Origin of the sequence: Marinobacter sp. LM1, from assembly GCF_042763285.1 — a bacterium.
In the GTDB taxonomy this organism is placed as follows: domain Bacteria; phylum Pseudomonadota; class Gammaproteobacteria; order Pseudomonadales; family Oleiphilaceae; genus Marinobacter; species Marinobacter nauticus.
This window is the reverse complement of the sequence record NZ_CP114373.1, coordinates 3840531-3953548: the sequence shown is the minus strand read 5'-3', so window position 1 is coordinate 3953548 and position 113018 is coordinate 3840531. Positions and strand designations below refer to the sequence as shown.

General features: G+C 59.1%; 107 protein-coding genes (1 of these 107 only partly in view). 51 read left to right on the top strand and 56 right to left on the bottom strand.

Annotated elements, in window-relative coordinates; all coding sequences use genetic code 11:
• The first annotated feature begins 172 nt into the window (after nt 1-172).
• The 3 genes from OZ656_RS18530 to OZ656_RS18520 all read left to right on the top strand — a co-directional run bounded on the left by OZ656_RS18530 (nt 173) and on the right by OZ656_RS18520 (nt 2506).
• Nucleotides 173-781: a cytochrome c gene (locus tag OZ656_RS18530; RefSeq protein ID WP_011786978.1), complete on the top strand. Its 609-nt coding sequence runs from the start codon at nt 173-175 to the stop codon at nt 779-781.
• 171 nt (nt 782-952) lie between these two features.
• A complete protein-coding gene (locus OZ656_RS18525) occupies nt 953-1591 on the top strand; it encodes a thiol:disulfide interchange protein DsbA/DsbL (RefSeq protein ID WP_011786977.1) in 639 nt (212 codons plus the stop codon).
• 54 nt (nt 1592-1645) lie between these two features.
• On the top strand, nt 1646-2506 hold the full coding sequence (locus OZ656_RS18520) for an endonuclease/exonuclease/phosphatase family protein (RefSeq protein ID WP_011786976.1): 861 nt from the start codon (nt 1646-1648) through the stop codon (nt 2504-2506).
• Nucleotides 2507-2575: 69 nt separating this feature from the next.
• Here the strand turns inward: OZ656_RS18520 and rpmG are convergent, their stop codons facing one another.
• The 3 genes from rpmG to radC all read right to left on the bottom strand — a co-directional run bounded on the left by rpmG (nt 2576) and on the right by radC (nt 3874).
• Nucleotides 2576-2731, bottom strand: coding sequence for a 50S ribosomal protein L33 (gene rpmG, locus OZ656_RS18515; RefSeq protein WP_008173465.1), 156 nt, complete (start codon nt 2729-2731; stop codon nt 2576-2578).
• Nucleotides 2732-2742: 11 nt separating this feature from the next.
• Nucleotides 2743-2979 (bottom strand): 50S ribosomal protein L28, encoded by a 237-nt coding sequence (gene rpmB / locus OZ656_RS18510; RefSeq protein ID WP_011786975.1) that lies wholly within the window; start codon nt 2977-2979, stop codon nt 2743-2745.
• 220 nt (nt 2980-3199) lie between these two features.
• Nucleotides 3200-3874, bottom strand: coding sequence for a DNA repair protein RadC (radC, locus tag OZ656_RS18505; RefSeq protein ID WP_014422834.1), 675 nt, complete (start codon nt 3872-3874; stop codon nt 3200-3202).
• A gap of 172 nt (nt 3875-4046) precedes the next feature.
• Here radC and coaBC point away from each other — a divergent pair, with 172 nt between their 5' ends.
• The 7 genes from coaBC (at nt 4047) to argA (ending at nt 13234) form a co-directional block, all read left to right on the top strand.
• On the top strand, nt 4047-5261 hold the full coding sequence (gene coaBC / locus OZ656_RS18500; RefSeq protein WP_041655129.1) for a bifunctional phosphopantothenoylcysteine decarboxylase/phosphopantothenate--cysteine ligase CoaBC: 1215 nt from the start codon (nt 4047-4049) through the stop codon (nt 5259-5261).
• Nucleotides 5258-5719, top strand: a complete 462-nt coding sequence (gene dut, locus OZ656_RS18495) for a dUTP diphosphatase (RefSeq protein WP_014422832.1) — start codon at nt 5258-5260, stop codon at nt 5717-5719. The genes coaBC and dut overlap by 4 nt, the downstream gene beginning before the upstream one ends.
• Before the next feature lie 96 nt (nt 5720-5815).
• Complete coding sequence (locus OZ656_RS18490; RefSeq protein WP_278351042.1) at nt 5816-8461, top strand: phosphomannomutase/phosphoglucomutase; 2646 nt, start codon at nt 5816-5818, stop codon at nt 8459-8461.
• Nucleotides 8462-8495: 34 nt separating this feature from the next.
• Nucleotides 8496-9392, top strand: coding sequence for an acetylglutamate kinase (gene argB / locus OZ656_RS18485; protein ID WP_014422830.1), 897 nt, complete (start codon nt 8496-8498; stop codon nt 9390-9392).
• Between the two features lie 23 nt (nt 9393-9415).
• Nucleotides 9416-10657: an acetylornithine deacetylase gene (locus OZ656_RS18480; protein WP_379944779.1), complete on the top strand. Its 1242-nt coding sequence runs from the start codon at nt 9416-9418 to the stop codon at nt 10655-10657.
• A 63-nt stretch (nt 10658-10720) separates the two neighbouring features.
• Entirely contained in the window at nt 10721-11842 is a 1122-nt protein-coding gene (gene argE, locus OZ656_RS18475; protein WP_022993180.1) for an acetylornithine deacetylase, read from the top strand.
• An 84-nt stretch (nt 11843-11926) separates the two neighbouring features.
• Nucleotides 11927-13234 carry an amino-acid N-acetyltransferase gene (gene argA / locus OZ656_RS18470; RefSeq protein WP_199452966.1) on the top strand — a complete coding sequence of 436 codons (1308 nt, stop codon included), beginning with the start codon at nt 11927-11929 and terminating at the stop codon, nt 13232-13234.
• Here the strand turns inward: argA and OZ656_RS18465 are convergent.
• Nucleotides 13208-14278 carry an aminopeptidase gene (locus OZ656_RS18465; protein ID WP_199452968.1) on the bottom strand — a complete coding sequence of 357 codons (1071 nt, stop codon included), beginning with the start codon at nt 14276-14278 and terminating at the stop codon, nt 13208-13210. The genes argA and OZ656_RS18465 overlap by 27 nt on opposite strands.
• Nucleotides 14279-14464: 186 nt before the next feature.
• On the opposite strand from OZ656_RS18465, the gene OZ656_RS18460 reads away from it, so the two are divergent.
• Both OZ656_RS18460 and OZ656_RS18455 read left to right on the top strand, forming a co-directional pair.
• Complete coding sequence (locus tag OZ656_RS18460; RefSeq protein ID WP_199452970.1) at nt 14465-18214, top strand: DUF1631 family protein; 3750 nt, start codon at nt 14465-14467, stop codon at nt 18212-18214.
• Between the two features lie 26 nt (nt 18215-18240).
• Nucleotides 18241-19107: a phosphoribulokinase gene (locus tag OZ656_RS18455; protein WP_199452972.1), complete on the top strand. Its 867-nt coding sequence runs from the start codon at nt 18241-18243 to the stop codon at nt 19105-19107.
• On the opposite strand, the gene OZ656_RS18450 is transcribed toward OZ656_RS18455, so the two are convergent.
• The 3 genes from OZ656_RS18450 to OZ656_RS18440 all read right to left on the bottom strand — a co-directional run bounded on the left by OZ656_RS18450 (nt 19108) and on the right by OZ656_RS18440 (nt 21559).
• Nucleotides 19108-19962 carry a pirin family protein gene (locus OZ656_RS18450; RefSeq protein WP_199453004.1) on the bottom strand — a complete coding sequence of 285 codons (855 nt, stop codon included), beginning with the start codon at nt 19960-19962 and terminating at the stop codon, nt 19108-19110.
• A gap of 149 nt (nt 19963-20111) precedes the next feature.
• Nucleotides 20112-20903, bottom strand: coding sequence for an adenosylmethionine decarboxylase (speD, locus tag OZ656_RS18445; RefSeq protein WP_011786962.1), 792 nt, complete (start codon nt 20901-20903; stop codon nt 20112-20114).
• Nucleotides 20904-21136: 233 nt separating this feature from the next.
• Nucleotides 21137-21559 carry an OsmC family protein gene (locus OZ656_RS18440; protein ID WP_199452974.1) on the bottom strand — a complete coding sequence of 141 codons (423 nt, stop codon included), beginning with the start codon at nt 21557-21559 and terminating at the stop codon, nt 21137-21139.
• 249 nt (nt 21560-21808) lie between these two features.
• Between OZ656_RS18440 and crp the strand changes: the two genes are divergently transcribed.
• Entirely contained in the window at nt 21809-22450 is a 642-nt protein-coding gene (crp, locus tag OZ656_RS18435) for a cAMP-activated global transcriptional regulator CRP (protein ID WP_007153756.1), read from the top strand.
• Between the two features lie 269 nt (nt 22451-22719).
• Entirely contained in the window at nt 22720-23628 is a 909-nt protein-coding gene (locus OZ656_RS18430; RefSeq protein ID WP_199452976.1) for a vWA domain-containing protein, read from the top strand.
• Nucleotides 23629-23717: 89 nt separating this feature from the next.
• Here the strand turns inward: OZ656_RS18430 and OZ656_RS18425 are convergent, their stop codons facing one another.
• The 7 genes from OZ656_RS18425 to OZ656_RS18395 form a co-directional block, all read right to left on the bottom strand.
• Nucleotides 23718-24599, bottom strand: a complete 882-nt coding sequence (locus OZ656_RS18425; protein ID WP_199452978.1) for an alpha/beta fold hydrolase — start codon at nt 24597-24599, stop codon at nt 23718-23720.
• Between the two features lie 97 nt (nt 24600-24696).
• The gene (gene modC / locus OZ656_RS18420; protein WP_303292982.1) at nt 24697-25776 is read right to left on the bottom strand and encodes a molybdenum ABC transporter ATP-binding protein; all 1080 of its coding nucleotides are present in this window, start codon (nt 25774-25776) and stop codon (nt 24697-24699) included.
• Nucleotides 25773-26453 (bottom strand): molybdate ABC transporter permease subunit, encoded by a 681-nt coding sequence (gene modB / locus OZ656_RS18415; RefSeq protein ID WP_022993172.1) that lies wholly within the window; start codon nt 26451-26453, stop codon nt 25773-25775. Before modB ends, modC begins: the two co-directional genes overlap by 4 nt.
• Nucleotides 26453-27220, bottom strand: a complete 768-nt coding sequence (gene modA, locus OZ656_RS18410) for a molybdate ABC transporter substrate-binding protein (protein ID WP_022993171.1) — start codon at nt 27218-27220, stop codon at nt 26453-26455. The genes modB and modA overlap by 1 nt, the downstream gene beginning before the upstream one ends.
• 9 nt (nt 27221-27229) lie before the next feature.
• On the bottom strand, nt 27230-28183 hold the full coding sequence (locus tag OZ656_RS18405) for an alpha/beta hydrolase (RefSeq protein ID WP_183577390.1): 954 nt from the start codon (nt 28181-28183) through the stop codon (nt 27230-27232).
• Nucleotides 28149-29135, bottom strand: coding sequence for a sterol desaturase family protein (locus tag OZ656_RS18400; protein WP_041656521.1), 987 nt, complete (start codon nt 29133-29135; stop codon nt 28149-28151). Before OZ656_RS18400 ends, OZ656_RS18405 begins: the two co-directional genes overlap by 35 nt.
• A 111-nt stretch (nt 29136-29246) precedes the next feature.
• Entirely contained in the window at nt 29247-29984 is a 738-nt protein-coding gene (locus tag OZ656_RS18395; protein ID WP_379944778.1) for a glutathione S-transferase family protein, read from the bottom strand.
• Nucleotides 29985-30093: 109 nt separating this feature from the next.
• On the opposite strand from OZ656_RS18395, the gene OZ656_RS18390 reads away from it, so the two are divergent.
• Together OZ656_RS18390 and OZ656_RS18385 are read left to right on the top strand one after the other, a co-directional pair.
• The gene (locus OZ656_RS18390) at nt 30094-30531 is read left to right on the top strand and encodes an META domain-containing protein (RefSeq protein ID WP_011786952.1); all 438 of its coding nucleotides are present in this window, start codon (nt 30094-30096) and stop codon (nt 30529-30531) included.
• A 129-nt stretch (nt 30532-30660) separates the two neighbouring features.
• Nucleotides 30661-31638 (top strand): META domain-containing protein, encoded by a 978-nt coding sequence (locus OZ656_RS18385; protein ID WP_288589355.1) that lies wholly within the window; start codon nt 30661-30663, stop codon nt 31636-31638.
• Here the strand turns inward: OZ656_RS18385 and OZ656_RS18380 are convergent.
• On the bottom strand, nt 31614-32447 hold the full coding sequence (locus OZ656_RS18380; protein WP_114433714.1) for an ABC transporter substrate-binding protein: 834 nt from the start codon (nt 32445-32447) through the stop codon (nt 31614-31616). The genes OZ656_RS18385 and OZ656_RS18380 overlap by 25 nt on opposite strands.
• A gap of 144 nt (nt 32448-32591) precedes the next feature.
• On the opposite strand from OZ656_RS18380, the gene OZ656_RS18375 reads away from it, so the two are divergent.
• From OZ656_RS18375 to OZ656_RS18325, 11 genes are all read left to right on the top strand, one after another.
• Nucleotides 32592-33692 carry a M14 family zinc carboxypeptidase gene (locus OZ656_RS18375; protein WP_273031181.1) on the top strand — a complete coding sequence of 367 codons (1101 nt, stop codon included), beginning with the start codon at nt 32592-32594 and terminating at the stop codon, nt 33690-33692.
• A 1-nt stretch (nt 33693) separates the two neighbouring features.
• A complete protein-coding gene (locus tag OZ656_RS18370; protein ID WP_273031183.1) occupies nt 33694-34431 on the top strand; it encodes an alpha/beta fold hydrolase in 738 nt (245 codons plus the stop codon).
• 77 nt (nt 34432-34508) lie between these two features.
• Nucleotides 34509-35126 (top strand): glutathione S-transferase family protein, encoded by a 618-nt coding sequence (locus OZ656_RS18365; protein WP_286893535.1) that lies wholly within the window; start codon nt 34509-34511, stop codon nt 35124-35126.
• 109 nt (nt 35127-35235) lie between these two features.
• Nucleotides 35236-35853, top strand: a complete 618-nt coding sequence (locus tag OZ656_RS18360) for a DUF4202 domain-containing protein (protein WP_011786946.1) — start codon at nt 35236-35238, stop codon at nt 35851-35853.
• Nucleotides 35854-35923: 70 nt separating this feature from the next.
• A complete protein-coding gene (locus OZ656_RS18355; protein ID WP_288589350.1) occupies nt 35924-36628 on the top strand; it encodes a response regulator transcription factor in 705 nt (234 codons plus the stop codon).
• Nucleotides 36625-37974 (top strand): cell wall metabolism sensor histidine kinase WalK, encoded by a 1350-nt coding sequence (locus OZ656_RS18350; protein ID WP_141067404.1) that lies wholly within the window; start codon nt 36625-36627, stop codon nt 37972-37974. The genes OZ656_RS18355 and OZ656_RS18350 overlap by 4 nt, the downstream gene beginning before the upstream one ends.
• 87 nt (nt 37975-38061) lie before the next feature.
• Nucleotides 38062-40035 (top strand): TonB-dependent receptor domain-containing protein, encoded by a 1974-nt coding sequence (locus OZ656_RS18345; protein ID WP_286714472.1) that lies wholly within the window; start codon nt 38062-38064, stop codon nt 40033-40035.
• An 8-nt stretch (nt 40036-40043) separates the two neighbouring features.
• Entirely contained in the window at nt 40044-41192 is a 1149-nt protein-coding gene (locus OZ656_RS18340; protein ID WP_273031190.1) for an ABC transporter substrate-binding protein, read from the top strand.
• Complete coding sequence (locus OZ656_RS18335) at nt 41189-42286, top strand: iron ABC transporter permease (protein WP_273031192.1); 1098 nt, start codon at nt 41189-41191, stop codon at nt 42284-42286. Before OZ656_RS18340 ends, OZ656_RS18335 begins: the two co-directional genes overlap by 4 nt.
• Entirely contained in the window at nt 42283-43068 is a 786-nt protein-coding gene (locus OZ656_RS18330) for an ABC transporter ATP-binding protein (protein ID WP_273031193.1), read from the top strand. The genes OZ656_RS18335 and OZ656_RS18330 overlap by 4 nt, the downstream gene beginning before the upstream one ends.
• A gap of 24 nt (nt 43069-43092) precedes the next feature.
• Nucleotides 43093-43383, top strand: coding sequence for a DUF2218 domain-containing protein (locus tag OZ656_RS18325; protein ID WP_023009524.1), 291 nt, complete (start codon nt 43093-43095; stop codon nt 43381-43383).
• On the opposite strand, the gene OZ656_RS18320 is transcribed toward OZ656_RS18325, so the two are convergent.
• The 13 genes from OZ656_RS18320 to rpe all read right to left on the bottom strand — a co-directional run bounded on the left by OZ656_RS18320 (nt 43359) and on the right by rpe (nt 57679).
• The gene (locus OZ656_RS18320) at nt 43359-44234 is read right to left on the bottom strand and encodes a sugar phosphate isomerase/epimerase (RefSeq protein ID WP_288589346.1); all 876 of its coding nucleotides are present in this window, start codon (nt 44232-44234) and stop codon (nt 43359-43361) included. The two genes, OZ656_RS18325 and OZ656_RS18320, sit on opposite strands and share 25 nt — an antisense overlap.
• Nucleotides 44231-45250 (bottom strand): DUF6005 family protein, encoded by a 1020-nt coding sequence (locus tag OZ656_RS18315; protein ID WP_288589344.1) that lies wholly within the window; start codon nt 45248-45250, stop codon nt 44231-44233. The genes OZ656_RS18320 and OZ656_RS18315 overlap by 4 nt, the downstream gene beginning before the upstream one ends.
• A complete protein-coding gene (locus OZ656_RS18310) occupies nt 45247-45516 on the bottom strand; it encodes a phosphopantetheine-binding protein (protein ID WP_014422799.1) in 270 nt (89 codons plus the stop codon). Before OZ656_RS18310 ends, OZ656_RS18315 begins: the two co-directional genes overlap by 4 nt.
• Nucleotides 45513-46814, bottom strand: coding sequence for an AMP-binding protein (locus OZ656_RS18305; RefSeq protein ID WP_222179574.1), 1302 nt, complete (start codon nt 46812-46814; stop codon nt 45513-45515). The genes OZ656_RS18310 and OZ656_RS18305 overlap by 4 nt, the downstream gene beginning before the upstream one ends.
• Nucleotides 46811-48619 (bottom strand): IucA/IucC family siderophore biosynthesis protein, encoded by a 1809-nt coding sequence (locus tag OZ656_RS18300; protein WP_289008433.1) that lies wholly within the window; start codon nt 48617-48619, stop codon nt 46811-46813. Before OZ656_RS18300 ends, OZ656_RS18305 begins: the two co-directional genes overlap by 4 nt.
• Before the next feature lie 25 nt (nt 48620-48644).
• Complete coding sequence (locus OZ656_RS18295; protein WP_379944777.1) at nt 48645-50477, bottom strand: IucA/IucC family protein; 1833 nt, start codon at nt 50475-50477, stop codon at nt 48645-48647.
• A gap of 81 nt (nt 50478-50558) precedes the next feature.
• Nucleotides 50559-51926, bottom strand: a complete 1368-nt coding sequence (locus OZ656_RS18290) for an MATE family efflux transporter (protein WP_286895771.1) — start codon at nt 51924-51926, stop codon at nt 50559-50561.
• Between the two features lie 27 nt (nt 51927-51953).
• Nucleotides 51954-52766 (bottom strand): indole-3-glycerol phosphate synthase TrpC, encoded by an 813-nt coding sequence (trpC, locus tag OZ656_RS18285; protein WP_278351072.1) that lies wholly within the window; start codon nt 52764-52766, stop codon nt 51954-51956.
• Between the two features lie 174 nt (nt 52767-52940).
• On the bottom strand, nt 52941-53969 hold the full coding sequence (trpD, locus tag OZ656_RS18280; RefSeq protein WP_273031208.1) for an anthranilate phosphoribosyltransferase: 1029 nt from the start codon (nt 53967-53969) through the stop codon (nt 52941-52943).
• An 18-nt stretch (nt 53970-53987) separates the two neighbouring features.
• Nucleotides 53988-54566, bottom strand: a complete 579-nt coding sequence (locus OZ656_RS18275) for an aminodeoxychorismate/anthranilate synthase component II (protein WP_011786929.1) — start codon at nt 54564-54566, stop codon at nt 53988-53990.
• A 16-nt stretch (nt 54567-54582) separates the two neighbouring features.
• Complete coding sequence (trpE, locus tag OZ656_RS18270; protein ID WP_011786928.1) at nt 54583-56070, bottom strand: anthranilate synthase component I; 1488 nt, start codon at nt 56068-56070, stop codon at nt 54583-54585.
• 236 nt (nt 56071-56306) lie between these two features.
• Nucleotides 56307-56996 carry a phosphoglycolate phosphatase gene (locus OZ656_RS18265; protein ID WP_014422790.1) on the bottom strand — a complete coding sequence of 230 codons (690 nt, stop codon included), beginning with the start codon at nt 56994-56996 and terminating at the stop codon, nt 56307-56309.
• Nucleotides 56993-57679: a ribulose-phosphate 3-epimerase gene (rpe, locus tag OZ656_RS18260; RefSeq protein ID WP_011786926.1), complete on the bottom strand. Its 687-nt coding sequence runs from the start codon at nt 57677-57679 to the stop codon at nt 56993-56995. Before rpe ends, OZ656_RS18265 begins: the two co-directional genes overlap by 4 nt.
• A gap of 98 nt (nt 57680-57777) precedes the next feature.
• On the opposite strand from rpe, the gene OZ656_RS18255 reads away from it, so the two are divergent.
• Entirely contained in the window at nt 57778-58743 is a 966-nt protein-coding gene (locus OZ656_RS18255; protein ID WP_288589336.1) for a DUF3530 family protein, read from the top strand.
• On the opposite strand, the gene OZ656_RS18250 is transcribed toward OZ656_RS18255, so the two are convergent.
• From OZ656_RS18250 to OZ656_RS18240, 3 genes are read right to left on the bottom strand one after another with little or no spacing between them, the layout of a single operon-like run.
• Nucleotides 58740-59495, bottom strand: a complete 756-nt coding sequence (locus OZ656_RS18250; RefSeq protein WP_036149899.1) for a DnaJ domain-containing protein — start codon at nt 59493-59495, stop codon at nt 58740-58742. The genes OZ656_RS18255 and OZ656_RS18250 overlap by 4 nt on opposite strands.
• Complete coding sequence (gene murU / locus OZ656_RS18245; protein WP_288589335.1) at nt 59492-60178, bottom strand: N-acetylmuramate alpha-1-phosphate uridylyltransferase MurU; 687 nt, start codon at nt 60176-60178, stop codon at nt 59492-59494. Before murU ends, OZ656_RS18250 begins: the two co-directional genes overlap by 4 nt.
• Before the next feature lie 2 nt (nt 60179-60180).
• Nucleotides 60181-61221: an aminoglycoside phosphotransferase family protein gene (locus tag OZ656_RS18240; protein WP_183577347.1), complete on the bottom strand. Its 1041-nt coding sequence runs from the start codon at nt 61219-61221 to the stop codon at nt 60181-60183.
• A 238-nt stretch (nt 61222-61459) separates the two neighbouring features.
• Here OZ656_RS18240 and OZ656_RS18235 point away from each other — a divergent pair, with 238 nt between their 5' ends.
• From OZ656_RS18235 to slmA, 9 genes are all read left to right on the top strand, one after another.
• Nucleotides 61460-63793: an LPS-assembly protein LptD gene (locus OZ656_RS18235; RefSeq protein ID WP_226596007.1), complete on the top strand. Its 2334-nt coding sequence runs from the start codon at nt 61460-61462 to the stop codon at nt 63791-63793.
• A 62-nt stretch (nt 63794-63855) separates the two neighbouring features.
• Nucleotides 63856-65199, top strand: coding sequence for a peptidylprolyl isomerase (locus OZ656_RS18230; protein WP_031210318.1), 1344 nt, complete (start codon nt 63856-63858; stop codon nt 65197-65199).
• A complete protein-coding gene (pdxA, locus tag OZ656_RS18225) occupies nt 65196-66206 on the top strand; it encodes a 4-hydroxythreonine-4-phosphate dehydrogenase PdxA (RefSeq protein WP_222179566.1) in 1011 nt (336 codons plus the stop codon). Before OZ656_RS18230 ends, pdxA begins: the two co-directional genes overlap by 4 nt.
• A complete protein-coding gene (gene rsmA / locus OZ656_RS18220; RefSeq protein WP_022993142.1) occupies nt 66203-67033 on the top strand; it encodes a 16S rRNA (adenine(1518)-N(6)/adenine(1519)-N(6))-dimethyltransferase RsmA in 831 nt (276 codons plus the stop codon). The genes pdxA and rsmA overlap by 4 nt, the downstream gene beginning before the upstream one ends.
• The gene (locus OZ656_RS18215; RefSeq protein ID WP_022993141.1) at nt 67026-67829 is read left to right on the top strand and encodes a symmetrical bis(5'-nucleosyl)-tetraphosphatase; all 804 of its coding nucleotides are present in this window, start codon (nt 67026-67028) and stop codon (nt 67827-67829) included. Before rsmA ends, OZ656_RS18215 begins: the two co-directional genes overlap by 8 nt.
• Nucleotides 67816-68214, top strand: coding sequence for a DUF423 domain-containing protein (locus OZ656_RS18210; protein ID WP_286896542.1), 399 nt, complete (start codon nt 67816-67818; stop codon nt 68212-68214). The genes OZ656_RS18215 and OZ656_RS18210 overlap by 14 nt, the downstream gene beginning before the upstream one ends.
• 17 nt (nt 68215-68231) lie before the next feature.
• Nucleotides 68232-68432 carry a sulfur carrier protein ThiS gene (gene thiS, locus OZ656_RS18205; RefSeq protein ID WP_031210319.1) on the top strand — a complete coding sequence of 67 codons (201 nt, stop codon included), beginning with the start codon at nt 68232-68234 and terminating at the stop codon, nt 68430-68432.
• A 59-nt stretch (nt 68433-68491) separates the two neighbouring features.
• A complete protein-coding gene (locus OZ656_RS18200) occupies nt 68492-69301 on the top strand; it encodes a thiazole synthase (RefSeq protein ID WP_022993138.1) in 810 nt (269 codons plus the stop codon).
• Nucleotides 69302-69370: 69 nt separating this feature from the next.
• Nucleotides 69371-69958, top strand: a complete 588-nt coding sequence (gene slmA, locus OZ656_RS18195; RefSeq protein ID WP_272998476.1) for a nucleoid occlusion factor SlmA — start codon at nt 69371-69373, stop codon at nt 69956-69958.
• A 142-nt stretch (nt 69959-70100) separates the two neighbouring features.
• Here the strand turns inward: slmA and OZ656_RS18190 are convergent, their stop codons facing one another.
• From OZ656_RS18190 to OZ656_RS18180, 3 genes are all read right to left on the bottom strand, one after another.
• Nucleotides 70101-70925, bottom strand: a complete 825-nt coding sequence (locus OZ656_RS18190; RefSeq protein ID WP_379944776.1) for an inositol monophosphatase family protein — start codon at nt 70923-70925, stop codon at nt 70101-70103.
• Between the two features lie 52 nt (nt 70926-70977).
• Entirely contained in the window at nt 70978-72273 is a 1296-nt protein-coding gene (locus OZ656_RS18185) for a pyridoxal phosphate-dependent aminotransferase (RefSeq protein ID WP_379944775.1), read from the bottom strand.
• Between the two features lie 124 nt (nt 72274-72397).
• On the bottom strand, nt 72398-73717 hold the full coding sequence (locus OZ656_RS18180; protein ID WP_153740202.1) for a substrate-binding domain-containing protein: 1320 nt from the start codon (nt 73715-73717) through the stop codon (nt 72398-72400).
• A 212-nt stretch (nt 73718-73929) separates the two neighbouring features.
• Between OZ656_RS18180 and OZ656_RS18175 the strand changes: the two genes are divergently transcribed.
• Nucleotides 73930-74589, top strand: coding sequence for a response regulator transcription factor (locus tag OZ656_RS18175; RefSeq protein WP_153740201.1), 660 nt, complete (start codon nt 73930-73932; stop codon nt 74587-74589).
• On the opposite strand, the gene OZ656_RS18170 is transcribed toward OZ656_RS18175, so the two are convergent.
• From OZ656_RS18170 to OZ656_RS18155, 4 genes are all read right to left on the bottom strand, one after another.
• Nucleotides 74522-75904, bottom strand: coding sequence for a sensor histidine kinase KdpD (locus OZ656_RS18170; protein ID WP_206769444.1), 1383 nt, complete (start codon nt 75902-75904; stop codon nt 74522-74524). The two genes, OZ656_RS18175 and OZ656_RS18170, sit on opposite strands and share 68 nt — an antisense overlap.
• 79 nt (nt 75905-75983) lie before the next feature.
• Nucleotides 75984-77066, bottom strand: coding sequence for a lipase secretion chaperone (locus tag OZ656_RS18165; protein ID WP_153740199.1), 1083 nt, complete (start codon nt 77064-77066; stop codon nt 75984-75986).
• Nucleotides 77067-77073: 7 nt separating this feature from the next.
• Nucleotides 77074-78000: a triacylglycerol lipase gene (locus tag OZ656_RS18160; protein WP_153740198.1), complete on the bottom strand. Its 927-nt coding sequence runs from the start codon at nt 77998-78000 to the stop codon at nt 77074-77076.
• A gap of 111 nt (nt 78001-78111) precedes the next feature.
• The gene (locus OZ656_RS18155) at nt 78112-78423 is read right to left on the bottom strand and encodes a DUF3301 domain-containing protein (protein ID WP_023009553.1); all 312 of its coding nucleotides are present in this window, start codon (nt 78421-78423) and stop codon (nt 78112-78114) included.
• Between the two features lie 253 nt (nt 78424-78676).
• Here OZ656_RS18155 and OZ656_RS18150 point away from each other — a divergent pair, with 253 nt between their 5' ends.
• Nucleotides 78677-80335 (top strand): bifunctional diguanylate cyclase/phosphodiesterase, encoded by a 1659-nt coding sequence (locus OZ656_RS18150; protein ID WP_153740197.1) that lies wholly within the window; start codon nt 78677-78679, stop codon nt 80333-80335.
• Nucleotides 80336-80453: 118 nt separating this feature from the next.
• Nucleotides 80454-81419, top strand: a complete 966-nt coding sequence (locus OZ656_RS18145) for a helix-turn-helix domain-containing protein (protein WP_153740196.1) — start codon at nt 80454-80456, stop codon at nt 81417-81419.
• 54 nt (nt 81420-81473) lie between these two features.
• Here the strand turns inward: OZ656_RS18145 and OZ656_RS18140 are convergent, their stop codons facing one another.
• Nucleotides 81474-84563 (bottom strand): efflux RND transporter permease subunit, encoded by a 3090-nt coding sequence (locus OZ656_RS18140; protein WP_379944773.1) that lies wholly within the window; start codon nt 84561-84563, stop codon nt 81474-81476.
• Entirely contained in the window at nt 84563-85660 is a 1098-nt protein-coding gene (locus OZ656_RS18135; RefSeq protein ID WP_022993128.1) for an efflux RND transporter periplasmic adaptor subunit, read from the bottom strand. The genes OZ656_RS18140 and OZ656_RS18135 overlap by 1 nt, the downstream gene beginning before the upstream one ends.
• Nucleotides 85661-85945: 285 nt before the next feature.
• On the opposite strand from OZ656_RS18135, the gene OZ656_RS18130 reads away from it, so the two are divergent.
• A complete protein-coding gene (locus OZ656_RS18130; RefSeq protein ID WP_183577329.1) occupies nt 85946-86452 on the top strand; it encodes a DnaJ domain-containing protein in 507 nt (168 codons plus the stop codon).
• On the opposite strand, the gene OZ656_RS18125 is transcribed toward OZ656_RS18130, so the two are convergent.
• Nucleotides 86453-87247: a secretin N-terminal domain-containing protein gene (locus OZ656_RS18125; RefSeq protein WP_286714481.1), complete on the bottom strand. Its 795-nt coding sequence runs from the start codon at nt 87245-87247 to the stop codon at nt 86453-86455.
• A 365-nt stretch (nt 87248-87612) separates the two neighbouring features.
• Here OZ656_RS18125 and OZ656_RS18120 point away from each other — a divergent pair, with 365 nt between their 5' ends.
• Entirely contained in the window at nt 87613-88665 is a 1053-nt protein-coding gene (locus OZ656_RS18120; RefSeq protein WP_286896564.1) for a 3-deoxy-7-phosphoheptulonate synthase, read from the top strand.
• On the opposite strand, the gene OZ656_RS18115 is transcribed toward OZ656_RS18120, so the two are convergent.
• A complete protein-coding gene (locus OZ656_RS18115) occupies nt 88610-89281 on the bottom strand; it encodes a LysE family translocator (protein WP_011786900.1) in 672 nt (223 codons plus the stop codon). The two genes, OZ656_RS18120 and OZ656_RS18115, sit on opposite strands and share 56 nt — an antisense overlap.
• A gap of 181 nt (nt 89282-89462) precedes the next feature.
• On the opposite strand from OZ656_RS18115, the gene OZ656_RS18110 reads away from it, so the two are divergent.
• Entirely contained in the window at nt 89463-90902 is a 1440-nt protein-coding gene (locus OZ656_RS18110) for a dihydrolipoyl dehydrogenase (RefSeq protein ID WP_153740193.1), read from the top strand.
• 33 nt (nt 90903-90935) lie between these two features.
• Here the strand turns inward: OZ656_RS18110 and OZ656_RS18105 are convergent, their stop codons facing one another.
• Nucleotides 90936-91202, bottom strand: a complete 267-nt coding sequence (locus OZ656_RS18105) for a DUF2061 domain-containing protein (RefSeq protein ID WP_153740192.1) — start codon at nt 91200-91202, stop codon at nt 90936-90938.
• A 227-nt stretch (nt 91203-91429) separates the two neighbouring features.
• On the opposite strand from OZ656_RS18105, the gene OZ656_RS18100 reads away from it, so the two are divergent.
• The 4 genes from OZ656_RS18100 (at nt 91430) to OZ656_RS18085 (ending at nt 95712) form a co-directional block, all read left to right on the top strand.
• On the top strand, nt 91430-91903 hold the full coding sequence (locus tag OZ656_RS18100) for a Dps family protein (RefSeq protein WP_014422762.1): 474 nt from the start codon (nt 91430-91432) through the stop codon (nt 91901-91903).
• Between the two features lie 157 nt (nt 91904-92060).
• Nucleotides 92061-93929 carry a choice-of-anchor I family protein gene (locus tag OZ656_RS18095; protein ID WP_153740191.1) on the top strand — a complete coding sequence of 623 codons (1869 nt, stop codon included), beginning with the start codon at nt 92061-92063 and terminating at the stop codon, nt 93927-93929.
• Between the two features lie 177 nt (nt 93930-94106).
• The gene (locus OZ656_RS18090) at nt 94107-94733 is read left to right on the top strand and encodes a DUF2057 domain-containing protein (RefSeq protein WP_226374353.1); all 627 of its coding nucleotides are present in this window, start codon (nt 94107-94109) and stop codon (nt 94731-94733) included.
• Between the two features lie 85 nt (nt 94734-94818).
• On the top strand, nt 94819-95712 hold the full coding sequence (locus OZ656_RS18085; RefSeq protein WP_227548866.1) for a porin: 894 nt from the start codon (nt 94819-94821) through the stop codon (nt 95710-95712).
• A gap of 93 nt (nt 95713-95805) precedes the next feature.
• On the opposite strand, the gene OZ656_RS18080 is transcribed toward OZ656_RS18085, so the two are convergent.
• The 7 genes from OZ656_RS18080 to OZ656_RS18050 all read right to left on the bottom strand — a co-directional run bounded on the left by OZ656_RS18080 (nt 95806) and on the right by OZ656_RS18050 (nt 103183).
• On the bottom strand, nt 95806-96930 hold the full coding sequence (locus OZ656_RS18080) for an NAD(P)/FAD-dependent oxidoreductase (RefSeq protein WP_153740492.1): 1125 nt from the start codon (nt 96928-96930) through the stop codon (nt 95806-95808).
• On the bottom strand, nt 96930-98246 hold the full coding sequence (locus OZ656_RS18075) for a cyclopropane-fatty-acyl-phospholipid synthase family protein (protein ID WP_023009563.1): 1317 nt from the start codon (nt 98244-98246) through the stop codon (nt 96930-96932). The genes OZ656_RS18080 and OZ656_RS18075 overlap by 1 nt, the downstream gene beginning before the upstream one ends.
• 194 nt (nt 98247-98440) lie before the next feature.
• A complete protein-coding gene (locus OZ656_RS18070; RefSeq protein WP_011786891.1) occupies nt 98441-99739 on the bottom strand; it encodes a TRAP transporter large permease subunit in 1299 nt (432 codons plus the stop codon).
• Nucleotides 99736-100281 carry a TRAP transporter small permease subunit gene (locus tag OZ656_RS18065; protein WP_011786890.1) on the bottom strand — a complete coding sequence of 182 codons (546 nt, stop codon included), beginning with the start codon at nt 100279-100281 and terminating at the stop codon, nt 99736-99738. Before OZ656_RS18065 ends, OZ656_RS18070 begins: the two co-directional genes overlap by 4 nt.
• A gap of 104 nt (nt 100282-100385) precedes the next feature.
• Nucleotides 100386-101462 (bottom strand): TRAP transporter substrate-binding protein, encoded by a 1077-nt coding sequence (locus tag OZ656_RS18060; protein ID WP_011786889.1) that lies wholly within the window; start codon nt 101460-101462, stop codon nt 100386-100388.
• Between the two features lie 139 nt (nt 101463-101601).
• On the bottom strand, nt 101602-102060 hold the full coding sequence (locus OZ656_RS18055) for an ATPase (RefSeq protein ID WP_153740493.1): 459 nt from the start codon (nt 102058-102060) through the stop codon (nt 101602-101604).
• A gap of 52 nt (nt 102061-102112) precedes the next feature.
• On the bottom strand, nt 102113-103183 hold the full coding sequence (locus OZ656_RS18050; protein ID WP_022993117.1) for an acyltransferase: 1071 nt from the start codon (nt 103181-103183) through the stop codon (nt 102113-102115).
• Between the two features lie 178 nt (nt 103184-103361).
• On the opposite strand from OZ656_RS18050, the gene OZ656_RS18045 reads away from it, so the two are divergent.
• On the top strand, nt 103362-104429 hold the full coding sequence (locus OZ656_RS18045) for a beta-N-acetylglucosaminidase domain-containing protein (RefSeq protein ID WP_153740494.1): 1068 nt from the start codon (nt 103362-103364) through the stop codon (nt 104427-104429).
• A gap of 14 nt (nt 104430-104443) precedes the next feature.
• Here OZ656_RS18045 and OZ656_RS18040 read toward each other — a convergent pair whose 3' ends face one another.
• The 3 genes from OZ656_RS18040 to OZ656_RS18030 all read right to left on the bottom strand — a co-directional run bounded on the left by OZ656_RS18040 (nt 104444) and on the right by OZ656_RS18030 (nt 106456).
• A complete protein-coding gene (locus OZ656_RS18040) occupies nt 104444-105154 on the bottom strand; it encodes an SIMPL domain-containing protein (protein ID WP_153740495.1) in 711 nt (236 codons plus the stop codon).
• Between the two features lie 95 nt (nt 105155-105249).
• Entirely contained in the window at nt 105250-106182 is a 933-nt protein-coding gene (locus tag OZ656_RS18035; protein ID WP_023009569.1) for a ChaN family lipoprotein, read from the bottom strand.
• 91 nt (nt 106183-106273) lie between these two features.
• Complete coding sequence (locus tag OZ656_RS18030) at nt 106274-106456, bottom strand: hypothetical protein (RefSeq protein WP_023009570.1); 183 nt, start codon at nt 106454-106456, stop codon at nt 106274-106276.
• Between the two features lie 127 nt (nt 106457-106583).
• Here OZ656_RS18030 and dauA point away from each other — a divergent pair, with 127 nt between their 5' ends.
• Together dauA and OZ656_RS18020 are read left to right on the top strand one after the other, a co-directional pair.
• Nucleotides 106584-108320, top strand: a complete 1737-nt coding sequence (gene dauA, locus OZ656_RS18025; protein WP_379944771.1) for a C4-dicarboxylic acid transporter DauA — start codon at nt 106584-106586, stop codon at nt 108318-108320.
• 163 nt (nt 108321-108483) lie between these two features.
• On the top strand, nt 108484-110442 hold the full coding sequence (locus OZ656_RS18020; RefSeq protein ID WP_113879191.1) for an ion channel DMI1: 1959 nt from the start codon (nt 108484-108486) through the stop codon (nt 110440-110442).
• Between the two features lie 10 nt (nt 110443-110452).
• On the opposite strand, the gene OZ656_RS18015 is transcribed toward OZ656_RS18020, so the two are convergent.
• From OZ656_RS18015 to OZ656_RS18005, 3 genes are read right to left on the bottom strand one after another with little or no spacing between them, the layout of a single operon-like run.
• Complete coding sequence (locus OZ656_RS18015; protein ID WP_022993110.1) at nt 110453-110842, bottom strand: CBS domain-containing protein; 390 nt, start codon at nt 110840-110842, stop codon at nt 110453-110455.
• Between the two features lie 14 nt (nt 110843-110856).
• Nucleotides 110857-111207: a P-II family nitrogen regulator gene (locus OZ656_RS18010; RefSeq protein ID WP_153740498.1), complete on the bottom strand. Its 351-nt coding sequence runs from the start codon at nt 111205-111207 to the stop codon at nt 110857-110859.
• Nucleotides 111204-112691, bottom strand: coding sequence for a DUF1538 domain-containing protein (locus OZ656_RS18005; protein ID WP_113879192.1), 1488 nt, complete (start codon nt 112689-112691; stop codon nt 111204-111206). Before OZ656_RS18005 ends, OZ656_RS18010 begins: the two co-directional genes overlap by 4 nt.
• 311 nt (nt 112692-113002) lie before the next feature.
• On the opposite strand from OZ656_RS18005, the gene OZ656_RS18000 reads away from it, so the two are divergent.
• Nucleotides 113003-113018, top strand: partial view of an isocitrate lyase gene (locus tag OZ656_RS18000; RefSeq protein ID WP_113879193.1) — the 5' end (the start) only. 1577 nt of this gene lie beyond the right edge of the window; 16 of the gene's 1593 nt are visible here — the first part of the coding sequence; the start codon lies at nt 113003-113005; its stop codon lies off the right edge, out of view.

Sequence of the window (113018 nt, the reverse complement as noted above, 5' to 3'; positions counted from 1 at the left end):
GTTCCTTTGGATTTCAGTTATCGGCGATTAATGTATAATGCTACACCAATTTCCGGCGGGACGCCTCGCGTTGCCGCTGTATGCCCCGGTTTTGCACCTGACGACCCAGTGCCTGCCGGCTGCACAACGAAGAATACTTTCAAGATGCAAAGATGAGAGAAGCGGAGCGAGCATGAAAAGACTGATCGCAGGAGTTGTTCTCGGAGTTGGCCTTACAGCGATGGCTCACGGGGCAGGAGATCCGGCAGCGGGTGAACAGAACGCAGCAGTGTGTGCGGGCTGTCATGGACAGGGTGGTGCCAAGCCGGTAATGGCTGTGTATCCGAAACTGTCCGGTCTGGGCGAGAAATACCTGTACAACCAGCTGGTTGACATCAAATCCGGGGATCGTGCCATTCCTGAAATGACGGGCCTCCTCAATGCCATGTCCGATCAGGATTTGCAGGATCTGGCTGCCTACTTCAACAGCCAGGAAATGGTTGTTGGTCAGGCCAATCCGGATCTGGTTGAGCAGGGTCAGGCACTGTACCGCGGCGGCAATATGGCCTCCGGTGTGCCGGCCTGTTCCGGTTGCCATAACCCCTCCGGCATTGGCAACGAGCCGGCAGGTTACCCTGCCTTGGGCGGGCAGACTGCAGAATATGTTATCAAGCAGTTGAAGGCTTACCGGGCGGGTGAGCGCGCCGGAGGCGCGAATGCCGGCATCATGATGGATGTTGCCTCCAAGCTGACAGACGCTGAGATTGAGGCGGTCGCCAGCTACGTATCCGGCCTGAACTGATCGACAGCCGTCAGTTACGACTGAAAACCCCGCCTCGGCGGGGTTTTTGATATCCGGTATTCATAATACCTAACCGTTCGGTAACGCATTCCTTTGGCCCTCCGGTGGAACTTTTTCGCATCCCTGGGTCATAATCCTCGTTAAAATTCATTGATGGCTCGGAGATTCCCGATGATCAGAACCCTGACGTCTTCCGCCGTTCTGGCACTTTCACTGTTGTCTGCCGCTTCCCTGGTCAATGCCCAGCCCTGGGTGGCCGGAGAGCATTACCGGGTACTGGATAATCCGGTAAGAACGGCATCGGATAACGGTGTCGAAGTGGCGGAAGTCTTCTGGTACGGCTGTCCGCACTGCTACAACTTCAAGCCGCTGGCTGAAGCCTGGGAAGCGGAGGCTCCGGACTACATCAACTATGTGAAGCTGCCAGCGGCACTGGGCCGCAGCTGGGAGCCGCATGCCTACGCATTCTATGCCCTTGAGGCGATGGGCGAGCTGGACAAGGTGCATGACGCGCTGTTTGATGCCCTGGCCGGAGAGCGCCGTCCCCTCAATACCCCGGAAGCTCTGGCTGATTTTGTTGCCGGGTATGGCGTGAACGCCGAGAAGTTTCTGGAAAACTACAACAGTTTCGGGGTGCGTGCCAGAGTGCAGCAGGCCCAGGCCAAGATTCGTGGCGCGCGCATTACCGGTACACCGACTATGCTGGTTGATGGCAAGTACGTGGTAAGTGCCTCCATGGCGGGTAGTCACGAAAACACCCTGAAGGTGGTCGAGTATCTGGCGGAAAAAGAGCGCAGCGGGTCTGAGTAAGGCGCCATGCGGTTCGCCGGACGCTGGATGGGCTGACCGGAGAAGCGGCTGATAATGTACAAGCGAATCCGTAACCAGCTGAACGGTATACTCAGAAACCAGGAAAGCTCCCGGGGCACTTGTTCCGGGAGCGAGCATGTGCCGGAGTTTGAAGCTCACCGGCACATCCGGCTACTGACTTTCAATATTCAGGTTGGTATCAACACTTCGTCCTATCACCATTACCTGACCCGCAGCTGGCAGCATTTTCTGCCCAATCGCCGGCGCTACGAAAACCTGGATCGGATTGCCACCCTGCTAAGTCAGTATGATGTGGTTGCCCTGCAGGAGTGTGATGGCGGCAGTCTCCGCAGTGGTTACATCAATCAGGTGCAATACCTGGCCGAGGCGGCCGGGATTCCTTACTGGTATCAGCAATTAAATCGTAACCTCGGCCAGATTGCCCAGCACAGTAATGGCCTGTTGAGCCGTTTCCGCCCGCTGGATGTCACTGAACACAAGTTGCCGGGACTGATTCCCGGGCGTGGCGCCATCATTGCGCGCTACGGGGATGAGGAAGACCCGCTGGTACTGGTGCTGATGCATCTCTCTCTCAGCAAGTCGGCCCAGCAGAAGCAGCTTGGATTTATCCGCGAGCAGATTGCGAGCTATCGGCATGTGGTGCTCATGGGGGACATGAATGCCCATGCAGAGCAGTTGCTGACACGAACACCGCTGAAAGAAACCGATCTGATTCCGCTGCCCGACACCGCGCACAGCTTCCCGAGCTGGCGCCCGGAAAAGGCGCTTGACCATATTCTTGTCAGTCCCTCTCTGGAAATCCGGCGCTCTGAAGTGGTGAGCTATCCGGTTTCCGACCACCTTCCCATTGCCATGGATGTGGCGCTGCCCAAAGGCTATCTGGAAACATTCTGAGTCTTGTCTGATGCGTCCAGGCAATAAAAAACCCGGCAGATGCCGGGTTTTTTGTGGAGGCAGGATCAATTACTTGATCTTGGCTTCCTTGTACGCAACGTGCTTACGGACAACCGGATCGTACTTTTTGATCTCGATTTTTTCCGGGGTGTTACGCTTGTTCTTTTTGGTCGTGTAGAAGTGACCAGTGCCTGCTGAAGATACCAGCTTGATTTTCTCGCGCATGATGCGGCTCCTTAAACTTTCTCGCCGCGGGCACGAAGATCGGCCAGCACAGCGTCAATGCCTTTTTTGTCGATGATGCGCATGCCCTTGGTGGAAACGCGCAGCTTCACGAAACGCTTCTCGGACTCAACCCAGAAACGGTGGTTCTGCAGATTCGGCAGAAAACGACGACGAGTGTGGTTCATCGCGTGGGAAACGTTGTTACCGGTAACCGGACGCTTACCGGTAACCTGACAAACTCTGGACATACTTGCCTCCGACCTGAGCAATGGTCTCTATCAATACGAATTCGTTTTTAATGCGTCTCTGGTTGCTCCGGAGCCATACCTGCTGCCGGTTTGCGCTTCTGAAACAGAACGCTGCTCGCCAGACGCCGCCAGAAAGGGACGCTTTTATACCAGAACTGGCCGACCAACGCAAAAAATTGTTGGGAATTTGGCCAGTTTCGGGGCGGTATCCTTCACGGGGCTACATCAATCCTCGTTCAGCAAGGGATATTACCTCACCGTGGCCGATAACCATATGGTCAAGAACCCTGATATCGACCAGTCCTAGGGCCTCTTTCAGCCGGCGGGTCAGGGAAATGTCAGCCTGGCTTGGCTCGGCCACGCCTGACGGATGGTTGTGGGCAAAGATGACCGCGGCGGCATTGTCCTCCAGAGCCTGGCGCACCACCTCCCGGGGGTAAACCGCTGCGCCGTCTATCGTACCCCGGAACAGTTCCCGGTACTGGATGACCCGGTGACGGTTATCCAGGAACAGGCCGGCGAACACTTCATGAGGATAAGTGCCCAGGCGGCTGGTGAGAAAGCGCCGGGTATCTTCCGGTGAGCGCAGCGGATCGCCCTGGCGCAGCGGCTCGTCCATCACTCGCCTCGCCATTTCCATGGCAGCCTGCACCTGGGCATATTTGGCGGTGCCCAGGCCTTTGACCTCGCAGAATTGTCGGCGGGAAGCGGTCATCAGGCCGCGCAGTCCGGAAAATTCGGTGATCAGGTGTCGGGCCAGGGCCATCACCGGCATGCCGGTGGTACCGGTACGCAGGAAAATGGCCAGGAGTTCGGCATCTGACAATGATTCAGGGCCGTGAGTGAGCAATCGCTCACGGGGCCGCTCATCGGCGGGCCAATGGCTGGGTGGCATGTTTGCTTCCTTGCTGCTTTCGGGGAGTGCGTCCTGCACCGGGTTCTCGAAATTACAAAGGTTACTCCAAAAGGTAACATTTGGTAAACGAACAGGGGTTCTAGCAGGCTGCCCGTCTGCGCTCGGCATGCTATCTTATAACTCTTTCATTTTACGGGATTACGGAGCCCGCATGACCGCCAAGCGAATATTGTTGGGAATAACCGGTGGTATCGCCGCCTATAAAAGTGCGGAGCTGGTTCGACTGCTGAAAAAAGCGGGGCACGAAGTCCGGGTTGTCATGACCCGGGGGGCGGAGGCATTTGTTGCGCCGCTGACCTATCAGGCTCTGAGCGGCGAACCGGTGCGCTCCTCGCTGCTTGACCCGGAAGCCGAGGCTGGCATGGGGCACATCGAGCTGGCCAAGTGGGCCGATCAGGTTGTGGTAGCGCCGGCGTCTGCGGATTTTATGGCCCGTCTGGCCCATGGGCTGGCCGATGACCTGTTGACCACGGTCTGTTGCGCCACCGAAGCGCCGATAGCGTTGGCCCCCGCAATGAACCAGGCCATGTGGAAGAACTTCCGTACCCAGCGGAATCTGGCGCTGTTGACGGAAGACCCGCAGATTACCGTCTGGGGACCGGACCAGGGAGAACAGGCCTGCGGTGATACCGGTCCTGGGCGCATGCTTGAGCCGGAACGTCTGGCTCGTCTGGTAAACGGAGAGGGTGTGGTTGAAACGACCGGGCCGCTGTCTGGCAAACGGTTGGTGATCACGGCCGGGCCAACCCGGGAGCCGATCGATCCGGTGCGCTACATTACCAATCACAGCTCGGGCAAGATGGGCTATGCCCTGGCCGGTGCAGCCGTTGCCGCCGGAGCCGAGGTGGTGCTTGTCAGTGGACCTGTCAGTCTGTCGGCCCCAGCGGGGGTTGATGTCCGGCCTGTCAGCACCGCTCAGGAGATGCTGGAAGCCGCCAGCAAGGCGGTCGATGAAGGCTGCGATATCTTTATCGCCACGGCCGCGGTGGCAGATTACCGGCCCGAGGTGTTCGCCAGCGAGAAAATCAAGAAAACCAACGACAACATGAGCCTGGCGCTGGTCCGTAACCCCGATACCCTGGCGACCATCGCTGCCCGGGCCGATGCGCCGTTTACGGTTGGCTTTGCCGCTGAGACCACGGACGTGGCGCGCTATGCGACCGACAAGATGCAGCGCAAGAAACTCAACATGATTATCGCCAACGATGTGTCCGTGCCCGGGCTCGGCTTCAGCAGCGATCGAAATGCGGTTACGGTGTTCTGGCCTGCGGGTTCGGAATCCATCGGGCCGGACAGCAAACAGGCGATCGCTGCCCGTCTGGTGGCGTTGATTGCAGACCACAGCAACAGGATTGAACAGGCATGAGCAAAAGAAAGTTTGAGGTACGGGTTCTGGATGATCGCATTGGTACGGCGATTCCGTTTCCCGAATACGCTACGGAAGGCTCTGCAGGCCTTGATCTCCGGGCGGCATTAAAGGAAGCCAAGACCGTTATGCCGGGTGAGACCCACCTGATTCCCACCGGCCTGTCTGTGCATATTGCTGACCCGGGGTTGGCTGCCATGATCCTGCCCCGGAGCGGACTCGGACACAAGCATGGGATCGTGCTCGGCAATCTGGTGGGGTTGATCGATTCCGACTATCAGGGCGAGTTGATGGTGTCCTGCTGGAACCGGGGCCAGACGCCATTCACCATCGAGGTGGGCGAACGTATTGCCCAGATGGTGCTGGTGCCTGTGGTACAGGCGGATTTCGAGATTGTGACCGAATTTGATGCCAGTGACCGGGGTGAAGGTGGCTTTGGCTCCACTGGGAGCCACTGAGTCGGGCATCTTTACCTGGCAGCGAGATAACTGGCCGGCGTCTATACTCAGCGGATACAGACCTATCCGGGAAAGAAAATAACTGCGGGATGCATTATGAAATTCGCCAAGAAAAAAACCAACGCGTCTTCCGGTGATGAGCAGCCGGAGAAGAAACCCGGAAAGAAACAGAAACCGTCCAAAACGTCAAAAGAAGCGGCTGGCTCCGGTTTAAAGAAACTCGGATCGGTTGGGTTGAATCAATCGCTGGTGGTACTGGTGGCCGGCGTGGTCGCGGTGGTGCTGGCCCATTTTCTGGTGGTGGTGCCCGCGGGGGAGGCCCGCTATGAGGAGGCCAGCGCCATGGAAGTGGACAGTGCGCAACGGCGCCTGAATCAGTCACTGACGGCGCTGCAGGAACAGGTTCGGGCGGTGGCGAACCAGCGTTACGCTGCCCTTGCTCTGGCCGAGCGGTCTGATCTGGCCAATCTCGCCGGACAATTGCAAACGGCGCTGCCCGGTTCCGCTCAGGTGTTTGTCTTCCCTTACCGGGAAGTGCCCCGGACCGGTAACGGCGATACCCTGCTGGGATTTGCGGGCCTGGAACTGGCCCGGCGGGCAGAAAATGGACAGAACCTGTTGCCGGACGCCTTCCCCCGCGACAATCAGTGGTATCTGCAATTTGCCGCGGCAGTGCGTCATCCCACAAGCAATGCCGTGGTTGGTAGCGTGCTGGCGGTTTTTGAAGCCTCCCACATACGGCCAATGCTGGCCGTGAGCAACCCGCAACTCGGGGGCCAGCTGTCACTGGTCCAATCCGTGTCCGGCGCTTCACGAACGGTGGCCAGCGCCGGTAACGGCAGCGGCCCTGAGCTGTCTCGCACCCTGATCAACCCGGACTGGTCCGTCCGTTACCAACCGGCCTCGGCACCGGTGGCGCCGGTAAGCACCATTCTCCTGGCGATTCTGGTGGGGGTGCCTGCGCTGGTGGCGGCGATTCTGGTCTGGATGCTTCTTGGCAACGCTCAGCGTGGAATACGTCAGGATGTGACCGCGCTCATTCAGTGGGCCCACAAGGTGTTCGGAGGCGAGCGGATGAAACTGCCGGCTCTGCGCTGGGATATGGTGGCGTCCACCGGAGAAGTGCTGTTCCGTCTGTCCCAGATGGTTGAGAAGCGGGTGGCCAAGGCCGCGGAGTCGGCTGCGCCCAAAGCGGCTCCTGCCCGCCGCAAGGCAGCGACGGCGGAGGATGAACCACTCTTTCAGGACAAGGACATGCCGGACATTGACATGCTCGATGGTGACGAGGATGTGCTCGGCTTTGGTGGCTCCGAGGATTCCCTGTTCGACGAGGACATTCCTGAAGTGGCTGAGGCCGAGGTGCCTGCGGTTCAGATCAACCCGGAAATCTTCCGCGCCTATGACATCCGGGGCATCGTTGGTCAGATCCTTTCGGCAGAGGTGGTTGAAGTCATTGGTCGCGCGATCGGCTCGGAAGCGACCGAGCGTGGTGTCACAGATATCTGTATTGGCTACGATGGCCGGCACTCCAGTCCGGAACTGGCTGATGCCCTGGGGCGCGGCATCATGGCGACTGGTTGTAACATCATTCACCTGGGGGCCATACCTACGCCGGTGCTGTACTTTGCAACCCATCACCTGCAGACCGGTTCTGGCGTTATGGTGACCGGTAGCCATAATCCAGCCAACTATAACGGCCTGAAGATCATGCTGGGCGGAGAGACCCTGTCTGGTGAAGCTATCCAGAAGCTGTACCAGCGCATCCAGACCGCCGACCTTGCCAGAGGGCAGGGTGAGCAATCCCGGGACGACGTGCGCCGCGCCTATCTGGACCGTATCGTCGGTGATATTGCTGTGGCGGCGCCGTTGAAAGTGGTGGTGGATGCCGGTAACGGCATTGCCGGAGAGCTGGGCCCCATGCTGGTTGAGGAACTGGGCTGTGAAGTCACACCACTGTATTGTGAAGTGGACGGTGATTTCCCTAATCATCACCCGGACCCCGGCAAACCCGCGAACCTGCAGGACCTGATTGCCAAGGTTAAGGAGACCGGCGCCGATATCGGGCTGGCCTTTGATGGCGATGGTGATCGTCTGGGCGTGGTTACCAATACCGGCAAGATCATCTGGCCGGATCGCCTGCTGATGCTCTTTGCCAGGGATGTGGTGTCCCGCAACCCCGGCGCGGATGTGCTCTATGACGTGAAGTGCAGCCGCCGGCTGGCCAGCGTGATCTCGGAAGCTGGAGGGCGCCCGATCATGGGGAAAACCGGCCATTCCCTGATGAAAGCGAAAATGAAGGAAACCGGCGCCCTGCTGGCGGGCGAAATGAGCGGACACATTTTCTTCGGCGAACGCTGGTACGGCTTTGACGATGGCCTTTACTCGGCTGCCCGGCTGCTGGAAATCCTGGGTATTGAGGATCGTCACTCCGATGAAGTCTTTGAAGACTTCCCCGAGGATATCAGTACCCCTGAGCTGAATGTCGAGGTGACCGAGAGCGACAAGTTCGCCATCATTGAACGGCTAGGTCAGCAGGCGGATTTTGGTGACGGCAATATCAGTACCATTGATGGCATTCGGGTAGATTATGCCGATGGCTGGGGGCTATGCCGTGCGTCCAATACCACACCGGTTCTGGTTCTGCGCTTCGAAGCCGAAACCGAACAGGCACTGGAGCGGATCAAATCCGTGTTCCGGGAGCAACTGCAGAAAGCGGCACCAGACCTGGTGGCGGAATTCTGAAACCCATTACTGTCGTAAGGATTAACACAACATCATGGCGCTGGATCGTGAAACAGCAATGCAGGTGGCCTCGGTACTGAGCCGGGGCCTGCCCTATATCCAACGGTTTACCGGCAAGACGGTCGTGATCAAATACGGCGGCAACGCCATGGAGAACGAAGACCTGAAAAGCAGTTTCGCCCGGGACGTGGTGCTGATGAAGCTGGTGGGGATCAACCCAATCGTGGTTCACGGCGGCGGCCCCCAGATCGGAGAGCTGCTGGAACGCCTGAATATCCAGTCCCGCTTTGTTAACGGCATGCGGGTTACCGATGCGGAGACCATGGACGTGGTCGAAATGGTGCTCGGCGGCCAGGTGAACAAAGAAATCGTTTCCCTGATCAATGCCCACGGCGGCACCGCGGTGGGCCTGACCGGTAAGGATGCCAATCTGATCCGGGCCCGGAAGCTGGAAGTGGTCAATCGCTCGCCGGAGCTGGAGCGGCCTGAAATCATCGATATTGGCCATGTTGGCGAGGTGGCAAGCGTCAACGTGGATGTTATCGACATGCTGACCCGCAGCAACGTGATCCCGGTTATCGCGCCCATCGGTGTCGGGCCGGATGGCGCTTCCTACAACATCAATGCGGACCTGGTAGCCGGCAAGGTGGCAGAAGCCATGAAGGCGGAAAAGCTGATCCTGCTGACCAATGTCTCCGGCCTCAAGAGCAAGGAAGACAAAGTGCTGACCGGCCTGACCGCCCAGCAGGTGAACGATCTGATTGAAGACGGCACCATCCATGGCGGTATGTTGCCAAAAATCCGCTGTGCCCTGAGTGCGGTGGAAAACGGCGTGCGCACCTCCCACATCATCGACGGACGTGTGGCCCACGCCTGCCTGCTGGAAATCTTCACCGACGAGGGTGTCGGTACGCTGATTTCCCGTAACTGATACTTCTGGCCGGGAGTTACCGGATGAAACGCCTGCTGTCATTTCTCGTTATCACAGGAATAGTGGCCTTCGCCGGCTTTAAAGCTGGCGTCTGGTGGCTGACGGACCAGCGTCTGGCAGAGGCGCGCACGGTACTATCGGAATCCGGTGTACTCGAGCGGGGGAGCATCAGCTCCTCTGTGGATGGCCGGGTCATCCTCCGGCAGGCGCACTGGGAGGACTTCCAGCTTACTCAGCCATTGCAGATGGACCTGATTGAACTGGAAACCGGCTCTCCAATCGCTCTGTTGACCACACTGATGAGCCCTGACAGCTTGCCGGCCAGTTGGCGGCTATCCGTTGAGCGCGCCAGCATTACGCTGGAACCTACCATGTTCCGGAACTGGGTGACGGCGGCGCCGGATGAAACTGCCCAGGCCCCGCTAGCCAATCTGTCCTGTGCGCCGGACCCAAGGCAGCAACTGGGCAGTGGGGATTTGATGCGTATGGGGATTCCTGATATCCGGGGCGACATGTTGCTGGAGCAGACCCCCGATGCCCTGCGTTTTGAACTGAATACCCGTGAAACCGGAAGCCTGGAGCTGGTTTGGCCAGACGCCAGACTGACCCTGGGCAATCTGGCCGACCCGGCCTCCATGGGGGCCGGGCCACTGCAACTGACCGTTCGTGACGCGGGTCTGATGCGCCGCCTCTCTGCCTATTGTGCCCGCGAGACCGGGCTGGAGGTCAGCGACTGGGCCGGGCGGGGTGTCGCGGCATTGGAGAAAGGGCTGCAGGCTCGGGGCCTGGAAGCCAGTCCGCAATTGCTGGCACTGTATCGGCAATGGCTGACCGAAGGGGGTGAGGTGACCATGATGCTTGCACCCGGCTCGGAAACCTTCGGGCTGCCCGTACGCACCGATTCGGAAAACACCGTCAGCCTGCGCGTATCCTATAACGGTGCCACCGTGCCGGATGTGTACCTGACCGAAATGCAACGGGTGGAACCAGCATTGCCTGCGCAGGCAATGGAGCCTGTGGTACCGCCGGAAGACCCGGATTTTGAGCAGTGGTACCCTGACAGTGTTGAGAACGCCAATACCTGGCTTGGCCGGCGCGTAAGGGTTACGCTCTCGAATGAAAACCAGGTTGAGGGGCGACTGGTCAGCGTTGGCGAGCGGGATATGGAAATCGCCCGCACAGTGGCCGGGGGCGAAGTGGCGTACCCCATTCTGATTCGTGCCATTACACAATTTGAAGTCTGGCGCCGGGGCCGCCCGGAATAGCGCCGGGACGGGAGGCAATAAGTGACCGCAAGCGCAAGCACAGGGGTGCCGGGTATCAGGGAAATGCTGGCCCGGCTGATTTCATTGCCATCCATCAGCAGTGCCTCGCCGGAGTGGGATCACAGTAACGAAGGTGTGGTCCGCCTGCTGGCAGAGTGGCTCGAACCCCTGGGGTTTACCGTCGAGATCATGGAAGTGCCGGGCATGCCCGGCAAGTTCAATCTGATCGCCACTCTGGGTAGCGGTCCGGGTGGACTGGTACTCTCAGGCCATACCGACACCGTACCGTTTGACGACAAACGCTGGCAAAGTGATCCGTTCAGTCTCACGGAAAAGGACAACCGCTGGTACGGTCTGGGCACCTGCGACATGAAGGGCTTTTTCCCGCTGGCCATTGAAGCCGCCAGAGCCTTTGCCGGCGAGCCCTTGCAGCAGCCGCTGATTATCCTGGCCACTGCTGACGAAGAAAGCTCGATGAATGGCGCCCGGGCACTGGCAGAAGCCGGCAAACCGAAAGCCCGTTACGCGGTGATCGGCGAGCCCACCAATCTCAAACCAGTGCGCATGCACAAGGGCATCATGATGGAACGGTTGCGGTTTGACGGGCAATCGGGCCATTCCTCCAACCCGGCCCTGGGCCGCAACGCGCTGGAAGGCATGCACGAGGCGCTCGGCGAACTTCTGGCCCTGCGCAGCGAATGGCAGGAAAAGTACCGCAACCCCAACTTCGAGGTACAGGTGCCCACCCTGAACCTGGGCTGTATCCACGGTGGTGACAATCCCAATCGCATCTGCGCCCAATGCGAATTGCACTTCGACCTGCGTCCGCTGCCGGGCATGAACATGGAGACCCTGCGCCAGGCGATTCTTGACCGGATGCAGCCTCTGGCCGAGCGGCGGGAACTCAAACTCACGTTTGCCCCCCTGTTTGACGGCGTACCGCCGTTTGAAACCCCGGCCGACGCCGCTCTGGTCAAAGCCTGTGAGAAACTCACGGGCCACACGGCACACGCCGTTGCTTTTGCCACGGAGGCACCCTGGCTGCAGCAGTTGGGGTTGGAGACCCTGGTGATGGGGCCTGGTTCGATCGACCAGGCGCACCAGCCGGACGAGTTTCTTGAACTGTCCCAGTTGCAGCCGACGGTGGATATCCTCAAGGGATTGATCAAAAGGTTCTGTCTTTGAGTAGACTAGCGGTAAGGCGGGCGGAAAACCGTCCCGGCATTCTCCATTCTTGGCAAGCATTATCAGGGTATAAGGAATAAAGGTTTGAAATCAAACGACTGGCTGCACGGATTCCGCCATTCCTCTCCGTACATCAACGCCCATCGCGGCCGGACCGTCGTCCTGACCATGCCCGGGGATGCCATTGAGCACCGCAATTTTATCAACATCATCCACGACATCGCTTTGCTTAGCAGCCTTGGCGTCAAGTTGGTGGTGGCGTTCGGTGGCCGCCCCCAGATCCAGTCGCGACTGGATGATGCCGGCCTGGAATCCTCCTTCGCACGGGGTCTGCGCATCACCCCCGATAACCATCTACCGATGGTTATGGAAGCCATTGGCGGGCTCAGGGCCTACCTGGAAAGCCAGCTTTCCATGGGGTTGGTGAATTCACCCATGCACAACGCCCGGATTCGGGTCAGCAGCGGCAACTACGTCACCGCCAAACCCGTTGGCGTGCTGGATGGCATTGATTTTGGCTACACCGGCCGCGTCCGCCGTGTTGATACCCGTGGCATCGAGCAGTTGCTGGAGCTGGGGCATATTGTTTTGTTGCCTCCAATGGGCTATTCGCCCACCGGTGATGCCTTCAACCTTTCCTATGAGGACGTTGGCAGCCAGGTGGCCGCGGCGCTGCAGGCGGAGAAGCTGATTGTCTTCATCGACGATGAAGGCCTGCTCGAAGAAGATGGTAGCCTGATACGTGAGTTGTCCGCCCGTCAGGCGTCCGAACGCTTGAACGACAATGCCGTCACCGGCCACGATGCGGCCTTGCTCAAGGCCGCCTGCGATGCCTGTGTCAAAGGCGTTCGGCGTGCCCACATCATCAGCTACGTAGAAGACGGCGCTCTGCTGGAGGAGCTGTTTACCCGCGATGGGTCCGGCACCCTGGTCAGCGGTGATAACTACGAACAGATTCGCCAGGCACGGGTAGAAGACATCGGGGGTATTCTGGAGCTGATTCAGCCCCTGGAAGAGCAGGGCGTGCTGGTTCGTCGTTCACGGGAAATGCTGGAAACCGAAATTGACCGGTTTGTGGTGGCGGAGCGGGACGGCACCATTGTCGGCTGCGCCGCGCTGTACCATTATCCGGAGGAGGGCGCCGGAGAGTTGTCCTGTTTTGCGGTCGACCCCTCCTACCGCCGTGCCGGCCGTGGTGACGAGATTCTCGCCATGGTTGAAAAGCTGGCCCGGGGCCAGGGTGTCCACAAACTGTTTGTGCTGACTACCCAAACCGAACACTGGTTCCGGGAACGCGGTTTCGTACCCACCGCCGTGCAGGATCTGCCGGGTCCAAAGCTGGCCTCATACAACACCCAGCGCAATTCAAAGGTTTTCTACAAACCGCTCTGACAGCAATTTCAACCGCGCAGATCGACTGTCCGCCGGTTGCCGGGAAAGCTCCCCGACGGCCCGGTAAAACTCGCTGAAGTGGTAGTCCAGCTCTTTCAGCATCTGTCGGAAGGCGGGAACGTGCTGATTGTACTGGCGGAACAGTGCCAGCTGTGCATTATTCAGCCGTACCGGCGGCGGGCCGAAAGGCCCCGGCTCTTCATATTGGTCGGCCAGGTTGGCGTAGTCCCGGGCCAGTTCGTCGAGCAGTTGGGCCTTGCGCGCCCGCAGCGTGGATTTGTCCATCGTATCCTGGCGGGCATAAAGTTGTTGGAGTTGCTCGCTGGTGGCGGCGACCAGTTCCAGAGTCTTTTGCCGGTGCTGTAATCGCGCCAGAGCGCGCTCAAAACCCTCAGATGCCCCTTGCCGCTTCAGCCAGAGCCGAAGCCCTTCCAGTTCCACGGCAGTGGCAAAGCTCTCGTTAAAGGCGGTATCACCGTTGATATAGAGCACGCGGTGGGCCAGCTCGTGGAACATCAGGGCGACCATGCGGTCATCCGCCAGGGAGGTGAACCCGGTATGCAGTGGATCATCGAACCAGCCCAGGGTGGAGTAGGCGGTAACAGCGCCGATAAAGGTATCGTAATCGCGCTCCTGGAAGGCCGTCTGTTCCTGCCGGGCATCGGCCAGGCGGAAGTACCCGCGATAGGACTGGCAGCCCACAAACGGATAACACCACTGGTGGGGGGTAAGGGAAAACTCCGGCACGGCGACCAGATTCACTACCACCCATGGGCGGCCCAGAGCTGCGTATTCACTGAAGACGTCGTCCACGGGCAAGGCCAGTTCCTGAGCCGCAAACGCCCGCGCCTGCGCTGCCAGCTCAAGCTGTCGACGAAGTTCCGGGTCGGTTTCCGGTGCCGTGATCACCTGGTGGATGGGCCTGGCCTTCATCATCAGGGACACGTGGCCGCCGATGGCCTGGCTATAGTAGCCAATGGTCGTACAGCCACTCAGGGGTGTTACCAGTAGCAAAAAGAGATAGATCTGACTAAGCTGTCTCATGAATCATCATATTATGATGTTGTGGGTATGAGGCTGTACAATTCCTTATTCGCCGACGGCTGTTACAGATTTTTAACCGACCGCCACAGGCCTTATCATAACAGCTCGAACCTACACCCACTCAGGGACGTTGGCCGGATTTCCGCATCCGGCAACATGCCGGCTTTGCAACTGGTCAGGTAGTTCATGGATCCGAGAGAGCGTCGCAGCAGCCCCCGACAGCCGATAAAACTTGCCGCTCAGATAGATGCCGGCAATGGTGAGGCGTGGCCCTGCCAGATTGCTGATTTCTGTGCCGAAGGCATGTTCATTCGTTATTCGGGTGAAACCTCCGGCAAAATCGAGCGGGCCTTTGCCGGCGGCAGCGTTACCGAGCTGGTGGTTCGGTTCCGCGGTCTTGAGGGCAATCGTCGATACGAGCTTCATGTCAGCCCGGTGCGGCGTATTGACGGTGCCATGGGCGTGCATTTTACCCGCCCCGATTCCGATGCCTTCAGCGCCATGCTGCAGTTGTGTGGCAGTTCCGGGGATCAGGCCCGGTCATCACTTCGCGCTCCCAGTGAACGCGTTCAGTTTGTGCTTCACCAGTGTGCCAAAACCGTCACGCGGTTTATTGAACCACTCATGGATGCCTGTTTTGTCCAGACGGTGGAGGCACTGCGTATTGCGGCCCAGAAAGCCCCAAACGACCAGCTTGCCAATGAGTTGATGGATGCATCCGGCCAGATTCAGGGGCGCCAGCGGGTGCTCTGGCATTACATGAGCCGCAGTCTGGAGTCGCCCTTAAAACCGGAGCCCAAAGGCGCGCCCGGTTCAGTGTTGTCGGTGGTAGACAAAAACGAGTTTGAGGACTGGCTGGCAATTCGGGTGATGGTTACCCGTGCTGATACCCAGTACCGTGGCGACCTGCTGCAGCTCAAGCTGAGGCTGGACAAGTTAGGTATCGCCAATCGCACCGGCCATCATAATCCCCTCGGTCCCGCCCTCGTGTGCGAAGCCTTCCATAACGCGCTTGCCCAGCTGAAAGTCAGCCGGGACGTTGAAAAGGTCTGCCTGAAGACGTTTGAGCAGACGGTGATCAAACAGCTGGAGCCGTTGTATCGGGAGTTGAACAATATCCTGATCCGGCATGGTGTGTTGCCGGATCTGGACCTGTCCCGTTATCTGAGCGAACAGGCGCCGGCCAGGAAGGAACCGCCGACCGAGGTGCTGAAGCGGGAGCCCGAAACACCTCTGGAAAAGCCGCAGCCTGAGGCGCCGGAAAGCAAACCCGGGCAAACGGCCCGCGGGCTGAAAAACCGGGTAGCTGGAGAGTTCCGGGGGTATGCCCGCGCAGCCCAGACGGCTTTTGCCACGGTGAGGAATCTGCTGACAACACTGCAGGCCAGTCGTGTGGAGAATGGAGAGGCGACGCCAGAGCCGTTTGCGGCCAATGCCCGTCCGCTGTCTCAGGGTGAACTGCACCGGGAATTGCAGGAGCTGCAGCTACGCGCTGCGGCTCCGGAAGAGCCGGCCGTGCCCTTGCGGGACCGGGTGGTTGAAAAGATACGTGAAACCGGTGACACCCGGCTCAATGCTGAGCAGCAGGACACTCTGGACGTTGTCGATCGGTTTTTCCGGAGCGTGGTCGATAGCCCCAAGCTCAGTGACTACGCCCAGAGCCGAATGCGTCAGCTGGAAGTGCCGGTGCTGAAAGTTGTGATGCGTGATCCCGAATTCTTTGAGGACCAGGACAGCCCGGTTCGTGGTGTGATGAACCGCCTGGCACAACTGGGCGTGAAGGGTGGCCGGCTGAACCCGGTGGTGCAGCGCCGGGTGGATGAGCTGATTCACCGCATTGCTACCGAGTTCGAACAGGATACCGGTGTGTTTGAGCAGACCGTAGGTGAGCTGGACACGCTGATTGACCGGCAGAACCTCGTGTATCGCCGCAACGTTGAGCGGGTGACTGCTGCCGCAGAGGGTGCCCAGAAGGTTGCCGAATCCAAAACCGCCGTGGCCAGCGCGCTGGAAAGCAAACTGGCTGGCCGCAAGGTTCCCAGGGCCCTGGTCAGCCTGCTTGAAGGCGGCTGGAGGGATTTATTGTCGCTGACCTGGATTCGCCAGGGACCAGACAGTCAGTTATGGCAGGACTACCTGGCGGTGATCGATTCGCTGATGGCTTTTGCCGAGGACCCGGACAGCAGCATTAACCTGCCCGAACTGTTACGGCTGATTCAGGATGGGCTGGCGTCGATCTCCAGTAACCACATGCCGTCCTCCCAGATCCGGGATGAATTGAAGCAGTTTCTGGTGCGTCGGCCTGACAAGGCGCCGGAAATGGTTGAGATGCCTGCGGTCAGTGGTGCTCGCCCGGACAAACAGGTGCTCAGTGAACGGGAACAGCGCAGCCTGCAACGCTGGATCAACCGGGCCCAGCAATTGCGCACCGGCGACTGGCTGCGGGATCAGACCAAGGCAGAAGATCCCCAGTACATCCGCCTGGTGTGGATTGCCCGTGGTTTCAGCCGGTTTGTCTTCGTTAACCACCAGGGTATGCGGGTGGTTGAGCTGGAGCTGGAGGCTCTGGCCAGACAAATGCGCAAAGGCATTATCGTACCGGACAATCAGTATGACCGGCCGCTGGTAGACGAGAGCATCGACCGCATGGTTCGCAACGTCTATGACCAGCTGTCCTGGGCATCCACCCATGATGAACTGACCCGGCTTTTGAACCGCCGGGAATTCGAGCGCATGCTGGAGCAGCAACTGGCCCGCCGGGAAGACAGTCGTGCATTGCTGCAACTGGACCTGCGCGGGTTCCGATTGCTGAATGACACAGCGGGCTACCAGGCCGGGGATGAAACCCTGAAACGGGTGGCGGAGCTCATCTGTCGGCATGTGGGCGACGGCATGCCGGTGGCTCGTCCCGGGGGCAATGAATTTGCCATGCTGGTGCCTGAAGAACAGGGGCCGGAAATTGCCAAGGCACTGCTGGAAGCCATTGCAGCGGAACCCTTTGAGTACGGTGGTCGGCGTTACACATTAAATGCCAATGTTGGCCTGGCGCCGGAACTGCCCGCGCTGATCAGCGCCGAAAAATGGCTGAAAGCCGCCGAGCAGGCGCTCAATTCCGCTCGCGACAAGGGCCCGGGACGTTTCTCGATCTACACGCTCGACGCAGACGACCAGGCCCGGCAGGAACAGATTGCGGCCCGTGTGGCCGGCCTGAGTAACCCGGACGAAGAGCGCATGCTGCTGCGTTGCCAGAAAATCATTCCTCTGCATGCCAACACCCGAATGGCGGCCCAGTATGAAATTCTGATCAGCATGTACGACGACAGCGGGCAGCTGATTACCGGCCAGGATTTTGTCCGCATGGCCGAGCGCTATGACCGCATGCAGGCAGTGGATCGCTGGGTGGTGGGGCACATGCTGGACTGGCTGCGGGACCAGTCTCCGGATCCGCGCCATGTGGGTGGTGTCTGCATCAACCTGTCCGGCTATTCGTTGAACGACCAGTCACTGCTGGAATTCATTTACGAAAAGCTCAGTGAGAAGGATGCACCGATTGAGCGTCTCTGGTTCGAGCTGACGGAAGCCTCTGCCATTCATGATCTGCAATCGGTGGCGGATTTCATGCTGGAAATGAAAGAGCTTGGCTGCCGGTTCTGCCTGGGTAACTTTGGCAGCGGGCCCAGCTCCTTCCAGTTCATGCGATCGTTGCCGGTAGATCTGATCAAGATCGACAGTGCCTTTACCGGTCAGCTGGCAGCCAACCAGACGGATCAGGCCATGGTCAGATCCATGGTGGATATGGCGCATTATATGGAACGGGAAGTGATTGCCTCTCAGGTTGAATCCCGTGAGGTTCTGGATATGCTGAGGCAACTGGGCGTGGATTACGCTCAGGGTTTTGTGGTTGAGAAGCCCCGACTGCTGACCAGTCTTGTCTGACGCACATCCGGGAACCTGAGCTTTTTATGTCCAGACGCCATCCGATTATTGCCGTTACCGGATCTTCCGGGGCAGGTACTACCACAACCGGGCAGATCTTCAGCCGCATGTTTGCCAGTGAGGGCATCGATGCCGCCATGGTCAGTGGCGACAGCTTTCATCGGTATACCCGGGAACAAATGGCCCGACTTGCCGCCAAGGGGCAGTTTGGTGAACGCAACCACTTTGCCCTGGCAGCGAATCATATCGATAGGCTGGAGGCTCTGTTCTATGACTACAGCCATACCGGCAATGGCCGATACCGGCAGTACGTTCATGACGAAGACCGTGACCTGATCGCCGCTGGCCACAAACCCGGAACCTTCACCCCCTGGGGCCCGTTACCTGCGGATACCGATGCCCTGTTCTACGAGGGGCTTCACGGCGGGGTGGTGAGCGACAACTACAATATTGCCCAGTACGTTGACTTGTTGATTGGTGTGGTACCCATTGTCAATCTGGAGTGGATCCAGAAAATCCATCGGGACACCCATCAGCGGGGCTACAGCCAGGATGCCGTGGTTCAGACCATCATCAATCGGATGGACGATTACGTGCACGACATCGTGCCGCAGTTCTCTCACACCCACATCAACTTCCAGCGAATTCCGCTGGTGGACACCTCCAACCCCTTCGTTGCCCGGGATGTGCCCAGTGAAGACGAGAGCATGGTGGTGATTCACTTTCGGGAAACGACGGATGTGGATTTCCCGTGGTTACTGCAGGCCATTCCCCAGAGCAGCCTTTCCCGTCACGATACCCTGGTGATTCCGGGGCCGAAAATGGCCCTGGCCATGGACCTGATTATCCGGCCCATGGTCCAGAGCCTGATGGCCGGCAAAACCTTTGCCTGATCAGACCGTCAGGGTGCCATCGCGGTAGTCGGCCAGCGCCTGCTCAATCTCAGCAGGTTTGTTCATCACAAACGGACCATACTGGACAACTGGCTCGCCGATGGGCCGGCCTGCAATCAGTAGCAGCTGTGCCCCGGCCTCTCCGGCCTCAATCAGAACTTCGTCCCCCTGCTCCAGAATGTTTGCCGAGGACAGTGCCAGAGCCTGGTTCCGGTCTTCGCTTACCAGGCTTGCGCCACCTTCATACAGGTAAACCAGGGCATTGAGCGCCTGGGGGACGGGCAGCGATACCCTCGCTCCGGATTCCAGGTGGACATCGGCATACAGAGGCTCCGTGCTGCCGCCGGTGACTGCACCGGTGACGGAACCGCCGCCGATCTCCAGTTCACCGGCAATGACCCGGACGGATACGCCCTGCTGGCGCGCCACCGGAATCTCCTCTGGCTGAATGTCCCGGTAACCGGCGGCCTTCATTTTTTCGGCGGCAGGCAGGTTGAGCCAGAGCTGGAAGCCCCGCATGACCCCGGATTCCTGCTGTGGCATTTCCGAATGCACGATGCCCCGGCCCGCGGTCATCCATTGCACCCCGCCGTTGCGAAGGTTGCCTCGATTCCCCAGGTGATCCTCATGCAGCATGTGCCCTTCAATCATATAGGTGACGGTTTCAAAGCCCCGATGCGGGTGGGCCGGAAAGCCGGCAATGTAATCCTGTGGCTGGTCAGAGCCGAACTCATCCAGCATCAGAAATGGGTCCATTCGCACGGATTGGCGCTGGCCCAGTGAGCGTTTGATGCGAACCCCGGCGCCATCGGATGTGGCCAGTGCGGGAATGGTTTGTTTCAGGGAGCGAAGCATGATCCCGTCCTCCTCTCGGTTAGTCATGGGGCTATTTAACCGGGATGGTGGAAGGGATGAAAACGCAGAATTCTGGCGGGGGAAGTCAAAAAAACTGACGAAGGCATCAAAAGGTGACGACGGGAACCCCGTCGTCACCTCCGGAGCGATTATTCCACGTTGCGGGAGTAGAAGATTTCCAGCATTTCCCGGCGCAGGCGATCCTCGATGGACTGGGCTTCTGCCGGGTCCAGGTCGCCGGCGTTCACTCCGAACACATAGTTGTCCAGATTGAACTCCTTGAGCATCATCTTGGTGTGGAACAGGTTTTCCTGATACACGTTGACGTCGATCATCTGATACGCGTTCTGGGTATCCTCGGTCAGGTAGTTCTGGATCGAGTTGATGTCGTGATCGATGTAATGCTTGGTACCGTCCACGTCACGGGTGAAACCGCGTACACGGTAGTCAACGGTAACCACATCCGAGTCGAAGCTGTGAATCAGGTAGTTCAGTACCTTCAGCGGTGAAATCAGACCGCAGGTGGACACGTCGATATCGGCCCGGAAGGTGCTCACGCCGTCATGGGGATGGCTTTCCGGATAGGTGTGCACCGTCACGTGGCTCTTGTCCAGATGCGCCACAATGGTATCCGGCAGCGGACCAGGGGACTCTTCGTTATTGGCTTCGCTGTCGGACAGTTCGTGCTCGGCGATCAGCATGGTGACGGACGCACCATGAGGCTCGTAATCCTGGCGGGCAATGTTGAGAACATTGGCACCGATGATCTTGACCACGTCGGTCAGAATCTGGGTCAGACGCTCGGCGTTGTACATCTCGTCGATGTAATCAATATAGGCTTCGCGTTGTTCTTCGGTCTGCGCGTAACAGATGTCGTAGATGTTGAAGCTCAGGGATTTGGTCAGGTTGTTGAAACCGTGCAGCTGGAGTTTGGTTTCCATGCTCAGCCCCTCCGGGAAATGGAGATGAATGATCACAGGGAGAGGAACTCTCCCTGCCGAGGCCGCCACCGACTACTGACCGGGTGAATGGAGCTGTTCACCTTTTGCGCAGACCGGCGGAGAAAGTTGCGTATTATGCATACCGCAGGTGTCATTGAATAGTATTTGCAATGACATTTTTTATAACGGAAAGCCGCGGTTGCAGGGCGCTGGCCGGAATCTGACCTGCCGTTCTAGCTGGCGGCCTGGATTTCGAAGCTGTGCGTGATCTCGACACCGGCTTTGCCCAGCATGATCGAGGCTGAACAGTACTTGTCGGCAGACAGGCTGACTGCGCGCTCCACCTGCTTTTCCTTCAGGTTGTTTCCGCTAACCACAAAATGAAGATGAATGCGGGTGAACACAGCCGGCACCTCATCAGCGCGCTCCGCATCAAGCTCACAGTGACAGGCGATCACGTCCTGGCGGCTTTTCTTCAGGATGCTCATCACATCGAAGGAGGAGCAGCCGCCCACGCCCATCAGCAGCAACTCCATCGGGCGCGGACCCAGATTCTCGCCACCGTGATCCGGGGGGCCGTCCAGTTGAACGCTGTGGCCACTGCCACTGGTTGCTTTGAAGCTGGCATTGCCTGTCCAGTCGACGGTTGCTTTCATCGGAGTTACCCCTGGTGCCTGAATGAATGGGCAGGATGCTAGCACAGTTAACTCCCTGCGGCATGATGTGGTTGGGACCAAAGCGGTATTGCCTTCAGATACATCCTGTATCCGCTTTTGAGTTGCCCAGAAGTTACCTTCTTGTTATAAGTTGCGTGGCATATCAGTAAAACCCCTAACCCGCACGGACAGGCGGGGATATAAAAACGATCAGGAATCGCCAGACTCTGAGGAGGCATGTCTCGCATTATGGCTACCATTGTCAAGCCGGTTGAGCAGAAGACCAAACACCTGGATTACTTCCTTTCCCAATGCCATCGCCGGCGTTACCCAGCCAAAAGCACCATCATCTATGCGGGTGATAAAAGCGATTCCCTGTTCTACATCGTCAAGGGCTCGGTCACTGTCATTATTGAAGACGACGATGGTCGTGAAATGATCATGGCGTACCTTAATGCCGGTGATTTCTTCGGCGAGATGGGGCTGTTCGACAACATGGATTCCCGGAGTGCCTGGGTCAAGGCCAAGACTGAGTGCGAAGTGGCAGAAATCAGCTACACCAAGTTCCGGGAAATCGCTCAGCAGGATCCGCGGGTGTTGTACTTTATTGGTGAACAGATGGCCTCGCGCCTGCGCCAGACTACCCGTAAGGTAGGGGACCTGGCGTTCCTTGATGTCACTGGCCGGGTTGCCAGAACACTGCTGGATCTGTGCAAAGAGCCGGATGCCATGACTCACCCGGACGGCATGCAGATCAAGATTACCCGTCAGGAAATTGGACGCATTGTTGGTTGCTCCCGGGAGATGGTCGGTCGGGTTCTGAAAACTCTTGAAGATCAAGGTCTGGTGCGGGTCAAGGGTAAAACCATGGTGGTTTACGGTACCCGCTGATTGCTCTCTCCCTCCCTGTAATCTCTGCATAAAACGGTGCTCCGCTGTTGACGGGCACCGCTTTTTCCCAGCATCTCCGTCGGTATATTTGCCGTTTTCTGCTCCGTTACCTTCTCAGCTTTGATGGTGTCGAAGCACTTTACAGTTGTGCGCAGACACATTAAGTGTGTGGTTTCTAACTAACTGAAATATAATCATCTTTTGAATTCTGGCAGGAATCGCGCAGGGACGGTTGAGTCACACATTGACTCACAAAAAGGAGTTTAACCATGAAAAGAAAATGGATTGCCGGCACTGCTGGCCTGGCCGCAGCCGCCCTGATGAGTTCCGCTTCTGTTGCCGCGCCGATTACGGCAGATGTTGTGTTTCTGGTCGATGAATCCGGCTCCATGGGTGGAGAGCACGCCTGGCTCAGCAATATGATTGCAAGCCTTGAGAGTGGTCTGGTCGGTGAGGGCGTTGGCTCTTCGGTGAGCAACCGGTACTCGCTGGTTGGTTTCGGGGGCAGGTCATCCAGCAACCATCTGGATCCCCATGCCCATGATATGGATTCAGTAACGGCGGGCACTCAGGAGTGGGGCAGTTCCACCGATTTTGCTGCTGCAACGTCGACGCTGGTTACCAACGGTGGCACGGAAGACGGCTGGAGCGCGCTGGACTGGGCACTGAATAAACTGAGCTATCGCGCGGATGCCGCAGTTAACTTCGTGCTGGTTACCGACGAGGATCGTGACAACACCAATGGTAACCTTACTAAAGAGGGTTTGCTGGCGGGTCTGGGCAGCAAGAACGCCCTGCTCAACGTGGTAGTAAACAACCGCTTTGGTTGTGGTGGGTCCTCTACCAATGCCATTGGTATCGACAGCGATGATAACGGTTTTCTGACCGATGGTTTGGGTGGTTTCACCAAGTGTGAAGGCGCTGGCAACATCGGTAGTGGTAACGGAACCACTGGCAGCGACTACGTCGATCTGGCCCTGAATTCCGGCGGTGCCGCCTGGAACCTGAACATTCTCCGTTCCGGTGGTACTAACGCAGATTCGTTCACCGCATCGTTTGTTGACACCAAGGTACAGGAAATTACCGAGCAGCCTCCGGTTTCTGTGCCGGAGCCCGGTACCCTGGCCCTGCTGGGTCTGGGTCTGACTGGCCTGGCATTCCGCCGCAAGAAAGCCTGATCGTTCGATTGAGGCTTGCAGTAACAAGGGCGCCCTCCGGGCGCCCTTGTTGTTTTTGTAAATGTTATCATCAGGGGCTTTGAAGTCCGCTAAGCGTTATTCCCAACAAACGTTGATACAGACTGACAGATGGCGTCGGGCTCGGTCAGTGGCGCCCAGTGCGGGGCATCCAGTTCCTGCAGCGTGAGCTTACCGGTCCAGTGCACCAGGTGTTCGGTCAGGTGGCGGCCGACGTAGGCGTCCCGCGTGGGAATGATCACCTGAACGGGGCAGCGGGTGTGCCGGGGCCTTGGGCGCAGCAGCCTGGGCAGGAAGTTTGCCCGATAGAGCTTCACACCATATTGTCCGTCTGCTTTCTGCCAGGGGCTGAAACGGGCGTCTTCAACCTGTTCCTGTGTCTTCAGATAGTTCGGCCAGACTTTGTCAAGCCCGGCTTTCCAGATCATTTCCGGTAGCAGCGGCAGCTGGAACAGGAAAACATACCAGGAGCTCGCCAACTGACGCAGTACTTTGGTGGTGCCTCCGTTCGCAGGTGAGCCTATCTGATTGCGAATCCAGAAGCCGACATGATCCAGGCAGGGGCCGGAAATGGAGGTGTAGGAGCGAATACGCTGCTGAAGATCGGGGTCCGTCACTGATTCCCAGCTCTGGATGGAGCCCCAGTCGTGGGCAACCAGATGAAATGACTGGTCGGGGACAATGGCGTTGACGACTGCTTGCAGATCTTTTGCCAGCAGCGCCAGGCGATAGTCCCGGGTGCGAGCTGGCTTGTCGGAGCGGCCAGCCCCGCGGACATCATAACGAATCACCAGATATTCCTGGCTGAGTGCTGCCGCCACCTTGTCCCAGACACTGTGGTTGTCGGGGTAGCCGTGTACCAGAACAATGGGCGTTGCCTCGGGGTTGCCCTCCGCAACGGCGTAGAGAAGAAGGTCTCCACTGGTCACCCAGTGTTCACGTTTGGTCGGCATGTCTCTGCTCCCGGCATGGTGTGTTCAAACGCCAGAGTAGCGGTATCACTGGTCACACTCTGTGGCCGAAGGGGCCAGAAGTCGTGCCTGAAGATATTCAGTCCACCAGGGCAACCGATTTGATCTGGAGCCACACCGGCTGGCCGGGGGTGAGTGACAGCTGGGCCGCGGAGCGGCTGGTGAGCCGGGACAGGAACGGGGTATTGCCGGCCAGCAGTCGCACCAGGGTGGTGCCGGGGGTGACATCTGTTTCGACGCGATCCACCCGTGCCGGCAGCAGATTCTGAATGCTCTGGTCCCGGTGCTCCGTCAACGCGATGCTCACATCTCTTGCCAGTACCTGTATGCGGGCTGGGTCGCCGGGCCGGAAGCGCGGATCCTGTCGCAGCCACAGGCTGCCACCGTCAAAGCTGAAACGGGCGAGATGCCACTGGTCATCCAGTGTGTCCAGTGTTGCCTGAACGAGCACGCCAGCATCTTCCTCCAGCCGAAACGGCTGGTCTACCCGGGCCAGGGTCTCTTGCAGTGGTCCTTGTGCGATAACACGCCCCTTGTCCATCATTACAATATGGTTGGCCAGGCGCGCCACTTCGCTGGTGGAGTGGGAAACGTAGAGCATCGGAGTCGCCAGGTGGTCTCGCAAGCGCTCAAGGTAGGGCAGTATCTCCTGCTTTGAGTTCTGATCCAGTGCCGACAGAGGTTCATCCATCAGCAGCAGTCGAGGGCTGGTGAGTATGGCCCGGGCAATGGCTACCCGTTGCCGTTCGCCACCGGACAGTCCGGCTGGCATACGCTCAAGAAGGTGGGCCAGCCCGAGCCAGGAGACGGCATCATCAAACCGGATCTGGCGTTGCTGGGCTGGAACCCGGCGTTGCCCGAACGTCAGGTTTCGGCGTACTGACAGGTGGGGAAAAAGATGCGTTTCCTGGAACACATAGGCCAGGGGCCTCTGATGAACCGGCCTGAACAGGTTGTCTTTCTGCCAGGGCGTGCCCAATACGGAAAGCTGTCCGTGAGCCTGCTGCAGCCCGGCGATGCAGCGGAGCAGCGTGGTTTTGCCGCATCCGGAGTGACCGAATAAAGCGGTAATCCCGTTGCCGGGTAGCTTCAGGTCGACATCCAGTTCAAATCCGGGAAAGCGGCAGATAAAACGTGCCTCGATGGCTGTGGGATTCATCGCAGGGCCCCCGCCCGGGCCCTGCCATTGAGGACGTACAGGGTCACCAGGACGATGAAGGAAAACGCCACCATGCCCGCAGCCAACCAGTGGGCCTGGGTGTACTCCAGGGATTCCACGTGATCGTAGATGGCCACCGACAGCACTTTGGTCTCGCCCGGGATATTGCCGCCAATCATCAGGATGACGCCGAACTCGCCGATTGTATGGGCGAAGGTCAACACGCTGGCGGTGATGAAGCCGTTGCGGGCCAGCGGAATCACCACAAAGAAAAACCGGTCCCAGGGCCCCGCCCGGAGGGTGGCGGCGGTCTCCAGAAAGCCTTCACGGATACTTTCGAAAGCATTCTGCAGGGGTTGCACGGTAAAGGGCAGGGAATAGATAACCGAGGCCACTACCAGGCCCTCAAAGGTGAACGGTAGTAAACCAAGGCCAAGACGTTCTGTCAGTTGGCCGACCCAGCCATTCGGGCCAAGCAGTAGCAGAAGATAGAATCCGAGCACCGTGGGCGGCAGGACCAATGGCAAGGCGACGACCGCAGCAATCGGCTGGCGCAGCCAGTGACGAGACCGGGCCAGCCACCAGGCGATCGGAGTTCCTACCAGCAGCAGTACCAGGGTTGTCAGTGAAGCCAGCTTCAGCGTCAGCCAGACCGGCTGCCAATAGGTTTCCAGCATCAGTCCGCCGTGTCGTATCCGTAGTCCTGAATAATCGCAATAGCCTCCGGGGACTGCAGGAAGGCGAGCCACTCTCTGGCGGCAGCATTGTCGGCACTGCGTTTCAGAAGTATCGCCTGCTGATCGATGGGGGCATAATAAGATTGCGGAATCCGCCAGAGTGTTCCGTCCTGATTTGGCCAGGCTTTGACCTGAGCCAGCGCCACCAGCCCGGCCTGGGCATTGCCGCTGGCAATGAACTGGAAGGTCTGGGCGATGGAGTCGCCACGGACCAGTTTGGGCTGCAGCGGTGACCAGAGTTCCAGGTGTTCCAGGACCTGCTGTGCGGCCAAGCCATAGGGGGCAGTTTTAGGATTCGCGATGGCCAGCCGCGAGAACGGCTGTTCGCTCAGGTAGGCGATGGGAGAGATAAAGGCCGCGGTCTCAGGGCTCCAGAGCACCAGCTTGCCCCTGGCATAGGTAAAGCGAGAATCGGGAACGGCCATCCCGTCGGATTCCAGTAACCGGGGGCGTTGAGCATCGGCCGCCATGAACACATCAAATGGTGCGCCGTTGCGAATCTGGGCGTAGAGTTTACCCGTGGAGCCGAAACTGGCGGTGACCCGGTGACCGGTTGAGGCCTTGAATGTCTCCACCAGACTGGCGGTGGTGTCGGTGAAATTGGCAGCGACGGCGAGGGTCAGATTCCCCGCATAGGCGTTGCTTAGGGGCAGAAGCAGCCAGATTGCCAGCAAAGGGAAGAAACGCCAGCAGGTACGGCGGCTCATAGTGATTCCTTATGGTAGTGACTGGGCCAGTGGCAGGTCGCGGGCCTCCGACCGAGCGGGCGACTGAATACGGCATAAGGTTAGCACGTATTGCCACACTTCCATGCGATTGGTTTCATTGAGCATCTCATGGCGCCCGCCGTCGAACAACCGCAGCGTTACCTGCTCGATGCCCGACTCCCGGATGGTCTGAAAATGCTGGCGGACGCCTTTCCCCATCTCGCCCACGGCATCGGCGGTGCCGGACAGCAAGTGTACCGGCAGATCCCGATGCCAGGTTGCCGGTCGGATGCTCAGCATGCCGGCAATGAAGTCCTGCCAGAGCCCCACGGAGCAATCAAAACCACAGCAAGGATCGGCTTCGTAGCGGTCTACCTGCTCGGGATCACGGCTCAGCCAGTCGCTGCCGGTACGGTTGGGCCGGAAAGCACGATTGAACTGGCCAAAGGTCATCTTGCCGATGAGCCGGCTGCGATGGCGCCGGCCACGGACGCCGGCAATCAGGTTAACCAGTAGCCGCGAGGCCAGCAGTTGGGGCCGGTGGATGCGGTTGGTGGCACTGAGGATCAGGGCGTTGATACGGTCGCCGTATTGCTGGGCATAACTCTGAGCGATGAACGAGCCCATGCTGTGGCCGAGCAGATTTACTGGCAGGCCTGGATGCTGCTTGCGAGCAGTCTCTACCACTTGCGCCAGGTCGTCCACCACCCGTTGCCATCCGTTCTGATCAGCATAGTGCCCCTGGTGTTCGGCCGGGCAGTGGGGGCCATGGCCCCGGTGGTGATAGGTGATGACAAGAATGTTGTGAGCCCCGAGCCAGCGGGCCAGCTCCTGGTAGCGATCACCGTGCTCCGCCATGCCATGGCTGATCACCAGAATGGCAACTGGCTGTGCCGGCAGGTATTGCCGTCCGGCAATGGTGTTGCCGTCAGGGGTATTCAGCGTCAGAGGGTGTTCTGTCATGGTTTCGGCCCGCATCCTTGTTGTTGTTCTGAGGTGCCGGGCGCTGCCACTCCGGCGGATTCCATAAATGCTGAAGACGGGACAATAAGCTGCCGGGTCGGGCCATGTCGCGGAACATGTCCACATATTCGTGGGTCCAGAGCACAATCAGGTTATTGGAATGAATCTGCCGGGTAATGCCGTATTCCGGTGGGTTGCTGTCGCTCTCCGGGACAAAGGTTCCGAACAGGCGATCCCAGATAATCAGTGTGCCACCGTAATTGCGGTCGATGTATTCCGGATTGCGGCCATGGTGTACCCGGTGATGGCTCGGGGTGTTGAAAAGGAATTCGACCCAGGCCGGCAGGTGCCCCACCAGCGTGGTATGCACGAAAAACTGGTACACCAGGGAGAAAGCATAGGCGATGCCGATCCACACCGGGTTGAAACCGATCAGCGCCATGGGCAAATAGAAAATCCACATGCCGTTGAAAATGTTGGTGGCATTCTGGCGCATGGCGGTGGAGAAATTCATGCGTTCGGACGAATGATGGACTACATGGGCGGCCCAGAACCAGCGCATGCGGTGGCTGGCACGGTGCATCCAGTAGAAACAGAAATCCACGCCGAGAAAGGTCAGAAATCCGGTCGCCCAGTTCAGCTCCAGTTCCAGCAAGCGATAGTGATAGCAGAGCGCGTAGACGGGAAAGGCGATCAGGCCGGCAAAAAGTAGCTCCGTAACCTGGTAGCCGGCACCGAGGGCGAAGTTGCGAATAGCCTCCGGCACGTTCATCAACCGTGGGTCATGCCGTATCTTCAGGTATTCCCACAAGGTAACTGCAATGAACACGGGGGTGGCGATGACGAAAATCAGCTGTCGTTCGTCAAGAGCCAGCCAGGGGGCCAGGAACTGCCAGAGGCTGATCAGCCCGCTGTCTTCCAGCACTGTCCGCATCATGTCGATCAACACCATGGCTGCTCCCCAAATTATTTTTGTTGGGAGTCATCATCGCACAGCGTCGGCTAAAGGCGATGTCCTATTGCGCCAGGGTTGCTGGCCTATTCCGCCACCGCCTGGCCAGCGTCACCGGTTCTGGCGATACACCGCGGCGATGGGATCGATGGCAGTCTGCCATTCGGATAGCCAGGCCTGCACAGGCTTCGGAACCCTGCCCGGCTTTGGCCATGGCACCGGGTACTCGGGCGGCTGGAACAACGGCGCCAGCAGCGAGCAGACAGTGAGATCGGCGCGGGTAAACTGATCGCCTACCAGGAACGGACGTTGCTGATAGATCTCGGCCAGTTCTTTAACCAGAGCCTCGAGGGTTGCCTGTGAGGTATCGGCGGTTTTCTGGTTGATCTTCATCCACTTGCGCATGATCTCATCAACCCGGCTGAAGGCCAGGCTGAGCAGGATACGATTATAGAATGGTGTGCCCGCTGCCAGCATGGGTACCACTATTTTCGGGCGTTGCAGAAAATAGTGGTACACCCAGGTGCGCAGAGCGGGGCCGGCCTGTTCGTCCAGCTTCTGTTCCCATTCAAGAACCCTGGCCTGAAGGTCTGGATCCGCCGGCAATAAGGGCTTGTCTGGAAAGACCTTGTCGAGGTAATCCAGGATATGTCCGGAGCCCTGGATGATCTGGCCGTCGTGTTCGAGTACCGGTACAGACGACTCGGCCCCGGTCAGTTTGCGAATGGTGTTTACATGCTGGCCCGGGAGCAGGTTGACGGTCTGATAGTTGATGCCCTTGTAGTCCAGGGCCCAACGCGCCTTTTCGCAGTAGTGCGAAATGCAGAACTGATAGAGTTTGATCGCCATGGTGTTGCTCCGGATGTCTGGTAACTCAAGATTAACCTTTCTGTATGCGAATTCCCAAGACGGCAGGCGTAGAATGTAATGGTTATCTCACTATCTATCAGGGGGTTATATGAGTCTTGCAAAGAATGTCATGGCGATGTTGCTGATTACCGGGTCGCTCTGGGGCTGCTCCCTCAATGCCGAGAAAGAGGGTGGAAAGCCCGGGTCGCTGGCCGGTAGCCAGTGGTTGGTGGAAGAGATTGATGGTGAGCCGGTGCTTGAGGGTAGTGAGGTTACCATCGGGTTCACCGATGAAGGGCGGGTGTTTGGCTCATCGTCCTGCAACCGTTACAACGGAGGCTGGCACATTCAGGGTCAAGAACTGGTGTTTTCCCAGATGGCCGCGACGCGAATGGCCTGCCCCGAGACCCTGATGCAGCAGGAAAACCGGTTTCTGAAACTGCTGGGCGACGTTCACGGGTATCAGTTCGCCGCAGATGGCCGTCTGGTGCTTGAGACCGGGCAGGGCGTTACCATCCTGGCCTCGCCTGCCGCTGAACAGGAGTAGTTCCGGTCGCCTTGGCGATGACGTGACACAGATACGCTTCTGCCTCAGCGCTTTGCCTCGATCGTGGTGAATCCAGGATGGAATCTCTACAATGGCGACTTGTAGTCTGGAACAACAGAGGATGTGTTCATGTTTTTGCGACAAGGTGTATCGCTGTCAGTCGTGGTTCTTGCCGGCGCCCTGATCAGTGCCTGTGCCTCCAGCCCGACGAAAACGGGCTTGTCGGAGTTTGGCCGTTACCAGTGTGGCCAGCTGGACGTTACGGTCACCAGCTCCGGTGACGACGAACTGGTAGGACTGGAATACCTGAATCGCCGGATTCTGCTCAAGCCGGCCGAGAGCGCCTCCGGCGCCTTGTTTGTCGCGCCCGGCGACCCGGATACCCGGTTCTGGAGCAAGGGGGAGCGGGCAACGCTGAGCCTGCGTGGCGAGACGCTTCCCGAGTGCCTGGAGCCGGGTGCCATTGAATCCTCGTTTCGTGGGATAGGCACGGAACCGTTCTGGTCTGTTGTTATCGAGAATGGCCAGATGCGGCTGACCCGTCCTTACGACCAGCAAGTTACCGAAGATATCCGCCTGAACGAGATTCTTGCCAATCGCCACGGTCGCGCCTATGAAGCCACGCTGGGTGACGAGCGGACGGAGGTGCGGATCGCTCATCAGTTGTGTGAAGACCAGATGGCTGGCGCTCAGTATCCGGCTCAGGTTCGTTTGACACTCGGCGATGAGACATTTGAGGGTTGTGGCGGGGATCGTCAGCGGCTGTTCCGGGGTGCCGAATGGGCGGTGGAAGACCTTGCCGGTGCCGGCATTATTGACCGCTCCAGAATGACCCTGAGGTTTCTGGCGGACAACCGGGTAGCTGGCCGGGCTTCCTGTAATCGCTATACGGGAAGTTACAACCTGACGGGAGAAGGGTTGTCCTTCAGTCTTCAGGCCACCACCATGATGGCCTGTGCGCCGGCATTGATGAATCAGGAAAGGCGTTTCCTGGAGCTGCTGGAAGAGGTAACGGATGGCCGGATCGGCCGGCATGGTGAATTGCTGCTGCAAACACCCGCTGGCAATACCATCAAGGCTTTTCAGTCCGAGGTGGAAAGCCCGTAGGACGCCTTGATCACGTCCAGGCGGCCAGTTTCAGCCAGCCTGGCCAGACCCGCATCCAGCAGTCTGGCCAGTTCCCCCGATCTTGGATTCCCGGCCGAGAAGGCAATGTAGACGGGGGCCTGGTGGGCGATCCCGGCCAGTCTTGGAGGTGGATATCCGGAATGCTCCCGCAAAAACCAGCTCATGACCGCCTGGTCTTCGGCGAAGGTATCGGTGCGTTCCTGTGCCAGAAGTCTGAGAGCTCGCCCGAGGGGCGCTGCTCCGGAGATGACCCACACTCGTTCGGGGTCATCGGTATAGTCTGCAATATATCGATCCAGCTCCGGAGAGTAGGAGTAACCGTTGATCACCAGCAGGGTTTTTCCGTTAAGCGACTCCAGACCCCGGTATTGCCATTGACTCTCCGGATGCGTGTACAAGCCGATACGGGCAGTGCCCATGGGGCGCTCCGGAAAGACAAAGTCCGGGGCGTCGCCTTTCAGGGCGCCGATAACGCCATCAATCCGGTTCTCCCGGGCCAGGCTCAGGGAGCGGGCCCAGCCATAGTTTCTGTACTCAACGTCAAAGCCCGATGCGGCAAAAATCTCCCGCGCAATATCCACCATATAACCTTCCTCCGGCGCACCAGCCCGGCAGTTATGGGGGCACCAGGGGTCGGCGGCGAGAATGATCCGGTGTTGATCAGGGTGGGGGGCAGGTTGCTGGCGCGTGGCGCTTTCCGTGGCTTCATGTCGTCCTGGTTCTGTAGCCTCATCGGGTGAGCAGGCGGCCATCAACAGGGCCAGGATGAGCAACGGGAATCTGGGCATGAGCGAACCGGGTCACGGTAATCTGCGAAGGTGCATTTTCATAGTATACCCTTGCATACTATTTGCAATAACAGGTTCGGCACTGTCAACGGACTGAAGCATTCCTGGCGCACACTGTCAGCAGCCGTTGCCAGAGAGCCTGAAATGACCGAACTGAAAGCATTGACGCCCCACGCGGTGATACCAGCGGAGCAAGCCCGCCGGGACAAAGGCCAGAAACGAAGGCTTCGCACTTTCCTGCCGGAGCTGATCCAGCTCGAGCGGCTGCTGGCGGAGGCGCCGGAAGGTGTCTCCAGTTCCGTGCTGTCCCGGGTGAGCGTTCGCGATCTTGAACTGCCGGTCTATCGGGTCGATCTGGGTACCGATCGCAAGGATGCGCCCGTTGTTATGCTCATTGGCGGAGTTCATGGGCTTGAGCGTATCGGCACGCAGGTGGTGATGGCGTGGCTGTCTTCTTTTCTGGCACGCCTGGCCTGGGATGACAGCGTACGGGCGCTTCTGGAGCGGGTGCATATCACGCTTCTGCCCATGCTGAACCCGGGCGGCATGTACCTGAACCAGCGCAGCAATCCGAAGGGGGTTGATCTGATGCGTAATGCGCCGATTACGGCCCAGGATCGCAGTGCCTTCCTGTTGGGAGGGCAGCGGCTTTCACCACGCTTGCCCTGGTATACCGGTGATCCCGAACAGGGGATGGAAGCCGAGAACCTGGCCCTCGAGTCGGTGATCCGGGAACTGCTCCCGGGCCGTCCATTCAGCCTGGCGCTGGATTGTCACTCCGGGTTTGGCTGGCAGGATCAGATCTGGTTTCCCTACGCCTATCGCCGCCGGCCCATGCGCCGTATTGGCTCGGTCATGGCGCTCAAGCTGATCTGGGAACAGGCCTACCCCAATCACACGTACCGGTTTGAGCCGCAATCTGCCCACTATCTGACCCATGGTGATCTATGGGACTACTTTTACAAACAGGTTAACCGAACCAGCGACGGAGTTTTCCTGCCGCTCACCCTGGAAATGGGATCCTGGCGCTGGATTCGTAAACGCCCGCGTCAGCTGTTTCGGCTGGAAGGCTTCTTCAACCCACTGGTTCCGCACCGACACCAACGGGTGTTGCGCAGTCACATGCCGTGGATTGATTTCCTGTTGAACGCCGCTGCCAGTCATGAGAACTGGTTGCCGGGGTCGGATGAAGAGTCCATGCTGAGGGAAGCTGCCATTATGCACTGGTACAGGGATAGCCGATGACATGCACTGGATCCTTCTGAGAGGCCTCACCCGGGAGCAGGGCCACTGGGGCGATTTCCCGGCACAGCTTCGCTCGGCCTTTCCGGAACACCGGTTCCACACCATTGATCTGCCGGGCACCGGCACACTGTTCCGCGAGGATTCTCCCGGCACTATCCCTGAGATTCGCAGGCGCGTCTGTGAGCAGGTCAATCATATACCCAGGCCGTTCAGCCTGTTGGCGCTGTCCATGGGTGGTATGGTGGCCCTTGACTGGGCGCAGCATGCGGAACCCGGGGAGTTGCAGCACCTGGTTCTGGTCAACACCAGTTCCGGTTTCAGTCCGTTCTGGAAACGCATGCGCCCGCTGGCCTGGCCGCGCGTCACTCAGCTGCTGGCACGTCGCGAGCTGTTTCACCGGGAACGGGATATTCTGCGACTGACGTCCAATCGAGAGATTCCACTGTCGGTGTGCAAAGCCTGGTACAGCATCCAGCGCCAGCGCCCGGTCAACTATTATACGGCGTTCAATCAGTTGCAGGCGGCGGCCCGGTTTCAGCCCTTGCCCGAGCGGCCCATGGCAGATGCCCTGCTGCTTGCCAGTAAGGGTGACCGTATTGTGCACTGGCATTGCAGCGCCGAACTGGAACGACGCTGGTGCTGGACGCTTCGGCTGCATCCGGATGCCGGGCACGATCTGCCGCTGGATGAACCCGACTGGATCATTCGGCAGATCAAAAACTGGTTGCCCGGCCAATAGCGGTTGCTTGACGCAACTGTTTTTTGCGGTCACGCTCATTGGCGTCAATTCAACGAGTGAACGGAGCCAATAACAAGATGAAACTCTTCGAAACCCGAACTGCCCCTAACCCACGCCGAGTGCGCATGTTCCTGGCCGAGAAAGGCTTGCTGGACCAGGTTGAACTGGTGCAGGTGGATATTGAAAAAGGGGAGAACCTGAGCCCGGAATTTGTTGCCCGCAACCCGATGAAGAAAGTGCCGGTACTGGAACTGGACGACAGCACCTGCATTGCCGAAACCATGGCCATCTGCCGCTATTTTGAAGAAAGCTATCCGGACACGCCCAGCTTGTTGGGTGAATCGGCGCTGGAGAAAGCCCAGGTGGAGCAGTGGCTGCGCTGGATCGAATTCTATTTCATGATGCCCACCGGCATGTGCTTTCAGCACACCACCGGCTATTTCAAGGACCGGATGAATCCCATCAAGGAGTGGGGGGAAGAGTGCGGCCAGGGCGTCGAGAAATTCATGCATTTCCTGAACAAGCAGCTCGAGGGCAGGGAATATCTTTGCTGTGACCGGTTCACCGCGGCCGACATCAATGCCTTCACCACCGTGGCCTTCGCCCGGGTGGTCAATATCCGCATCAAACCGGAGCAGGAACACCTGCAGGCCTGGTTCGACCGGATCAAGGCTCGGCCTTCGGCGCAGGCCTGACGTTTGCCGGTGACCTGAAGTCCAGCCGGCTGATAGTATCGCTTGATGGGATGGCGCGCCCTGTTCACACGGGGGCGCCAGGAGCGAGCCGTGCGACTTGAAGGACTGAATGATGAGCAACAGTGCCAACCTTGAATGTGCGATCAATGCCATCGACCAGGCAAACCAGCAGGATCCCAACCGTGAGGAAATAGGCGGTGAATCCCTTCCCAGGGAATACGCCTACAGCCTGCACATGACCCGCTGGCTGTTTGAACTGGAGCCGGAACCTTCCGAGCGCATGCAGATTGCCTGTCGGGCCCAGCATATCGAGCGCTGGACCATGCCCCGCAGTGACTATGGTGAGGGCCGCAAGAATTACTATCAATGGCGTCAGGCCTGCGGCCGCATGCATGGTCGCCGGGCAGCGGAGATCATGGCGGCTTGCGGCTACCCGAAAGCGGAGTGCGAACGGGTCGAAACTATTCTGACCAAGCGTAAATTGCGGGAAGACGAAGACACCCAGTTGCTGGAAGATGTGGCTTGTATGGTGTTTCTGGAGCGCTATTTTGCGCAATTCTTTGAAGACAACCCGGATTACGACAAAGAAAAATGGCTGCGCATTGTGCGCCGGACCTGGGGGAAAATGACACCCCGTGGCCACAGTGCGGCCCTGAAGCTGGCCGAGGGCATGCCCGCCCATCTGTTGGCTTTGCTGCAGGAGGCGCTTGCCGCACCCGCTGAGTGAATCCTGCACTTGAGCTACTGTCATTCGCTGCATATGATATGCATTATCATTTGACAATGGATGGCAAACCATGGCGACACTGGCCGACCGAAATCCGAAAATCCTGATTGTCGAAGACGATCAGTCCCTCAGTGATCAGCTGTCCGGATTACTGGCCTCCCGGGGCTATCACGTGGTGCAGCGCTATGAGGGCGATCAGGCACTGATCACCGCTATGGGGCAGCGGCTGGATCTGATTCTTCTGGATGTGCTGCTGCCACGGATGAACGGGTTCGAATTCCTGGAGAAACTCCGTAAAACCCGCCAGACCCCGGTCATGATGCTGACCGCCTGTGGTGCCGAGCAAGAGCGCATTATGGGGTATCAGCAGGGGGCCGATGACTATGTGCCAAAACCTTTCAGTTTCACTGAATTGCTGTTGCGAATCGAGGCGTTGCTGCGACGCACACTGGGCGAAACCGATCAGCGCACAGACCCTGCCACACTGGCTGCCGGTGAGTTAAAGCTTGATCGTCATGCCATGGCCGTCAGCGTTCAGGGTAATCCGGTCTCGCTGACTCCCATCCAGTTTCGCCTGCTCTGGATTCTGGTGCTGCATCAGAGCGAAGCGTTGAGCAAACCCTATCTCTACCAGGTGGTGCTGGAGAAAGAGTTCAGTCGCTACGATCGGAGCCTGGACATGCACCTGAGCCGGGTGCGCCGCAAGTTGGTGGAGGCCGGCGTTGCCGGTGACCGACTGCAGACAGTGCACGGCAAGGGGTATTGCTTCCAGTGAATCGTCGTTTGTGGTGGAAGCTGTCAGGCACACTGGCACTGGGTACGCTGGTGTTGTTCTGGGTGATCTCCTTTCTGGGGACCACTACCGAACAGCAGATGAGTTTTATTGCCCGCAAGCATCAGGAGACCCTGAAAGACTGGGGGCACACAGCAGAGCGTCTGTACCTGGCCGGCGACGAACAGGCCCTTGCCCGCTGGCTGGAGCAGCTGCAACGGGACGAAAACACCTGGGCGGCGGTGGTTCGGTCCGAGATACAGCCGCTGGCTGGCAGTGAACTGTCCTCACAGTTTCAGGAGGGTTTTCGGCTTGGACGCAACGTGGAATGGAAGATCCATCTGTATTTCACCGAAAACCCGATCATGGATCTTACCTTCGCCGATGGCCACACCCATTTCCTGATTACCCTGCCTCAGCGTATGCGGCCGGGCGCTTACCTGCCGGAGGCGCGGCTATTCCTGAAAGCTGCCCTGCCACTGACGGTGCTGCTGGCATTGTGTCTGGTGATTTACCGGCACCTGATGAATCCCGTTCGCCAGCTGGAGCTGGCAACCCGCCAGTTCAGTGAGGGTAATCTGGGCGCCAGAGCCAGGGCTCTGCTGGGTAACAGAAATGACGAACTGACCGCGCTGGCAGAGACCTTTGACCGGATGGCTGAGCGGATCGGCGATCTGATCCAGTCCCAGCGCCGGTTGATCTCAGATCTCTCCCATGAGCTGCGAACGCCCCTGACCCGGATTGATATGGCCATCAGTTGCGTAGAGGAAGGCATCGATACCCAGCATTTCCTGCCCCGAATACGGCGGGAGTGCGATCTGATGCGCGCCCTGGTAGAGGACACCCTGACCCTGGCCTGGCTGGAGAACGAGCAGCCGGAGCTCAACCAGGAGGATCTGGATCTGACCGATCTGGTGGATACCATTGCGGAAGACGCCCGCTACGAGTACCCGGAGCATCATATCAGGACCGAGCTTCCGGAACAGGCGGAGATTCGGGGTACCAGTCATCGGGCGTTGGCACAGGCCATTGAAAATGTGGTCCGCAATGCCTGCAAGTATACGCCGGCCGGTGGCACGGTAATGATACGGTTGCAGGAGGAAGCCGGTGGGTACCGGCTGTCGGTGGAGGACGACGGGCCGGGTGTTCCGGCCGAGCAACTGGAGGCGATCTTCCGGCCCTTTTTCCGGGCCACACGGATCCGGGAAAGTGTGCCGTCTGGCCATGGCCTGGGGTTAGCGCTGGCAAGCCGGCATCTGGATGCCATAGGGGGGCGAATCCGGGCCTGTAATCTTGCGGGGAACGGTGGTCTGGCGATGCATTTGTGGTTGCCTGCAGTCCGGATGTAACAAATGTAAAACTGGTTCACTTCGCGACACAAGTTATCGAGAATGCACTCCAAATACGAATCATTTGCATAATGGAGTGCGGTCGTGATGGCAAATTCCTCACCGATGAAACAACCCCGGCGCTTTCGTCGCAACACCCTCTGGCTGGCACTGATGGCAGCACCTCTGGCTCATGCACAGCCGGTGTCTCTGGATCCCATTCAGGTAACGGCAGACCGTGAGGTGGACGCCGATACTGTGGTCGATGCAGAGACCATAGAGCGTTTCCAGGCGGACGATCTGGAAGACGTCTTTGCGGGCCAGCCAGACGTAAGCGTTGGTGGGTCCAACAGCATCGCCCAGAAAGTTTATGTCCGAGGCTTTGAAGACCCGCTTTTGAACGTATCCGTGGATGGCGCCACCCAGGCTGGGGCACTGTTCCATCACTCCGGTCGACTGTCGGTGGAGCCGGAGTTGCTCAAGCAGGTTGAAGTCAATGCCGGGGCTGGCCGGGCCACTGACGGGGCTGGCGCTCTGGGTGGCTCAATCCGCTTTGTCACCAAGGATCCCGAAGACATGTTGCGGCCAGGCGAAAACGCCGGGGCCCTGGTTAAATTCGGTTCTTTCTCCAATACCGATGGCTACAAAGCCAGTGGTACCGCCTTTGGCCGGCTGAGCGATAACTGGAGTACCCTGGTGTCTGTCAGCCAGAGTGACCACGAGCCCTTCAAGGATGGCAGTGGCGACCGTATTGCCGGCAGTGATGCCCGTCAGCAGCTTGGTTTTGCCAAACTGGTGGGCCAGTTGCCGGCTGATCAGACCCTGAAGCTCAGTCACGAGGTGCGCACCGATGAGGGGGAGCGGCCCCAGCGCCCACAATTGATTGTCAGTGGTTTCAATCGCCTTTACGACCTGGATGGCCGCCGGGACACCACCACCCTGAATTACGGATACGCACCCGCAGGCAATGCCCTGGTAGATCTTGAGGCAACCGTTTACCACACCGAGTCAGACATCGAGCAGAACGTTGAGGATCGCTGGGGGCGTTATTTCGGGTTTAGCCGGAACATCGGCGGCGACCTTCGCAACACCAGTCGTTTTGGCGAGCACAGCCTGACCTACGGTGTCGATTATCGGGAGGACAAGGTGAACGCCGGGTATCAGGAGGATAAAAGAGCCGAACAACAGACCGGTGAAGTACTGGGTGTGTACCTGCAGGGCGATCTATGGCTCACCAGCCGCCTGTTGTTCAGTGCCGGTGCCCGTTATGACGACTACCGGCTCAAGGACAACAACGACCAGCGCTTCAGTGAAGACGAGGTCAGCCCGAATGCCAACCTGGCCTGGGAAGTGGTGGACGGCCTCACCCTGAAAGCTGGTTATGCCGAGGCCTTTCGCGGGCCAACCACTCAGGATTCGTTCAAGCTGGAAGGCTCTGAAAACGATCCGGATCTGGAAGGTGAAAAAGCCCGGAATACTGAAGTCGGTTTTGATTACCGCTACGACAACTTCCGACTGTCGGCCGAGGTGTACCGTTCTGAAATCAAGGACGCCATTGCTGATCCGTTGCTGCCGTTCCGGGAATCCATCTACAAGAACATCGGTGATCTCGAGTCTGACGGCTATCTGATCTCGGCCGGTTACCAATGGCAGGCACTTTCCGCCGGACTGAGCTTCCACAGTAACGATGCCGAAGTGGATGGCCAGCCGTTGACGGTGTACGAGCACAATCTGCTGGGTAACACCATGGGAGATACCTGGATTGCGGACCTGGCGTACCGCTGGGATCGAAACCTGGAGTTTGGCTGGCAGGGCCGTTTTGTTCAGGGTATCGATAATCTGGACACCTCGGTTGGCAGCATCGACAAGCCTGGATACGGCGTGCACGACCTGTTTCTGCACTGGCTGCCCACCGGCAATGAGGATCTGCGCCTGAGCCTGACCATCAAGAACGTCGGCGACAAGCAGTACCTGGATCATGCCAGCAATGCGGATTACCAGCACATTGAGGACTATGAGGGAATCGTTGGCATGCCGGAGCCGGGGCGGGACATCCGTGTTGGCCTGGCCATGCGGTTCTGAGGTCCGTGATGTTGCGTTACCAAATCACAGCCGCCCTGATGGGCGGCGTTTTCTGTTTACTGGCTGAGCTCTCCCTGGCGGCGGACACGGTTACCGATCTGGCGGGGCGGACGGTAGAGGTGCCCGAGAGTGTCGAGCGAGTGATACTGGGCGAGAGTCGCTACATTCCGGCCCTTGCCATACTGGAAGGGGAGCAGCTGCCGGATCGCCTTGCCGGGCTGTTGCCGGATTTCGAAATGACGGATCCGGGGGGCTATGCCCAGTATCTGAAAGCGTTTCCCTCGCTCGCGGATATTCCTCGGGTGGGGCATACCTCGGCTGACAGTTTCAGTCTGGAAAGTGTGTTGGCCATGGAGGCAGACCTGGCCATTTTCAGTCTTGAGGGCCACGGCCCCGGTGCCCATAACCGGGCGCTGATTGACAGCCTGCAGCGAGCGGGCGTGGCGGTGGTGTTTGTTGATTTTCGCCAGGACCCGCTGGTCAATACCCCCAGGAGCATGGCTGTTCTGGGTGAGATTCTCGGGCGTCAGGATGAGGCCGAGGTCTTCAACCGGTTCTACCAGCAACAGCTCGCCCGGGTCACCGACGTAGTGGAAGATATTCCGCGAGGCGACTGGCCCAGCGTGTTCCTGCACAGTCGTCTGGGCCGGCATGACAGCTGCTGTGAGACCATGGTGGAGGGCATGATGGGGCACTTCATCAAGGCTGCCGGCGGCAGGAATGTGGCCCAAGGCCGGGTTCCCGGGGTCAGTGGTGTACTCAATCTGGAATACCTGATCAGTGAGCCGCCCCAGCGCTACGTAGCCACGGCCATTGGCTCCCGACGGTATCAGGCGTCCGATACCGACAATGCTTACGTGATGCTCGGGGCCGGTATTGATGAGCAGATGGCCAGGGCATCGCTTGTCCGGGCCACCGACCGCCCGGGACTGCGGGCGGTTAAACCCATCCGAGAGGGTCGGGCCATGGCCATCTGGCACCACTTCTACAATACGCCCATGAACGTGGTGGCGGTCCAGGCTCTGGCCCGGTGGTTTCACCCGGAGGCGTTTGGCGAGCTGAACCCGAACGCGACCCTGGCGGAATTCTACCGGCGTTTCCAGCCAGTGCCGCTCGACGGAGTCTATTGGGTGACAGCCGGGGAGGCCCAGAAATGACGCCAGTGCAGTATAGGCAAGATGCTGGGCTGAAATCGTCTACCACCAGGGTGTCCTCGCTGGCCGATGACTATCGGCGTTTTGTCTGGCGCCGGGTGTTATGCCTGGGAGGGTTGACCCTCGCGGCGATGACGGCACTGCTGGTGGATATTGCCAGCGGGCCGTCGATGTTGGGATTGCTGGATGTGTTCAGAGGACTACTCAACCCTGAGGGTATCGATGCCGGCACCCGCGTGATCATTGAGGATATCCGACTGCCCTACGCGTTGATGGCGGTGGTGGTCGGCGCTTGCCTTGGCCTTGCCGGGGCGGAGATGCAGACGGTACTGAATAATCCGCTGGCCAGCCCGTTTACCCTGGGCGTCGGTGCGGCTGCCACCCTGGGGGCGTCCCTGGTGATTGCCTTCAATATCTCGGTGTTGGGATTGGCGGCCCATGTATTGCTGCCCCTGTCTGCGTTTGTATTTGCCGCAGCCGCCTCGCTGCTGATTCTGGTATTGTCACGCACTCTGGGGGCCTCGGTGCATGCGGTGGTGCTGTTTGGTATTGCCCTGTTATTCGGCATCAACGCAGTGGTGGGCCTGATCCAGTTCATGGCCGATGCCGAGTCGGTTCAGCAGATTGTGTTCTGGACCATGGGTAGCCTGGCTCGGGCCAGTCTGGACAAAGTGGCCATTGTCGCCCTGGTGCTTGCGCTGTGCCTGCCGTTTTCCCTTCGTAATGCCTGGGCCATGACCCTGTTGCGCAGTGGTGAGGAGCAGGCCCGCAGTCTGGGTATCCGGGTGGAGCGCATGCGCCTGGTGGTGCTGATGCGGGTCAGCCTGTTGACCGCGGCGGCCATGTGTTTCGTTGGGGAAATCGGGTTTATCGGCCTGGTGGCGCCCCACATCGCCCGTTTGATGCTGGGTGAAGATCATCGCTTTCTGTTGCCGGGCAGCGCCCTGGCCGGGGCCGTTCTGCTGTCGTTGTCATCCATCGCCAGCAAGCTGCTGGTGCCGGGGGTGGTATTGCCGGTGGGTATTGTGACCGCCCTGGTAGGTATCCCGCTGTTCATCACCCTGATCATTGGCCGCAGCAGGAGGGCCGCGTTGTGACCCTGAAGCTGCAATCCGTGACCGCCGGCTACCGGAACCGATCCGTCTTCACCGGACTTACCCTGCCGGAGATACCCGCAGGCTCCCTGGTGGCCGTGGTTGGCCCTAATGCTGTGGGTAAGTCCACGCTGCTGAAATCCATCGCCGGTCTGCTGCCGATTGCCGGCACCATGACCTTTGCCGGGGAGAATCTGGCGGCGATTACTGCCCACCAGCGCATTCGTCGTGTCGGCTACCTGCCGCAACCACTGCCCCAGGCCATTCCCCTGGTGGCCTACGAAACTGTGTTCAGCGCCTGCCGCTCTGCTCGCGGCGACTGGTCCCGGGAAGAGACCGAGCTGGCGATTGAAGAGATTTTCGACACCCTGGGTATCCGGCAACTGGCGCTTCGGCGACTGTCGGAAATGTCTGGTGGTCAGCGCCAGATGGTAGGGCTGGCTCAGGTACTGGTACGCCAGACGCCATTGATGCTGCTGGATGAGCCCACCAGCGCCCTGGACCTGCACTGGCAGCTCAACGTGCTCAACGCGGTGCGTGACGCCACCAGCCGGACCGGCTCGATTGCCCTGGTGGCCAGCCATGATCTCAATCTGACCCTGCGCTATTGCGACCAGGTTCTGGTGTTGTCTCCCGGCGGCCAGGCCGTGCTGGGCACACCGGCACAGGTACTGACGCCGGAGCTGCTGGCCCAAACCTATGGTATCGAAGCCAGAATCGAACAGTGCTCTCGTGGACACCCCATCGTGCTGGCGGATCGTCCGCTGTCCGCCAGTGTTAGTTGACCCACTGATGTCAAGGAAACTGCCATGCCAACCATGAACGCCCAAGTGGCCACCACCGATCCCGGTCGCCTGATCAATCGCCTGTGCAAACACTTTCGCCACAAGATTGAGGCTGAGTGGACCGGGACCGATGGCAGGCTGACTTTCTCCATTGGTGAATGCCGGCTTGAAGCAGCAGACGGTAAGTTGCTTATGCGGTGCCAGTCACCCACCGAGACGGAGCTGGAGGAGCTGGGCCAGGTGGTAGCTTCCCACCTCATCCGCTTTGCCGGCGATGAGGTGGATGAGGTTCACTGGCAGACGGCCAGCGCCTGAGATTGCGCGTGGTTCTGGCGAACGTTTTGCCGCAACTGGTGAAGATCGCTGCATAGCACCCGGTAGCTGTCCGGGCCGAACCACTCCAGGGAAATGTCCAGTGGGGCCGGATGGGTTTGCGACTGCTGCCAGCCGGCCAGGGTGTCCAGTAGCGGCCGGTAGTCACAGGCACCGTCCAGCACAGGCACCATTCCCTGCCGGGAACCGGCCGGTGAGTAGACATTAGCCGGAGCAAATACGCCGAGCTGATCCCGATGACGGATATTCTTGAAGTGAAAATGTCTGACCCAGGGCGCCATTTGTTGCAGCGCCAGCTTTGGGTCTGCTCCGGCTTCCCAGACATGCAAGGCGTCGAAGTTGATACCCAGGGCCGGGTGATCCACGTCGGTTAGCAACGTCAGCGTGGAGTCGACCGTATCGGCCAGGGTGCCGGGGTGTGTTTCCACCACCAGGGTCAGGCCTTCATCTGCGACGCAACGGGTCAGCGTCTGCAGACGTCGGGTCTGGGCCTGGCGCTGCCCCCGGTCAAGCTCGGCGCTGCCCTGATGGCCGGCAAACGTTCGCACTTTGGGTGCCTGCCAGTGCCGGGCCAGTCGGCAGAGGTCGCGGGTGTAGCGGATGGCCTCCTGTTCACCGCTCTCCAGTGGCAGATAGTCGCTGACCATGGGAATGGCCAGTCCCTGGCTTTTTAGCCAGCGGCCATCCAGGCCGGGTTGTTCTGACAGGTGCCGGGCATGCACGCCCCAGAGTTCAATGCCGTCGAAGCCGGTGGCCCCGGCCCAGGTGGCCAGTTCCGGTAATGACACCAACTGGTGGCGGAACGAGATGGTACACAGGTGGAAGCGGATCATGGTAATACCTCCAGGTCGGACGTCCCGGTGTCGGCGGTAGCGCTGGTGAGATCGGGGTGTTGCTGCTGCCATTCCTGGAACAGTCCCTGTAGGCTTTCCTTGATGGCGAACTCCCGCCGATCCTGCTCGTCCAGCAGCTGCTCGACCCCGGCCAGCAGGGCAGCGTTACCGGACATCACCAGTTTCAGCGCCCGGTACTGGATCTGTGTGTAAGTTTTCACCAGCCGGTCAATGTCCTCGCACAGCGCTTCGAACCACGGATCGCCCTCGGCGGTGCGGCCCTGATCCTCCAGCAGCCAGGCAAAGGCGTGCTCGTAGGCGTACTTGCGAATCGCCATTACTGGAATCTCCCTGAATGCCCGGGGCAGGTTTGCCAGTGGTTGCCTGGCGTCGGGACCGATATGGGCGTGCAGAATCTGCCGCAAGGCATCGGTAAACGGATTGGTCTCCGCTTTCATGCACTGGGCGAAATAAGCGGCTACCGTCTCCGCGGGCGTATGCCGGATGTCCAGGCCATCGAAACAGAAGCCACCGGCAGCGGCCGGGGAGCGGACCGATTCCAGAATCCGGTCTTTGGGCAGCACACCCTCCCAGCGAAAATCCGGGTCCGACATGAACCACTGCTCCGGATCTTCCGTGGCTTCCAACATCACGTAGTGGGGAAACGGGTTCTGGTGGAATTTGTTTTCCCGTTCTGGCAGTCGGTAAAGGTCCAGCATGACCATGACCTGACGATCGGAAGGGCGCGTTTCCACCAGTTCAATCAGCCGGTCGATGTTGGCCTCTTTCGATTGCTGGTGGTTATACCAGGATTCAATGGTGACGCCGTACAGTAGCCGGTACCACTCCCGGAACTGGTCGTGCCGGGTATGGGGCGAGTGGTAGGACAGAACCTGCTCCTCATTGACCGAGAAGTCCGCATCCCATACGCCAAAGTAGAAGGGGCGGTGGTCCACACCGGGGGTGCGTTTGATGATCTCGCAGACACAGCTGACAAAACAGTGCACTTTGATCACAGGGAAACCTCCGGGTTGCCTGTGGCGACCAATAGCGCTTCCAGGTCCTCAACGGTCTCGAGCTGATGGGTCAGCAGCGCTTCTTCAGGTATATGCAGGCCGTATTCCAGTTCCAGGTGTACGATCAGTTGCAACAGCATAATCGAGTCAATAGCCAGATCGGCGTTGAGGCGGGCAGTCGCTGAGAACGCCGAAAGCCGGGCGTTGGGCAGATGGCTTCGAATCACCGCTTCAATGGCTTCGCGGGTGGGAGTGGCTGAACTCATGCCGGCACCTCCCGCTGATCTTTGTGGTTGAGGGATTCAGTTAACAGCCGGCGACTGACCTTGCCGTTCGGGAGCCGGCTGATGCTTTCCACCTGTTCGATCAGTGACGGCACCTGGTGCGGTGACAGTTGGCCCCGGCTCCATTGCCGCAGCTGGTCGGTGTCTATTTCTGAGTCTGCTACAAAGCGCAGGCAAACCCGCTCACCGGCAAAGGTATCCGGTTGCTTGAAGGCCACCGCCTCTCGAATCCCGGGATAGCCAAGAAACACGTCTTCCACGGCCCCCGGATAGACGTTGATGCCGGCAACGTTGATGGTGTCATCGGAACGGGCCAGGAAATGCAGCTGACCCTGCTGGTCGAAATAGCCCAGATCCCTGCTGTGAATGCGCTGTCCGGTGGCTTTAACCGTGATCAGGATTTCATCCGGTTGCCCTGGGGAGCCCCCGGCCTGCACTGACACATGCGATAACGGCAGGCCGAGTTGGCCAGGCTCAGTCACGTCCGGGCTCAGCGCCACGCAGCCGGCTTCCGAACAGCCATATTGCTGGCAAACGCGCAGGCAGCGGTTTCGAAGCTGGTCCAGCACGGGGGCGGGCAGGGGCGCCCCGGACAGCATGACGCTGTGCAGTCTTTGGTTTTCAGGCAGCATCCGTATCAGCAAGCTGACCAGGGTCGGAGAGGCATAGAGCAGATGCTCGGGTACTGCGCGCAGCCTTGCAAGAATAGAACGTGGATTGAGATTGGTGATCACCTGGGGGGCAATCCCCCGCTGCAGGGCTGCCAGCACACCACAGATCAGACCGTAGGAGTGCGTCACCGGGCATGCGACCACCGGTGTCAAGCTCATGGCCTCAGTGAATTGGGCAACATAGGCGGCCAGCTCCCGTTCTATGTCGTGCCAGGGTCGTGTGATGGTTTTGGGGTTGCCCGTGGTGCCGGAGCTGAGCTGAATCAGCTCACCGCCTTCGGCGCAGGCCGTCTTCGCTTTCTCGCGAATGACTTCGGGCGTGACTTCCTGGAGTTGCTCGCCAAACAGCAGGTAGGTGCAGCCCGTGCTCTCGGCCAGGGTTCGGGCCGCAGCATAGGGGGTGCCGGAATGAATGGGCAGCACACTGGCGCCAAGGGGTTTCAGCCAGAGGCACAGGGCCAGCCAGTGGGCGGTGTCCTGCAGGCAGACCGCAAATCGGCAACCGGCCGGCTCCTGAAATTCAGGGCGCTCCTCCAGGCACTGGACTATCTGGTCGCAGTCCGGTTGCGTGTAAGGCATGTTGTCGACATAGAACAAAGGTGCAGTCACGGTAACCTCTTGTGATGGTGATCAATGAAGGGCATCAGGGTGTCGTTGGGGCCCGGGGCCAGGGGATTAGGCACCCGGTGGCGGGGCTGCTCGATGTCTGGCTGAAGTTTGCTGCGTAGCAGCGACTCGGTGAGCGGGTTGGGTTGATCCCATCCCAGGCGATCCAGGCGGGACCTCTGCTCCGGGTGTTGTCGTGCATAGTTGGTCAGGATTGTCCGGACTCGATCCCAGAACCGCGCCTCGTTAAATCCGTAGGCCTCTTCCAGAACCAGCGCGAGCTCACTGAGATTGAAGATAAACAGGGTATCCATCACCAGCTCGCGCAGGGCTTCCGGGTTGCTCATGCGGTAATACTGGTTATCCGGTGCCTGATCGTAGAATGCCTGCCGGGGGCCGAAGTCCGGTTCGGGGGTAGTCCGGGGCAGATAGTCCCGGGCGTACTCGACGCTGTCGTGGAAATCCCGAAGCATCAGTGCTCTCGGCCAGCCGCTGCGCGCCACCAGAAGGCTGTTCTGGGCATGAGCCTCAAGACCGACGCCGTGGGCAGCGAGCATATGCCAGACTGGCAGAATGACAGCCTTGAGCGTGGCCTCCAGCCAGGGAACCAGACCATAGTGCTCCACCCAGGGGTGAATAAAGGGCATGCCGTCTGGCTGCCACTGGAACAGGGCATTTAAGGGGATGGCCTGCTCACCCTCATGAAGCCGGGAGCCGATGCTGGCGCGCCAGATGGCGGCCAGTTCCCCTGCAAGCCCCGAATTATCTGCTCCCTGCTCATCGCCCGCGGCAACGCCCAGGCTGGCGTATTCGGGCATCAGCCGTAGCGGGTAGGTGGTATCAAACAGTGGATCGCCGCCGACAATGGACTCGAGCCAACGACTGATGACAGGAGCCGATGGCACGGAATGGGGCTCCAGATGCCGGCGTGACGAGGTATTGTGAATACCCAAAGGCAGTTTTACGCAGGCTTTCGCTGGCCGGCTGGCATTGAATAGAGACCTGAGCGACTGCCCTGGATGGTAACGGTCTCCCAGAGGCCCCAGGCATTTGATGCCCAGTGCCTCAAGCCGGGCGGCCTCGGGACCCTGACTGAGTTTCTGCCAGTGCCATGGGTGGGTTGGCAGCGCGCCATATTGTTGCCAGTCAACGCCCGCCCGGTGGAATGCTGCCCGCAGCAGATAAGCCTGTTCCTGGCCCAGTTCTGATTGCCAGAAAGCCATGTCTGAAGACGGTAACTGGGAATCCAGGTTGTGTCGGGGAATTGCCACCCAATGAAGCCTGAATCCGGTGCTGGTTTCCGGGCTATAGCGCACCAGATCATCGCCCTGGAATCCGAGTCGGCTCTTGAAGCAGGGATGGTAGGGGTGGCCTTCGTGCAGGGCCCGGTCCAGAGCTTCGCCATGCAGGTTTCGGCGGTCTCTGGAATAACGGGCTTTGCGCAGGGCGTCCAGCCGTCCACTGTTGCTGATCGTGGCCAGCAGCTCCGTCAACAGGGTTTGCTGGTGTCGGTTCGCGGCCGGTAGCTGTGCAACCAGCGCGGTCAGCGAGAGCGACACCGGTCTCTGGTTCCGCTCCAGGATCAGGGAGCTTGTGTCCAGTCTCAGTCGGCCAAAGCCCCGAATACGGGCTCGGCAACGTCCGTGCAGATTGCCAGCCTGGAAGGTCAGCCATTGCCATCCGGTGCGGTTGCGATCGCCCGGATGGTATGCAATCACCCCTTCAAACATCAGGGCTTCAAGCAGCTGCCGGAGCACCCGTTGGGCCGGTAACTCGCTCAGGGCGGTCACCGGTTGCAGTCCTGCCATGGGCGGTTTGGATAAGGCTCTCGGCTCAGGCAACACCATGGCTTACCTCAACTGCAAGGTCGACGGTATTGCCTTTCGGCGTTGTCCGGGTATCGCGGCGGAGTGGGTTGGCAATGCTGGTGTAGACTGCCATCTCCAGCTCTGCATTCAGCTCGTCAACATCGTTGACCCGGGTCAGCAGATTGCCTTTGTAGGGTAGACGGCTGTCTTCCAGTAACGACTTGACGAGCGCCTGTGCCGGGCCATGAAGCCGGCTGTGCTCGGCATGTAGAAAATGTCGGAATTGCTGGATCAACAGGGTTTCCGGTATCAGGTCGTCAATGCCAAAGCGGGCAATTACTGAAAACAGCTGATTTACGATCAGGTAGTAGCAGAACCTGTCGCGGATCATGGCGTCCCGGTAGAACAACTCCGGGGTTTCCTTAAGGTTGGTGCATTGCTCTGTGAGTGGCCCGCGCAAGCTCTCCGAGAGGTAGTAACCCTGATTGTCCCGGTAGTAGTAACAGCGTGGATAGCCCCCGCTGACATCCAGCAGACTGTTCTGCTGATGGGCTTCCAGGGCAATGCCGTGCTCATCATAAAGCCGCAGTGCCGGGCCAATCGCGCATGATAGATACTGCTGGAACCAGTCCCGGCTGACGGCTGTGAGGCTGCGGTTCTCGTGCAATGCCAGGCCCTCGATCAGATCCAGTAACCGGGAATTCCGGCCCGGCAGGGGATCCTGGGTCAGGGCGGCAATGCTGATCACCCCCTGGTCCTGCCCCGGCGGGAAAGGGTTGTTCCGGAAAATCACTTCAAAGCCGCTTTCGGTCAGCCCGGGTAGCATAACGGTCAGATAGGCCGGGTCCTGAAGGATCCGGAAGCCGGGCTCGGCCTCACCAAAACCGGTTTGCCGGAGCAGCCGGGACATAACCACCCCCGCTTTCAGCTCGTGGGCCTTGTTGACCCGCAGCGAGTTGGTCACCTTGACTGGAATGGAGAACTTCAGCATCCATTCAGCTTGCTCGCAGTAAACAGTGCGTACCGATGACGTCGCAGAAAACTCCGGACCAAGCGAGCCCAAGGGGTGAATCAACCCCTGGGCGATGGCGTCCAGCACCCCGGGCTGCGTCATCAACCACTGAGCCTGCAGAGGGTGGGCCGGAATCAGGGCATGGTTGTCCGGCAGGTTCAGGGAGGCTTGACTGTCTTGCAACAGAGATTCGGCCATGGCACTGGCTGGTAAAGGCCCATCAGAATCCTCCAGAACGCAATTCCGATGAACCAGAAAGTAGTGCAGCTGAAAGCGCCCGGTCAGCTCCGGCGCGTAGGCATGCTGCTGCCATTCCGACATCCCCTGGCGGCTCTTGGGGGTGGGATGGGCAGTGTGTCCGAACAACAGAGACTGTTCTGAATCGATAAACCGGTTGGCCAGAAGCCGCGAATCGTTGCGTCTGTGTTCGACGTAACGGACCATGACCCCGTAGCTGTCAGTGAGCCGATGCAGGAATTCCAGTTCCCGGAGTTTTCGGAGCTCGGGCACCATGCCGCCGGATAATGCATAGAGTTCACGGGCCAACAGACACATTGCCTGAAAAGGGTCGATGTCGGCCCAGCAATGACGACCGCTGAGCCACTGACGTACCTTGCCGTAGCGGTGTCGGCCCAGAGCCGAGCGGTAGAGAATGTCGATGGCCAGGCGGGAGCGCTGGCTGTTCAGAGTCAGTTCGCATACCCAGGGCCCCGAAAATCGGCCTGTCGGATCCTGGGTGCGCTGGCTGGCGGTCTGCCAGTCGCCGGGATCAACTTCCTGAAGGTAACCATGCAGGAAAGCCTGAAAACTTGCCTGTTCGGCAATTGCCCGGGCAGACGGTCCCATGTCGACGCTCCAAATTCCTGAATTTGGAGTAAATCTAAATGAGAATCTGTTGCATGTGAAATGGTTTTACATTTTTTACAATTAGCCGGGAGCGGTGATCACCCGCTGCGGCCGGAAGCGTAAAAACAGGGCTATTGCGAGGCCAAAGGTGAGCCATTCCGCCAGTGGCAGTGCCAGCAGTAGCGGCCATTCCGGCGCAAAGCGGGCAATGCCGACCAGCAGCAACGCGGGCAGCACCAGGCTTCTGGAAAAGGCGACAAGGGCTGAAGGCAGGGCTTTATGCATGGCCGTCAGATACACCGACAGCAGCACGTTGATGCCGTTAACCAGAAACAGCGGCCAAAGGATGGTCAGAAAACGGTCTGCCAGGGCTGCGGTGGCCGGGTCTGCCGTGGTGTCCAGAAACAGGCGGACCACCTGATTCCCAAACAGCCAGACCGTGACCACCAGCGCCAGTGCCAGGCTCAGAATGACGGTGGCCCCGCAGCCCATAAAACGGCGGATACGTTCGGCATTGCCGGCCCCCAGGTTGTGGCTGATCAGCACGTGCATGGCGTCCGAAATACCATAGAACACCATCAGGCTCAGGAAGATCAGATAGTTCACCACGGTAAAGGCGGCTACCCCCGCCACGCCCTGAGTGGTCATCAACAGCCAGTTGATCAACAGCATAACCAGCCCCACCGAGAGCTCGTTGATCCACTCCGAAACGCCATTGGCGAACGCCTGGGGAATTTCCTGCCAGTGTTTTTGCTGAAGCTGGAAGTGAAGCTTGCGTTCCGGCTTGAGAAAGTAACGGGCCAGAACCGCGAATTGCAGTACCTGGGCCAGGCCGGTGGCGATGGCGGCGCCACGTAAACCGTAATCCAGATAGCCCACCAGCAGGGCGTCCAGCAGGATATTGGTGGCGGCTCCTGCGACCAGGGCGGTGGTTGCCAGCCCCGGAAAGCCGTCCACCCGCACGAAGTAGTACAACACCATGGTGACAAGCTGGGCCACCAGCACCCAGATGATCACCAGAAAATACTCGGACATCAGCGGGTAGATGTCGGGCGAAGCACCCAGCACACGATAGATCCCATCATGGAACAAAAAACCCACCAGTGCGCCGGTCAGAGCCAGGGCCAGAGTGGCCATCAGGCACTTGCTGAAGATGGCAGATGCGGCGTCGGTCCTGCCTTCGCCCAGATAGCGGCCAGCCCGAACGGTACCACCAATGGCCAGGGCGAGCGCCATGCCGAATAGCAGGGTAAACCAGGGAATCAGCAGGTTCAGGGCCGCCAGGGCATCTGCGCCGGCGAAGTTGCCAATGAAGACGCCGTCAACGATATTGGCGGTGGTCAGTGCCAGCAACCCCGCCACTGATGGCAGGGCATAGCGGAAGAAAACCGGCCAGAAGGGGCCGGTCAGTATCGGGTTGTCGGAATCCTTGCCGGTCTCTGTGTCCATACTTGCCTCACCCGTTTATCCTGTGAATCAGCCGAACAGCTCCTGCAGTTTCTCACCCGGGTCTGGCGCGCGCATGAAAGACTCCCCCACCAGGAACCCGTAAATGCCCCGTCTGGTCATGGCCTCAACGTCTGCACGGGTCATGATTCCGCTCTCGGTAATGGTCAGTCGGTTTTCGGCAATCCGGTGGTGCAGTTCAAAGGTGGTGTCCAGCGACACCTCAAAATTGTGCAGATTTCGGTTGTTGATGCCTACCAGCGGCGTGCTCAGGGTAAGTGCATCGTCTAATTCCTCGCCATCATGCACCTCCACCAGCACATCCAGGCCAATCTCATGGGCGATGCCCTCCAGTTCCTGCATCTGGTCTTTGGTCAGACAGGCGGCAATCAGCAGAATGCAGTCGGCGCCAATGGCCCGGCTTTCATACACCTGATAGGGCGCCACCATGAAGTCCTTGCGGATCACCGGCAGGCTGCAGGCCGCGCGGGCGGCTTTCAGGTAGTCTTCGTGGCCCTGGAAGAAATCTCGGTCAGTCAGCACTGACAAGCAAGCTGCACCGCCTTGTTCGTAGCTCTCGGCAATGCGTTCCGGTTCAAACGGATCACGCAGGATGCCTTTGCTGGGCGAGGCCTTCTTGATCTCGGCAATGACCGCTGGCCGCTGAGCTTCGATGCGGGTGCGCAGGGCATTGGCGAATCCACGCGCTGGAGCTTGATCGCTGGCCATGGCTTTCAGGTCTGCAATCGAAACCTTGGGCTTACGTTCATCAATTTCCTCCCATTTCCGATCAACGATTTTACGCAGGATGGTGGGAGTCTTATCCAAATGTCGTTCAGTCATCTCGTGCCTGCTGAATTGGGTGCTGGAGCCGATGATGGGGGCCTTTCCAAAACACGCCCACAAGTACGTCCCTGTAGGGCTTGACTGTAGCCATCCATGGCTACAGACAGTTTTGGAAAGGCCCCCACCACCGGCTCTTCAAACTTGGTCAGGGCCTTCCGGAGTTAGTGGCCCTTAGAAACACTGAGAAAAATCAGCCAGCTCCGACATCTTGCCAGCCGCCAAACCGGAACCCATGGCATCCAGTGCCATGTCGACGCCTTCTTTGGCGGTCTTGGCCAGGCCGGCGACATAGATGGCCGCGCCGGCGTTCAGCGCGATCATGTCGCGGGCTTTTTCGGTTGTCTCGTCGTGGTTGCGGCCGAAAGCGGCCTTGATCAGCTTCAGGGATTCGTCGGAGGAATTCACCGTCAGGCCCACCAGCGACTGGCTCTTGATGCCCAGGTCTTCCGGCGTCAGGTCGTATTCGGTGATTTCGCCATCTTTCAGTTCGGCAACATGAGTGACCGTGGCCAGACTGATTTCATCCAGGCCATCCTTCGAGCAGACCACCATGATGTGTTCTGCGCCCAGGCGCTGCATGACTTCTGCCATCGGGCGGCACAGTTCCCTGGTGAACACGCCGATAAGCTGGCGGGTGACGCCGGCCGGATTGGTCATCGGGCCAAGAATATTAAAGATCGTCCGGCAACCCAGCTCCCGGCGCGGACCGATGGCGTGTTTCATGGCGCCGTGGTGGGCCGGCGCAAACATGAAGCCGACGCCGATCTGTTCGACGCAGCGGGCCACTTCCTCCGGCTTCATGTCCAGATTGATGCCGGCCTTTTCGATCAGGTCGGCGCTGCCGCTCTTGGACGATACGCCCCGGTTGCCGTGCTTGGCGACGAAGCCGCCGGCTGCGGCCACCACAAAGGAAGAGGCAGAGGAGACGTTGAACAGATTGGCACCATCGCCCCCGGTGCCGACGATATCCACCAGCGGGCTGGCGTTGATGCTGACCTTGGTGGCCAATTCACGCATCACTTCGGTGGCGCCGGTGATTTCGTCGATGGTTTCGCTCTTCAGGCGCAGGCCCATCAGGAAGGCGCCGATCTGGGCGTCGGTGGCTTCGCCGTTCATCACAATACGCATCACATCCTTCATTTCGTCCCGGGACAGGTCCAGGTTGGAGGCAATGCGGTTCAGTGCTTGTTTCATGTCCATGGGGTCGTCGGCCTCTTGTTATGTTCTCAGGAAGTTGCGCAGCAGTTCATGGCCCTGTTCGGTCATGATCGACTCGGGGTGGAACTGCACGCCTTCGATGGGCAGGGTCTTGTGGCGTACGCCCATGATTTCTTCAACGGAGCCGTCGTCGTTGCGGGTCCAGGCGGTCACTTCCAGGCAATCGGGCAGAGTGTTCTTGTCGATCACCAGGCTGTGGTAACGGGTAGCCTGCAAGGGATTGTTCAGGCCGCGAAACACACCTGCATCCTTGTGGTACACCGCTGACACTTTGCCATGCATTACCTTGCCTGCCCGGATGACGTCGCCGCCGTATACCTGGCCGATGGACTGGTGGCCCAGGCAGATACCCAGGATAGGCAGTTTGCCGGCGAAATGACGAATGGCGTCCATGGAGATCCCCGCCTCGTTCGGCGTGCAGGGGCCCGGGGAAATCACCAGTCGCTCGGGGTTCAGAGCTTCGATTTGTTCAATGGTGATTTCGTCGTTCCGGTATACCTGTACGTCGGCACCCAGCTCAGCCAGGTACTGCACCACGTTGTAGGTGAAGGAATCGTAGTTATCGATCATCAGCAACATAATCTGTTCCTCCGCCTCAATGGTCGTAGTCGTTGTAGGTCATGGCCACGGCACGGAAAATGGCGCGGCCCTTGTTCATGGTTTCTTTCCATTCGAGGCGGGGAATGGAGTCTGCCACCACGCCGGCGCCGGCCTGGATGTGCAGGGTGTTGTCCTTGATGACCGCGGTGCGGATGGCGATGGCGGTGTCCATGTTGCCGTTGAACGACAGGTAACCGACCGCACCGCCGTATACGCCGCGCTTTACCGGTTCCAGCTCGTCGATAATCTCCATGGCGCGGATTTTCGGCGCGCCGCTGAGGGTGCCTGCGGGCAGGGTGGCGCGCAGCACGTCCAGGCAGCTGGTGTTTTCTTTCAGTCGACCGGTCACGTTAGAGACAATGTGCATCACGTGGGAATAGCGCTCCACGATCATCTTGTCGGTCAGCTTCACTGTGCCGGTTTCCGACACCCGGCCGGCGTCGTTGCGGCCCAGGTCGATCAACATCAGGTGCTCGGCGATCTCTTTCGGGTCGGCCAAGAGTTCCTTTTCCAGGGCTTTGTCCTCGGCATCGGTGGCACCACGCTTGCGGGTGCCGGCGATGGGCCGGACGGTGACTTCCTCATCTTCCACACGCGCCAGGATTTCCGGAGATGAGCCGACAATGTGGAAGTCTTCCAGATCCAGGAAGTACATATACGGTGACGGGTTGAGCACGCGCAGCGAACGGTAGAGGTTCAGGGGTGGTGCCTCGAAAGGAATCGACATGCGCTGGGAAATGACGGTTTGCATGACATCGCCATCCAGCACGTAGCCTTTGATCTTGTCCACCGCCGCTTCGAATCTGTCCTGGGTAAAGCCGGAAATAAAGTCGCTCTCGTCCACCACCTTGCCGCGTAGATGTTCCGGCGTGCGGGGGGCGTTGGCGGTCTGGCGGTGCAGTTGGCTTTCCAGCTCGTCGATGCGGCGTTGCGCCGCTTCGTAGGCGCCTTCAATAGACGGGTCCACGTGCACAATCAGATGCAACTTGCCGCGCAGGTTGTCGAACACCACGATTTCATTGGACACCATCAACAGAATATCCGGCGTGCCGATCTGGTCGGGCGGGCAGCTGTTGCGCAGGCGCTTTTCGATGTAGCGCACGGTGTCGTAGCCGAAATAGCCCACCAGGCCACCGTTGAACCGGGGCAGTTCGGGCAGGTCCGGGGCGTTAAAGCGCTTCTGGTAGTCGTCCACGAAAGCCAGAGGGTCATCGACCTCTGCCTGTTCGACCACTTCGCCGTTGCGGCTGACTTCGATGCGGTGGTCGAAGACTTTCAGAACTTCCTGGCTGGGTAAGCCAATGATTGAATAGCGACCCCATTTCTCGCCACCCTGTACCGATTCAAACAGGTAGGAGTATGGGCCGCTGGCCAGTTTCAGATAGGTGCTGAGGGGAGTGTCGAGATCCGCCAGAACTTCGCGGTACACAGGGATACGGTTATAGCCGGCTTCAGCGAGCTCGTGGAATTGCTCGGGTGTCATGGTTCGGTTTCCTGAAATCTGATCTGCGTTTTGTCAGAACGGTGTTACACCGCTGTGACCGGTGGTGCGGGCAAGCAGGCATGCGCCATCAGCCCCGGGGCTTGCTCAGCCGGTGCGCCATCGCCACCATCGTGTTGCGCGGGTTGTCAGGATGCCTCGCGCTGCAGTCAGATTCAGTCCCTGCACGGCAGGAATCTCCCGAATTGATGTGTTCAAAATAAAACGTCCTTGCGAGATTACAAAAGCTCGGCCAGCGAATCAACAACAGCATCTGCACCGAGACTGTCAACGGAGCCGCCAAAGTTATAGCCATACCTGACGGCGACGCAGGGGATGCCTGCTGCCAGGGCTGCATTGACGTCTGCCTTCGAGTCCCCGACCATCACCGTGGTGCCCCGTGTGCCGCCCAGTTTTTCCATGGCGTGCAGCAAGGGCGCCGGGTCCGGTTTTTTCACTGGCAGGGTATCGCCACCGACCGAGAGGTCGAACCACTGATCCAGACCGGTTTTTTCCAGCAGGGGCTGAACAAACTGGTCAGGTTTGTTAGTGACCACGGCCATCCGGCAGCCCAGTTGCCTCAGGTGGTCCAGACAGTCATGGACGCCGGGAAATACCTCGGAATGCCGGCCATTCAGCTGGCCGTAGGCGTGATAGAAAATGGTCAGGGCGTCGTTGAACAGCGCCTCATCTTTAGCGGTGGCGGGTTCCCAATCGGTTTTTCCGGCCAGGGCCCGGCGCACCAGAACCTGGGCGCCGTTGCCAACCCAGGTGCGCACCTTGTCCAGGCCTGCCGGGCTACGCCCCAGGTGCTCCAGCATCTGATCCACGGCGGCGGCCAGATCCGGTGCGCTGTCTACCAGCGTGCCGTCCAGATCAAACAGGGCGACTCCCGGCCAGCGGGCGTTGAACAGGCCTTTCAGGCTCATCCGCCGATCACCTTGCGGGCCTGCTCAAGTTCCTCTCGCATGGCATCGATGGTGGCCTTGTAATCCGGAGTGTTGAATATGGCAGAGCCGGCCACAAAGGTGTCGGCGCCGGCCTCGGCAATTTCCCGGATGTTGTCGGTTTTCACGCCACCATCGATTTCCAGGCGAATGTTGTAGTTGCTGGCATCAATCTTCTTGCGGGCTTCCTTGAGCTTGTCGAGGGTGCCGGGGATAAACTTCTGGCCACCGAAGCCCGGGTTCACTGACATCAGCAGCACCATGTCGAGCTTGTCCATGACGTAGTCCATGTAGCTCAGCGGGGTGGCGGGGTTAAACACCAGCCCGGCCTTGCAGCCGCCGTCGCGGATCAGTTGCAGGGAACGGTCGATGTGGTTGCTGGCCTCCGGGTGGAAGGTGATGTAGCTGGCGCCGGCGTCAATAAACATGCGGATCAGGTCATCCACCGGAGACACCATCAGGTGCACGTCGATGGGGGCGGTAACGCCGTGCTTGCGCAGGGCCTCGCACACCATGGGCCCGATGGTGAGATTGGGGACATAATGATTGTCCATCACATCGAAGTGCACCACGTCGGCACCAGCAGCCAGAACGTTATCGACTTCTTCTCCCAGGCGGGCGAAATCGGCGGAGAGGATGGATGGGGCAATCAGATATGGATTCATCGGGGCTCTCTCGGTGTAGTGAATTATCGGCCTCTGGGCAACCCTGCTAGTCTATCAGTTTGCCGGTCATTTTCGCAGCGGGATAGGTGCATTGGCTCATGGTGTTGAATGCAATCAGATTACTTTGTCTGTTCTTGATCAGCGGCTGGCTGAACGCCGCTGTGGCCCAGGATGGGGCGAAGGGGGGTGAGGAAGCGGAACCCGCGACCAAGGCTAATCCAGCGTCAAGATCGGGCTTTTCAACGGGTTTGGGCGAATGGGCGCTGGTACCGCGTTACCCGGAGCAGGCTGTCTGGCTCGATCTGGACGACGAAGGCCGGGCGTTGGGGTTGTTCCTGCCCGAATACGTTACGCCGGCAACCGGGGCTTTACTGATACTGGCCGACGAAGGCCAGACGGCCGATGAGGGTGTGCTGGGATCGTTGCGGGTGGCGCTGGCGGAGCGGGGTCTTGCGGTGATGACGGTTGGCCTCGGGCTGCCGCCGGAGGCGATACGCCGACATCGCATGGATGTCATGGCGCCTGGCCTGGATGATGACGCCGGACAGAACCCGGATCAGGGCGGGAATACACCGGATTCGGTCATGATTGATGTGGCTGAGGAACCGCCTCTTGATGACCTGACCGCAGATTTTCGAAATTCGGTTCGTACAATTCTGTCCGCCGGGGTAGCCGTATTGCAGCAGCGTGGCTATGAACGTGTGGGCGTGCTGGGCATTGGCTGGTCTGCCGACTATGTCACGGACTGGGCGGCGGACGCCGCTGCCGTGTCTGCGGTGGTCTGGCTGGCCCCCCGGTTTCCGGCCCGGCAGGCCGTTACCTTGCCCTCGTTGTTGAAGGAGCGAAACGGAGGACAGGGATGGCCGGTGCTGGATCTGCATGGTTCCGGTGGTCGCTCCGGGACAGAGGGCCAGGCGCGGGCGGCGGCGTTTGCTCGCGCGGACGTGGCCGGTTACGACCGTCAGCCCGTGGCCCTCAATCGACCACTCCGGGCTGAAGATGCGATGCGGGTTGCCAGCCGGGTCAGTGCCTGGCTGAAAAACCGGTCGGCCAGCGGGGATTAAAGTGCTCGATGTCTCTGGCGAATCAGTTCCCAGGCCTGTTGATAGCGTAACAACCGGTCTTTTGCCATCGCCACTTCCGAGGGCGTCAGTTTCTGTTGCGCCAGTTTGTCCGGGTGGCAGGCGGAAACCTGTTTGCGGTAAGCGCGTTTGATGGTCTCCAGCGAATCTCGCCGGGTCACGCCCAGAATCTGGCAAGCCTGCTCGTAGGTCGCCGGCTTTTGCGGCGGCGCGGCAGTGCGAATCCACACTTTGCTGGCGTAGCTTTCGAAAATGTCATCGCTGATGACAACGGGCAACCCCATATGGCTGATGGCGTCTTCGCATCGGTAGCGCCGGGCCTTGCCGGGCTGGCCGAGGATTTGTGCGCCATGGCACAGGCAGATAGCGGTTTTCAGGGCCGGTGCCGGCCAGAGCAGCAAGGCCAGGCGCAGCATCAGGCCCTGGCGCAGGGGCAGATGGTCAGTGTCCTTGCCCTTGCGAAACTGATCGATGGCTTTGCGGCGTTGCCTGGCCGACAGGGCCAGGGCTTTCATCAGGGCTTCGGCATAATGAATGTCCGGTTCCCGGACCCGGCCATCGGCCTTGGCAATGTAACCCAGAAAAAAGAATAGTGGCTTGCGGTACCAGCGCGGCAGGCGCGCGCGCTCCATCAGGGTGCTGGCCTGATGTCCGCAACTGGACAGTTCCTGCAGCAGTTCCTGGAACGACGACTCCATTCTCGCCGGCAGGGCGGGTGGATTGCTCTGCCTCATGATGTCCGGGCCCTTTCGTGCAGCCACTGGTCCAGGCTCTGCAATCGTTCTGGTGTGCCGACGTCCACCCACTGGCCGTTATGATGCAGGCCGGTGACCCGGTTGCGGGCCATGGCCCTGCGCAGCACAGGGCCAAGTTTGCCGGCGGAATCGTCCAGTTCATCAAACAGGCGCCGGTGCAGCACGCTTATACCGGAGAAGGTGAGTTTTTCGGTCCCGTCAGGGTTCAGAAAGCCGTTGTCCTGAAGATGAAAATCCCCCTCAGGGTGGTGGGGTGGATTAGAAACCATCACCAGCAGGGCATCGGCATTGGTCGGGGCCTGGAGCTGGCTGAAATCGAAATCGCTCCAGATGTCACCGTTGACCACCAGGAACCAGTCGTCGTCCGCGTCGGTCAGCAGAGGCAGGGCCCGGATGATGCCACCGGCGGTTTCCAGCGGTTCACCCTCTGCAGAGTAGCGAATGCTGACACCAAAGGCCTCTCCATCCCCCAGCCGGGCTTCAATCTGTTCCCCCAGCCAGGCATGGTTGATCACAATGTCGCTGAAACCGGCGTCGCGCAGGCGCTCGATATGATGAACGATCAGGGGCTGCCCCCCGGCTGACAGCAACGGCTTGGGGGTGGTCAGGGTCAGCGGGCGCATACGCTCGCCTTTGCCGGCGGCGAGAATCATAGCCTTCATGGTCAGCGAACTCCCGGCTCCGGCAGCGGGCCAATGCGCTGTTCGATGGCCGGAATCACGGTGCTGCAGAGCCACTCGTGAAAATGCCGGAAGGCTGGTTGCCGGGCGCTGGCATCTCGCAGATAACTGACGGTGCGGGGAATGTCAGCCAGGTAGCCGGTCTTGCCGTCGCGAATGGCGAGGCGGGCAAAAATGCCGGCGGCTTTCAGATGGCGCTGCATGCCCATGAGCTCAAACCACTGCCGGAAAGTATCTGCATCAGCGCGGTGCAAGCCGGCCTGCTGGCTGGCGTTACGAAAATGCTCCAGCCAGCTTGCCAGTCGCTGTTCCGGCCAGCGCACGTAGCAGTCTTTGAGCAGGGAGACGGCATCATAGGTGATGGGGCCGCGTACGGCATCCTGAAAATCGATCACGCCGGGAACCGTCTGGCTATCACGGACCAGAAGATTGCGGGAGTGGTAATCGCGGTGCACGGTGACTTCCGGCTGCGCCAGGGCACTCTCCCGGAGCAGGCCGAAGGCGGTGTCCAGCAGCGCCCGTTCCTGGTTGTCGAGTTCCAGCCCCAGGTGTTTTTCCAGCAGCCAGTCCGGGAATAGCGCCATCTCCCGGTCGAGCAGGGCTTGGTCATAGGCGGGCAGTGGGTAGTCTGCCGGGTCGTCCAGCCCGGCAATACGCGCCAGTTCGTTCAGCGCGGCCCGATACAGGGTGTCCACATCGCCCTGTTCCAGGGCCGTTAACATCAGCAGATCGCCCAGGTCTTCCAGTAACAGAAAACCCTGCTCAAGATCCTCGGCGGCAATGGCGGGCACGGCGATACCGTGTTGATGCCAGTGCCGGGCGATGGCCACAAACGGAACGCAGTCCTCGTGCTCCGGTGGAGCATCCATCACAATGAAGGGGGCGGGTTGCCCGCCCGGCACGTCTTTCCAGACCCGGAAGTACCGTCGAAAACTGGCGTCGCCGGAAACCGGTGTCGGGCTGGCGGCCGAGAAGCCGGGAATTTGCCTGACCCAGCGGGTCAGCAACTGCAAACGGTTATCCATGGTCAGATCAGCATTCCTGGATCGGTGGATGATGGCCGGCGCGTTAACCGGGCACTCTCTGCACCGGAGTATAAAGAGGGTAAAACGGAATTGCAGCGGGCTTTCCGTTAACAAGCCTTGAGGGCGCGTGTAAACTAGGTGCCCTTACGCCCAGCCATCATTCAAATGGAACAGGAATTTCGTCAACGTGCCCAGCCATTGCTCCTCCCTGTTGTGCGCCAGGTTCCGGCTTTCAAGCCTGGCCGTCATCGTGGCATTGGCAGCGAGTGGCGTACGTGCCGAGGGGGCGGGTAGCAGCCCCAGCGCCGCTGAGATTGACTGGCGCCCGCGCAGTGAATTACCGCCAGAGGTGGCCGGTCGGCTGCCGGTATTCTGCGAGGGAGGTTATCTGCCTGGCACGGTTGGCGGCGATGGCGCCGTGGTGCCGGGCGAGGGCATTGAGGGTTCCATGCCACTGGAAGCCAGTGCCCTGAACGCCCGCTATGAACTGGATAGCGAACTCTACCTGCAGGGTGATGTGCGCCTGCGCCAGGGTCCGTTCCAGGCGACCGGCGCGGAGGCACGGTACAACCAGCAGTCCGGCGAATTGCAACTGCAAGGACCGCTGGTCAGCCGAGGTGAAGGCTTTCTGCTGACCGGGCAGGACGCGAACTATTCTACCCAGTCCGGGCAACTGGATATCAACACGGCCACGTTTCTCCTGCACGAGTCGGAACTCAGGGGCGAGGCCTCATCCCTGTCCAGGGTCAGTGAAAGCCAGGTGGTTATCTCCGATGGCATGATCACTACCTGTGGTCCGGGCCAGAACGACTGGTCGATTGTGGCATCGGACATCGAGCTGGATCAGGCGGAAGGTTTTGGTACTGCACGGCACGTGCGGCTGGAAGTGTTGGATGCGCCGGTATTCTACTGGCCTTACATTACCTTCCCGATTGATGACCGCCGCAAGACCGGTTTCCTGTATCCCCAGTTTGGCTCGTCCAGCGCTGGTAGCGGGGCTTATCTGGCCTTGCCGTACTATCTGAATCTGGCACCCCATTATGATGCCACCCTCACACCGCAGTATATCCACGGTCGCGGCCTGTTCACGGAAGTGGAGGGGCGCTACCTCAGTCAGTATGGCGAATCGGTGCTGCAGCTGGGGTATATCGACAATGATTCTGCTTTTCGGGATGAAAATCCGGGTGAAAATGGCGAGCGCTGGGCTCTTGATTTCACCACCCGGGCGGCATTTGGCGGAGGCTGGAGCGGCTACGGCGATTACTCGGTGATTTCAGATGAGGATTATCTGAGCGATCTGAATCGCAGTCTCGAAATAGACCAGGCGACGCATCTTCAGCGTCGGGGTGGTGTTCGTTACTACGGAGCCAATCAGTACTTTGAAACGTACCTGAACGGCTACCAGACCATCCCTGACCGTATTGCCGACGTTGATAAGCCCTATGCCCAGTTGCCGGAAGTGATCTACGGTGGCTCGCTGGAAGCCGGCTGGCTTGAGGCCAGCCTGGAAAGCCAATACACCTGGTTCTACCGGGACAATGAGAACCTTACCGGCCTGGACAAGGCCAACGGCCAGCGGTTACGGGCGATTCCCGAACTGGCGTTGCCCATGAGGGCGCTCTGGGGCTTCAGTCGTCCCTCGGTCAGCCTCGACTACACCCGCTACGAGCTGGATGACTACACCCTGGGTGACGCCGGCTTTGACCGCACCGTGCCGGTGTTCGAGTGGGACAATGGTTTGTACTTTGATCGTCGATCCAGCCTGTTTGACTTACCCTACAACCAGACCCTGGAGCCCCGGCTGTATTACGCCTGGGCCGATGCCGAATCCGATCAGAACTATATCCCGGATTTTGATACCGGCATCCGCAGTTTCCGCTTTGACCAGCTGTTCCGGCGGGACCGGTTTACCGGCGGGGATCGGGTCGGTGACGCCAACCAGTTGACGGTGGCGCTCACCAGTCGTTTCAATGATCTCCTGACCGGGGCGGAGCGGGCCAGGGTGAGTGTTGGCCAGGTGCGCTATTTCGAAGATCGTGAAGTGGATCTGTTTGGCGAGGGCGCATCCGACCGGAGCCGCTCACCGCTGGCGGGCGAGTTGGTGCTGAACCCCATCGACAATCTGGAGCTTCGTTCTTCCCTGCTGTGGGATCACGAAACCCGGAAAACCGAAGAGGGCCGCAGCCAGCTGATTTTCCACTCCGAGGATTATCGTTACCTGGCGACACTCGGACATACCTACAGCCGGCCGGATGAGCTGGAACAAACCGACATTGGAACGGTCTTTCCGGTAACGGACCAGGTCAGTGCCATTGGTCGCTGGGTCTGGGATTCTCAGCTCGACCGAACTGTGGGCACCCTTGCCGGTCTGGAATATAACAACTGCTGCTGGAGTTTTCAGGTGGTGCACCAGAACTACCTGACTGATGACGAAGAACTGGACACCCGCTTGCTGTTCCGGATTGAACTGAAAGGTCTGGGCGGCAGTGGCGGTGCATCCGACAACATCGCGGACGCCATCTACGGCTACGACGAGCGCGAGCGCCGGAGGTTCGGAAACCCGCGCCGTTGAACGAACCCGAATCTGCAGGCCGACCCGGCTGCGATCACGATTTTACAAACCAAGAGGTGATTATGAAGGCGACTGTCCGCCACGGACTGACAATTCTGCTGACACTGGCCATGGTGGTGTTGTCAGTGACTGCTCAGGCCGAACGAAAACTGCTGGACCGTGTGGTTGCGATCGTGGATGACGAGGTGATCCTCCAGAGTGAGCTGGACGCCCGTATCAATACCATTGTCGGTCGCCTGAGTGCGCAGGGCACTGGTCTGCCGCCCCGGGAACTGCTTGAGCAGCGGGTACTGGACCAACTGATTCAGGAATCCCTGCAGCTGCAGATGGCCGACCAGATGGGCATGCGCATCAGCGACAACGAGCTGAACGAAACCCTGGCCAATATTGCCCGCAGCAACGGTATGACCCTGGCCGAATTCGAAGGCCAGCTGGCGGAAGAAGGGGTGACCTATCAGCAGGCCCGTGAGCAGATCCGCAATGAAATGCTGACCAGCCGGGTGCAGCAGCGCCGCGTAGGTAACCGGGTACGCGTTACCGACCGGGAAGTGGAAAACTATCTCCAGGCTCAGCAAGCCAACGGCAGTACCGATGCCGAATACCGTCTGGCCTATATCTTTATCGAAGTTGACGACCCGGCCAGCGAAGCGTCGGTGGATGAGGCCCGGGAGACAGCACAGGCCTTGCGCCAGCAGATTGCCAACGGTCGGGACTTCCGGGAAGTAGCGGTTGCCGAATCCGATGCCAGCAACGCTCTGGAAGGGGGCGACATGGGCTGGCGATCTGAGAGCCAGTTGCCCTCACTGGTCGCACCGGTGGTACCGGATCTGGAAGTTGGTGAGCCTTCGCAGGTGCTGGAAAACAACAGTGGTTTTCATCTGGTGATGGTGATGGACAAGCGCGGCGGTGAGCAGCAGCAATTCATCCAGCAGCACCGGGTCCGGCATATCCTGGTGCGGCCTTCCGAAGCGGTGACTGATGTGCAGGCGGAGCAGCGCATTCGCGAGATCTACCAGCAGTTGCAGGATGGCGCCGACTTTGCCGATCTGGCCCGTGAACGCTCGGACGATCCGGTCTCCGGCTCGGACGGGGGTAATCTGGGCTGGGTAAGCCCGGGCCAGATGGTGCCCGCTTTTGAAGAAGCCATGAATCAGGCGCAGGTGGGCGAATATTTCGGGCCTTTTCGGTCCCAGTTTGGCTGGCACATCCTGCAGGTGGAGGAGCGCCGGCGCCAGGACGTGACCGAACAGAATCGCGAGTCCCAGGCTCGTCAGGCCATCTACATGCGGAAATTCGAGCTGGAATTGCAGAACTGGCTGCGTGAGATTCGGGACGAAGCCTTTGTTGAGTTCAAGGGTGAATATGCCGATATGAACCCGGAGAGCGAGGAAGCAGACCCGTCATGAGCACACCGGTGATCCTGGCACTCACTGCCGGCGAACCGGCCGGTATCGGCCCGGAACTGTGCCTGCAACTGGCAACCGGGAGCCGGGACGCCGGCCTGGTGGTGATTGCCAGCCGCGAACTGCTACGGGACAGGGCCAGCCAGCTCGGACTCCAGGTTGAGCTGCATGACTGGCAACCAGGTGTGGCGGCAGCAACCCGGGCGGGTCATTTGTCGGTACGGCATGTTGAAGGTTGTGGTTCCACGGTGGCCGGCCGGCTTGATCAGGGTAACAGTCAGTACGTGCTGGACACCCTGACCATCGCCGCCCGGGGTTGCCTGAATGGCGATTTCGACGGCATGGTGACTGCACCTGTGCACAAGGGCGTTATCAACGAAGCCGGCATCGTCTTCAGTGGCCACACCGAATTCCTGCAGGAGCTGTGTGGCGTAGAACGGGTGGTGATGATGCTGGCCACGGAAGAACTCCGGGTGGCATTGGTAACCACCCACTTACCCCTGAAAGACGTTTCTGCGGCCATTACACCGGACCGGCTGACTCAGGTGACGCGTATTCTGAACGCGGACCTGAAAGCCTTTTTTGGTATTGATCAGCCGCGCATTCTGGTGGCTGGCCTGAATCCCCACGCCGGTGAAGGGGGCCATCTGGGCCGGGAAGAAATCGAGGTGATTGAGCCGACCCTCGAACAGCTGCGGGCCGAGGGAATTCAACTGACCGGGCCGTTGCCGGCGGACACCCTGTTCACCCCGCACTGGCTCGACAATGCCGATGCGGTATTGGCCATGTATCACGATCAGGGCCTGCCGGTACTGAAATTCCAAGGCTTTGGCCGGGCCGTTAATATCACCCTGGGCTTGCCCATTGTCCGTACCTCGGTTGACCATGGCACTGCCCTGGATCTGGCTGGTACCGGCAAGGCCGATGCCGGCAGCCTGCATACCGCTATCCGTGTGGGCGAGCAGATGGCCCGCTGCCGCAAGGCCGCACGGGCCGGAGAACTGTCATGAGCAACAAACACGGGCACCAGGCCCGTAAACGGTTTGGCCAGAACTTCCTGCATGATCCAGGTGTGATAGAACGCATCGTGCGCGCGATCAATCCCAAGCCGGAAGACTCGATTGTTGAAATCGGCCCCGGTCTGGGGGCTATTACCGAAGAAATCCTTGCCATCAATCCCCGTTTGCAGGTGGTGGAACTGGACCGGGACCTGATTCCGGTGCTGCGCACCAAGTTCTTCAACTACCCGGAATTCCGGATTCACGAGGCCGATGCCCTCAGTTTCGATTTCAGCCAGTTGGTGAGTGACCGGCCTTTGCGCATTGTCGGCAACCTGCCTTACAACATCTCCACCCCGCTGATCTTTCATCTGCTGTCCCAGAGCGGTGTGGTGCAGGACATGCACTTCATGTTGCAGAAGGAGGTGGTGCAGCGGCTGGCGGCGGTACCGGGCGACAACAATTACGGCCGCCTGGGTATCATGGCCCAGTATTTCTGCAAGGTGCAGCCGCTGTTCGAAGTAGGCCCTGGCGCCTTCCGCCCGGCCCCGAAAGTGGACTCCGCCATTGTCCGCCTGGTGCCCCACAAGGAACTGCCGTACCCCGCGAAAGACCTGAAAACGCTGCAGGCAGTGGTACGCACCGCGTTCAATGCCCGCCGAAAAACCCTGCGCAAGGCGCTGGCGGCCATGGTTACCGTAGAACAGCTGCAGTCCCTCGGAATCAACGATGGCCTGCGCCCGGAAAACCTGGGCCTGGCCGACTATGTCAGGATTGCGGATTTGCTGGCAGACACTGGTAAGCTGCAGGCAGATGACAGCGAGGTAAGTGATGACTGACTACGCCATCGGCGATATTCAGGGTTGCTACGATCGGCTGCGGGATGTGCTGGCGAAGGTTGATTTTTCGCCGTCCCGTGACCGGCTCTGGGTGGCCGGTGATCTGATTAACCGCGGCCCGTCATCACTGGAAACCCTGCGCTACATCGAAAGCCTGGGCGATGCCGCCGTTGTGGTACTGGGCAACCACGACCTGCATCTGCTGGCGGTCGCGCTTGGCGGCCACAGACCGAAGCGCAAGGATACGTTGCATGACATTCTGGACGCACCGGATCACGACCGGCTGATCCAGTGGCTGCGCCAGCAGCATCTGTGCGTGCACGACGCCGGCCGAAACCTGGTGATGGCCCATGCCGGTCTGCCGCACATCTGGAGTGTGGAGCAGGCCGTGGCCTGTGCCCGGGAAGTGGAAGCCGTGATCCGGGACGACCAGGCGAGCGAATATTTCAGCCAAATGTATGGCAATCAGCCTGAAACCTGGTGTGATACCCTCACCGGTATGGATCGCTGGCGAGTGATTACCAATTATTTTACCCGCATGCGTTTTATTGCCAGCGACGGCCGCCTGGAACTGGCTACCAAAGAGTCGGCCGATCAGGCGCCTGAGGGCTATGCCCCCTGGTTTACCTATCCCCGTCAGGACGATGTAAAAGTGGTGTTTGGCCACTGGGCTGCGCTGGAAGGCAACACCGGCAGCGACCGGTTTATCGGGCTGGACACCGGGTGTGTATGGGGCGGCGCCCTGACCATGATGAATCTCGATACCGGAGAGAAAATCCACTGTGACTGCGGCTGACCTCGGAACCCGGATTGTACTCTGGGCACTTGTCGCCGGCGCCGTCGCCGGCCTGCTGGCCGTTATGGCTGGCGCTTTCGGTGCTCATGGCCTGCGCCATGTGGTATCCGAACGCGGCCTTGAGGTATTCCAGACGGCTGTCAGCTACCAGATGTACCATGCCCTGGCTTTGGTGGCCGCGAGTCTGATGCCGGCGCTTGGCCTGCCGCGAAATCTGTTGACCCTGTCCTGTGGCTTCTGGCTTGCCGGGATGTTGCTGTTCAGTGGCAGTCTCTACCTGCTGGTTCTGACAGGAATCCACTGGCTGGGTCCGGTGACACCGGTGGGCGGCGTCTGCTTTATGGTGGGCTGGGTGTTGCTGATTGTCGCAGCCCTGAAGAAGTAACGGAGGCAATGGTAACCATGTTGGTACAGGTGAATGGCGAGGCGATGGAACTCCCAAGCGGAGCGACCATTGCCGCCCTGATAGAACAACTCACCCTGACCGGGAAACGCCTGGCGGTGGAGGTAAACGAAGACATTGTACCCCGCAGCCAGCACCCGCAGTTCACCCTGAATGAAGGTGACCGGGTGGAAGTGGTCCACGCCATCGGTGGCGGTTGATACCTCACCAGAGCCAGGCGGTTCCCGCTCTTACTTTATCCAGATAACTCAGGCAGGTTATGACAGAGACACCAGAGATTCAGCTCCCCGAAGACAAACCCCTGGAAATCGCCGGCAAGGTGTACCAGTCCCGCTTGTTGGTGGGCACTGGCAAATATCACGATCTGATGGAAACCGGTCATGCCATCGAGGCCAGTGGCGCCGAGATCGTGACTGTGGCGGTACGCCGTACCAACCTGGGCCAGAACCCGGATGAACCCAACCTGCTGGACGTGATTTCCCCGGAAAGCTACACCATCCTGCCCAATACCGCCGGCTGCTACACCGCCAAAGATGCGGTCCGCACTTGCAAGCTGGCCCGGGAACTGCTGGATGGGCACGATCTGGTCAAGCTGGAAGTGCTGGGCGAACATAAAACCCTGTATCCTAACATGCCGGAAACCCTGGTCGCGGCAGAAGAGCTGATCAGGGATGGTTTCAAGGTAATGGTGTACTGCTCGGACGACCCGTTGCTGGCCATGCGCCTGGAAGAAATGGGCTGCGTGGCCATCATGCCTCTGGGTGCACCGATTGGATCGGGCCTGGGTATCCAGAACCGCTACAACATCCGGCTGATTGTCGAGAACGCCAAGGTGCCGGTGCTGGTGGATGCGGGCGTCGGTACGGCCTCAGACGCTACCATTGCCATGGAGCTGGGCTGTGACGGGGTGCTGATGAACACCGCGATCGCCCAGGCCAAAGACCCGATCAGAATGGCCAATGCCATGCGCCTGGCCATCGAATCCGGCCGTGAAGCCTACCTGGCCGGTCGTATGCCCAAGAAACTGTATGCCAGTGCCTCGTCACCGATCGACGGCACTTTTTTCTGAAAAGTCCCTCCCTCGCCGGGGAGGGCATATAAAACCAAAACCAGAATTTCAGAGCGCTGTAGTCCTGTCATGACCAACCAGAAACCCAGTCGCCGGGAGTCTATTCTCCAGGCGCTAGTCGAGCTGTTGCAAAGCGATCCCGGTGCCCGAATCACCACGGCCGGCCTGGCCAAAACCGTGGGCGTTACCGAAGCGGCCTTGTACCGGCATTTTCCCAGCAAGCGCAAAATGTTTGAGGCGCTGATCGAATTTGCCGAGGAGGCGGTTTTTTCCCGTTGCCAGGTGATTCTGCAGGAACAGGAGGATGTGCGCGTGCGCCTGCAGCAGCTGTCGCATCTGGTGCTGGTGTTTGCCGAGCGTAATCCGGGCCTGTGCTGTGTGCTGACTGGCGATGCGCTGATGGGGGAGGATGAATCCCTGAGAAAGCGGGCATCCCAGTTTTTCGAGCGGCTGGAAACCCAGATTCGCCAGGCCCTGAAAGAAGGTGAAATCCGTCAGGGACTGCGGCCCAGAACCACGGCTGCCCGTGGTGCGGACTTTGTCATGGTGTTCGTGGAAGGCCGGATTCAGCGCTTTGTGCGCTCTTCGTTTTCGCGCTTGCCGACGAGTGATTTCGACGAGGCCTGGGGGCTGGTGTCTGAGGTGGTCTGGGGTTGAGCCGTGGAGTTTCGTTCACCTAGCCTTCCAGTGGACTGCCTGTTGTGACTGGGGTTTACCCTCGTAGCGGTTTCGGGAAAGGGATCCCAGCCCATGCCTAACTCCAAAATATCAGGCTAGGTGTTGGCGATATTATCCAACCTTACTCGTATCCGGAAGCAATCCGCAGAATTGAGCGCACTGGCGCCCACACGGCCGGCGCCGAGATGAGAATATCCCGTCCATAGAGATCCGCCGGATAGCCCTCCGGAACTTCCCCGAAATGGCCTACCGTAGCGCCAGCTTCTTTTGCGATCAGGCGGGCGGCGGCGAAGTCCCAGGGGCTGACGTTTTCGTAGTAGATGTCCAGCCGGCCACAGGCCACCCAGCAGATATCCAGAGCGGCCGATCCGATCCGGCGCAGGTCTCGGCACTGATGAATCATGGCGTCCAGTCGGCGTACCAGTGGCTCCAGGTTGTCCTTGGTGTACGGAAAACCGGTGGCGAACAGCGATTGCCTGGGCTTGGTCGCTCCGCTGTGGCGGATTGGCTGGTTGTTCAGGGTTGCGCCTTCGCTTTCGGTAGCCCGGAAGGTCTCGCCGGGAAACGGCGCGTGCACAACGCCCACCCGCACTTTGCCCTTCTCGGCGTAGGCGATGGACACCGCAACCTGGGGATGGCCGTAAGCGTAGTTCACCGTGCCGTCGATGGGATCGACTATCCACAATGGCGTTTCCAGCTCTTCCGCCTGGGACAGATCCGGCATGGTTTCCTCAGAGAGGATGCGGTGGTGGGGGAAGCGTTCGCGGATGGTACCGGTGATGAACTCGTCGGCCATCACGTCGGCGTGGGTGACCAGTTCGGTCTGGTGTTTGTAGTCGGTGCGCAGGGTGTTTTCTTCCCGCTCGTGACGGATCAATTCGCCGGCTTCGCGGGCCAGGGCTTCGGTGAAATCGGTGATTTCCTGGAGAGAAACTGAGTCAGACATGGCACCCCCGCGGTTTTTGAAACTGTGAGGGTGCCAGTCTAGCACGGCAGGTTTACAGGCTGTTCAGCCACTTCTCCATTTTATCCATGGCCAGCACCAGTCTTGGGCAGGCCTGCTGGATATAGCTGTCATCCAGCTCCTGGTCGGCGTAATCGTCACCGGCCAGTTTCAGGGCCGCGGCACCGTCGAAATCGACAAACGCCAGGCGGGCGCCCAGGTGATCCGGTACGAAGCCGAAATCACTGGAGGGCAGGATGGCGACGCCGGTATTCTCCAGCAGGGCGGTGCAGAAGGCCTGGGAAGTCTTGATGTCCTTGCGGGCCAATTGGTCGCGGAAACCGGAGAAGTCCGGGAACAGGTAGAACGCACCTTCGGGCTTCTGAACCACAGCGCCCATGTCGGTCAGACGGCGATGCATGTATTCACCCACCACTTTCAGAACCCGGCGCGACTGAACCAGATATTCCTCAATATCCTCACCACCATTGAAAGCAGCAATGGCAGCGTGCTGGATGGGGGCGCTGGTCGCCGTGTAGGTTTCGCTGGCGATGATCGCCATGGCGTCCTGCAGTGGCCTCAGCTCGGGCGGGAAGATAAAGGTACCCAGGCGCCAGCCGCCGGCGCCGGCCCACTTGGACAGGCCGGTGCTGATGATGGTGCCTTCCGGGTAGTAGCGGGCAATGGACTTGTGCTTGCCCTCAAAGTGAACTTCTCCGTAGATCTCGTCTGAGAGCAGGATCAGCTTGTACTTGCGGGCCACGTTGGCGATGGCCAGCAGCTGGTCGTCGGTGTAGGTGCAACCGGTGGGGTTGGACGGGTAGTTGAGAATCAGGATTCGCGGGCGCGACGGGTCGTCCCGGCAGATAATGTCCAGTTCCTCGGCGGTCAGCTGCCAGTTGTTCTCAGCGTGGGTCGGCAGCCAGTGCACCGAGCGACCGATGATGCGGGCCTGGGGCGCGTAGGACACCCAGCTCGGGCGCGGGATCAGCAGGTCGCCGTAGTAGGCCAGCTGCAGCATGAACAGCAGCTCTTTGGAGCCCGGGCCGATCAGCACGTCTTCCCAGGTACAGCGCATGCGCTCGCTGCGGTTGATGTAGCCGGCGATGGCTTCACGCAGGCCCTTCAGACCTTTGACCGGCAGATAATCTTTTTCGTGGGCGTGCTCCTTGAGGGCGTCGACCACGCGATCCGGTACCGGGAACGGCGACTGCCCCAGCCCCAGTTTGATGATGTCCTTGCCTTCGGAACGGAGCTGGTTACTGAGCTCGTTGATGCGCAGGGTGGCGGAGGGCTGGATGCCCCGTACGTTCAGGTTAATCGCGTAACGGTGGTCGTTTTTTATGTCCATTGTCCCGGTCTGTTGGTTGGAGGGTGACAACGGCAGTATAGGAAACCCAAACATATCTGTGATGGGGGTGCGGATAGGGGATTGCCGAAGTCTGCAGGCAGACTTTGGTCGAATCCCCGGCTGGTCAGGGGTTCTTGATCCAGACTTCTACCCGGCCATTGCGCAGGTTTCCCTTGCCGCCAACGGGCATGTAGTGGCCATAACCTGTGTAGGCGACGTTCGCCACACCTGCCTGGCCCAGTGCCTTGCGCACCGACAACGCTCTCAGCTCGGAAATCATCTGGGCCCGAAGTTCGTGACTCTGTGCATCTGCAAAACCGATCAACAGCAGATCACTGGCGTCGCGATTGTGCTGTCGCAGGTAATGCTTCACCCGTAGCAGATCCCGCTGGGCCTTGTTGTCGAGCTTGGTGCGGGCTTCGGCAAAGCGGAAATTGACGGTCAGGCGCTGGTAATTGCTGGTCAGTCGCCGGAAGCTCTCTGGTACGGAGGTGTCGAATTCCGGTTTTACCGCGATCGGATTCTGGGAAATAAACCCGGATTCGGCCACCAGGTTCTGGCCATCCTCTTCCAGTGCATAGTCGATCAGGCCTTTGGCGAAAGTCGGTGTTCTATCTCCCATGGTATACATGAACAGTCGGCGGGAGAGTGGGTAGTCTTCGCTGGCAACCGTGAGCTGATTCGGTTTCAGGGCCGGGGCATTGCCTTCGGAAATCGCCAGCAGTTTGCTGTTGCGCACCGAGGCCAGGCCGGAGAAGCCGATACCACCGGGATCGCGGGACACGTCATCGGACAGCTGGTCGTTGGATTCGTAGCGTTTGGCGGATTCGTCCAGGCGGTAGCTTTTACCCAGAACCAGGGATTTAAAGGTATCCCAGGTGCCAGAACGATCATCCCGGGCGTAGAGCCGTATTGGCCGGTCCGGCCCGCCAAGTTCCGACCAGTTGCGAATCTGGCCAGCGAAAATGCGCCCGAGCGTATCGATACTCATGGCATTGATAGGGTTCTCGGGGTGCACCAGTACGGCAAGGCCATCAATAGCGATGACATGCTCACTTTCAAGGGCCGTCAGGTCGGCCTTCTGGCGAACCTGTTCCGCCTCAGCGGCTTTGACCGGTCGGGAGGATGCCCAGATCTGCGCCTGACCGCTGGCCAGGGTGCGGAAGCCGGTGCTGGAGCCGTGGGCGGCCACCAGAACACTGATGGGACCCTGTTCGGTCTCGGTCAGCAGAATCTGCTCGTTCTCGGTGCCCGTAGCCCGGCGACTGACCGACCCATTACCCTGCTGTGCCAGATAGCCGCTTACCAGCATGGGTGCCAGTGTGGCGCCGACGGTGTTGGAGCCGTGAATTTCCAGCTCATGGGCGTAGGCGCTGGCGCAGAGACTGGCGCTTGCAAGCAGTGCCAGCCAGTGGCCGGCGGTCTTCCTTGTGAAATCAGGCATCGTGTTGAAAACCTTTTCAGATCAGATGGTTGTGATGCCGGAAGGATGCTTCAGAAATATGACATTTATGTTTCAGGCGAGATCAGTTGGCGCGAAAGGTTCAATACTTTTGTAATAAAGTGTTAAGCAGGCCGCTGAGGCGCCGGGCTTGCTGGCTTATAGTGGGGTGTCCGCAGTAACAAAAACAAACACAAACACAGCGGGGCACTATCATGCATGTGACATCGCTCCGGCATGGCTCATCTTCGGAAGAACATCATCGAACCGCAGCCTTTGAGAAGGTTTTGCTGGTCGATGACCACGCCCTGTTTGCGCAGGCGCTGGCGGGCCTGATCCGGCAGGAGGAACTGGCGCTCTCGGTGGTCACGGTGGGCACGCTGGAGGACGCGGCCGAGCAACTGGTCCATGGCACCGGGGTCGATCTGGTATTGCTTGACCTGGCACTTAACGGAGAAGCCGGACTTTCGCTGTTGCCGCGTCTGGCTGGCTTGCGGAACACCCCGCCGGTGGTGATTATCTCCAGCAGTGAGGACGAAAGCACCGTCAGGGCCGTGCGAACGGCCGGGGCGGCGGGGTTTCTGGCCAAATCGGCCGGCCGGGCGGCACTGGTTCGTATGATGCAATCGGTACGGCGGGGGCAGGGCTATTTCCCCGGGGGTATGGCGCCTCTGGTGTCGGAGACCCCGTTAACACCACGTCAGCTCGAAGTGCTGACGCTCCTCGCCCAGGGGTTTCCCAACAAACGCATCTGCCAGAGCTTGGGCCTGACCGAACACACGGTCAAAACCCACCTGAAAGCGATCTTTACCCAACTGGGGGTGCACAATCGGACTGAATGCGTGAACCGGGCCCGGGCCCTGGGCTGGTTGTAACAGCAATCGGCAGTGCCACCCAGAATACCGCTCCCCGGCCCGAAGATGATTCGGTTCCACATTGCCCGCCCATGAGCCGGGAGAATTCGCGCACGATGGTCAGGCCCAGCCCGAGCCCCGCCTGGTGGCTGGCACCGGCACGGATGTAGGGGTCGAAGACCTGTGTGTGCAGACTTTCCGGCAGCCCACGCCCGTCATCGCACACCCGGATGCGGGCCCAGTTCCCGGTGGTGACCGTGTTGACCTGAATGCGCTGGCCACCACTGTGGTCGGCGGCATTGATGACCAGGTTCTGCAATACTCGCAACAGCAAGCTGGGATCCGCGGTCAAGGCCAGCCCGGGCTCGGCCGGGGCAATGTCCAGGCGGATGTCGCGACGGGACAAGGTGTCTGACAGCAGATCTTCAAGCTCCTGCAACGTATGGTTCAGTTGCACAGGCTGGAGCTCCGGCTGAATCATGCCCTCGTTCAGTCGGGCGCTGTCGAACACCGTTCCCAGCAGATTACGGAGCTGGCCCACGGTATCACGAAGCTGATTCATCACCTCGGAGTGTTCGCGTTCAGGTTGCAGCGTTTCCAGCGTCAGGTCGATGACATTCAGGGGTTGGCGAAGATCATGGCTGGCCGCGGTAATCAGCTCGGTTTTCCGACGGCTTTCGTCCCTGGCGGACTGGTGTAACAGATCCAGTAACTGGCGGTCGAGAAAGTGGGCCCGGTGACGGTACTCGCTGATCCAGGCGCCCACCATACCGATGACATTCGCCGTCATCAGAAAAAACAGATTGGTGAGGGTGGCGGTGGCGGGGTTGCCGGCCCAGAGCTCGGCCAGCAGGTAGGCCCACACCAGAACAAAGGACGCCACCGATGCGGAGACAAACGGCAGTCCCATGGCAAAGTACCCGAACATCAGCATGAGTATCATGCCCTCATAAGGCAGGGGGTAGCTGTGCCAGCGGGCAGCCAGGATAATGGCAATGACGCTCAGGCCTCCGGCGATATAGGCAAACACATACAGGCGCTCGAAGCGGAGGTCGTTGGGGGTTTTCCGGTGGGCTAGCCAGAGAACCAGGGCGATGATCGGGCAGGTAATGGCCAGTCTTATTCCAGCCGTGAAACGGGCCAGCTCGGCTGGCAGGGTCATCAGGTCTACCAGGGCGTACACCAGAAAGAGCAGCAGACCAGCGATAGATGCCAGTCTCGCCCGTTGGCGGATTAACGCAGAACGCGCTTTGCGGTAGTCGGCTTCCAGTGCCGGCACAAAACGCAGGGTCTGGAAGCCTCTGGCCTGTTGCTGTTGGATTTGTTCGGCCGTCATGGTCGGGATATCCACGGAACACAAGCTCCGATTCTAGAACGCTCTGGCTCCGGATTTCGGGAGCCAGAGCACAGAGTGGTCAGCTTTGGTTCAGCATTCTGAGTCGGGCCCAGGTTCGGCTCTGTTCATCGGGGAAGTATTGCTCCAGCAGGGCATCCTTGTGTTTCTGACGATCTGCTCCGGCCAGGCCTTCCAGATCCTCGGCGTCAACAGCCTGTTCGAACTCGGAAAACTGCTGATCAAAACTTTCACGTTGTTTGAGGTAACTGACGACCCCTTCGGCACTTTCCGGGTCCATGCCCAGCTCCACCAGCTTCCGGCCGGCGGCTTCCGGTGATTCGGTATTCTCCAGGGCAGACAGTCGGGCCTGATGCTCGCGGGTTTCGCTCTGCAGTCGTTGCTCGGTTGCCTGAAGCGACTCCGGCAGCTGTTTGCGGTGCCATTCAATCAGCGCCTGTTTGCCTTGATCGGAAAGATCTTCCCGCTGCTGGATACTCATGGCCGCCAGGGTGTACTCGCTGTAGGCCTCTTCCTCGCCGAAAAACGCCTGATGTGCGTCCGGGCTGAAGGTCGAACGGCGCAGTTGTTTCAGGCTGCTCAGGGCATCGCCGAGGGCGGTTAGCTGGTAGCCAGGGTCGTGTTGTCGGCTCGGATCCAGTTCCGTCTGCATCAGCTGTAACGCAGCCTGCTTGTAAGCCAGGTATTGGTCGAGCAGTACCATGGCATCGCTGGCGGCCGGTTCCGGCAGATAGTTGCGGGCCAGGGACTGAATCTGTCCGATGGCGGCCTCCGGTGAGACTTCACCCACGGCGCTCAGGAAGTAATCGAAGAAGTCGCGAACGCCAAGGTCCAGAATCAACTCGCCGTTGCCGTCTGCCTTGAGGGCGCCGTCGATATCCGTGCCGGCCAGGGAGCGGGCAAAGTTCTGGTCGGGAAGGCTGGCGGGTGTCTGGTGTGGCGGTTCCTTATTGGAAGGAACCGGGGCCGATGCCTGGGTGACCGCCGGTGGCGTGACAGCAGGCGCACTGGCAAAGGTTTTTGCCGGGTCTGGCCTGGGTTTTGAATCCGGTGCCTGCCAGTACCAGAGGCCGCTGCTGGCCATAATGGCCAGCAGGGCAACGGGAAGCGGCCACCGCAGTTTCCGGGTGGACTGGTGCTTCATAACCACCTCACAGACCGCGGTTTTTCAGACGGTTGGCCTGGCTGCGGTAGAGTGAGACCGGGTTGGTCCAGAGAGAACGGGCGCCCAGCAGATGGTTGATGGCATCAACGTGGTTCATGTCGTAGTGGGTGCCGATGACATTGCCCATCATGGTGGCGCAGACGCCGACCAGACCATCATTGGGCTCGCTGCCAAAGGCCAGGGAGGTCACGCCCAGGAACGGATCGGTAATGTCGAACACGTTGGTCCATACGGCGCGTCCGGTCCAGGAGAAAAACTTGATCTTCTGGCCACTGATCCAGACATCTTCGCTGGTACCCGCGCAGGCATTACGATTAACCCCTTTCCAACCCAGGGCGTCGTTCAGGCTGGTGGTGCCCGGAGTGGTCAGGGTTTCCAGGGCGGCAATACCATCCTGGGAGTTGCTGGCTCCGGACAGGGCATTGATCAGTCCGCCCAGGGCGTTGGCAATGGCGTCGGCGCCCCCTTCAACATAGCTGCCGGGAGGGATGATGCCCCGGATAACGTCAGCAACTTTGGAGCCCTTGTTTACGCCGTCAATCGACGTGACCGAGGCAATCTTGTGGGGAATCAGAGCCGCTGCCACCCGGGAGGTGGGGGCACCCTGACTGTGCGCCACCAGATTGACCTTGCTGTGGCCCAGGCTGTTGACGTAATTGGCCAGTTGCTGGCCACGCTGTTCGCTGCTGTTCACGAAGGACACGCTGGCGGTATAGACCTTTGCGCCACTGCGTTCAAGGTTCCAGGGAATGGTGTGGAAGTAGTTGATCAGACCGCCAAGAGTGTTGAAGCCGGTTACACCGTGTACCAGCACAATCGGATGACGGGTCTGGGTGTAGCTGGCGTGGCTCAGTACCGAGAACACCAGCATGAGAATTCCGGCCACAAGCCGGATGGGCATGGCAAAACGCATAGATGACTCCTGTTGTTTTTGTTGGTTGTCGACATGCAACAGGGAGTATCACGGACGAACACAGGTGCCGGTAATCGCCCATTTGGGTGAGGCGGCTCCGGTGACAGTCGGTCAGAATCGGTGCGGTTCAAGTTCGGTGTGAATGATGCTCTGGCCAAGCATGATGATACGGCCGGTGTAACGCTCTTCGCCGGTGGTGGTGAAGTCGAACAGGAAACGCCGCCACACTCGCAGTTTTCCGTTCTGATCGCGCTTGAACCAGAGTCCGCGCAGATAAACGGCGTCGTCCAGCAGCATTACGTCCATGGATTTGCAGTACCGGTGAGCAGCCTGCAAGACAAAGTCTTTGATGGCTTTGGCCCGCCACCAGTACCAGATGGCGAAACCGGCGACAAACAGCCAGAAGAGGGTTGCTAGGGTCAAGGCACGGGGAATCCTGTGGGTGATTGCGACAGGGGTGGAGGCTCCACCCCGGCGAATCGCCAGACTACCCTATTGTGCCGGCTCAGGAAATTGCCGGGCCGGGGCTTTGGGCCCTCGTACAGTGGATCCTACGCTTCACCTTTGTCAAAAGCGAAGGGTGTTTGCAAAATATGGATAGGTTTGCGACGGTTTCTGCTTATGCTGGAACAAAGCGCCTGCTCGAAGCAGGCGGCGCACGGAAGGTATTTGGCGTATGCAGGCGTTGACAGAACAGGACTTCAAAGCCCTGGTGGATAATCATCCGCGAGCCATCATGCTTTCAACTCCGGACGCAGTCATTACCTATGTGAACCGGATGTTCCAGGCCGTGACCGGCTACCGCCCAGAAGAAGTCCTGGGCCGGGCACCGTCGGTGCTCAGTTCCGGACTGCACTCGCCGGAGTTCTATCAGGCCATGTGGGAAAGCCTGAATGAGAGCGGTCGATGGGAAGGCCTGATCTGGAACCGGCGCAAGAGCGGCGAGAACTATCCCCAGTGGCTGACCATCTACCCGGTGGACTATCAGGGCAAGCGCCTGTACGCCGGTGTGTTCATGGATGTGGGTGAGCTGGCTGCCAGCGAGGAACGACTGGCGACCCTGGCCTATTATGATCCCCTCACGGAACTGCCCAACCGTTCATTGTTCCAGGAATTCCTGAAGGCCCGGGTCAACCAGCGTAAAGACACCGCTGATCTGTTTGCGGTGCTTTATATCGACCTGGACTTTTTCAAGTCTGTGAACGACTTGCATGGCCACGATTGTGGCGACCGGGTGCTGCAACAGGCTGCGGCCTGTATCCAGGCCGTGGTTCGCAAGGGCGATGTGATTGCCCGGCTATCGGGGGATGAGTTTGCCGCCATCATCGAACTGGATACCGAAGATCAACTGAAAGCGGTGTGTGAGCGCATGACCCATGTGTTCCGGGCACCCGTGATGGTGGAGCACCGGGAATATTTTCTCTCCGCCTCGGTGGGCGCCGCTATCTATCCGAATCACGGCGAGACCGCGGGTGAATTGCTGCAGAATGCCGACCGGGCCATGTATACCGCGAAACTGGCCGGGCGGGCCTGCTACCGGATCTACAGTGCGAGCGAAATCCAGCATGGCCAGCAGCAACAACGGCTGTCCGAAGCCCTTGTGGCTTCCCTGAAGGTGGCGCCGGAGGAATTCTCGGTGGTGTACCAGCCCCAGTACGATCTCGCCACCGGCGCCATGGCCGGCATGGAAGCTCTGCTGCGCTGGCAGCACCCTGAGCTGGGGTCAGTATCACCGGGAGAGTTTGTCCCGGTGGCCGAGCAGCGCGGGCACATTCACGAACTGACCGAGCAACTGATCCGATGCATCCGTCGGGATCTGGAGGCTTGTGCTGTCGATCATGGCCGAGGTCGACGCCTGGCCATCAATATTTCTGCCCGACAGATTGCCGATGGCCGACTGGATGGATTGCTGGAGCCATTCTTCGAGCGGGTTCGGCAGGCGGGCTGGCAGCCGGAAATCGAGATTACTGAAACCCACCTGATGAACCTGTCACGCCGTTGCCTGGACAAACTCCGGGAATTTGGTGACAAGGGGGTGGTGGTTGCCATTGACGACTTTGGTACCGGATATTCCTCGCTGGCGTATCTGCATGCTTTACCTGTAAACGTGCTCAAGATTGATCAGCAGTTCGTCCAGCGGCTGGGGCAGGACGGCAGGGATTCACGGATTGTGTCAGCCATTCTGGCCATCGCCGAGGCGCTGAGTCTGGAGGTGGTAGCGGAGGGCATCGAGACCGAGATTCAGAAACGCAAGCTCCAGGAATTGAACTGTCACCGTGGCCAGGGCTACCTGATGGCCCGGCCGTCCCCCCTGGATGAGCTGCCACTGGATTGATAAGAATCAATTAACAGGCAAACTCCGTCCCGTTTCTTGCCGTTTTGCAAGATTTGGCTAGGGGTTTGCGGCACGCTGGCTTAAAACAGCAAGCTCACTCACTGCCTGTTCACGCTGTATGCGCAATCTCACTGCCAAACCGGATCTGGATGCCTACCTTCGACTCAATCGCGCTGCAGCCGGCGAATGGCAGGCGGCTATCCGTGAGTTGCTGGCCTGTGATGACGTTGGTCTCACTCTTGAGCGGCCGCAAACTGTTGCTGGGTCGCTGTCTTCCCTGAGTGTTGATCGTGGGGTCGTGTGTGCCCTGGATCTGGCCCAGGATGCCGAGGTGCATCTGTGCGGACTGCCTGGGACATTGCTGGTGGTGCCGGTATCGGGGCAGTGCGATGTATTGGTGAATGGCGATTGCGGACAGCCGGCTTTCCCGATGGCCGCCATCACCTCCAGCCAGGCAATTTCCGTGCGCGCCTGCGGGCAGTCCCGGCTGATTCTGTTAAACCCGGAACAATGGTGCGGCAGCGCCAGGCCAGGGCAGAGGGTGTTAGCCTGGATGGCGGAACGGGTGAATCACTTTCTGTTGCGCTCCAACTTCTTCCAGGATCACAACGATGCCTGCGCTGCGGCCGACAGCCTGTTTGACGAACTGGACAACATCGCCCGAGAGGGTGGTTGTGAACCCAACGAAACGCCCCCAGAGCTCGATCGCCGGCTTCTTCGGGTTATCGACAAAATCCGCATGGAGCCCGCCTGGGAGTTCGATTTGCAGGAGCTGGCAAACCATTCCGGGGTCAGCGAGCGCAATCTGTATTATCTGATGAAGCGGGAAACCGGAATGACCCCCTACCGTTTCTACCAGCGCTGTCGGTTGATCCGGGTACGGCGCAGGCTGGTGGATTGCCAGTGTGATGTGCCCCATATTTCCTGGTACGCCGCCGATGAGGGATTTTCACATCTGGGGCGGTTTGCTGCGCTGTACCGGGAACATTTCGGTGAGTTGCCCAGCGAGACCGTCCAGTGGCGCCGCCGTCTGCAGACGGGAGAGGCAGCGTTGGAAGCGCCGGACAGGATCGTTGCTTCCTGACAAAAAAAGCCCGACATGACGCCATGCCGGGCTTTTTTGTGTTGCTGTGCGGGGTTAGTGGTTGCCCGCCGGCACCTGTGATGACTCTTCGTCGTTGCCGTATTCATCGGCTGCCGAGCCATGGTGGTCACGGGCCAGCAAAATGTAGAACGCCGGCAGCACAAACACCGTGAACAGGGTACCAATGCCCAGACCAGCACTGATGGTCAGGCCGATAGCAAACCGGCTTTCCGCACCCGGGCCGATGGCAATCAGCAGAGGCACCATGGCGAAGATCAATGCCAGAGAGGTCATGATAATCGGGCGCAAGCGGATAGCCGCCGCCTCGATGACCGCATCGACCTTGTTCAAGCCCCGCTCTTTCTGCAACTGATTGGCGAATTCCACAATCAGGATGCCGTTCTTGGAGACCACCCCGATTAGCGTAATCAGCCCCACCTGTGTGTAGATGTTCATGGTGGCAAAGCCCAGTACGATGAACGCCATGGCCCCGGCTACCGACATGGGAACCGATACCAGAATGATGATCGGGTCGCGCCAGCTTTCAAACTGCGCGGCCAGGACCAGATAGATCACCAGCAATGACAGGAAGAAGGTCACCATCAGTGCGCTGCCCTGGGTGGCCAGCTGGCGGGTTTCCCCGGTGTAGTCGTAGCTGAAACCCTGAGGGAAGACGTCGCTGGCGGTTTGCTCCATAAACTCCATGGCGGTGCCTGCCGCCACGCCCGGCATCACCACGCCCTCCAGGGTCAGCGAGTTTTGCTGGTTGAACTGAGTGCGGTTCGACGGCTCCACTTCCTCGGTAAAGCTCACGACGCTGGACAGCGGCACCAGTTCGCCGTTGCCGGCACGGATGTAGTAGTCCTGCAGGGCTTCCTTGCTCGGGCGGAACTGGTCATCCACCTGTGGAATCACCTGGTATGAACGGCCTTCCATGTTGAAGCGGTTGATGTAGCCGCCACTGAGCATGCTGGCCAGGGACTGCCCAACATCCTGCATTGACAGGCCCAGATCGGCCACGCGATCACGATCAACATTAATGCGGGTAACCGGCTTGTCGAAGTTGATGGACTTCTTCAGGAACATGAAGTTACCGCTCTGCATGGCCTTGCCCAGCATTTCATCCGCCACCTGGTCCAGCTGTTCATAGCTGCCGCCGGTGGTGATGACAAACTGGAACGGCAGGCCGCCGCCGGAGCCGGGCAGGGACGGCCGGGGGAATACCGCGGTCTGCAGCCCGGTGACCTTTTTCAGTTCAGCATCCAGCTTGGGCTGAACCTCGAACTGGGTAATCTCCCGCTCGCTCCAGGGCGCCAGCTTGAAGCCACCGAAGACGGCGTTGGGGCTGGTGATGCCCAGAATCATGAAGTCTTCGCTGTAACCCGGCACCTCAGACATCCGGTTCTGCACTTCCTGACCGTGGTCGTACAGGTAGTCCAGGGTGGAGGTCTCGGGCCCCAGGCCTTGATAGAACAGGATGCCCTGGTCTTCGGTGGGGGCCAGTTCGTTCTGACTCATCATCAACATGAAGTAGATGGATCCAAGTACCACAAAGGCGAAGAACACCACGACGGACTTGGTTTGCATCAATGACGCCAGCGCTGCCTTGTAACCGTTTGCCAGACCGTTGAAGCTCTTTTCGACAACCTTTTCAAAGCGGCCCGGGTCGCCGTGGGGTTTGAGTACCTTGGCAGACAGCATGGGTGACAGGGTCAGTGCAACAATACCGGAAATGACCACGGTGCCGGCCAGGGTGAAGGCAAACTCGGTAAACAGTGAGCCTACGAGACCTCCCATAAAGCCGATGGGCGCATAAACCGCAACCAGGGTGGTGGTCATGGCGATGATTGGGGTCGCCATTTCCCGGGCACCGTTGATGGCAGCATCGAACCGGGATTCGCCCTGTTCAATATGCCGATGCACGTTTTCCACCATGATGATGGCGTCATCCACCACCAGGCCGATGGCCAGCACCATAGACAGGAGCGTCAGCAGGTTCAGGGAGAAGCCGAACATCAGCATGACAAAGGCGCCACCGATCAGGGACAGCGGAACCGCTACAGATGGCACCACTGAGGCTCGAACCGAACCCAGGCACAGGAAAACCACCACCAGTACGATGATCATGGCTTCCAGCAAGGTCTGGATAACCTCGTTGATGGAATCGTCGATAAAGTCGGAAGCGTCGTAGGCCAGGCGCACATTCAGGCCGCTGGGTAACTGACTCTCGATATCCGGCAGTTCTGCCTTGACCAGTTCAGCCACCGTCAGCGGGTTGGCTCCTGGTGCCAGCTCAATGGCCACATAGGTGGCTGGTTGGCCTTTGTACAGCGCCAGGCTGTCGTAGGTCTGGGAGCCCAGCTCCACCCGGGCAATGTCCTGCAGGCGGATCAGAGTGCCGTTTGACTGTTTAACCACCAGGTTCCGGAAGGCGTCCGGGTCGGCGATGTCGGTGTCGCTGGTCAGGCTGACCTCGGTGTACTTGCCGCGGGTCTTACCCACCGCGGCCTGATAGTTGTTGGCCCGCAATTTGGCAGCCACCTCGACCGGGGTCATATCCACGGCGGCGAGACGCTCCGGGTCCAGCCAGATACGCAGGGCAAACGTCCGGCCCAGCAGTTCAGCCTTGCCCACGCCGGCCAGCGCCTGCAGCTTGGGCTGCACCACCCGGGTCAGATAATCGGTAATCTGGGGGACATCCAGCTCGGTGCTGTAAAAGGCAATGTACATCAGTGCCGTGCTGTCGCCGGTTGTAGAGGTAATCACCGGGTCCTCGGCTTCCGCCGGTAACACGTTGCGCTGGCTGGCCACCTTGGCCTGGATCTCTGCCAGGGCATCGTTGGCGTCGTAGTTCAGGATCATCTTGGCCTGAATGGTCGATACGCTCTGGGAACTGGTGGACGTCAGGTAATCAATGCCGCTGGCTTCCGCAATGGCCTGCTGCAGCGGAGTCGTGATAAAGCCCTTGATCAGGTCCGAACTGGCGCCGGGGTAAGCCGTGGAGATGGTCACCGTGGTGCTTTCCAGCTCCGGATACTGCCGGATTTCCATCTCCATGGCGGCCCGCGCGCCGATCAACAGGATCAGCAGGCTGACCACCGTGGCGAGAACCGGCCGGTGGACAAAAATGTCGGTGAATTTCATTACTCAGACGCCTCCTGGCCGGACTCGTCCTGGATTTCAACACGCTGGCCCGCGCGCAGCCTCAGCAGGCCCTTGGCGACGACCGTTTCGCCTTCTTCCAGACCGGAAAGCACGGCTGAGCGGCCATCACGGACTTCGCCCGTGGTGACGGTGCGGCGGCTGACAATCAGTTCACCGTTGTCGTTTTCTTCAACCACATACACGAAATTGCCGTAGGTGTTGTAGGAAATGGCGGTGCGCGGCAGGGTAACCACTTCATTGTCCCGGGGCTGACCGGTCTGAATGGTGGCAAACATGCCGGGGCGCAGCAGGTTTTCTTCATTATCCAGGGTGGCGCGTATACGCACGGTACGGGTTTCCGGGTTTACCGAGGTGTTGATAGCGCTCACCTCACCCTCGAAGGACTGGTCCGGCACAGCAGCGACCGTCACGGATACCGGGTAGCCCTGATCCACGTCCGGCAGAAATTTCTCGGACAGGGTGTAGTCCACATAGATAGGGTTCAGCATGTTGATCTCGACGATCGGTGTGCCGGTGGCAACGTACTGACCCTGATCCACCATGCGGATACCCAGCTTGCCGTCGAAGGGCGCGCGAATCACCTTCTTGTTGAGCTGAGCTTCGGCCTCGTTGACACGGGCTCGGGCGGCATCGAAATTGGCCTTGGCCTCATCATACTGGGACTGAGACACGGCCCGCTTCGGCAGCAGATCCGAAACCCGCTTGAATTCCTGTTCTGCCAGTTGGGCTTCTGCCCGCCGTGTGCGCAGCGCTGCTTCGTCGATGGCGGCATCCAGGCGCACCAGAACATCGCCCTTGTTGACGGTATCGCCGGACTCAAAGCCAATGCTCTCAATCACACCGGGCACTTCGTTGGCCACTTCGATGCCGTTGATAGCAGTGATGCTGCCGACAGCCTTGATCGCCGGCTGCCAGTTTTCGGTAGTTGCTTTGGTCACAGAAATGATGGCTGGCGGCTGTGGCTGGGACATCATTTCTTTCATCTGGCCGAACTGGTAGAACTTGTAACCAAAGATTCCACCCAGCACGACGCCGAGAAAAAGGAGAACGATGACGAAACGGGAAGCAGTGCGCATAAGTCTGTTCCTGGGAGTGAATTTCCTGAATCTGATAAAGTCGCCCGGAAGGGAAGGCTGACAGCTGTCCTTGCAAATCAGGGCACGGGGACAATGTAATAGAGCATCAGTTCAATTTAACGAATAGGATGCTACAAAAGCTGTTTCTATTTGTCACCCGTTTGCATTCAACAAACAGTATAAATACTGCGGACAGGTTACGCTGGTGTGTCCGGGGTGGATTATAGTATCCGGGCGTATTTCGGACTCCCGCTTTTCGACAGCAGGAATACAGGACTAACATCGATGCAACTGATTCTCGGCCTGGCCCTGGCTGCCGCTGTATTTGTGATCCTGAAAAAATGGGGCGCGCTGTCGCCGGAAGGGCAGAAGGCGGCAATCTGGAAAGTCATTCTGGTGGCTGGCGGTGCGCTGTTGCTGTTCATGGTGCTGACGGGCCGGGTGCATGTGATCACGGCCGGTATTGCCGCTCTTATTCCCCTGTTGAGAAAGGTGCCGGCACTACTGCGTTATGCGCCGATGTTTCGCAAGGCCATGGGCGATTCATCCGGTAATGACTCGACGCGCCATGCAAATGCCGGGGGCGATCGGGCTGCCACCCGGGGGCCAATGAGCACGCAGGAAGCCTGCGATATTCTGGGAGTTAACCCCGGTTGCTCCCGTGAGGAGGTGACCGCTGCCCACCGCAAACTGATGTTGAAGGTGCACCCGGACCGCGGCGGCAACGATTACCTGGCCGCCAAGCTCAATGAGGCCCGAGATGTCTTGCTGGGCAAGCGTAATCAGGCCTGATCAGGGCAGAATTTCCACTTTGACGTCGATGGACAGGTTTTCTGCACGCTTGCCGTTCACACGGTAGGTGATGCCTTGCTGCTCCTGATTCATGGAGGTGCGAGTTCCTCCGAGGCTGACCCATTGGCCCGGCTCGACCCGCCGGATGGTCATCAGGGCTTCGGTTTCGTAGCCGGGCAGTGCGGCGGGGTCTTCCTCAAAGGACACGATACTCAGCTCTACCGCCTGGCTCGAGATGGCCTGGGGGCTTACGACAAAGCCGCTTCGGGTTTCGACCTGCTGCAGTATGGCGGCGGGGTTGCGCCCACCCTTAACGGCAAATGGCAAGGTTCGCACATTGCCGGAGGTAATGTGGGCTGACTGGCCATCCTGCACGATCAACTGACGTTCACGGGTTGAATTGGTGCTGATGGTGCGGCGTTCGACGCTGGCGCCGGCCGAGCCGTTCGAGAGGCTGACGCCGCCTCCGGATTGTTTGCCGCCGATGTCCTGACGGTAGCGTACGCTGATCCTCATCTGTACCGGCGGCACATCCATCGATTGCACCAGTGTTCCGATTTCGTCCAGCAGTGCGGGTTCGCCACGGACCACCAGTTGTTGTCCGCGTGCCGTCACCGTGACCGGCGACTGTTGGTAAAGTTCGCGAATCTGTAGCGCAATGTCGTCGGCCGTTCGGTTGTTCAGCTCATAGACCCTGGCTTCTGATTGTGCCCAAACGACGGTGGAAGCCGTTAACATCGCAAGAAACAGGGCAGTCATCAGCCAGAGAACGGAGCGGTGCTCGGTGTTTCGCATGCAGGCCTCCAGAGCCATGACGGCCATGCCCGCATTAAATAATCCGTTTTGCGGGTTGCCATCGTTAAAACCGTAGGTATATAGTGAAAAGCATGAAGACCTTACACGCAGCCTGTCAATTGAATGTTCTGAAAGCTTTCGGTGAAAAACTGAAGGCCGCAGGCTCTGCTGTGTATTTTTGGTGGTTTGGTTATGGCTTTTATTTTAGCCAGAGCCCGGGCCGCCCATAAGATCTTCATCGACCGAATACAACGAGGAAGGCAGCCCGGCAAGCAACCCAGGCTGCCACCGGACTCCGAAAAGCCCCGACTGGTAGCCCAGCCGGGGCTTTTTTGATTCTGACACAGGGAAACGGGAACACAGACATGAACATGCCGCTGAAATCTGAAACACTGGATGCGCAAGCCTCAAGCGCCTGCCAGCACCGCCAGGAAGCGAGACTGCCCACCGCCGCCGAGTTGCGCCAGCAGTTTCCTGCCGATGAGCAACAGGTGCGGGCCATTGCCGGTTACCGTGATCAGATCCGCGCCGTGCTGCACGGTCAGGACGACCGCACCCTGATCGTGATGGGCCCCTGCTCCATTCACGACGAGCAGGCTGCCCTGGATTACGCCACCCGCCTGAAAGCACTGTCAGACGAAGTCAGTGACCGTTTCCTGATTGTCATGCGCGCCTACCTGGAGAAACCCCGTACCACGGTGGGCTGGAAAGGCCTTCTGTACGATCCGGAACGCACCGGTCAGGGCAATCTGAAACAGGGTCTGGAGCGTTCCCGCAAGCTGTTGCTGGCGTTGTCCGAGCTCGGCCTGCCGCTCGCCACCGAAGCCCTGAGCCCGTTCATGATGGATTACCTGGGGGACCTGGTAAGCTGGACCGCGATCGGCGCCCGTACCACCGAATCCCAGATTCACCGGGAAATGGTCAGCGGCCTGCCCATGCCTACCGGGTTCAAGAACGGCACCGATGGTGGCATTACCGTGGCCAGCCACGCCATGAAGTCGGCCTCGCACCCGCACCACCACATGGGGATCTCCCATAGCGGCGCACCGGTGATGATTTCCACCGCCGGCAATCCGGATACTCATCTGGTTCTGCGCGGTGGCCGGGGTGTGACCAACTACGATGAACTGAGCATTGCCAAAGCGGTGGCAGAGCTGGAAAAAGCCGGCGTATCAACGGCGGTGATGGTGGACTGCAGCCATGATAACGCCTGCAAGCAGGCCGAGCGGCAGGTGGACATCGCCCGGGAAGTGATGGCGCAGAAGCGTAACGGCAATCGGCACATCAAGGGCCTGATGCTGGAAAGCTTCCTGGAATTCGGCCGCCAGGACGACGGCAAAGAGCTGGTCTACGGGTGCTCGATTACCGATCCATGCCTGGGCTGGGAACAGACGGAGACTCTGATCCGCTCACTGTAGACAGCAGCAGTTGCCCGGCCAGCAATACCAGAATGCCCCCCATGGTCCGGTCGAGCCAGTGTCCGAACCGGTTGAACCCCCGGCGGACACGGGGGTGGGTAAAGAACACCGCTACCATGGCAAACCACAGGCCGGTGGCCAGGGCCATATAGATGCCGTATCCGGCCTGCAGCAGAACCGGCGTGCCTGGATTGATGATGACGGAGAACAGGGACACGAAAAACAGGGTGGCCTTGGGATTGAGGGCGTTGGTTAAAAACCCGAGCCGGAACGCCGCCCAGCCAGTCTGGGCCTGCCCGCCGTTCGCTTGCACGTGAATGGCTCCGGGTTTGGCCCGCAGGCAGTGCCAGGCGATATAGAGCAGATACACGGCCCCAATCACTTTCAGCACGGTAAACAGCATTACCGATTGCTGGATGATCAGCCCGATACCCAGCAGCGAATAGCCCACATGCAGCAGAATGCCGATGCCAATGCCCATGGCGGTCAGCAGGGCATTGCGCCGGGCCTGGGTCAGTGCCTGGCGCAGCATGACTGCAAAATCCGGCCCGGGGCTGGCCACCGCCAAAAGGTGCACCAGGGCAACGGTCAGAAACTCCAGCCAGTAATTCTGCACATTCATTCTCCCGCGTGTTTGCAATTGTGCTTGGGTTGTTGCGCCTGCAGCCAGTAACCACAGGGATTTTTTCTGTGATTCCCCTGTCAGCGGATAATAAGCTTTCTATACTTTACCGAAAGGCTCCTTAAGTTTAATAGCCCAAACCACCTGAAATTTCAGTCAGTCTCCAGGAGGCAGGATGGACAAGCGAGAAGTGGATGTAGCGGTTATCGGTGCGGGTACGGCGGGAATGGTCGCCTATCAGCGCGCCCGCAGGGCCACCGACCGGATTGTGTTGATTGAGGGTGATCAATACGGCACCACCTGTGCCCGGGTAGGGTGCATGCCCAGCAAGTTGCTGATTGCCGCCGCGGAAAGGGCCCATCAGGTGAGGCAGGCGGAAGCGTTCGGTGTGCTTCCGGGCGATGTGCGCATTGATGGTCCGGCTGTGATGGCGCGAGTGCGTGAAGAGCGCGATCGCTTTGTGGCACCGGTGGTGCGGTCCATGGAATCGCTGCCGCAGGAACACCGGTTGATGGGGCATGCCCGATTTGTTGACAGTCATCGTCTTGTCGTGGGTGATCATACCGAGGTCACCGCGGGCCGGATTGTTATTGCCACCGGCTCCCGCCCCAACATCCCGGGCATTCTGAAAGAAGCGAAAGACCGACTGGTGGTCAACGATGACGTGTTCGACTGGCGGGATCTGCCGTCTTCGGTGGCGGTGTTCGGCCCGGGAGTGATTGGGGTCGAATTAGGTCAGGCATTGAGCCGGCTGGGCGTAAAGGTCCGCATGTTTGGCGTCAGCGGCGGCATTGGCGGTATTCAGGATGAGAAGGTGAGGGAGTATGCGCTGGACACCTTCCGTGAAGAGTTTGCCATCAGCCCGAAAGCCGATACCCGGCGTGTTGAACGCATCGAGGAGGGGGTTCGCATCAGCTGGAGCGAGGGCGGCAAGGAGCATCAGCAAACCTTTGATTATCTGTTGGCAGCCACCGGGCGGAGACCCAACATTGATCACCTGGATATCCAGAATGCCGGCATCGAACTGGATGAACGGGGCATGCCGGAGTTTGACCCCTTCACCCTGCGCTGCGGTGACAGCCATATCTTCATTGCCGGTGATGTGAACAACGACCGCCCCCTGCTGCACGAGGCGGCAGACGAAGGCCGGATTGCCGGCGACAATGCAGGGGCCTGGCCGGAAGTCCGAACCGGCCGCAGAAAAACTCCCATGGCGGTGGTGTTCACCGAGCCCCAGATTGCCTCGGTGGGGCTGAACATTCATCAGGTGGATGAGCGTTGCCAGGGCTGCTTTGCGGTTGGTGAGGTGTCGTTTGAGGATCAGGGTCGCAGCAAGGTTATTGGCAAGAATCGGGGGCTGCTCCGGGTCTACGGCGAGCACGGCAGCGGCCTGTTCATGGGGGCCCAGATGTTCGGGCCTGCTGCAGAGCACCTTGCCCACTTGCTGGCGTGGTGCGTGCAAAAGCGAATGACCGTGAGCGAAATGCTGGAGATGCCGTTCTACCATCCGGTGATTGAGGAGGGGCTGCGAACCGCAATAAAAGACCTGAGCAAGAAACTCCGGATAGGCCCTGAGCCAGGGGAGGGTTGCATGGATTGCGGGCCGGGTGTGTAGCTTTACCCTCCGTCTTTGACAGAGGGCAAGTCATTAAAGCGTGTTTTGCGCTAGATTCATGGCATTGGCGGTTGTATTCCGCTGATGCCGTGCCCATATCTTCTCATGGAAGAAGTAAGCAACGGTGTTAATGGCCGGTTCGACCATCGCGATCAGGCTGCCGATCAGAATGTCCCCGGTCAGCAGGAACGCGACGGTAAAAGCCACCGTAAAGTGGGTAATCGCGAAGGTGATCGTTTTCAGAAACGACGGGTCGCCCTTCGAGCTGTGATTGTGAACAAACAGTTTCAGGGTACTCATGGAATCAACTCCGCGTGATGAATGCCTATAACCCCATTTAAGGACAAACGAGAATTGTTTCCAAATAGAAAGTGACATTTTTCTCGATAGGGTTCAGCTATGATTTTAGGGTTGGTGGTATAAGTTTCTGCTATGAGCGATATTGAATACCCAAACTTTCGTTCTGACACTGAGCTGTCATACAGTAGCTGTTAGATGACACCCCAAAACGAATCAGGAGGTTCAACATGGGCAAGAATTTTATTGGTCTCGACACAGACAAAACCCAGAAGCTGGCAGATGCACTGAACGAACTGCTCTCCAACTACCAGATTTTCTACATGAATGTGCGTGGCTATCACTGGAACATCAAGGGTGACAATTTCTTTGAGCTGCATGCCAAATTTGAAGAACTCTACGATGACCTGCTGCTCAAGATTGATGAAATTGCCGAGCGGGTTCTCACCCTGGGCCATCGTCCTGCACACGCCTACAGCACCTACATTGAAAAGTCCGAAGTGCCGGAGCGCAAGGACGTATCTGATGGCAAAGAAGCGGTGGGTAACATCGTCGAGAGTTTCGGTAAGCTCATCGCCAAGCAGCGTGGCCTGCTGAACCTGGCCGGTGAAGCAGAAGATGAAGGTACCGTGGCACTGATGAGTGACTATATCTCTCAGCAGGAAAAAACGGTATGGATGTACCGGAGCTACCTGGGCCAGTAAGTTCCGGCTGATGCTCCGACTTTTCCCCGGCCCGGCATCGGGCCGGGGAGTTGTCACAGAAACGTCACTGCACTGTCACTTTCCTTTCCCGCGTTCGTCACGTCTGTCGCCTAGCCTTCTTTGCTCTTGCATCATTAAATAAGCAAAGGAGCCCGCTGTGCCCAAGACATCGCACCCATTTCAACTGTCATTGCTCGTTCTCGCTGTGAGCGCCGTGCTGGTATCCGGCTGTAATTCCTCGGACAACGATGATGATCTGGCGCCGGAAGCTCAGGTCACTGGCCTGACGCTCGAATTCGCCGGTCGATACAGCACCGGACAGTTTGATGAGTCTGCTGCGGAAATCACGGCGTTTGACCCTGCCAGTCGCAGGGCGTTTGTGGTTAATGCCTTGTCCGGGGCTGTGGATGTGCTGGATATGAGCGACCCGGTCAATCCAGCCAAAATCGACACGCTGACAGTTGCTGACATTGCCGCTGATGCGGTGGTTAACAGTGTGGCGGTGGCAAACGGGCTCGTTGCGGTTGCTGTTGAATCGAATCCGAAAACTGACCCCGGTTATGTTGCGGTATTTGGAGCTGCAGACCTGCAGCTGCGTGACAGTATCCAGGTAGGTGCGCAGCCGGATATGGTGACCTTTACGCCGGATGGGCAATATGTCCTGGCAGCAAACGAAGGCGAGCCAAGCGATGACTACCAGATCGATCCGGAAGGGTCGATCAATGTGGTTGATGTTTCCAATCCGGGGAATCTCACGGTACGGACAGCCGATTTTCTGGCCTTCAACAGCCAGGATGGCGCCCTGAAGGCATCGGGTGTTCGCATATACGGCCCGGGGGCCACCGTAGCCCAGGATCTGGAACCGGAATATATCACCGTCAGTGCCGACAGCCGCACTGCCTGGGTCTCTTTGCAGGAAAACAACGCCCTGGCGAAGCTGGATATCGGCGCGGCAACGGTCACCGGTATTTTACCCCTGGGGTTCAAGGATTACGGTGTTGAGGGGCAGGGTATTGATGCCTCGGACGATGACGGCGTCATCAATATCCAGAGATGGCCGGGTGTGGCGGGTATCTACCATCCCGATGCCATCGACAGTTACCAGGCAAATGGTGAAACCTTTATCGTGACGGCCAATGAGGGTGATGCCAGGGCCTGGGGTGAAGATGACGCCGACTACTGGAATGGCGATAGTTCCAGGGGTTTTGTCGAAGAGTTGCGGGTGAAACACCTGGTACATCCGGATGGTTTTGCCCGCCGGATTGGTGACGACATGCCACCGCAACTGACTGCGCTGGCCGAAGGTGCGCTGTTGAATCCATCCGTCTTCGATTACTGCGGTGCCACAGCCGGTGCAGCCAATGACTGTCGCGATGATGACCAGTTGGGAAGACTCAACATCAGTTGGGTGCAGGGTTACCGGGTTGATGAAAATGGTGCTCCTGTCATGTTCAACGCGTCGGGTGCAGAAGACCCGGACGGCACGCTTCTGATGTACGACCAGCTGTACTCCTACGGCACGCGTTCTCTGGCGATCTGGAATGAGGACGGTGAGCTGGTATGGGACTCCGGCGATGCGATCGAGCAGTTCCTGGCCAGTGAGGACTGTCGTCTGGGTACGGCTCGTTCTATTCCCTGCTCAGACCACTTCAACTCCGCCCATGACGAGGGCATGGCGTTCGATTCCCGGTCGGACGCCAAAGGTCCGGAACCTGAAGCCGTGACTGTGGCGACGTTCGGCAATAAAACCTTTGCTTTTCTGGGCCTTGAGCGCATGGGCGGTATTCTGGTCTACGACGTAACGGACCCTGCCAGTCCGGTTCAGGTGGATTACCTGAATACCCGTGACGACTGGACCACTGTCGACACGGCTTCAGTACTCGAAACCGCAGGGGATCTGGGCGTGGAGAGCATCACTGTGGTGGCCGCCGATGACTCACCTACTGGTGAGCCGTTACTCATCACCGGCAACGAAGTCAGCGGCACCACGGCGATCTACCGTGTGAAACTCGAACTGACTGATTAATTCAGTTTCCGGAATAAAAAAGCCCCGTCTTCATGGCGGGGCTTTTTTGTGTCCGGGCCAAAAAAGTGTCCACAGGATCGTGTCATATAACCGAAACATATTATTAACAGTCCGTTAATAAATTCCCGCCATAGTGTCGTCTCAAGATTGCTGCCAACCACCGATTGGAAATAAAGCGTGACGAGACTTGCCTGGACGACCTGTTTACTTGCCGCCTTGATGCCGTTGCCGGCTCTGGCAGAGGTTCAGCTCACTTTGGGGGCCTGTGTGAACGTGCAGGCTGTTCAGGATAGCGAGCAGACCGCCGGCTCTGGCCAGTCACTGACTCTTGCTGATGGTACCCAGCAGTTGGTGGTGGAGTGCACCACCGAAATTGGTCGTGAAGAAGTGCTGGAAACCAGCGACGCCTTCGTTGTCCGTTTCGAGGCTGCTGATACCGCACTGGCCCTGAGCGCTCCGGAAATCGAGTCGCGGAATCAAATGGACGCTTTCAATCAACAGGGTAACTGGCAGTTGACTGATCGCCAGGGCCGTGAGGTGGCGTTTACCGCCGATGTGCTCGAGAAAGAGGGCTTTCAGCTGGTGCGGGACTATGCCCGTGAGCTGGCGGCCTATAACCGTTCCGGCGCCAAAGCGGCAGTAGCTGCTCCGGGGCTGATAACCAACCAGGACGGGTTGTTGCTGGATTCGCACGTCGATCCGGATCAGGAAATGGTCAGCAGGATGCTGCGCTACTGGTATCTGAAAGCTGACGAACAAACTCGAAAAGAGTGGGACAGCTGGGTTGATTCCAGCAACCAATAAACACCAAACCAAACTGAACGTGGAGTTCCAAAAATGAAGAAGCTTCTTCTGGCTGTTGCTGTGTCTACTGTTGCCGCAGCATTCTGTGAATGCTGCGACTGTTTACGAGAAAGATGGTTTTACCTACAAACTGAACGGTGACTTCCAGATTCAGTTCCGTCAGGCCACTGGCTTTGATGAGCGTGCCGAGGTTGAGTACGACGATATGGAGCTGAAAAACTACGTAGCCTACGATCTGGGCAATGACCTGACTGCGTTTGGTCGTCTGGATGTGGGTTACAAAAAAGCGGCGGAAGGCAGTCAGGACGCCAGCAACCTGGAAGAGGCTTATGTCGGTCTGAAGTACGGCGTTGCCTCCTTCTCTTTCGGTAAGCAGGACTTCGCCGGTGACGAATTCGGTATTGAAGAAGCCTACGAAGTCGAGACCATTGATGAAGACCGGTTTGATGGCGTAGAAACAGCGGGTGACGATACGATTCGTGTCGACATCGAGCTGGAAAACGTCTATATCGCCGCTTCTCACGAAATGGATGCTGCGGATCAGGACGGTGAATACTACGATCTCTTCGTTGCTACTGAACTGGCAGGTCTGGAACTGGCAGCGGCTTACCAGCAGTCCCGAGCGGCTGGCGCGGCTGAATCTGCGGACACCTGGGGTGTGAGCGCTTCCTACGATTTCGGCTTCATGAACCTGGCCGCTGATTACAGCTCCACCGACGAAGACGACTTCGAAACCACCCAGTACAACCTGGCGGCTGTGTTTGCTGTTGCTGCCACCACCGACGTCGCACTCGGTATGGGCAACAAGGAAGAAGATGACGCGGACGACATTACCGAATGGTACGCCAACGTAACCTACAAGTTCCCGGCTGCCAAGAACGTCAGCGTGTTCGCCGAAATCGCCCAGAGCGACCTTGAAGATGCGTCTGGCGACGACGCCGACATGGGCTTCCTGGCCGGTATGCGCGTGAAGTTCTAAGCTCGCTCGTTACATGCGCCAGCCTGGTATCGAGCTACAGGTCAGTGCAGACGTGAAATCAAGGCCGGGCCTCAGCGCCCGGCCTTGGTGTATCTAAACCGCGACCTCCAGTGGCGGCACCTCCTGATGCAAGAACCACTTCTCCGTGACCACCTTGCGGGTAAACCAGTGTGAGCGCATCAAGGTGCTGGCGATGGGCTGTTTCAGCCAGTCCGGCACCTCAAAGCCGGGCTCCTGGTCCGTGGCCCGGGTTCCGAAGCGTTCGGCAATGCGTTCACCATAGCTTTGCAGCGAGAGCGCGGAATAATCCGTGGCGGCCTTGATAACATTGGCCGCCATCAGTGCCGATTCGATGGCGGGACGAATGCCCTCGCCACTCTGGGTATAGGCCAGGCCGGCCGCATCGCCAATCAGCAACACGCCGTCATCCACCAGTGGTCGGTTGGCATGGGCATACAGCAGATAGGCGTGACCTTTGAAGCGGCCTGGCAGGTCTGAAGGAATGCGGCCCGACTGTTTCATTTCCTCGACAAAAGCTTCCAGATGATCAGATAACCGGTGGTTGTCCTCACGGCCCAGGCCGATGTTCAGATAGCTGCCTTTCCGGAAAACCCAGGCGTAGCCCTTGAGATCCCGGCAGAACCAGAGCTCTGGCGTGTCGCCGCGGGCTTCGCAGGCGCGGGCCTGCTCTGGCGTCATCTCGAACTCAACTTCCTTGGCGGCCACCACGGTTTCATGCTTGCCCGGGCCGTCGCCCAACAGCCGTGCCACCGGGCAGAAATGGCCCCCGGCACCCACCAGCAGCGGCGCCTGCCATTGATCGTTGATCACCCAGTTGCCGTTGTTCCGGTTGATGGACTTTACCGCGGTTGCCAGTTGCTTTTCACACTCGGCACGGTCCAGCAGGTAGTCGTCGAATTCGCAGCGACGAATACCGTAGCTGACAATATCCCCGTGGTCGTTCTCCACCGCACTTTGCCCCATCATGCCGATCCGGAACCGGCGAATGGGTTGCAGTGTCCGGCCGACGGAATACTTCCCCGGATCAATGTCCAGGCTGGCCATCACTGCCGGCGTAACCCAGCCGGCGCAGGTCTTGTCCCGGGGGAAGGCTTGCTTGTCGATGATCAGTACCCGTTTGCCGGAGTCCTCCAGAGCCCGGGCCAGGGTTGAGCCGGCAGGGCCGGCCCCCACGATAATGATGTCGTAGTATTCCATCAGACCCCCTCTGGCGTGGCTGGAAACGTGTAGAGTTCCTGCCGGCTCTGGGGCAGCTGGTTATTGTCGCCGTGGGTGAACACCACCTGGAACAACTGCAAAGAACCGGCCCGGAACGCGGCGATGGAACCGGCCAGATACAGTCGCCAGGCCCGGGTGAAATGTTCGTCGTACATCTCGGTGACCTGGTCCTGGTTGGCGGTGAAATTGTCCATCCAGTGGGTCAGGGTCTGAGCGTAATGCAGCCGCAGGTTTTCCACATCCAGTACCGAGAAATCGCTGTGCTCGCAGATTTCCATGAACTCGCCAATGCTGGGCGGATAGGCGCCGGGGAAAATCCGCTTCTCGATCCAGGCGTTCATCAGCATGGGCCGGTTGCGGCCGATGCTGTGGAGCAAGGCAATACCATTCGGCTTCAGGGAGCGTTTGATCAGTTCCGACAGAGCGGGGTAATTGTCCTTGCCCACGTGTTCGAGCATGCCAATAGAAACGAACGCGTCATACTGGCCCTCAATATTGCGGTAGTCGTCTTCGACATAGGTAACCAGGTTGTCCAGGCCTTGTCGCTCTGCTTCAGCCCGGGCGTAGGCCAGCTGTTCCCGTGAGATATTGTAGGAATGCACCTTCACTCCGTAATGACGGGCCATATATCGGGCCAGCCCGCCCCACCCGCAGCCGGCTTCGACCACGGTCATGCCCGGTTTCAGCCGAAGTTTGCGGCAAACGTGTTCCAGTTTGGCCAGTTGCGCCTGTTCCAGGGTGTTGTCGGCCTGCTCGTAATAGGCGCAGGTGTACTGCATTTCGGCCTCATCCAGCCACAGTTGGTAAAACGCGTTGCCCAGGTCGTAGTGGTGGTGAATGTTCTCCTTGGCCTCGGAGATGCCGGTGGCACGCGGGTTGTGGTTGCGCCACAGGGCGTCCAGCCAGCGTGGCCATTTCTGGCGGGCGGCATGGACGGCCCGGTACAGGCTCTCCATCAGATCTGGAAGATCGCCGTCGATTTCCAGTCGACCGGCGGCATACAGGTCACCAAAGGCCAGATTGGGGTTGGCCACCAGGGAGTAGAGAGCCTTGTGGTCGGTCAGGTGCAGGGTGAAGCGGGCGTCCTGAACTTCCGGTTCTATGACATCGCCGTTCCAGAGCCGGAAACGAATGGGGGGAGAGCCGGCCATACGCATCAGTTTATGGATCAGCCAGCGTTCATAACTGTGGGGTTCGCGATCGGATTGACCGCGCTCCAGGGGCAGGCTGAGGACGTGTGCCCGGTGTTCCTCCTTGTCCGGTAACTCCGGTTTATGAGCGGTACTCTGTGCCATGGAATGCTCTCTCCTCTGATTCGTTATGGTCCGTGCAATCCCGAAAACTGAACTGAGAGTCGCGGCTTTTTGACTCAGTATAGAAAATGATCAGGTTTTGTCAGGTCGGCGGACTGAAGACTGAGGGGCAGAGCGGGTGGATGGGCGGAGCCGGCATTGGCCGGCTCCGCCAGAGTTGCAGGGTTATTCGGGGGTCAGTAGGTGGCGCTCATGCCGAACCATTCCGGGAAGATGACGATCAGCGCCAGCACCAGAATCTGGATCAGAATGAACGGAATAATACCCTTGTAGATATCCGTGGTTCGGACTTCCGGTGGTGCCACCCCTTTGAGGTAGAACAGCGAAAACCCGAATGGTGGTGTCAGGAAGCTGGTTTGCAGGTTCATGGCAATCAGGATGGCGAACCAGAGCATGTTGATGCCCATGGCCTCGGCCACCGGTGCCAGAATGGGCACGATGATGAAGGAAATCTCCACGAAATCGATGAAGAAGCCCAGCACCAGAATGACCACCATGGCCAGGATAATGAAGCCCCATTGTTCGCCGGGCAGCATCATCAGCCACTCCTCCAGCAGATAATCGCCGCCGGTATAGCTGAACACCATGGAGAAGGCAGTCGCGCCGATCAGGATTGCGAACACCATGGCGGTCACGCTGACGGTGTCTTTGGCGGCATCCCAGACCATCTTGAACGAGAACTGGCGGTAGATGATGGCCAGAACCACGGCGCCAACGCCACCCAGTGCCGAGGATTCCGTGGGAGTGGCGATGCCGGTGAAGATGGAGCCCAGCACAATCACGATCAACGCCAGTGGCGGAATAATCGCAAGCAGGGCATCCCGGATTTCCTTGCCCCGGCTGACCGATTCATCCTGGGCCGGCATGGCCGGTGCGGTTTCCGGCTTGAAACGGGTCAGGATCAGAATGTAGACAATGTACAGGCCAATCAGTACCACGCCGGGCATGACCGCAGCCTTGAACAGATCGCCCACGGGCAGGCCAAGGACGTCACCCAGAATGATCAGGATGATCGATGGCGGCACAATCTGGCCCAGGGTGCCCGAGGCGCAGATGGTACCGGTGGCCAGGCGCTTGTCGTACTTGTGCGCGAGCATGACCGGAAGCGAAATCAGGCCCATGGCAACCACGCTGGCGCCGACAACGCCGGTGGAGGCAGCCAGCAGAGCACCGACAAGAATGGTGGAAATAGCAAGGCCGCCGGGCAACCCGCCAAACAGCCGTCCCATGGAGGTCAGCAACTGTTCAGCCAGTCTGGTGCGCTGCAGTACCACACCCATGAAGATGAACAGAGGCACTGCCATCAACACGGTGTTCTGCATCACGCTCATGATCCGGAAGGGCATGAAGGCAAACAGATCCATGCCTTCGGCGTAGATACCGAAAAACAGTGCGACGCCGCCGAAGGTGAAGGCTACCGGGAAACCGAACATCAGCATGACCAGCGCCACGCCGAACATAATCATACCGATCATGCCAGACCTCCTGCGCTGTGCTCGCCTTCGTACCGCTTGTCACCGGCCATCACACGGATGGCGTAGGTCACCATGTTCAAGCCGGCCGTTCCCATAAAGAAAGCGCTGACCGGAATCACGGATTTGATCACCCAGCGGTGCGGTAAGCCGCCGGGGTCGCCGCTGCCTTCGCCCATCTGGTAGGCATCCATGGCGTAGCTGTAGCCATAGGTGGCAATCAGGTAGGCGAACGGAATAACAAAAAGAACGGCGCCAATCAGGTTAATCCAGGCTTTGCGCTTCTGGCTCCAGTTGGTATAGAAAACGTCCACACGTACATGACCATCAGTGCGCAGGGCATAGGGAATGCCAAGCAGGAAGACGACTGAATAAAGGTGCCATTCCATTTCCTGCATGGCGATGGACACATCGTTGAAAGCATAGCGTGCGACGACGTCATAGAAGACGTTGGCAGCCATCAGGATCATGGCCACACAGGCGATCCAGCCGCAAAGTTTGGAGAGCCAGGCCAGGCTCTCGTCCAGTCGGATAATCCAGCGCATCGAACTTCTTCCTCCGCATCGCGGAATTTCTGAATGTTGGAAATGAAAAAGCCGGGATCACTTGGAAGAGCGATCCCGGCTCTGATTCGTCATAAACGAATAGTTTACTCGACTTCGGCCATGGTGTTGAGGTAAGCCCGCTCCGAAATGTCGGTGTAAGCGCGGCTCTGCTCAAGATAATTGTGCTGGGATTCAATGATCTTCGCAGCCATCTCACTTTCTGCCGCGGCTTCTTTCAACAGCTTCTCGTTGGCCTCGTACATGGCCTGGAAAATGTCATCCGGGAAACGCTTGATCTGTACGTTCGGATACTCTTCCTTGATGTTTGCCCAGGCTTCGGCGTTGGCGTGCTGGGAGTGAACCAGCATGTCATAGGAAGCGGTGCGCATGGCTACCCGCATGATTTCCTGAAGGTCTGCCGGCAGGCGATCCCAAACGCGCTTGTTGATCAGGAACTGCAGCTCGGTTGCCGGTTCGTGCCAGCCGGTGTAGTAGTAGTCAGCAATCTGCTGGAAACCAAGACGCAAATCCAGCGCCGGGCCTACCCACTCAACGGCATCAATCGTATTACGCTCCAGAGCGGTGTAGAGCTCGCCCGGGGCGATGTTAGTGGGGTTAACACCCACTTCTGCGAAGACTTCGCCGGCAAAGCCGGGAATACGCATTTTCAGACCCTTGAGGTCATCCAGGGATTTGATTTCCTTGCGGAACCAGCCGCCCATCTGTACGCCGGTGTTGCCGCCAGGGAACGACAGCATGTTGTGGGGCTCATACACTTCCTGCATCAGCTCCATACCGCCACCGTGGTAGAACCACGCATACTGTTCCATGGCATTCATGCCAAATGGCATGCTGGTGAAGAACAGGGTTTCCGGCACCTTGCCCTTCCAGTAATAGGAGGCGGAGTGGCCCATGTCGTACTGACCGGCCTTGACCATGTCGAATACGCCCAGTGGGGCCTTGTGCTTGTTGGCTGAGTCGATGCGGACGGTCAGTCGGCCATCAGACATCTTGTTAACGGTTTCAGCGAAGCGTTTGGTGGTGTCACCAAAAATGGGGAAGTTCGGGCCCCAGGTTTCTGCCAGTCGCAGGGTGAACTTGTCTTGGGCAAGCGCCTGGGTGGCGGCAAAGGTAGTTGCCACAGCCAGCACAGCCGCGGAAAGAACAGAACGGATCTTCATTGCTCTTCTAACCTCTTGTCATTGTTGTAGTAGAGCCCGGCCCCTCGTGGGGTCCGGAACTCAAGAGTGTAGTTCAGATTAGCAACTATGGCGGGTGGGCTGCAGCAAAAAATTGCCGGACTACGACATTGGTCTAACGTTAAACGTCGTTCATTCGACCGATCTGGCTGGCCAGGCGCATGGCCTCATGCTCCTCCAGGGATTTCAGATCCTCCAGCAGGGATTTGGCCTCGGGAATCTCGGCTTTGCCGATGAGGGCGTCGTACAGGTCCATCACCTGGTCGTGGAAATCAAAGATCTCCCGGGCAATACCGTCAAAATCCAGATCGTTATAGCGGGTATCGCAGGTGCGGTTCTTCTCGATGGGTTTATGCACGCCATAATCGTACAGGCGGGTGGTCATGGCTTTCGGGTCGGCCTGTTTCTCGTACTCGGCAACAGCCTGTTCCAGCAGTGCCTCGTGGGAACTGATGTAATCGAGCAAGGCGCTAGCGCGTTCGTTCTGATTTTTCTGGGCGGATTCGTGCAGGCACCGGGCCAGGTGGGCGTGGAGCTGGCGTGTCCAGTCAATCAGGTCTGCGAAGGTTTTGATTTCCATGGCGTCTTACTCTTGTCAGGCAATGGGTTTCAGGTTTTTTGTTGTGTTCAGTCTAGTCAAGATTTTCCGCTTTTTTCGGCACCGGGGCGTTGATCAACGTCAGACCGGTATCCGGTACGGCACGTTTCCGCCACTGCCGGAACCAGCGCAGAGCGGGTTTTTCGATACCGTAATGCAGGGCTGCCGCCAGACCAATGGCAACGGCCAGTGCCATCATCACACCAAGTTGGCCGGGTAGTCCGGCTTTGTAAGCCAGATCAATCACGCCATAACCAATGTTCTGGTGCACCAGGTACAGGGTGTATGAAATGCTGCCCAGCCAGAGCAGTCCCGGCCGGGCCAGAACGTTGAGGTAGCCGGCGACAGCCAGCCCGAAAACGCCATAACAGCCGAGCACAAAGAGGTTGAACGGTGCCTTGTAAGCGAGCAGACAGTGGCTGATGGTTAGTGTCAATAGCGCAAGATCCGCGACCGGCAAGCGGTTGTGGCGGTGCCAGCGGTAGATCAGCATGCCGCTGATAAACAGGGGCGCGTAGCGGGTAAACAACAGGTCTTTGATCAGGAATTCCAGCCCGTCGGGAATGGCCTTCCACCAGATCACCGCCGCGTAGCTGGCCAGAGTCCAGGCCCAGAGTACTGGCCGCATGCGCTGCCAGCTCCCCAGCCCGTAGAACAACAAGGCAATCCAGACGTAGAACGTGGCTTCAATCACCAGGCTCCAGTAGGCGCCATCGACATGGGGATGGCCCAGGTATTCGTGCAGCAGAGTGATGTTCAGTAGCGCCGAGCCGGGGCTCACCATGCGGTCAGCTGGCCCCATCAGTTGAACGGCAATCCAGGTCAATACAATGCCGGCCCAGAGTGCAGGCAGCAGGCGGAAGGCCCGGGCCAGTCCGAACCAGCTAGCGCTGCGGGTGCGCTCCAGGGTCATGAAGATGACAAAGCCGCTGAGGATGAAGAACAGGTGAACCCCGTAGCGCCCGAAACCGAGGGTGTCCGGCGTGCTGAAACTGTGGCCGTAGAGTTTGTCGTAGTAGGGGAGGTAGTGGAACAGCACCACACCCAGGGCCGCGATGCCTCGAAGCGCGTCCAGTGCGGGCAGTCGGTCTTGACCATTGGGCATGAAAGTTGTGCTCCTGAAAACTCAACATTTTACCGGATCGTTTATTCTAGGCAGGTTGTGACAGTAGCGGCTAGGATCTAATCATACGGTATGCTTGCTGAGATCTGACGATCCCGTCATCAAGGCGGCTGGTCCGGTATAGTACTCGCTTGGGTGGCAGACAGGGAGCAACAGGTTTATGACGGTGGAACTGGGAATTATTGAAGGATTTTACGGCCCCCTGTGGACCTGGTCCGAACGGCGCCAACTGGTCAATACCCTGCTTGCCCATGGTTACGGCTTCTATCTGTATGCCCCCAAGGCCGATCCTTACCTGCGTCGTCGCTGGCAGGAGCCGCACCCTCCGGAGCAGGCTGAGGCAATGGCGGACTTTGCCAGATTCTGCCGGCGTGAAGGTGTGCGGTTTGGTATCGGGCTGAGCCCGTTCGAAATCTTCAATAACTTCGATGAGGCGGCCCGGGAGGCCCTGGCGAAGAAACTGAAAATGCTGGATCGCCTCGGTATCCAGGAGCTGGCTATCCTGTTTGATGACATGCACCCGGACACCCCGGACCTGGCCCGCACCCAGGCTCAGATCGTGGACTGGGTAAAAGCCAACACCAGTGCCGGCAAACTTAGCGTATGCCCCACCTACTACTCCGATGACCCGGTGCTGGACCGGGTGTTCGGGCAGCGGCCGGCGGACTATCTGGAAACCCTGGGGGCGGAACTGGACCGTGAAGTGAGAATTTTCTGGACCGGGGAAGAGGTCTGTTCCCGTGAAGTTTCTCCGGGCCATCTCAAACGTGTCAGCAAGTTGCTGGGGCGCAAGCCACTGCTCTGGGATAATTACCCGGTGAATGATGGCGACCGCATGTCCCGGCATCTGCATCTGCGTGGTTTTACCGGTCGCCCTGCCGGCAATGCCGCCTACCTTGCCGGTCATGCCATCAATCCGGCACTGCAGCCGGTGCTGACCACCATCCCGGCGATCACGCTGGCGGAATGCTACCGCCAGGGGCCGGATTACCAGTATGGTCAGGCGTTTTTGCATGCAGCGCGGGAAGTGCTTGGTCTGGAGCTTGCGGGGCAGTTGCATAAGGATCTACTGACCCTGCAGGACACCGGGCTGGCACGCATCAGCGATGAGAAAAAGCAGGCATTGATGCACACCTACGACGCGTTTGATCACCCGGCGGCTCACGAGATCCTGCGCTGGCTGGCCGGAGACTATCAGGTGACCGACGAAATGGTGGCCACCCAGTAGGCACCTGTTTTCTGTTACTCCAGATAGTAATCGAAGGTGGATACCACCCGCACGGTTTTCACCGGCTGTTGTTGCTCCGACACGCCCGGTGCCTGATCCCTTGCCAGAATCTGGAACACACCCTGATTGGCCCGGCGCAGGCTGCCAAGTTTGGCCTCGGCATCCCGAGCGAACTGTTGGGCGGATTCACGGGCCGCCGTGGTGGCCTCGGCGATCATGGCCGGTTTGATATCGTTCAGGCCGTTGAACAGGTAAGTGGGGCCGCTCGGGCCGTAGTCTGAGGACAACACTACGCCGGAATCCACCAGCTCGCTGACGTTCTGTGCCGCCTGTCGGATGCGATCGATATCGGTGCTGCGCACCATCAGGGTCTGATTGATGATGTACTGTTGCTCGCTGTTATTGCCGGCGTATGGATTGGCGCGAGTGTCGGTCACGTCCAGACGTTGGAGCTCAACCGCTGACTGGTCAATGGCCTGCAGTTTCAGGAATGCCATGATGGCTTCCCGGCTGCTTCGGGCTTTGTTCTGTGCTTCGTCCAGCGTGCTACCGGTGGCAACAAAGCGGATGGGCCAGAGCGCCAGGTCTGCCTGCACTTCCCGTTCGGCCATGCCCTTGACCGTTACGTAGCGATCGGCCGTGCGCAGCCCCATCAAGCCCTGGCTCAACAGGGAAGCGGCAACAATGGCGCACAGGCCGATAATCAGGGCAGAGACAACTTTCATGGCTTACTCCTTGCGGTTCGGAAAACATCCTGATGTCTGCGCAGGTTAACGGGAACCGGGGCTGCTGGGAAGGCGCGCCTTACCCGCCACTTTGATCACTCGCAGCGGGTGTCTGAATGGCGGCTGAAGCGTTTCTGCATGGCGCTGCGCTGGCGTTCCGCATCCCGGTATTCCGGAGGCAGGGGCAGAATAAAGTAAAGGTAGTCACCCTTGTGACGGTTTGCTGCCACCGGCATCGCCTGTTCCGGGGGCGACCATTCAACCGGTGAGAGCACTGCAATGCTCAGCTCTGGTGCCCGTTGCTCAAGGACCGCAACGGTACCGAGCCGCTGTTCGCTGTGGAAGGTGCCGGTGGTGTGCAAAACCTGATGTCCGGGGTATTCATTCAGTGCAGTCAGTATCCGCTCGGCCATGGTGTTGTCCCGCAACAGCTGGGCCTGATAGGTGCTCAGCAGGCGCCCGGTCAGTTCTGTCTGTTCCGCACCGTGGCTGCCGGCAATGGCGTCGACGAATTTGTCACGGTAGTCCGGGGTATCCAGGAAGGCCTGTGCGGGCAGGGCGGCGCGTTGCGCGTCTGGCAGGCGTTGCAGATAGTCCATCCCCTCACGGCCGACACAGCGCACGATATCTGCCGGGGCGTTGGCCGCGACAACCGGCAACTGGTGTTCGCGGGCAAATTCCACCAGGGGCCGGTAGGAGCCTTTGTAGTTCTCCCAGGCGCCCGCGTCTTCGATCATTTCCGTTTCGCCGGCTTGTCCGGCCAGGTAGGCATCCAGGGCATCCTGGTGGTTCAGGTTGAACTGCTCCATGGTCAGGATCTGCCGGGGGTTGTGCCGGTAAAGCGCCTGTTGAAGGCGGGCCTGCAACAGGTGCGAGGCATGGTGGCCATGGTATTCCCCCGTCACCACTACATCGGTGTCTGCCAGCTTCCGGGCCAGTTCTGCGACAGTGAGGATATTGCCGGTGCTGGCGTCGACGATTACGGCATCGTACTGGCTGACGGGCGCGGGCCGGTTCTCTGTGCGCATGACTGTGCATCCTGTGAAGGCGGCAACGGTTACAAGCGTCAGGACAAGGCGGGTGGCGTAAGCTTTCATATCCGATTGTACGTTGCCGGAGTCAGTCGGTTTTCTGGCCGCTGTTCTCGCGCCAGTCTGGCCCGAGCCGCTCTTCCACATATTCACGAATGAACTGACGCACCTTCTGGGAGGGAGTCACGTCCTCCTGCTTGCAAAGGGCCTCGAAAACTTTCTTCTTTTCAGGGTCAATCAACAGGGTCAGCCGGGCAGTTCGGTTTTCCATGGTGTTTCTGGTTCTCAACAGGTTCAGCGAAGATAGTTACAGATTGACATGTTAATCATATTAACATTGAGTGTACAGATGATGAGCATATAATGTAACCAAATGCCTGGCCTGAGAGAGTCTGTTCATGCCCCATCGCGCCCATCTCTTTTCTCTTCGTACCGCTCACGCCGTTCGCGAGGCCTGCGTCGATGAACCCTACAACAGCGGGCGCTTTTTCAAAGACCTGATGGCTGGCGCCACGGTTGGCATCATTGCCATTCCGCTGGCGATGGCGCTGGCGATTGCCTCCGGGGTTGCGCCGCAATATGGCCTGTATACCGCTATCATAGCCGGTTTTCTGATTGCCCTGTTTGGCGGCAGCCGATACAGCATTTCCGGCCCTACTGCCGCGTTTGTGGTGATTCTCTATCCCATTGCCCAGAGCTATGGCCTAGGTGGATTGCTGCTGGCTACGCTGATGTCCGGTGTGTTGCTGGTGATTATGGCGGTGATGCGCCTGGGCCGCTTTATTGAGTATATCCCCGAATCCGTCACTCTGGGATTCACCGGTGGCATTGCCGTGGTGATTGCCACCTTGCAGGTAAAAGACTTCTTCGGGCTCTCCATTGACGCTATGCCAGAGCATTACTGGGACAAGCTGGCGGTCCTGGGTCAGCAACTGCCGGCGCTGGATGGACTGAGTACGCTGGTGGCGGTGGTTACCCTGGCGGTGATGCTGCTCTGGCCAAGGCTGAGAACCCCGGTGCCGCCTCATCTGCCAGCAGTGATTGTTGGCAGTCTTCTGGCATTGTGGTTGAACGCTGGTGGCGCGGCGATTGAGACCGTGGGGTCACGCTTCAGCTACCTGCTTCCCGATGGCAGTACCGGCGCCGGCATACCGCCGTTTTTACCGGAATTCGCCTGGCCCTGGCAGCAGGCCGGGGCCGACGGACGCCCCCTCGGCCTGTCCTGGGACCTGTTCCGGGAGCTGATTCCGGCCGCCTTCGCCATCGCCATGCTGGGGGCCATCGAATCCCTGCTCTGTGCCGTGGTGCTGGATGGCATGACCGGTAAACGCCACAGTGCCAACAGCGAGCTGATGGGGCAGGGCATTGGCAATATTGTGGTGCCGTTCTTTGGCGGTATCACGGCCACCGCCGCTATTGCCCGGTCGGCCGCCAATTACCGGGCCGGCGCTGAATCGCCGGTGGCTGCGATGATTCATGCGCTGGTGGTGCTGCTGGCGCTGGTCTCCCTGGCCGGCATTCTTGCCTATCTGCCCATGCCGGCCATGGCCGCGTTGCTGGTGATGGTGGCCTGGAACATGAGTGAGGCGCCGAAAGCCGTGCACCTGCTGAGAACCGCGCCTCGCAGCGACATCCTGGTTTTCCTGACCTGCTTCGGCCTGACCGTGGCCCTGGACATGGTAATTGCCATCACCACCGGGGTGTTACTGGCCGCTGTGCTGTTCATGCGTGAAATGGCACAAATGACCAGGGTGACTGACATTACCGGCAACAAACGGGTGCAGCAGGTTGGAGTGCCGGAGGGCTGGCAGGTGTTCAAGATCAATGGTCCGCTTTTTTTCGCGGCCGCTGACCGCATCTTCGGCGAGCTGGCAGACTTGTCCCAGCAGGCTAAGGGCCTGGTGTTGTACATGGACGGAGTGACCATCCTCGACGCTGGCGGCCTGGCGGCGCTGAATAAACTGATCGCCAGTTGCCGGAAAACCGGTACCCGCCTTGTATTTGCTGACTTGCAGTTCCAGCCATTGAGAACCCTGGCCCGGGCCGGCGTAAAACCGGAGCCCGGCGTGAGCTATTTCTACCCGACTCTGGAGGCGGCGCTGGCTGAGTTGTCAGAGATGGACTGGCAGACCTAAAAAAAAACAGGCAGTTGGCATAACACGCCAGTGATCAACACAAGAACGCCTGAAGGCCGCATCATGTCAGGGGTCACCTTCCGGGACTGTTTGAACTATCCTAGGCGACAGAATCAGAAACCGGCAAACCGTTTGCCGCGGGAACGACGCTATAAGGGACCGAATGCTGCCATTTCGAATTGTTGATCGGATCAAGTTCATCGTGGAGCGCCAGCTGGTCAAGGGGGCTGGCTTTCAGTTGCTGGTGGTCGGTTGCTTTATTGCGCTGATCTCGCTGATTGGCGGTCTGCTGGTGGTGCTGCCCCAGGCCGGCGAGTTTGAAAGTCCCGGGCACGCCATCTGGTGGGCGTTTTTGCGCTTGACCGATCCGGGTTACCTGGGAGATGACGTGGGCACCTGGCAACGCATTGTCTCCACCCTGCTGACGATAATGGGCTACGTGGTGTTCATGGGTACCCTGGTGGCCATTCTCACCCGTTGGCTGATTGCCAAGATGGAAGATCTGGAGCGTGGCCTCACCCCGGTGACGTTGAAGAACCATATCGTCGTGCTGGGCTGGACCGCCCAGACGCCGCCGCTGGTAGCGGAGTTATTTGGTTCGTCTGGGCGTATGGCCCGGTTTCTGGAGAAGCATGACGCCCAGAAACTGCGGCTGGTTCTTTTGGCGGAAGAGGCCAGTGTCGAGCATTTGCACGAACTGATCAGGGAGCCTGGTATTGGCCGGCGAGCCCGGGAAGTGATTCTGCGTAGCGGCTCTGCCATTCAGCCGGAAGCGTTGCATCGGGTTGCCTGTCTGGATGCGGCGGCGGTGATTGTGCCCAGCCAGGTGCACGAGGGCGGCTCGCTGATAACCTCCGATGTTGAAACCGTGAAGGCGCTGTTGTCCATCGCCGCCCAGGCCAGGCACTACAACGCCCGGCTGCCCTTTGTGGTGGCTGAAATTCAGGACATGCGTAAACTGCCCGTTATCGAGCGGGCCTACCCCGGGGCCGTGGAAGTGGTGGCCGGTGATGCCACCATCAGCAGGTTGATGGTTCAGAACGTCATCCACCCGAACCTTTCCGAGGTCTACAACGAGTTGCTGACCGCCGGTGAAGGCAACGAGATTTTCGTGCGTGGGGGAGAAACCGCTGAAGGCCTGACCTTGGCAGAGCTGGCAAGCCAGCGGCCCAATGCGATTGTCCTGGGATTGTTGCATCCAAACCCGAGCGGGGGCTGGCAGGTCAATCTGTTGGCAGATTCCGGCACGGTCATCCGCAACGAAGACCGGGTTGTGCTTCTGGCCCGGGATTACCAGCATACCGTGGCCGTGCCAAAGGCAGCGACGTTGCCGAAGCTGGAGCGAAGACAAAATCAGGCCCTGCCAGAGCCGGTTCCGGGTGTCCACAGGGTGCTGGTACTGGGCTGGAACCGCAGGGTGCCGACCATGGCGGCCGAGTTTGCCAGCTATGGCAGTCGGGTTTTTGAACTCGATCTGGTGTCGGCGATTCCGTTGGATGACCGGAATCGGGAAATGCAGCGTTACGGCGTTGACCTGTCGAAAGTAAACGGCCGCCTGCTGGAAGCCGACTACATGGTGGAAGAGGACCTTCGGCGCCTTGATCCAGCCGGATACGACACAGTGATGTTGCTCAGCAGCGATCGAGTTGGCTCCGGAGAGGAAGCCGATGCCCGTGCCATGGTGGGCTATCTCCAGTTGGAAGATGTTCTGTCGGCCGCCCCCAGGCGACCGCAGGTCATTATGGAACTGAGTGACCCGGATAACCGCCATCTGTTGTATGGCCACAAGAGCGAGATGCTGATCAGCCCGATGATTCTCAGTCATGTGTTGGCTCAGGTGGCGTTGCGGCGGGAACTGAGGGTGGTGCTGGATGAATTGTTCACGGAGGGTGGGGCAGAAATCCAGTTCCGGAAGCCTCACGACTACCCGTTGCCGGCCAGCGCGGATTTCCAGGTGTTGGAGAAGATTGTGGCGGAGCGCGGGGAAATTGCCCTGGGCGTTTATCGGGCCGAAGCGGATGAACGCGGGCGCCATTTACAACTGAATCCGCCCCGGAACCAGTACCTGGATCTGCGCGATGGCGATCAGCTGTTGGTGCTTTGTCTGGGCGCTGAGCGTTGAGCCGGCGTCTCTAGTCGACGGTCTCCAGCAGTGCCTGCATGATGTCGTCCATGACCACGAACCCGGAAATGTCGTTGTCACACAGCACCAGCAGGCGCTTGACCCTGTATTCGGTCATCAGTCTGGCCGCGTATTTCAGAGCCAGGTTCTCACCTACGCTGATCACCGGTTTGGCACACACATCGTAGACGTTCAGCAAATCGATGTCGCCGTCCTCCGAGATAACTGACTTGAGAATATTGGTATAGGTAATCAGGCCCCAGGCATCGTGCTCATTCTGGCGTTCGACCACCAGGGATTTGACATTGTGGCGCTTCATCAGGGAAAGCGCCTCGCGAATGGTGGCGAAGGGCGAAATCCTGATGATGTCGGTCACCATCACGTCTTTGACCAGTTTCATTATCTGCGCTCCGTTTACAGAGAGTCTTTCACGTGTTGTTCAAATTTCTCCACCTGGGCCATGTCGATGCCGCCCATGTGTTCCAGTGGTACGGTAAAGATCATACCCTGGGAATCTTTGCCATCCGGCATGATGACTTTCTGGATGGCTTTCAGCACATCAAGCGACAGCCCCTTCTCCAGGACCATCAGCAGCACGCTCTGGCTGCCGTCGTAGGTCAGGCCGAAGAACGTTTTTTTCGCGGTATTGCTGATGCCCCGGCCGGACATCACAGTGATTCCTCCGGCACCGCAATCCCGGGCAGCATCAATACACTCCTGCTCCAGGTCTTCAGGAACGATGGCCACCAGTGCCGAGAATTTCATGGTGTCTCCTTACGTGGTTCTGCAAGATACTGGGATGCGATGGCGTAGGCCATCACCGTTACGATAGGAAAGATTGAAGCAAAGGCAATCAGCCCGAAGCCGTCGATGAGAATGCTGCGTCCGTCGATACTGCTGGCCAGGCCAATGCCCAGGGCGGTAACCAGAGGGACGGTTACTTCCGACGTGGTGACCCCACCCAGATCATAGGCCAGCGCGATGATGTAGCGGGGCGCAATCAGGGTCAGGCCGACGACCAGAATATAGCCGCCCATGATGTAGTAGTGAATGGAGTCGCCGGTGATGATCCGGTGAACGCCGATAGTGATGCCGACGGCTACCCCGACCGCCACCAGTATGCGAATGACATTGCCGTTCAGGGTTCCCCCGGCGGCTTCTTCCGCCTGTCTGCCGATGGCGATCAGCGCCGGTTCCGCCATGGTCGTGGCAAAGCCGATCATCAGTGCAAAGAGGTATACGTAAAGATAGTTGTCTCTGGCCGTCAGTTGTTCGGCCATGCTGGTACCAATCGGAAACAACCCCATCTTGAGACCGATCACAAAGGCATAAAGCCCCAGAATCACCAAGGTAAAACCAAAGATGACCTTGCGTGGATTGGGAAGTTTGCGGCGCAGTACCAGATACTGAAAGAAGAGCACCGTAATGATGATGGGCAGAACATCCCGAATCATGGTGACCAGGTCCAGCAGTGCGCCGACCACGCCGGAAGGCTTGGTTTCTCCGACATCTGGTGAGAGCGGGACACCCTCGGCTTCGGCAGAACCTGAGTACACCAACATGCCGTAAACCTGCACGGTAACCATCGGTACCATCACCGCCAGTGCGACCAGTCCGAAACCGTCAATCAGCGGGTTCCGGCCTCGGATCGACGCAGCCAGACCTATGCCCAACGCGGCAATCAGCGGCACGGTCACAACATTGGTGGTGACACCGCCGGAATCGTAGGCCAGACCGACGATTTCTTCGGGTGCAAACCAGGTGACGATCACCACGATGATGTAGCCGACAATCATGAACCAGTGTATCGGGTAGCCGAAAATGGTCCGGAAAACGCCGAGGGCCACCACGCAACCCACGGATAGTGCTACCAGTACCCGGAGTGTCAGGCTGTCGATTCGCCCCCCGCTGATGGTTTGTGCCTGCTCGGCCACGGCAATCAGGGCTGGCTCGGCAATTACCGCAGAGAAGCCCATGGCAAAGCCGAAGGCCAGGAGAATGACCAGGGAACCGCGCCGGGCAAACTGATTCGACAGGCTCTTTCCGAGCGGGAAGATGCTAAGCTCGAGCCCTTGCAGAAACAGGGCAACACCGATGGCAACCACAAACAGGCCGGCAACCATGCTGAACAGGTTCTCTGGCACCTGCTGGAGAATGGCGATCTGAAAGAACGCCACCACGATCACAATGGGAAGCAGGTTCTTCAGTGCGTGCAGGAGTGAATGATTGAAGGCGCGGACGTAGAACACAGAATGCCCCTGTAGCCCGTGGGTGAGGGAGGTTGGTGATCTGGGTCAAGTGCCTGAATCATAGCACGCTGTAGTCTGTCCGAAATGACCCGCCTCAATAATAGGCCTTCAGCCTGTCGGCAGGGATTATGTGTATTCATTTAAAAAATGCCGAAAATACACCATATAAATTTCAATTATAAATTCGAAAGCACTAAAGTTACGCCCAACGTCACCACCAGCCCGGTTGTCCCGGCCGGTGGCTGGCTCCGGAGGCTGCTGGCAGCAGTGTTCCGAACCTTTTGAACACAAACGTAGAAAGGATAGAGACCATGCCTTACGCACAAG

What these genes read in the sequence shown, in the direction of transcription:
- rpmG (WP_008173465.1), bottom strand. Translation starts at nt 2,731, where the DNA reads ATGCGCGAGAAAATCAAGCTGGTATCTTCAGCAGGCACTGGTCACTTC.
- OZ656_RS18455 (WP_199452972.1), top strand. Translation starts at nt 18,241, where the DNA reads ATGTCCAGACGCCATCCGATTATTGCCGTTACCGGATCTTCCGGGGCA.
- radC (WP_014422834.1), bottom strand. Translation starts at nt 3,874, where the DNA reads ATGCCACCCAGCCATTGGCCCGCCGATGAGCGGCCCCGTGAGCGATTG.
- OZ656_RS18375 (WP_273031181.1), top strand. Translation starts at nt 32,592, where the DNA reads ATGACCGAACTGAAAGCATTGACGCCCCACGCGGTGATACCAGCGGAG.
- rsmA (WP_022993142.1), top strand. Translation starts at nt 66,203, where the DNA reads ATGAGCAACAAACACGGGCACCAGGCCCGTAAACGGTTTGGCCAGAAC.
- trpE (WP_011786928.1), bottom strand. Translation starts at nt 56,070, where the DNA reads ATGACACCCGAGCAATTCCACGAGCTCGCTGAAGCCGGCTATAACCGT.
- argE (WP_022993180.1), top strand. Translation starts at nt 10,721, where the DNA reads ATGCTGGCCCGGCTGATTTCATTGCCATCCATCAGCAGTGCCTCGCCG.
- OZ656_RS18160 (WP_153740198.1), bottom strand. Translation starts at nt 78,000, where the DNA reads ATGCGTTTTGCCATGCCCATCCGGCTTGTGGCCGGAATTCTCATGCTG.
- OZ656_RS18335 (WP_273031192.1), top strand. Translation starts at nt 41,189, where the DNA reads ATGACGCCAGTGCAGTATAGGCAAGATGCTGGGCTGAAATCGTCTACC.
- OZ656_RS18425 (WP_199452978.1), bottom strand. Translation starts at nt 24,599, where the DNA reads ATGCCGACCAAACGTGAACACTGGGTGACCAGTGGAGACCTTCTTCTC.
- murU (WP_288589335.1), bottom strand. Translation starts at nt 60,178, where the DNA reads ATGAAGGCTATGATTCTCGCCGCCGGCAAAGGCGAGCGTATGCGCCCG.
- OZ656_RS18105 (WP_153740192.1), bottom strand. Translation starts at nt 91,202, where the DNA reads ATGAGTACCCTGAAACTGTTTGTTCACAATCACAGCTCGAAGGGCGAC.
- OZ656_RS18055 (WP_153740493.1), bottom strand. Translation starts at nt 102,060, where the DNA reads ATGGAAATCAAAACCTTCGCAGACCTGATTGACTGGACACGCCAGCTC.
- OZ656_RS18530 (WP_011786978.1), top strand. Translation starts at nt 173, where the DNA reads ATGAAAAGACTGATCGCAGGAGTTGTTCTCGGAGTTGGCCTTACAGCG.
- OZ656_RS18400 (WP_041656521.1), bottom strand. Translation starts at nt 29,135, where the DNA reads ATGGTGTTGATCGACATGATGCGGACAGTGCTGGAAGACAGCGGGCTG.
- modC (WP_303292982.1), bottom strand. Translation starts at nt 25,776, where the DNA reads ATGAATCCCACAGCCATCGAGGCACGTTTTATCTGCCGCTTTCCCGGA.
- OZ656_RS18320 (WP_288589346.1), bottom strand. Translation starts at nt 44,234, where the DNA reads ATGATCCGCTTCCACCTGTGTACCATCTCGTTCCGCCACCAGTTGGTG.
- OZ656_RS18010 (WP_153740498.1), bottom strand. Translation starts at nt 111,207, where the DNA reads ATGAAATTCTCGGCACTGGTGGCCATCGTTCCTGAAGACCTGGAGCAG.
- OZ656_RS18065 (WP_011786890.1), bottom strand. Translation starts at nt 100,281, where the DNA reads ATGCGCTGGATTATCCGACTGGACGAGAGCCTGGCCTGGCTCTCCAAA.
- OZ656_RS18060 (WP_011786889.1), bottom strand. Translation starts at nt 101,462, where the DNA reads ATGAAGATCCGTTCTGTTCTTTCCGCGGCTGTGCTGGCTGTGGCAACT.
- OZ656_RS18080 (WP_153740492.1), bottom strand. Translation starts at nt 96,930, where the DNA reads ATGGAATACTACGACATCATTATCGTGGGGGCCGGCCCTGCCGGCTCA.
- OZ656_RS18135 (WP_022993128.1), bottom strand. Translation starts at nt 85,660, where the DNA reads ATGCGCACTGCTTCCCGTTTCGTCATCGTTCTCCTTTTTCTCGGCGTC.
- OZ656_RS18390 (WP_011786952.1), top strand. Translation starts at nt 30,094, where the DNA reads ATGAGTCTTGCAAAGAATGTCATGGCGATGTTGCTGATTACCGGGTCG.
- OZ656_RS18165 (WP_153740199.1), bottom strand. Translation starts at nt 77,066, where the DNA reads ATGAAGCACCAGTCCACCCGGAAACTGCGGTGGCCGCTTCCCGTTGCC.
- OZ656_RS18465 (WP_199452968.1), bottom strand. Translation starts at nt 14,278, where the DNA reads ATGAGACAGCTTAGTCAGATCTATCTCTTTTTGCTACTGGTAACACCC.
- OZ656_RS18250 (WP_036149899.1), bottom strand. Translation starts at nt 59,495, where the DNA reads ATGAGGCAGAGCAATCCACCCGCCCTGCCGGCGAGAATGGAGTCGTCG.
- OZ656_RS18040 (WP_153740495.1), bottom strand. Translation starts at nt 105,154, where the DNA reads ATGAAAGTTGTCTCTGCCCTGATTATCGGCCTGTGCGCCATTGTTGCC.
- OZ656_RS18125 (WP_286714481.1), bottom strand. Translation starts at nt 87,247, where the DNA reads ATGCGAAACACCGAGCACCGCTCCGTTCTCTGGCTGATGACTGCCCTG.
- OZ656_RS18100 (WP_014422762.1), top strand. Translation starts at nt 91,430, where the DNA reads ATGGGCAAGAATTTTATTGGTCTCGACACAGACAAAACCCAGAAGCTG.
- OZ656_RS18030 (WP_023009570.1), bottom strand. Translation starts at nt 106,456, where the DNA reads ATGGAAAACCGAACTGCCCGGCTGACCCTGTTGATTGACCCTGAAAAG.
- OZ656_RS18200 (WP_022993138.1), top strand. Translation starts at nt 68,492, where the DNA reads ATGACAGAGACACCAGAGATTCAGCTCCCCGAAGACAAACCCCTGGAA.
- OZ656_RS18050 (WP_022993117.1), bottom strand. Translation starts at nt 103,183, where the DNA reads ATGCCCAATGGTCAAGACCGACTGCCCGCACTGGACGCGCTTCGAGGC.
- OZ656_RS18275 (WP_011786929.1), bottom strand. Translation starts at nt 54,566, where the DNA reads ATGTTGCTGATGATCGATAACTACGATTCCTTCACCTACAACGTGGTG.
- OZ656_RS18325 (WP_023009524.1), top strand. Translation starts at nt 43,093, where the DNA reads ATGCCAACCATGAACGCCCAAGTGGCCACCACCGATCCCGGTCGCCTG.
- OZ656_RS18145 (WP_153740196.1), top strand. Translation starts at nt 80,454, where the DNA reads ATGCGCAATCTCACTGCCAAACCGGATCTGGATGCCTACCTTCGACTC.
- OZ656_RS18300 (WP_289008433.1), bottom strand. Translation starts at nt 48,619, where the DNA reads ATGGCAGGACTGCAACCGGTGACCGCCCTGAGCGAGTTACCGGCCCAA.
- OZ656_RS18185 (WP_379944775.1), bottom strand. Translation starts at nt 72,273, where the DNA reads ATGGACATAAAAAACGACCACCGTTACGCGATTAACCTGAACGTACGG.
- thiS (WP_031210319.1), top strand. Translation starts at nt 68,232, where the DNA reads ATGTTGGTACAGGTGAATGGCGAGGCGATGGAACTCCCAAGCGGAGCG.
- OZ656_RS18440 (WP_199452974.1), bottom strand. Translation starts at nt 21,559, where the DNA reads ATGAAAGCAACCGTCGACTGGACAGGCAATGCCAGCTTCAAAGCAACC.
- slmA (WP_272998476.1), top strand. Translation starts at nt 69,371, where the DNA reads ATGACCAACCAGAAACCCAGTCGCCGGGAGTCTATTCTCCAGGCGCTA.
- OZ656_RS18385 (WP_288589355.1), top strand. Translation starts at nt 30,661, where the DNA reads ATGTTTTTGCGACAAGGTGTATCGCTGTCAGTCGTGGTTCTTGCCGGC.
- speD (WP_011786962.1), bottom strand. Translation starts at nt 20,903, where the DNA reads ATGGAAACCAAACTCCAGCTGCACGGTTTCAACAACCTGACCAAATCC.
- pdxA (WP_222179566.1), top strand. Translation starts at nt 65,196, where the DNA reads ATGAGCACACCGGTGATCCTGGCACTCACTGCCGGCGAACCGGCCGGT.
- OZ656_RS18255 (WP_288589336.1), top strand. Translation starts at nt 57,778, where the DNA reads ATGGTGTTGAATGCAATCAGATTACTTTGTCTGTTCTTGATCAGCGGC.
- OZ656_RS18110 (WP_153740193.1), top strand. Translation starts at nt 89,463, where the DNA reads ATGGACAAGCGAGAAGTGGATGTAGCGGTTATCGGTGCGGGTACGGCG.
- OZ656_RS18140 (WP_379944773.1), bottom strand. Translation starts at nt 84,563, where the DNA reads ATGAAATTCACCGACATTTTTGTCCACCGGCCGGTTCTCGCCACGGTG.
- OZ656_RS18130 (WP_183577329.1), top strand. Translation starts at nt 85,946, where the DNA reads ATGCAACTGATTCTCGGCCTGGCCCTGGCTGCCGCTGTATTTGTGATC.
- OZ656_RS18295 (WP_379944777.1), bottom strand. Translation starts at nt 50,477, where the DNA reads ATGGGACCGTCTGCCCGGGCAATTGCCGAACAGGCAAGTTTTCAGGCT.
- rpmB (WP_011786975.1), bottom strand. Translation starts at nt 2,979, where the DNA reads ATGTCCAGAGTTTGTCAGGTTACCGGTAAGCGTCCGGTTACCGGTAAC.
- OZ656_RS18215 (WP_022993141.1), top strand. Translation starts at nt 67,026, where the DNA reads ATGACTGACTACGCCATCGGCGATATTCAGGGTTGCTACGATCGGCTG.
- OZ656_RS18360 (WP_011786946.1), top strand. Translation starts at nt 35,236, where the DNA reads ATGATGAGCAACAGTGCCAACCTTGAATGTGCGATCAATGCCATCGAC.
- trpC (WP_278351072.1), bottom strand. Translation starts at nt 52,766, where the DNA reads ATGACTGAACGACATTTGGATAAGACTCCCACCATCCTGCGTAAAATC.
- OZ656_RS18395 (WP_379944778.1), bottom strand. Translation starts at nt 29,984, where the DNA reads ATGGCGATCAAACTCTATCAGTTCTGCATTTCGCACTACTGCGAAAAG.
- OZ656_RS18020 (WP_113879191.1), top strand. Translation starts at nt 108,484, where the DNA reads ATGCTGCCATTTCGAATTGTTGATCGGATCAAGTTCATCGTGGAGCGC.
- OZ656_RS18230 (WP_031210318.1), top strand. Translation starts at nt 63,856, where the DNA reads ATGAAGGCGACTGTCCGCCACGGACTGACAATTCTGCTGACACTGGCC.
- OZ656_RS18365 (WP_286893535.1), top strand. Translation starts at nt 34,509, where the DNA reads ATGAAACTCTTCGAAACCCGAACTGCCCCTAACCCACGCCGAGTGCGC.
- rpe (WP_011786926.1), bottom strand. Translation starts at nt 57,679, where the DNA reads ATGAATCCATATCTGATTGCCCCATCCATCCTCTCCGCCGATTTCGCC.
- dauA (WP_379944771.1), top strand. Translation starts at nt 106,584, where the DNA reads ATGCCCCATCGCGCCCATCTCTTTTCTCTTCGTACCGCTCACGCCGTT.
- OZ656_RS18075 (WP_023009563.1), bottom strand. Translation starts at nt 98,246, where the DNA reads ATGGCACAGAGTACCGCTCATAAACCGGAGTTACCGGACAAGGAGGAA.
- OZ656_RS18175 (WP_153740201.1), top strand. Translation starts at nt 73,930, where the DNA reads ATGCATGTGACATCGCTCCGGCATGGCTCATCTTCGGAAGAACATCAT.
- OZ656_RS18070 (WP_011786891.1), bottom strand. Translation starts at nt 99,739, where the DNA reads ATGATCGGTATGATTATGTTCGGCGTGGCGCTGGTCATGCTGATGTTC.
- modA (WP_022993171.1), bottom strand. Translation starts at nt 27,220, where the DNA reads ATGAGCCGCCGTACCTGCTGGCGTTTCTTCCCTTTGCTGGCAATCTGG.
- OZ656_RS18240 (WP_183577347.1), bottom strand. Translation starts at nt 61,221, where the DNA reads ATGGATAACCGTTTGCAGTTGCTGACCCGCTGGGTCAGGCAAATTCCC.
- dut (WP_014422832.1), top strand. Translation starts at nt 5,258, where the DNA reads ATGAGCAAAAGAAAGTTTGAGGTACGGGTTCTGGATGATCGCATTGGT.
- OZ656_RS18290 (WP_286895771.1), bottom strand. Translation starts at nt 51,926, where the DNA reads ATGGACACAGAGACCGGCAAGGATTCCGACAACCCGATACTGACCGGC.
- OZ656_RS18460 (WP_199452970.1), top strand. Translation starts at nt 14,465, where the DNA reads ATGGATCCGAGAGAGCGTCGCAGCAGCCCCCGACAGCCGATAAAACTT.
- crp (WP_007153756.1), top strand. Translation starts at nt 21,809, where the DNA reads ATGGCTACCATTGTCAAGCCGGTTGAGCAGAAGACCAAACACCTGGAT.
- OZ656_RS18265 (WP_014422790.1), bottom strand. Translation starts at nt 56,996, where the DNA reads ATGAGCCTGAAAGGCCTGTTCAACGCCCGCTGGCCGGGAGTCGCCCTG.
- OZ656_RS18405 (WP_183577390.1), bottom strand. Translation starts at nt 28,183, where the DNA reads ATGACAGAACACCCTCTGACGCTGAATACCCCTGACGGCAACACCATT.
- trpD (WP_273031208.1), bottom strand. Translation starts at nt 53,969, where the DNA reads ATGGACATGAAACAAGCACTGAACCGCATTGCCTCCAACCTGGACCTG.
- OZ656_RS18035 (WP_023009569.1), bottom strand. Translation starts at nt 106,182, where the DNA reads ATGCGCACAGAGAACCGGCCCGCGCCCGTCAGCCAGTACGATGCCGTA.
- OZ656_RS18190 (WP_379944776.1), bottom strand. Translation starts at nt 70,925, where the DNA reads ATGTCTGACTCAGTTTCTCTCCAGGAAATCACCGATTTCACCGAAGCC.
- OZ656_RS18355 (WP_288589350.1), top strand. Translation starts at nt 35,924, where the DNA reads ATGGCGACACTGGCCGACCGAAATCCGAAAATCCTGATTGTCGAAGAC.
- coaBC (WP_041655129.1), top strand. Translation starts at nt 4,047, where the DNA reads ATGACCGCCAAGCGAATATTGTTGGGAATAACCGGTGGTATCGCCGCC.
- OZ656_RS18045 (WP_153740494.1), top strand. Translation starts at nt 103,362, where the DNA reads ATGACGGTGGAACTGGGAATTATTGAAGGATTTTACGGCCCCCTGTGG.
- OZ656_RS18170 (WP_206769444.1), bottom strand. Translation starts at nt 75,904, where the DNA reads ATGACGGCCGAACAAATCCAACAGCAACAGGCCAGAGGCTTCCAGACC.
- OZ656_RS18345 (WP_286714472.1), top strand. Translation starts at nt 38,062, where the DNA reads ATGGCAAATTCCTCACCGATGAAACAACCCCGGCGCTTTCGTCGCAAC.
- modB (WP_022993172.1), bottom strand. Translation starts at nt 26,453, where the DNA reads ATGCTGGAAACCTATTGGCAGCCGGTCTGGCTGACGCTGAAGCTGGCT.
- OZ656_RS18340 (WP_273031190.1), top strand. Translation starts at nt 40,044, where the DNA reads ATGTTGCGTTACCAAATCACAGCCGCCCTGATGGGCGGCGTTTTCTGT.
- OZ656_RS18480 (WP_379944779.1), top strand. Translation starts at nt 9,416, where the DNA reads ATGAAACGCCTGCTGTCATTTCTCGTTATCACAGGAATAGTGGCCTTC.
- OZ656_RS18490 (WP_278351042.1), top strand. Translation starts at nt 5,816, where the DNA reads ATGAAATTCGCCAAGAAAAAAACCAACGCGTCTTCCGGTGATGAGCAG.
- OZ656_RS18015 (WP_022993110.1), bottom strand. Translation starts at nt 110,842, where the DNA reads ATGAAACTGGTCAAAGACGTGATGGTGACCGACATCATCAGGATTTCG.
- OZ656_RS18430 (WP_199452976.1), top strand. Translation starts at nt 22,720, where the DNA reads ATGAAAAGAAAATGGATTGCCGGCACTGCTGGCCTGGCCGCAGCCGCC.
- argB (WP_014422830.1), top strand. Translation starts at nt 8,496, where the DNA reads ATGGCGCTGGATCGTGAAACAGCAATGCAGGTGGCCTCGGTACTGAGC.
- OZ656_RS18525 (WP_011786977.1), top strand. Translation starts at nt 953, where the DNA reads ATGATCAGAACCCTGACGTCTTCCGCCGTTCTGGCACTTTCACTGTTG.
- OZ656_RS18520 (WP_011786976.1), top strand. Translation starts at nt 1,646, where the DNA reads ATGTACAAGCGAATCCGTAACCAGCTGAACGGTATACTCAGAAACCAG.
- OZ656_RS18310 (WP_014422799.1), bottom strand. Translation starts at nt 45,516, where the DNA reads ATGAGTTCAGCCACTCCCACCCGCGAAGCCATTGAAGCGGTGATTCGA.
- OZ656_RS18450 (WP_199453004.1), bottom strand. Translation starts at nt 19,962, where the DNA reads ATGCTTCGCTCCCTGAAACAAACCATTCCCGCACTGGCCACATCCGAT.
- OZ656_RS18380 (WP_114433714.1), bottom strand. Translation starts at nt 32,447, where the DNA reads ATGCCCAGATTCCCGTTGCTCATCCTGGCCCTGTTGATGGCCGCCTGC.
- OZ656_RS18370 (WP_273031183.1), top strand. Translation starts at nt 33,694, where the DNA reads ATGCACTGGATCCTTCTGAGAGGCCTCACCCGGGAGCAGGGCCACTGG.
- OZ656_RS18150 (WP_153740197.1), top strand. Translation starts at nt 78,677, where the DNA reads ATGCAGGCGTTGACAGAACAGGACTTCAAAGCCCTGGTGGATAATCAT.
- OZ656_RS18120 (WP_286896564.1), top strand. Translation starts at nt 87,613, where the DNA reads ATGAACATGCCGCTGAAATCTGAAACACTGGATGCGCAAGCCTCAAGC.
- OZ656_RS18180 (WP_153740202.1), bottom strand. Translation starts at nt 73,717, where the DNA reads ATGCCTGATTTCACAAGGAAGACCGCCGGCCACTGGCTGGCACTGCTT.